Genomic DNA, 102,915 nt, shown 5'->3' on the forward strand with positions numbered 1-102,915 from the left:
GGTGCGGGGCCGGGTGCGGTTCGGCGGGGTGGGCAGTGGCGTCCGGGTCGGACGGAGCGGACGGCCCAGAAGGAGCGGACGGAGCGGGCTCGGTGGTCCGGGTGGCTTCGGCGCGCACGATGGCGCCGATGGCGGCGAAGACGTCGAAGGGCATGGTGGATCTCCTGCGGTACGGCATGGAAGGGGGACGCAGGAAGCCGGGCCGGGCCCTGCACGGCCGGGGTGGGTGGTGCGTGGGCCCGAGGTTGCCCGGCGGGACCCTTCAGCAGCGCAGGACGACGCCTCGTGCGCCTGCGGCCTCGGACCCGGTTCGTCCGGGGTACGGGGGCCGTGGCGGGGCGGGCCGGGCGAGGTCGTGCACGGCGTACGCCCCGGTGAGCAGCAGCGGTGGCTGACCGCAGCCCGTCACGCGGGTCGGGCCCGCGCGGTGGGCGCCGGCATGGAGCGGGACGGCTCCCGGGCTGCGGCGACGCTCGGCGGGTTCGGGGCACTCGTCGGTGCCCGGGGCGGCCAGCGGCAGCGGTTCCCCTCCCCCGGCGGGGGCCTCCTGGGCGGTGACGCAGTGCGCGCCGGCCACCCACGGCCGGGCCTCGGCGGCATCCGCCCCGCCCAGCAGCACCAGCGCGGCACCCAGCAGCGCCGTCACGGCACACCGGGCCACGGAGTGCCAGTGCCGGGGCGCACGCCGCATGCCGAACCTTCCCGAGGAGAGGGCCCCAGTCAACCGCTCCGGCCGTTCCCGGAGCACGTCCGGCTCACCCGCCGGTGGCGGGGTTTCACCCGTCCGGCCGGACCGCCCTTCCACCGGCCGGCCGCCGGGACCTCGCCCGCGCTGCCGACACGGAGGCAGGCATCGCCGAGGACCCGTCGGACGAGCGGGAGACCGACGCGGCGGTGGTCCGCGCCGTACGGTGGCCGGCGCTGTGCGGAGCACCCGGCGGACGGGCCCGGTGGACGGGTGCCGGGGACCGGGCGCCTGGGACCGCTCGACACGTCGGCCGGAGACCGAGGGAACCGGGCCGGTTCGCCGTCCTTCATTCGACCGGAGGTTCTGCTTCAGCCTCCTGGCCGATTCCGCACATTCGGTCACCACGGTCACTCTTGGTTCGCCCACGCAGCGTTATTCTGCCCACCACCTGCGCAATCTGTATAAAATTTCACACTGCCCCTTTCCCAGGACCACGCAGCGTGATCCAATGGGGATAGGAGCTGCACAATATCTGCCATACCGGCCAGCGCCGAATATGCACAACTGGCAACTCCCCACTATCCTTTGCCCCGGCATCTGCCGACCCGACGGGCAGAGAACGAGCTGGTCCGCGAAATTCGCGACTCCCGACATGCCGCGTATTCGCCAACGCACCGCCCGGTGCACCCTCCCCGCCCCGCTGCAGCCCGATCGGCCGACTCCTGTCCGATTAACGGAACGCCGGGGTCCGGAATTCTCGGGGAAAATGTCACGGGAGCAATGGCAATGGACGCGCAAGAAATGGTTTTCCTGGAAGGCGGCCCCGAGGGCGTGCCGTGCACGTGCCAGATCTCGGACCTCGCCCTCGCCGACAGCGGGCGAGCGGTCGTGTCGTACTGCGGATGCAACGAGCACTACGAGTCGACCGGCGAGATGGAGAAGGTGGCGGGACAGTTCCTCCCCGTCTTCCGCTGGAGCTACAGCACCCGGATCGCCGAATAACGAGGACCGGGTCGTCCTTCCGAAACTCCGTCACCCACACCTGGCGATCGCCTCCGTGCGATGAGCGGGCCACTGCCTGCCGGGCCCGCCACCGCACGCACCTCCCCCACCGCACGCACCCGCGTGCCGCATTCCGGAAGGGCTGCCATGGCACTCCAGCAGCACAACACCGCGCCCTGCCAGGAGGCGACAGCCGTCCTCGGCCTGGCATGCCGTGTCCCCGGAGCTCCCGACCCGCGGATGTTCTGGCGTCTGCTCTCCCAGGGCAGGGCCGCGATCACCGACCCGCCCCCTGACCGCTTCGGTGCGGGCCCCGGCCGGCCCGGCGGCTATCTCGACCGGATCGACCTCTTCGACCCCGAGTTCTTCGGCATCTCACCGCGAGAGGCGTCGGTCATGGACCCGCAGCAGCGGCTGTTCCTTGAGCTGTCGTGGGAAGCCCTGGAGGACGCGGCACTGGTACCGGGCTCGCTCGCGCGGAGCCGCACCGGTGTCTTCGTCGGCGCGATGTGCGACGACTATCCCGCACGGCTCTACCGAAGCGGCGCCGAGGCATTGACGCCGCATACGTTCACCGGCACTCATCGCAGCATCATCGCCAATCGTGTGTCCTACGCCCTCGGGCTGAGCGGACCGAGCCTGACCGTCGACGCCGCCCAGGCGTCGTCCCTGGTGGCGATCCGGCTGGCGTGCGAAAGCCTGGCCAGGGGCGAGTCGGATCTGGCGATCGCCGGCGGTGTCAACCTCCAGGCCGTGCCGGAGAGCACCTCGGCCGCGGAGCTGTTCGGTGCCCTCTCGCCCGACGGCCGCTGCTTCACCTTCGACTCCCGTGCCAACGGGTTCGTCCGCGGTGAGGGCGGCGGGGTCGTCGTCCTCAAGCCTCTGAGCCGTGCCCTGGCGGACGGCGACCCCGTCCTCGCGGTCATCCGCGGCAGCGCGGTGAACAACGACGGCGCCACGCCCGGCCTCACCGTGCCGGACGCCGGGGCGCAGGAAGAAGTGGTGCGGGCGGCGTGCCGTGCAGCGGGGGTCGCTCCCGCCTCGGTCCAGTACGTCGAGTTGCACGGGACCGGGACCGAGGTCGGCGATCCGATCGAGGCCGAGGCCCTCGGCGCCTCTCTCGGCGGGGGCCGGGTACCGGCGTCGGCGCTGGCGGTGGGCTCGGTGAAGACCAATGTGGGCCACCTCGAAGGTGCCGCCGGTGTCGTCGGACTGATCAAGACGGTGCTGAGCATCGAGCACCGGGAGCTGCCGGCCAGTCTCAACTTCGAGCGGCCCAATCCGGCCATCGATCTGGACGGCCTGGGGCTGCGCGTCCAGCAGGTCCTCGGGCCGTGGCCGCGCCCCGAGGAGCCGCTGATCGCCGGGGTCAGCTCTTTCGGCATGGGCGGTACCAACTGTCATCTCATCGTCACCGGTCCTCCTGCCGAAGGCCGTTCCGAGGACGACCGGGCACCGGACCCGAACGCGACACGGACACCGGACCCGAACGCGACACGGACACCCGATCCGAACGCGACGCGGCCCTCCGTCGCGTGGGTGCTCTCGGGCAGGAGCGAGCAGGCACTTCGCGCGCAGGCCGCCCGGCTGCGCACCCACGTCGAGGAGCACCCCGCGCTGCGGCCGGCCGATGTCGCCTGGTCCCTGGCGGTCGACCGCACCGCGTTCGAGCACCGCGCGGCGGTGGTCGGCTCGGACCTCGGCGATCTGCTGACCGGGCTGGACGCCCTGGCACAGGACAGCCAGTGCCACGGGCTCACCCGGGCATCGGTGGGCGCCGCCGGGCCCGGCAAGTGCGCGGTGCTCTTCTCCGGCCAGGGCAGTCAGTACCCGGGCATGGCGTCGGGTCTCCACGAGCGGTTCCCGGAGTTCGCCGAGGCGTTCGACCAGGTCTGCGGGCAACTGGACCCGCTTCTCGACCGGCCCCTGCGCGACGTGGTGTTCGCCCAGGAGGGCACGCCCGAAGCGGAGTTGTTGCACCGGACGGTCTTCACCCAGGCGGCGCTGTTCGCGGTCGGGACGGCGATGTTCCGGCTGTTCCGGCACTGGGGTCTGCGGGCGGATCTGCTGGCGGGCCACTCCATCGGCGAGCTGACCGCCGCCCACGCGGCCGGGGTGCTGTCCCTGGAGGACGCCGCGACCTTGGTCGCGGCCCGCGGGCGCCTGATGCAGGCACTTCCTCCGGACGGTGCGATGGTGGCCCTGGAAGCCACCGAGGAGGAGGTCCGTTCCGGTCTCGCCGGGCTGGCGGACCGGGTGTCGATCGCCGCGGTGAACGGCCCGGCCTCCCTGGTCGTCTCCGGTGACGAGGACGCCGTCCTCGCGGTCGCCGCGCACTGGAAGGCCGAGCGGCGCAGGACCAAGCGGCTGCGGGTGAGCCATGCCTTCCACTCCCACCGGATGGACGCCATGCTCGCCGACTTCGAGGCGGTCGCCGCCCGGGTCTGCTACCACTCCCCCGAGATCCCCGTCGTGTCGAATGTCACCGGGTTGGTGGCGACCGCCGACCAGTTGTGCACGCCCGGGTACTGGAGCGGGCACGTTCGCCGGACCGTGCGCTTCCACGACGGTGTGCGGACCCTGCGGACCGAGGGCGTCACTACTTACCTGGAGCTGGGCCCGGGCGGTGTTCTCGCCGGAATGGTGGACGAGTGCCTCGGCGGAGAGCCGGCGGCCGTGGTGACCACCCTCAAGTCCGGGGTGGCGGACGACCGCGCGGTACTCGCCTCGCTCGCCGAACTGCACACCCACGGCGTCCCGGTCGCGTGGCGGACCGTGCTCGCCCCCCATGCCCCGCGCCGTACCGCGCTGCCGACCTACGCGTTCCAGCGCGGTCGCTACCAGCTGGACGGGTCCGGTACCCGGCCGCCCGACGCCGGGCGGGAGCGGGAACAGGGACCGGAACAGGGGCACGAGCGGGGACCGGAACAAGGGCAGGAGCAGGGCGACAACGTCCTCGCTCTGGTCCGCAGCGCCGTCGCGGCGGTCCTCGGACACCAGGAACCCGCATCGGTCGACCCGGACCGGGCCTTCCGTGACCTCGGTCTCGACTCCGCGTCCGCCGTCGCCCTGCGCAACCGGCTCAACGCCGCCACCGGGCTCTCCCTCGCGACCGCGGCCGCCTACGACCACCCGAGCGTCACGGCCCTGGCCGCCCACCTGGACACCCTCCTCGGCGGCCGGGCCGCCGAACGGCCCCGCACCGCGGCCGGCCCGCGTTCCGACAGCGACCCGATCGCGATCGTGGCGATGGCGTGCCGCTACCCGGGCGGGATCCGCGACCCGCAGGATCTGTGGCGCTTGGCGGCCGAGGGCGCCGACGCGCTCGGCCCGTTCCCCACGAACCGGGGCTGGGACGTGGACCGCCTGTACGACCCCGTCCCCGGCACCCCGGGGCGGATGTACGTCCGCGAAGGCTTCTTCCTCGACGGGGCCGACGAGTTCGACGCGGGATTCTTCGGGATCGGTCCACGCGAAGCCCTGGCGATGGACCCGCAGCAGCGGCTCCTCCTGGAGACCTCCTGGGAAGCGCTGGAGCACGCGCAGATCGTCCCCGACGACCTCCGGGGCACACCGGTGGGAGTCTTCGTCGGCGTCACCTCCCAGGAGTACGGCCCGCCCCTGGCGCAGGCCGGCGACGGGCTCGACGGCTACCTGCTCACCGGGACCACCACCAGCGTCGCCTCGGGCCGGATCGCCTACGCGCTCGGACTCGAGGGACCGGCGATCACGATCGACACCGCATGCTCCTCCTCGCTGGTGGCCATCCACCAGGCCTGCCAGTCACTGCGCGCCGGGGAATGCACCCTGGCGCTGGCAGGCGGTGCCACCGTGATGGCCACTCCCGGCATGTTCGTGGAGTTCAGCCGCCAACGCGGGCTCGCCCCCGACGCCCGGTGCAAGGCCTTCGCCGACGGCGCCGACGGCACCGCCTGGGGCGAGGGCGTCGGCGTGATCGTCGTGGAGCGCCTCTCCGACGCCTTGAGCAACGGCCACCCCGTCATGGCCACCATCCGCGGCTCGGCCGTCAACCAGGACGGTGCCAGCAACGGCCTCACCGCCCCCAACGGGCCGTCCCAGGAACGCGTCATCCGGGCCGCGCTCGACCGGGCGGGCCTCACCCCCGATCAGGTCGACGCGGTCGAGGCGCACGGCACCGGCACCGCCCTGGGCGACCCCATCGAAGCCCAGGCCCTCCTCTCCGTCTACGGCCGGCCCCGTCAGCACCCCCTCTACCTGGGATCCATCAAGTCGAACATCGGTCACACCCAGGCGGCCGCGGGTGTCGCCGGCGTCATCAAGATGGTCCAGGCGATGCACCACGGCACTCTCCCCAGGACCCTCCATGTCGACGATCCCTCGCACCAGGTGGACTGGGACAGCGGCCAGGTGACCGTGCTGACCGAACCCACCGCCTGGCCCGCGGTGGACCGGCCGCGCCGGGCCGCCGTCTCCTCGTTCGGCATCAGCGGGACCAACGCCCACCTCATCGTCGAGGCTCCGCCCACGACACCGGAGGCCCGCACCGAGGAATCCGGCGACGCCCTGCCGTGGCTCCTGTCAGCGCGTACCGAACAAGCCCTCCGGGACCAGGCGCGGCGGCTCCACGACCACCTGACCGCCCGTCCCGACCTGCGCCCCGGCTACGCGCTGGCCACCACCCGCAGCCACCACTCCCACCGCGCCGCCGTCACCCGGGACCACCTCGGGGGTCTGGAAGCCCTGGCCCGGGGCGAGGCCGCCCCCGGTCTCCTCACCGGCACCGCCCGGGACACCGGCAGGACCGTCTTCGTCTTCCCCGGCCAGGGCACCCAGTGGGCCGGTATGGCGGTGGACCTCCTGGCCGAGTCCGCCGTGTTCCGCGATCACCTGCAGGCCTGCGCGACCGCCCTGCGGGCCTACGTGCCCTGGGAACTCACCGAGGTGCTCCACGGCGGGATGGACCGGGTCGACGTCATCCAGCCCGCGCTGTTCGCCGTCATGACCTCGCTCGCCGAGCTGTGGCGGAGCATGGGCGTCCGGCCGGACGCCGTCATCGGCCACTCCCAGGGGGAGATCGCCGCCGCCTACACCGCCGGGGCGCTGTCCCTGGAGGACGCAGCCAAGGTGGTCGCCCTTCGCAGCAGGGCCATCACCGCCCTGGCCGGCACCGGCGCCATGGCCTCGGTGCCGCTTCCCGCCGCGCAGGTGGCGGCACGGCTGGCGGCGGAGTACCCCGGGGTGCTCGACATCGCCACCGTGAACGGCCCGACCACCACTGTCGTGTCCGGCGACCCGATCGCGGTCGGGCACATCATCAGCGCCTACCGGGACGACGGGGTGCAGGCCCGCAGGATCCACGTGGACTACGCCTCGCACTGCGCCCACGTCGAAGCGATCCGCTCCCCGATCCTGGCAGCCCTGGACGGGATCACCCCCCTCCGCTCGAAGGCCGCGTTCTACTCCACCGTCACCGGCGAACGGACCGACACCAGCGGCCTGGACGCGCAGTACTGGTACCGGAACCTGCGCGACACCGTCCAGTTCGAGCGGACCGTCCGCGTCCTCGCCGCGCAGGGCCACCGCACCTTCGTCGAGTGCAGTCCCCATCCTGTCCTCACCCACGCCATCGAGGACACCCTGGAGGACGTGACCGTCGCCGGATCGCTGCGGCGCGGCGACGGCGGCCTCGCACGCTTCCTCGCCTCCGCCGCCGAGCTCCACGTGCACGGCACGAGGATCGGCTGGCGGCAGGGGCTGAAGGGCCGGAACCCCGGTCCGGTCGCCCTGCCCACCTACCCCTTCCAGCGGCGGAGCTACTGGTCCCGGCCGGCCGTCCGCGCGGGAATCGAGGAGGGCGGCCACCCGTTCCTCGGTGCGGCCGTCGACCTCGCCGGCGACGGCGGGCTCGTCCTGACCGGCCGGCTCTCCCTGCACGACCACCCGTGGCTGGCCGACCACACCATCGCCGGCACCGTGCTCGTCCCGGGCACCGCCTTCGCCGACCTCGCCCTGCACGCCGCCGACCGCACGGGATGCGACCGCGTCGACACCCTCGTCCTCGAAAGCCCCTTGGCCCTGTCCGAAGGCTCCGGCGCCACCGTCCAGCTCACGGTCGCCGCCGCGGACGCCTCCGGTGGCCGCGGGTTCGAGATCCACTCGCGCACGGAACCCGGCCCATGGGTCAGGCACGCGACCGGCAGACTCACCGACGCGGCAGGCGACGCGGCGAACGGCCCGGCGGACGACCCGGCGGACGACCCGGCCGGTGCCCCGCCCACCTGGCCCCCAGAGGGCGCCACGCCGGTGGCCGCCGCCGACGTCTACCGGACGCTCTCCGCCGACGGCTACCACTACGGCCCGGCCTTCCAGGGCCTGCGCGGCGTCTGGCACCAGGACGGCACGGTCTTCGCGGACGTCGAACTCGACGAGGAGCAGCACACCGGCGCCGACGGCTTCGGCATCCATCCGGCACTGCTCGACGCCGCGCTGCACGCCCTGTCCGTCACCGGCCTGCTCGGCAGGTCCGGCCCCGGCGACATCCGTCTGCCGTTCTCCTGGGAATCGGTGGCCCTGCACGCCACCGGAGCCACCTCGCTGCGGATCCGCGCCACCCTCGACGGCACCGACAGCGCCACCCTGGCCGCCTTCGACCCCGCGGGGGCCCCGGTCCTCACCGTCGGGTCGCTGGCCACCCGGCCACTGCCGGTCGAGCGCCTCGGCCCGCCCGTGGCCGGCCACGGCCAGGACGATCTGCTGCACCTGTGCTGGACCCCGCCCGCACCCGTGGCCGCGAAGGACCGGCCGACCCGGCGGTGGGCCTGGATCGGCCCCACGGAACCCGCCCCCGGCGTCATCCGCGGCTACCCCGACCTGGCAGCGCTGGCAGCCGACACCGCCGCGGACGGCCCCAGGCCCGATGCGGTGATCACCGCCCCCCTCCACGACGGCCCCGGTCCGGTGCCTGGCACCCACGAGGCCGCGCACCGGACTCTCGCCCTGGTGCAGCAGTGGCTGGGCGAGGACGCGTTCGCCGATTCCGGACTGGCCGTCATCACCCGGCGCTCGGTGGCCACGCACCAGAGCGAGGACATCCCCGACCCGGCCGGTGCGGCCCTGTGGGGCCTGGTCCGCTCCGCACAGACCGAGAACCCGGGCCGGTTCGTCCTGGTCGACATCGACGACCACCCCGACTCCTGGAACGCCCTGGCCACCGCGCTGGACTCCGGCGAGCCCCAGCTCGCCCTGCGCGCCGGCGAACTCCTGGTCCCACGCCTGACCCGGCTCACCGCCGCCGACGCGCTGACCCCTCCCGAGGACGCGCCCTGGCGGGTGGACATCACCGAACGCGGCACGCCGGACAACCTCACCACCGTCGAGAACACCGCCGCCGGCCGGCCGCTCGCCCCCGGAGAGGTCCGCGTCCACGTCCGTGCCGCGGGTGTGAACTTCCGCGACGTCCTCGTCGCGCTGGACATGTCCCCGGAACAGGACGCCATGGGCCTCGAAGGTTCCGGAGTCGTGGTCGAGGCCGCCCCGGACGTGCGCTCCTTCGCGCCGGGCGACCGGGTGATGGGCCTGATGCGGGGCTCCTTCGGCCCCGTGGCCGTCACCGACCGGCGGCTGATCACCCGCATGCCGCCCGGCTGGTCCTTCGCCACCGCCGCCTCCGTTCCCGTGGTGTTCCTGACCGCCTACCACGGACTGGCCGACCTGGCCCGGGTACGCCCCCACGAACGGGTGCTCGTCCACGCCGCGACCGGCGGCCTGGGCATGGCGGCACTGCAACTCGCCCGCCTGTGGGACGCCGAGGTCTTCGGCACCGCGAGCCCCGGCAAGCGCGGGGTACTGCGGTCCCTCGGGCTCGACGACGACCACATCGGCGACTCCCGCAGCCTCGGCTTCGCCGACCACTTCCGGCGCAGCACCGCCGGGGCCGGCGTCGATGTCGTCGTCAACTCCCTCGCCCAGGAGTTCGTCGACGCCTCACTCGGCCTCCTCTCCCCGGGCGGCCGCTTCGTGGAGATGGGCAAACTCGACCTGCGCGACCCGGCCGACATCGCCACCAGCCACCCCGGGGTCCGCTACCGCCCCTTCGACCTGCTCACCGCCGACCCCGACCGCATCGGTGAGATCCTCACCGTCCTCTCCGGACTGTTCGAGGAAGGGCGCCTCAGCCCGCTGCCCGTCACCACCTGGGACGTCCGGCAGGCCCCCGCCGCGCTGCGGCACTTCGGCCAGGCCCGGCACACCGGCAAGATCGTCCTCACGATGCCCGAACCGCTGCGCCGCGACGGCACCGTGCTGATCACCGGGGGCACCGGGACGCTGGGCGGCCGACTGGCCCGCCACCTCGCGACCGAGCACGGCGTCAGCCGCCTGCTCCTGACCAGTCGGCGCGGCCCCGAGGCGCCGGGCGCGCCCGAGCTCGTCGAGGAACTCGCCGGACTCGGTGCCGAGGCGACCGTCGCCGCGTGCGACGCGGCCGACCGCGACGCACTCGGACGCCTCCTGGCCGGCATCCCCCCCGAGCACCCGCTGACCGCCGTCGTCCACGCGGCCGGAACCCTCGACGACGGCGTGATCCCCGCCCTCACCCCTCAACGGCTCGACACCGTCCTGCGGCCCAAGGCGGATGCCGCGTGGAACCTCCACGAACTGACCCGCGACCTCGATCTGTCGGCCTTCGTGCTGTTCTCGTCCGTCACCGGCGTCCTCGGCAGCCCCGGCCAGGCCGGCTACGCCGCTGCCAACGGCTTCCTCGACGCCCTCGCCCACCACCGCCGGGCCCACGGGCTGCCGGCGCTCTCCCTCACCTGGGGGCTGTGGGAGCAGCAGAGCACCCTGACCGGGGGGATGGGGCGCACCGACCTCACCCGGATGGCGCGTTCGGGTGTGGCGGCACTGCCCACCGCCGCCGGCCTGGCACTCTTCGACGCGGCCTTCGGGTCCGCTCTCGCCGTCCTCGCTCCGGTACGGCTGGACCTGCGCGCCGTCGAGGACGCTCCCGTCGTCCTGCGCGGGCTGGCTCCCCGCCGGCCCGGCCGCCGGGCGGCGCACCGGAGCACCGATCAGCGGTCCGCGGCGTCCTTCGCCGAGCAGCTGGCCGCCACGCCGGGCAGCGCGCGGCGCCGGCTGCTGGTGGACACCGTCCGGGCCGAGGCCGCGGCCGTGCTCGGCCATCGCGCCCTGGAGACCATCGGTGACGACGACGTGTTCAGGGCCATCGGCTTCGACTCGCTGTCGTCGGTCGAACTGCGCAACCACCTGAGCGCCCGCACCGGGATCCGGCTGCCCGCCACCCTCGCCTTCGACCACCCCTCACCCGCCGCCCTGGCCGCTTTCCTGGAGTCCAGGCTGTCCCCCGGGCCCGCCGTCGAGCCGGCTCCCCGCTCTCCCCTCACCGAGCTGCGGACGCTTCGAGCGGCCCTGCTCAGCGACCCGCCGGCTCCCGGCGACCGGAACGAGCTCACGGAATTCCTCCAGGAGTTGATCTTCGACCTGTACGGCATCGACGAGGCGTCCGACCGCGCGACGGAATCCGACAACGAGTTGCTCGCTCGCCTGGACAGCGAGCTGAACACCGACTGAACCGAGGCACCAGGACATGGCAATCGACCAACGGACCCGGGACTACCTCCAGCAACTGACCGGCGAACTCCGGCAGACCCGCCGCCGCCTGCACGAGGCCGAGGCGCACCGCCACGATCCGGTCGCCATCGTCGGCATGGCCTGCCGCTTCCCCGGCGGGGTCAGCACTCCCGACGAGCTCTGGGACCTCGTGGCAGCCCGGCGGGAGGCGGTGCGGGGCTTCCCCGTCGAGCGCGGCTGGAGCCCGGAGAACCTGTACGACCCGGACCCGGACAGCCCCGGCCACAGCTACGTACGAACAGGGGGATTCCTCGACGGAGCCGACCTGTTCGATGCCGAGTTCTTCGGGATCAGTCCCCACGAGGCGCTCGCCATCGACCCCCAGCAGCGCCTGCTCCTGGAAATCGCCTGGGAGGCCCTGGAACGGGCCGGTGTCGACCCGCACTCCCTGCGCGGTACGGCCACGGGTGTCTTCACCGGCATCATCGGCCAGGAGTACGCCTCCCTGTCCCACCACGGCCCCGAAGGCGTCGACGGCTACCTGCTGACCGGGAACACCACCAGTGTCGCCTCCGGCCGGATCGCCTACACCCTGGGGCTGGAGGGCCCCGCGATCACGATCGACACGGCCTGCTCCTCCTCGCTCGTGGCCCTCCACCTCGCCTGCCGGGCGCTGCGGGACGGGGAGTGCGACCTGGCGCTGGCCGGCGGCGCGACCGTGGTGGCGGACCCGGGCATCTTCCTGGAATTCAGCCGCCAGCGCGGGCTCTCGCCCGACGGCCGGTGCCGGCCGTTCGCCGAGAGCGCCGACGGAACGGTGCTCGGCGAAGGCGCGGGCCTGCTGCTCGTCGAACGCCTGGCGGACGCCGAGCGCCATCACCGTCCCGTCCTGGCCGTCGTCCGGGGCTCCGCGGTCAACCAGGACGGTGCCAGCAACGGCCTGACCGCACCCAACGGGCCGTCCCAGGAGCGGGTCGTCCGAGCCGCCCTGGCCCACGCGGGACTCCGGCCGGACGAGGTGGACGCCGTCGAGGCCCACGGCACCGGCACCAGGCTCGGCGACCCCATCGAGGCCCAGGCCCTCCTCGCCGCCTACGGGCAGAGCCGCGAGCTGCCGCTCCACCTCGGCTCGGTCAAGTCCAACATCGGCCACCCCCAGGCGGCCTCCGGCGTCGCCGGGATCATCAAGATGGTCCAGGCCATCCAGCACGGCGAGCTCCCCGCCAGCCTGCACATCGACCGGCCCACGTCCGAGGTGGACTGGGACGGCGGGAACCTCGCCCTGCTGACCGAAGCCACCGACTGGCCGGCGACGGGACGTCCGCGCACCGCGGCCGTCTCCTCCTTCGGCATCAGCGGCACCAACGCCCATGTCATCCTCCAGCAGGCCGCTCCACCCACCGCCGACCCCCCGGCCGAGTCGCTCCCGGCGCCGGGCCCGGCCCCCTGGGTGCTGTCCGCCCGCACCCGCGACGCCCTCGGCGCACACGCCCGGCGGATCGCCGGCTGGCTGGACGACCACCCCGGCCACGACCCGGTCGACGTGGCCTCGACCCTGGCCGGCCGGGCACACCTGGAACACCGGGCGGTCCTGCTGGCGAACCACCGCCGGGCCCTGTCGGCGCTCGCCGCCGACGGCTCGGACCCCGCCCTGGTCACCGGCAGCACCAGGCCGGGCCGGACCGCGTTCCTCTTCAGCGGACAGGGAAGCCAGCGCTACGGCATGGGCCGTGAACTCCACGCGGCCTTCCCGGTCTTCGCCGAAGCCCTGGACGCCGTCTGCGAGGAACTCACCCCGCACCTCACCCCGCACCTCGGCACGCCCCTCGGCACGCCCCTCCGCGAGCTCGTCCTCGGCGAGCGGGACGAGCGCGACCTGCTGGACCGGACGGCCTTCACCCAGCCGGCCCTCTTCGCCGTGGAGACGGCGCTGTACCGCCTCCTCGAACACCACGGACTCCGGCCCGACTTCCTGCTGGGGCACTCCATCGGCGAGCTGACCGCGGCCCACGTCGCCGGGGTGCTGTCGCTGGAGGACGCCTGCACCCTGGTGGCGGCCCGCGGACAGCTGATGCAGGACCTGCCGGCCGGTGCGATGGTGGCGGTCGAAGCCTCGGAGGAGACGATCGCCCGGCTGCTGACCGCCGAACCCGAGGTGACCGTCGCCGCGGTGAACGGTCCGGCCGCGACGGTCCTCTCCGGGGCCGAGGCCCCCGTGCTGCGGATCGCCGAACACTGCCGGAGCCTCGGCCACCGCACCCGACGGCTCCGGGTCGGCCGGGCCTTCCACTCACCGCTCATGGACCCCGTGCTCGACCGGCTGGAGACCGTCGCCGCGGCCCTGAGCCTCAACGAGCCCGCCCTGCCCGTCGTCTCCGACGTGACGGGACGCCTCGCCGAGCCCGGCACCCTGACCTCCCCCCACTACTGGGCGCGACAGGCCCGGGAGACGGTGCGCTTCGCGGACGGCATGCGCTGTCTCCACGAACTGGGAACGGTGCGGTTCCTGGAGCTCGGCCCGGACGCCGTGCTGACCGGGATCGACCCCGGTCTCCCCGACGACGAGGCCCCCGCGGTCATCACCCCCACTCTGCGCCGCGACCGCCCCGAAGCCGAATGCCTCACCGAGGCGCTCGCCGAGATGTACGTGTCCGGCGCTCCCGTCGAATGGGGCGGTCCGCGCACCGCGAACGCCCTTCTCCCGCTGCCCACCTACCCCTTCGAGCGCCGGAGCTACTGGCTCTCCTCGCCGGCCTCCGGCCCCGCGGACGCCGCCGGACCGCAGCGGGAGCGCACCGCACCGCCCTCCCCGGCGCCCGCCGGCCCGGACCGGGCGGCTGCCGCCTCGCCCCTGGCCCGGAAGATCGACGGCCTCGACGAGGCCGACGGGCACCGCGCCCTGCTCGCCCTCGTCCGCGACTGCGCCGCGGCGGTCCTCGGCCATGCGCAGTCGGCCACCATCGCCCCCGATCAGGCGTTCAAGGCCATGGGCTTCGACTCGATGACCGCGCTCAGGCTCCGCAACCGCCTGAGCGGGGAGACCGGGCTCCGGTTGCCGGCCACCCTGGTCTTCGACCACCCGACACCGTCGGCCGTGGCGTCCCACCTCCGGGCCGAGCTCCTCGGCCGGGCCGCGACCGGGCCGACGCGCTCCGCCCCGGCCGCGCCGGAGGAACCGATCGCGATCTGCGGCATGGCGTGCCGCTACCCCGGCGGAGTCACCACGCCCGAAGGGCTGTGGGAGGTGGTGGCGAACGCGGCGGAGGTCATCGGCTCCTTCCCCACCGACCGCGGCTGGAAGCTGGACGGCCTGTTCCACCCCGACCCCGACCACTACGGCACCTCCTACGCGGACCGGGGCGGCTTCCTGACCGACGCCGACCGCTTCGACCCGGAGTTCTTCGGCATCAGCCCCCGCGAGGCCCTGGCCATGGACCCCCAGCAGCGGCTGCTCCTGGAGACGGCCTGGGAGGCCCTGGAGCGCGGCGGGTTCAACCCGCACCGACTGGCCGGCACGGCCACCGGCGTGTTCAGCGGCGTCGTGAACCTCGGCTACGGCTCCCGGCTGGCGTACGTGCCGGGCGACCTGGAGGGCTACCTCGGCACCGGCACCACCACCAGCGTGGCCTCCGGCAGGGTGGCGTACACCTTCGGATTCGAGGGCCCGGCCATCACCGTCGACACGGCCTGCTCCTCCTCCCTGGTCGCCGTCCACCTGGCGGTCCAGGCACTGCGCCGGGCCGAGTGCGACCTCGCGCTCGCCGGCGGCGCGACCGTCATGGCCACACCGCAGCCGTTCATCGAGTTCAGCCGCCAGCGGGGGCTGGCGCCCGACGGCCGGTGCAAGCCCTTCTCCGCGGCCGCCGACGGGACCGCGTGGGGCGAAGGAGCGGGAATCCTGGTGCTCCAGCGGCTCTCGGACGCCCGCCGGGAGGGCCGGCCGGTGCTCGCGGTCATCCGCGGCTCCGCCGTCAACCAGGACGGTGCCAGCAACGGCCTCACCGCCCCCAACGGACCCAGCCAGCAGCGGGTCATCGCCCGCGCGCTCGCCGACGCCCGGCTCACCGGCGCCGACATCGACGTCGTCGAGGCCCACGGCACCGGCACCGCGCTCGGCGACCCCATCGAGGCCCAGGCCCTCCTGGCCGCCTACGGCCGGGACCGTCCCGCCGGGCAGCCGCTCCATCTCGGCTCCGTCAAGTCGAACATCGGCCACACCGTCGCGGCCGCCGGCGTCGCGGGCGTCATCAAGATGGTCATGGCGCTCACCCACGGGCTGATGCCGCAGACCCTCCACGCCGACGAACCCACCCCGCACGTCGACTGGTCCGACGGAACCGTCTCGCTGCTCACCCGGAGCCTCCCGTGGCGGAGCGGAGGCCGCCCGCGCCGCGCCGCGGTGTCGGCCTTCGGCTACAGCGGCACCAACGCGCACGTCATCCTCGAAGAAGGACCGCAGGAAGCGGCGGCGCCCGAGAGCGCCCCGTGCGCGGCGTCCCCCTCGGCGCCGGTGACCTGGCTGCTGTCGGCCAGGACCGCGCCCGCGCTCCAGGCCCAGGCGGCGGCACTCCGGGAGCTGAGCCACGAAGGCCGTCTCGCCGACATCGCCGCCGCGCTCGCCCGGCGCCCGCACTTCCCGCACCGGGCCGCGATCACCGCCACCGGTCCCCAGGAGCTGGCCGACGCCCTCACCGCCCTGCGCGACGGGCGCCCCGACCCGGCCCTGGTCCAAGGGGTCGCGGCGCAGCAGGGCAAGACCGTGTTCGTCTTCCCGGGCCAGGGCAGCCAGTGGCAGGCGATGGCCCACGAGCTCCGGGACAGCAGCGGGACCTTCCGGGAGGAACTCGGCCGCTGTTCCCGGGCGCTGGCCCCCTACACCGACTGGGACCTCCTGGACGTCCTGGCGGGCGCGGCGGGGGCTCCGGACCTGCACCGTGTCGACGTGGTCCAGCCCGTCCTGTTCGCGATGATGGCCTCCCTCGCCGCACTGTGGCAGGCCCACGGTGTGCACCCGGACGCCGTGGTCGGCCACTCCCAGGGCGAGATCGCGGCCGCGTACGTCGCCGGGGCCCTCACCCTGGACGACGCCGCGCGCGTGGTGGCCCTGCGCAGCAAGGCATTGACCGCTCTCGCCGGCACCGGCGGCATGGCCTCGGTCGCGCTGTCCGCCGACGAGGTCGGCCGCCGGATCAACGGGCAGGCCGGCAGCCTCACCGTGGCCGCCGTCAACGGCCCGGACGCGACGGTGGTGTCCGGTCTCCCGGACGCCCTCGACGGCTTCCTCGACCGCTGCCGGACCGACGGCGTGCGGGTCCACCGGATACCGGTGGACTACCCCTCCCACTCCCCGCACGTCGACGCGCTCCGCGCGCACCTCACCGACGTACTGTCGGACATCGGCCCACGGCCGGCCGACGTCCCGTTCTACTCGACCGTGACCGGCCTGGCCACCGACACCACCACCCTGACCGCCGACTACTGGCACACCAACCTGCGCTCGCCCGTCCGGCTCGACCTCGCGACCGAGAGCCTGCACGCCGCCGGATTCCGCACCTTCGTCGAATGCAGCCCCCACCCCGTGCTCACCACGGCCCTCCAGCGCACGCTCGACGCCCTGAGCGAGCCCGGGTCCGGCGCCCACTGCGCGGTGGGCAGCCTGCGGCGCGACAACGGGACCTTACTGCGCTTCCGGCGGTCCCTCGCCGAGGCCCACGTCCACGGTGGGCAGGTCGACTGGGACGAGGTGCACCCCGAGACCCGGGCCTGCCCCGTCACCCTGCCGACGTACCCGTTCCAGCGGCAGCGCTACTGGCTGAACCACACCGCCGGCCCGGGCGACGCCGGCCTCGCCGGCCTCCAGCCGCTCCGCCACCCGCTCCTCGGCGCCGCGCTCGAACTCGCCGACGGCCGGGCGACCGTGCTGACCGGGCAGATCTCCCCCGAGTCGCACCCCTGGACCGCGGACCACACCGTGGCCGGCACCACGCTCTTCCCGGGCACCGGCCTGGTGGAGCTGGCGCTCCAGGCGGGTGCGCGGTTCGGGCTCGAACAACTCGGCGAACTCACCGTCCACCGGCCCCTCGCCCTGCCCCCGCGCGGTGCCACCCAACTCCAGCTCGTGGTCGACGAGGCCACCGCGACCGGGGAACGCCCCTTCACCGTCTCCGCCCGGCCGCAGCCCACCGACGACGACCGTGCCGAAGCGCCCTGGCAGCAGTACGCCTCGGGGGTCCTCGCCGCCGCGCCGCCGGACCCCGTGAATCCGCCGCTCGCCGGTGCCTGGCCGCCCGCCGGAGCCGAGCCAGTCGACCTCACCCACCACTACGACACCCTCGCCGACCTCGGCCTCGAGTACGGGCCCGCCTTCCAGGGGCTGACGGCCGCCTGGCGCTCGGGTCCGGACCTCTTCGTCGAGGCCTCGCTCGGCGAGGGAGCGGAGGCCGACCGCTACGGCCTCCATCCCGCCCTGCTCGACTCCGTCCTGCACGCGATCGCCCTGCTCCCCGACACCGACACCCCGCCGGGGTCGGTACGGCTCCCCTTCTCCTGGAGCGGAGTCGTCCCCGCCGCGACCGGACCGTCCGCGCTCCGCGCACGGCTGACCCCGATCGGTGCGGAGGCCGTCGCCCTCACCATCGCCGACCCGACCGGAGCGCCGGTCGCCGAGATCGCCTCCTTGACCACCCGGCCGATCAGCACGGACCAGATCCGCTCCATCGTCTCCACCCACCACGAGGACCTGTACCGGGTGGAGTGGTCGCCGCTGCCCGCGTCCGCGCCCCCGGGGGCCGCCACCGCCCCGTGGGCGGTGGTGGGACACCTCCCGCAGGACCCGCCCGCGCCGTGCTTCCCGGACGTCCCCGCCCTCGCGGGCTCCCTCTCCCGGGGGGCGCCGGTACCCGAACTCGTCGTCGCACCCGTCACCACCGTGTCCGACCCGACCGCGCCCGACGCCACCGTGCCCGCCGCGCACCGGGCCGCCCAGTACGCCCTGCGCCTGCTCCAGGACTTCCTGGCCGAGCCCGCTCTCGCGTCCGTCCCGCTCCTGGTCACGACGTGGGGGGCGACCCCCGGCTCGGCGGGCGAGGACGGCCCCGACCCGGCCGGAGCCACCGTATGGGGCCTCGCCCGCAGCGCGCAGTCCGAGCACCCTGGCCGGATCGTCCTGCTGGACCTGGAACCGGGCACCCACCCCGGCCGGGACGTCCTGGCCGCCGCCGTCGCCGACGGCGCCCCCCAGCTCGCCCTGCGCGGCGGGTCGATGCTCGCCCCCCTGCTCCGGCCGGTCCCCCGCGAGCCGGCCGAGGCCCCGGCCACGACCGGCACCGGGACGTTCCTGATCACGGGCGCGACCGGCACGCTCGGCGCCCGGCTCGCCGAACACCTGGTGACCTCCCGGGGAGTGCGCAGTCTGCTGCTCGTCAGCCGGAGCGGGCCCGCCGCCGAGGGAGCGGACCGGCTCCAGGCACGGCTGATCGAGCTCGGAGCGGAGGTGGACATCGCCGCCTGCGACATCACCGACCGGACGGCGCTGGCCGAGACCCTGAACCGCATCCCCCCGGACCGTCCGCTCACCGGGATCGTCCACGCGGCCGGTGTGCTGGACGACGGCACCCTGGCGAGCCTGACGCCCGAACGTCTGGCGCGCGTACTCGGGCCCAAGATCGACGGAGCCTGGAACCTGCACGAACTGACGGCCGGCAAGGACCTGTCCACGTTCGTCCTGTTCTCCTCGCTGGCGGCGGCCCTCGGCAATCCCGGCCAGGCCAACTACTGCGCGGCCAACGCCTTCCTCGAAGCCCTGAGTGTCCGGCGCCGGGCCGAAGGACTCCCGGCCACCGCCCTCGGCTGGGGCCTGTGGGGCGAGGCCAGCGGAATGACCCAGCACCTCACGGCGGTGGACCGGGCCCGGATCGACCGGGCCGGCATCAAGCCGCTCGGATCCGAGCACGCGCTCCAGCTCCTCGACACCTGTCTCGGCCTGCGGGCGCCGGTGCTCTGCCCGGTCCAGGTCGACCTTCCCGCGCTCCGGCCCCTCCTGGCTGCCGGAACCGCCTCGCCGCTGCTGCGCGGCCTGGTCCGCAACGTGCCCAGGCGGCCCAGCGCCGGTCCGCGGGCCCCGTCGGTCGCCGACGACCTGGCCGGTCTGCCCGAGCCGGAGCAGCGCCGACTCCTGCGGGAGCGGGTCGGTGACACGGTGGCGGCCGTCCTCGGCCACTCCTCCCGGCACGGACTCGACCCGGACCTCGCGTTCAAGGACCTCGGCTTCGACTCGCTCGCCGCCGTCGAGCTCCGCAACCGGATCGCCGCGACGACCGGGCTCGCCCTGACGGCCACGGTGGCCTTCGAGCATCCGACCCCCACGGCCCTGGCCGACTTCCTGTTCGGCGAACTCGCACCGCCCGCGGCCGACCCCGGGCAGGAGCTGCTGGCCGCCATCGAAGCCCTCGCGGCTCCCCTGGCCTCGCTCCCGCCCCAGGAGCCGGCGCGCGCCGCGGCCCGGGACCGGCTGCGCCAGCTCCTGGCCGGCCTCCCCGACGGAACGCCGGACCGAACGCCCGACGGAACGCCCGACGGAACGCCCGACGGAACGCCAGACCGAACGCCAGACCGAACGCCAGACCGAACGTCCGACGGTGCCGACCGGGTGCGGCACGCCGACGCCGGCGAGCTCTTCGACCTCATCGACCGTGAACTCGGCCGCAACCGCACCTGAAGGAGAACGTGTCGTGTCCGAGAACGAGAAGCTCCTCGAGTACCTCAGATGGGTGACCGCAGACCTTCAGGAAGCCCGTCGGCAGCTGGCCCGGACCCGTGACGAGCAGGCCGAGCCCATCGCCGTCGTCGGTGCGGCCTGCCGCTACCCCGGCGGCATCCGCAGCCCGCAGGACCTGTGGGAGACCGTCGCCTCCGGCGGCGACGCGATCGCCGGGTTCCCGACCCGACGGGGGTGGAACGTCCGCGAGCTGTACGACCCGGACCCCGAAGCGGCCGGCCGCAGCTCCACCCGCCACGGCGGCTTCCTGTACGACGCGGACGGGTTCGACCCGGAGTTCTTCGGCATCAGCCGGCGGGAAGCACCCGCCATCGATCCCCAGCAGCGCCTTCTCCTCGAAGTCTCCTGGGAGACCCTCGAACGGGCCAGGATCGTGCCCCGCAGCCTCCGCGGCAGCCCCACCGGCGTGTTCATCGGCTCGATGTACAACGAGTACGGCTTCCGCTTCGCCGAGCTTCCCGGCGAGCACGAGGGCCACCTCGGGAACGGCAGCGCCGGTGGCTTCGCCTCCGGCCGGGTCGCGTACACCTTCGGCTTCGAAGGGCCGGCGCTCACCGTCGACACGGCCTGCTCCTCTTCCCTGGTCGCCATCCACCTGGCGATCCAGGCCCTGCGCCAGCAGCAGTGCGACCTGGCGCTGGCCGGCGGTGTCACCGTCATGGCCACCCCTCAGCTGTTCGTCGAGTACAGCCGGCAGCGCGGCCTGGCCCCCGACGGCCGGTGCAAGCCGTTCGCCGCAGGCGCCGACGGCACTGGCTTCAGCGAGGGTGTCGGCCTGCTGCTGCTCCAGCGGCTGTCCCGGGCGGTCCGCGACAACCGGCGCATCCTCGCGGTCGTCCGCGGCTGCGCGGTCAACCAGGACGGCGCCGGCAACGGGCTCGGCACTCCCAGCAGCCAGGCGCAGGAGCGCGTCATCACCCAGGCCCTGGCCGACGCCCGGCTCACCGGGGCGGACGTCGACGCCGTCGAGGCGCACAGCACCGGCACCCACCTCGGCGACCCGCTGGAGGCCCGGGCGCTGATGGCCGCCTACGGCCGTGCCCGCCCCTCCGGCGCCCCCCTGTACATCGGCTCGGTCAAGTCCAACCTCGGCCACACCCAGGCCGCCTCGGGCGTGGCGGGTGTCATCAAGATGATCGGAGCGTTCGAGCACGGCGAACTCCCGCGGATCCTGAACCTCGACGCGCCGACACCGCAGGTCAACTGGCGGCAGAGCCCGGTCGCCCTGCTGGAGGCCGCTGTCCCGTGGCCTCCGGCCGGACGCCCGCGCCGCGCCGCCGTCTCCTCCCGCGGCGTCTGCGGGACCAACGCCCACCTCATCCTCGAGGAGGCACCTCGGGACCTCACCCCCTCCGACCCCGGACCGTCCCGGCCGGAGGACGGCACCGACAAGGGGTTCTGGCCGCTCTCGGCCCGCTCCGAGGCCGCCTTGCGGGACCAGGCCGGCAACCTGCTGGCGCACCTTGGCGCGGTGCCCGGCAGCCGCTCCGTCGATGTCGGCTGGTCCCTGGCCACCACCCGCACCACCTTCCGGCACCGCGCCGCCGTGGTCGCGAACGACCGCGCCGGACAACTGCGCGGCCTCCGGGCCCTGGCCGCCGGCGCCGACTCGGCCGAGGTCCTCCGCGGCGCCGCGCCGCTCCACCGGACAGTGTTCGTCCTCCCCGGACAGGCACTGACCCGGCTGGACACCGCGGCCGCGTACCTGGAGTCGAACGGTGTCTTCCGGGCGACCGTCGAGCAGTGCGAGAAGGCCCTCGCGCCCCACGTGGACTGGCGACTGACCGATGTGCTCCGCGGCCACCCGTCCGCCCCGCCCTTCGACCGGGAGGACGTCGCGCAGCCCGTCCTGTTCGCCGTCACGGTGGCCCTGGCCGCCCTGTGGCGTTCCCACGGCGTCGAACCCCAGGCGGTCGTCGGGCACGGACCGGGCGAGATCGCCGCAGCCCTGGTCGCCGGGGCCCTCGACCTGGACGAGGCCGCACGCGTCGTCGCCGCACGCGGCCGGTGCCTGGGACAGCCGCAGGCTGGCGCCTCGGTGCGGGTCCGGCTGCCCGCGGAGCGCGTCCGGTCCGACCTCCGGCGGTGGGAGGGCCGACTCCATGTCGCCGCGGTCAACGGCCCGAACAGCACGGTCGTCTCCGGTCCGCAGGAGTCGGCCGACGAGTTCGCCGCCCACTGCGCGGCTCGGAACGTTTCCGCGCGGCGCGTCCCGGGGACGGGCGTGGCACACACCCCCCGGGCGGAGTCCGCCGGGGAGGCGCTGTTCCGGGCCCTCGGCCCCGTCAGCGGCTCGCCGGGCCGGATTCCGCTCTGTTCCACCGTCACCGCGGACCTGCTGGACGGCACGGAGCTCGGCGCCGAGTACTGGTGCCGGAACCTGCGGGACCCGGTCCGGTTCGAGGAAGCCGTGGGGAAGCTGCTCGACGACGGGTTCGACCTCTTCGTCGAATGCGGTCCGTCCCCCGTCCTCCTCGACGCGCTCACCGACACCTTCGACTCCCGGCGCAGCACCGCGGCGGCGGTCGGCGCCCTGCCGCAGGACGAGGACGGGCCGGAACAGTTCCGCCGGGCGCTGGCGCAGGCCTTCGTCCACGGAGCCGACCCGGACTGGGCCGAGGTCTTCTCCGGGGCCGGGGCCCGTCCGATCGACCTCCCCACCTACGCCTTCCAGCACGAGAGCTACTGGATCGACGGCCCCCTCGCCGACGAGCCGCTCGCACGGTCCACCGACGGGCCCCGCGAGACCGCGGATCTGCGCGCGCTCGTCGCCGGGCGGCCGGAGCCCGAGCAGCTCGCGGCACTCTCCGACCTGGTGCGGACGACGGCGGCACGTGTGCTCACCTGCCCGTCGCCGGACAGCGTCGAGGAACACAGCAACTTCATGGAACTGGGCGCCGATTCGCTTCTCGCCCTGGAACTCCGCAAGGAGCTCAACGATCTGACCGGCTTGCAGCTGCCCACCACCATCGTGCTCGACGCGCCCACGCCGGCCGCCGTCGCACGCCGGATGCTCGACGAACTCACCAAGCGGCCCGAACACCCCCGGGAGCGGAAGTCCCTGGACGCGGGCGGGGCCGGCCCCGCCCCGGACGAGGAGGAACTCACGCACATGGACGCCGCCGCGCTCGTCGCACTGGCCCTGGAACACCGGCAGAACGCCTGACACCGGAAAGAAGAAGAAGGATGCCCACGGAATACGACCAGGTGGTCGAAGCCCTCAGGGCCACCCTGGTGGAGAACGAGAAGCTCCGGAGGACGAACGCGCGGATGCTCTCCGAGCGCTCCGGCCCCATCGCGATCGTCGGGATGGGATGCCGCTTCCCCGGCGCGTCCGGCCCCGACGAGCTCTGGAACGTCGTGGCCGGCGGCCAGGACGTCGTCGGAGACCTCCCGACCGAACGCGGGCCCGCCTGGAGGAGGCCGATCGACATCGGCCTGGCGCCCTCGGGCGAGCCCCGGCACATCACCAGCGGCGGATTCCTGCACGACGCCGGGTCGTTCGACGCCGCGTTCTTCGGGATCGGCGACCAGGAAGCGCTGAGCATGGACCCGCACCAGCGGCTGCTGCTGGAAGTGGCCTGGGAGACCGTCGAGTACGCCCGGATCGACCCCCGGCGGCTGCGCGGCAGCCGCACCGGTGTCTACATCGGGCAGATGTACCACGACTATCTCGACCTGGTCCACCAGAGCGACCTGCGGCTCCCCGCGCTGGGCACGTACAACTTCACCGGCAACGCCGGCGGCATGCTGGCCTCCCGCATCTCCTACACCCTCGGGACCACCGGTGCGTCCGTCTCCCTCGACTCGGCCTGCACCTCGGGGCTGGCGGCGCTCCACCTCGGCGTCCAGGCCCTTCACCTCGGCGAGATCGACATGGCGCTGATCGGCGCGGCCGCCATCATGTCCACGCCGTCCCTGCTCGGCTCGCTCCACGCCACGATCAACCTCGCCGGCGACGGCCGCTGCCGGTCCTTCGCCGACGCCGCCGACGGCACCGCGCCGGGCGAGGGGGTGGCCATGCTCCTGATCGAGCGGCTCGCCGACGCACAGCGCCTCGGGCATCCCGTGCTCGCCGTCGTCCGCGGCACCGCGATCGGCCAGGACGGACCGCGCAACGGCGTCCACACCCCCAACGAAGGCGCCCGCCGCCAGGTAATCCGCGAGGCGCTCGACCGTGCGGGGCTCTCCTGCGCGCAGGTCGACGCCGTCGAGGGCCACGGGGCCGGGACCCGGATGAGCGACCCCGCCGAGATCCAGGTGCTCCTGGACACCTACGGCCGGGAACGCCCCCGGGACGAGCCCCTGTGGCTCGGATCGATGAAGTCCAACTTCGGCCACGCCCAGTGCGCGGGCGCCCTCGGTGGCGTGATCAAGATGGTCCAGGCCATGCGGCACGGCGTCCTGCCCCGCACCCTCCATGTGGACGCGCCGACCCGGCTGGTCGACTGGGGCTCCGGGACGGTCCGGCTCCTGACCGAGGCGCGCCCGTGGCCGGGAGGGCGGCGCCCCCGCCGTGCCGGCGTCTTCTCCTTCGGCCTCGGCGGGACGATCGGCCACGCCGTGCTGGAGGAGTGGCCCGATCCGCCCCGGGAACCGTTCTCCGCACCGCAGGGGGCGCTGCCGTGGATCCTCTCCGGGGAGTCCCCGGAGGCCCTGGACGGCCAGCGGAGGAAACTCCACGACCTCCTCTCCTCCCGGCCCTCGTGGCGCGCGACCGACATCGCGTACTCGCTCGCGACGACCCGACCCCAGCTCCGGGAGCGGACGATCGTCCACGGCGCCACCGAGGAGGAACTGCTGCGCAATCTCAGGACCGGCGGTCGAGGAGCGGTCCGACCGGGCGCGAGTGCGATCGCCGAGGCGGCCGAGCATTGGGTGCGGGGCGGTGAGGTCGCGTGGACTCCGCTCTTCGACGGACTCGGCGCCAGGACGGTCGACCTGCCGACCTACGCGTTCCAGCACAGGACCTACTGGCCCGCCCCGACGCGTACTTGACCGCTCGACGGTTCCGGCATGTCCATCGCCACCCCGACCGCGGTCGGGGCCCCGCCGGCGGACCGGCCCGACCACCTCGACGCGCCGCCCGCCTTCTACGGGCTCCCCTGCCCCGACGGGATCCCCTGCCGCGACGGGCCACCGAGCCACCGAGGACGCCGCCCACCGTGCTGGCGGGTCCCGGCCACCGGCCCGGACGCGCCGCCGGGATTCGCGCGGGCCGCGCCGGTCCCCCGTCCGGCGCCTGCCCGCGTGCCCCTCAGCACTCCCACCTCCTCCGTCGCCGTGCTCCGGGGCGCTCCCGGCCCCGTCGAGCTCGCGGTCGCCCTGCTGGTCCTCGCCAGTGCCCGCCCCAGGACCCGCCGACCGTCCGCCGACCGCCACGAGCCGGCCCCCTGGACCTCGGTCCGCTACCGGACGCCGGGCTCCTGGCGCTCCCCCGCACGCCCGTCCGCGGCATCGGCCTGGGCACGGCAGCAGGACCGGTGAACGGCCCACCGGGTGCACCGCCGCGGACGCCGTAATGCGCCACGAAGACCGCCTTCACCCGGCCGGGCGAGCCGGTCCGCAGGGGGCCTCGGTGGTCGCCGCATCACTCAGAGCCACAGTTGGTTCGTGCGCATACTGCATACAAAGCGGGGACCTGCGAAATTTCACTCGCGGCCTATTTCAAAAACTACCAAGAGTGGTTAAATGGGGATTAGCGGATGTCAGAAGTTCGCCAGGGGAGCAGTGCACCCGACATGCACGATCCCCGCCCCTCCACTATCCTTCGCCTCCGCGCAAACGCGCCCGACAGGCAAGGAATCAGCTGGTCCGCGAGGGAGCACCGCCGACGGTGCACAACCCTCCCCGTGCGCCGGTCGGCGCACCCTCCCACGATTCCCACGCAGGACGATTCCCGCCTGCCCATTTCCAGGACTTCCGACGGAACGCCCACGATTCCTGGCGGGATTGTCCGACCAGAGCCGATCGCGAAGTGATTGCCATGAATATGCAAGAGATAGTCGCTCTCGAAGGCGGGCCCGAAGGTGCGCCGTGCGCGTGCCGGGTCGAGGACCTCTCCCTGGTCGACACCGAACGGGCCGTCATCTCCTACTGCGGCTGCAACGAGCACTACGCCTCGACCGGCGAGATGCAGGAGGTGGAAGGACAGGACGTCCCCCTCTACCGCTGGAGCTACCGCACCCGGATCGCCGAGTAGCGGCGAAGGGAAACGAGTCCGATGAACACCACGAACCACCGACCTGTCACCGTGACCAACGGTCAGGACGCGCGTTCCGCCGGCGCGTCGGCCGAATCCGCCGGGCTTCCGACGAGGCCCGGCACCGACCCCGCCCACGCACCGATCGCGGTCGTCGGCCTTGCCGGACGCTTCCCGGGAGCAGCGGACCCGCAGGCGTTCTGGGACCTGCTGGTCGAGGGACGCGACGGTGTGAGCACGGCACCGCCCGACCGCGCCTGGCTCGACGAGCCGGCCACCGCCGCCGACGCGGACCACCGTCTCCCCTCGGACCGGGGCGGTTTCCTTCCCGGGCTCGACCTGTTCGACGCCGGCTTCTTCGGGATGTCGCCGCGCGAGGCCCGCAAGGCGGACCCGCAGCTGCGCCTTCTGCTGGAGACCGCGTACGAGGCCGCCCAGGACGCGGGCGTGCCCCTCGTCGACACGACCGAGTGCGTCGGGGTGTACGTCGGCAGCTTCAACGGCGACTACTGGCTGCGGCAGATCGGCGACCCGGAGAGCCTCGACCTGTACACCGAACTCGGCTGCACCCGCAGCACGCTGTCGGGCCGGATCTCGTACGCCTTCGACCTCCAGGGCCCGTCGCTCACCCTGGACACCGCCTGTTCCTCCTCGCTCGCGGCGGTCCACCTGGCCTGCCAGAGCCTGCGGTCGGGCGAGTGCGACCTGGCGCTGGCCGGTGGTGTCAACGTCGTCCTCACTCCGTTCAACAGCCTGACGCTGGGCCGGGCCGGCGCGCTCAGCCCCGACGGCCGCTGCAAGTTCGCCGACGCCTCGGCCGACGGCTACGTGCGCGGCGAGGCGGCCGGCATGGTGCTGCTCAAGCCCCTCGGGCGGGCGCTGGCCGACGGGGACCGGGTGCGCGCGGTGATCCTCGGCAGCGCCATCGGCAACGACGGGCACGTGCCCGGCGGTATGGCGACCCCGGACACCGCAGCGCAGCAGGCACTGCTGCTCAAGGCCTATGCGAGCGCCGGGGTCGACCCGCGCGAGGTCGCCTTCGTCGAGGCACACGGCACCGGGACGGCCGTCGGCGACGGTATCGAACTCGAAGCGCTGCAAGGCGTACTGGGCCCCCGTTCCGGGGACCGGTGCCTGGTCGGTTCGGCGAAGGTGTGCGTGGGGCACACCGAGAGCGCCGCCGGTGTCGTGGGGCTCATCAAGGCGGTGCTCAGCCTGGAGCACCGCGTCGTCCCGGGCAATCCCTGGCTCAGCACTCCCCGTCCGGCTCTGGTCCGCGACGATTCGGCGCTCACCGTGCCGCGCGCCCCCGAGGCCCTCGCCGCCCACGGGCCCCTGTTCGCGGGGGTGAACAGCTTCGGGCTCACCGGGACCTGCGTCCATGCCGTGCTCACCGGGCCGCCGGAGCCGTCGCCCGCGCACCCGGTGGGCGCAACCGCCGACCCGGACCCGGCATCGGTACTGCTGCCGCTGTCCGCACGCTCCGACGACGCGCTCCGGGACCTCGCCGGGGCCTACGCCGACCGGCTCGACGCCGGGCTGCCCGCGCCCGCGACCGCTGCGGCGGCCGCGACCCGGCGCGACCACCACGACCGGCGGCTGGCCGTGCGGGGCGCCTCGGCGCAGGACCTCGCCGCCGCCCTGCGCGCACACCTGGACGGCGAGGGACACCCGGACCTCGCCACACAGCTGGACACCGGCGGCGAGCGGCCCCGCGTCGTGTTCGTCTACCCCGGCCAGGGCGCCCAGTGGGCGGGCATGGGCCGCGAGCTGTTCCGGCTCGGCGGCCCGTTCCGCCGAACCCTGGAGGAGTGCGACGCCGTCATCCGCGAGAACACCGGCTGGTCCGTCATCGCCGCCCTGAACGGTGACGACCACACCTGGATGGATCGCACCTCCAGGATCCAGCCCGGACTGTGGGCCATGGGCATGGCCCTGACCGCCCACTGGCGGTCCTGGGGCGTCGAGCCGGACGCCGTCATCGGGCACAGCCAGGGTGAGATCGCGGCCGCCTGCTGCGCCGGCGCCCTGACCACCGAACAGGCCGGTCGGATCGCCTGCGTGCGTGCGGCGCTGATCGAGGAACTCGCGCCCGAAGGACGGATGTGCCGGATCTCCCTGCCGCACCAGGACGTTCCCGGACTGCTCGCCAGAGCGGAGGCCCAGGCCTCGGTCGCGGTCCTGGAGAGCCCGACCACCACGGTCCTCGCCTGCGAACCCGACCAGCTCGACCGCATCACCGCCACCTGCGGCGAACTCGGGATCACCTGCCTGGCCGTCTCCGTGCGGTACGCCGCGCACAGCCCCGCCATCGACATGGTCCGCGATCCGTTCCTGGAACGGATGGCGGGCTTCAGCCCCTCCCCCTGCCGGGTACCGATGTACTCGACGGTGACCGGACTGCCCGTGCAGGGCCGGATCCTGACCGGCGACTACTGGTGGCGCAACGTCCGCGAACCCGTGCTGCTGTCCGACACCCTGGCCGCGCTGCTCGCCGACGACGACCAGCGACCCCCGGTGTTCCTCCAGGTCGCACCGCATCCCGTGCTCGGCTCGGCGCTCAGAGCGGCGACGGGCGCGCAGTCCCTGGTGGCCGCCTCGCTGCGGCGGGCGGAACCGGAGCTGGCGACCCTGCACACCTCGCTCGCCGAGCTGTACTGCGCCGGGTACGACCCCGACTGGCACCGGGTGCTCGGCGACGCCTTCGTGGACGGCCTGCCGCAGTACCCGTGGCAGCGCGACCACCACTGGCACCAGGCACCCGACTGCCCCTGGCCCGCCCTCGGCGAGGCCGGGCCCGCCACCCGGGACCCCGCGGCGGGCGAACAGAGCGACCGCCCGGCGGACGACGCACCGCCCGAGCATCCGGCGGAGCCCGCGCCCGAACCCTCGCACGACGGCGGGCAGCCGCATCCGCTGGTCGCGCAACGCACCGACGGGACGGGCCGGGCCGGCCGCCCCGACCCGGAGCGCACGGTGTTCCTGCTCGACCACCGGGTGTCCGGCCGCCCGGTGATGCCCGCCGCGGCCCTGCTCGAACTCCTCCACACGGCGGCCAACGACGGCGCCCACCCCATGGAGCTGCGGGCGATCACCCTGGACGCCCTGCTGCTGCTGGAGGCCGACGCGCTGGGGAGCCTGGAGATCAAGGTGGCTGCCGACGGGGAGAACCTCACGGTGGCAGCCCGGCCCGACCGGTCCGAACACTGGACCGTCCACGCCACCACCCACCGCGCCGCACCCCGGAGCCTGCCGCCGGCGGTGGACCCGGCCGGACTGCGCGCCCGGTGCGAGCGGGAGGAATGGGCCTGGGAGGCGGGCGAGCACTTCTACCGGAGCCACAGCCGCGCCGGCAACGCCTGGCTGGGCGAGTTCCGGGCGATCGCCGAACTCTGGCACACCGGTGACGAGGCCCTGGCACGGATCAGGCCCGCCCGCGCCCAGTGGCCCGGCCTGCATCCCGCGACCCTGGACGCCGCCCTCCAGACCGCGGCGTCGTTGCGGCCGCACGACCCCGGCACCCGCGGCTTCGTCCTGGCGGGAATCGACCGGCTGCGCATCCACGCCCCCTTCACCTCCGGTGAATGGTGGGCGCACGCCAGGACACACAGCACCGACGGATCGGACGGAACACGTACCGACGTGCTCCTCGTGGACGGACAGGGCCAGGTGGCCGCCGAACTCGAAGGCGTCCGCGCCCACCCCCTCGGGCAGTCCCCGGAGCCGTACCCCGAGCCCTCGGCCACCGAGGACCACCCGCCGGTCCCGCCCGCCGACGAGTGGGCCCACTCCGTCGAGTGGCGTCCGCTGCCGGTACCGGACACCGCCGCGGCCACCGGCTCCTGGCTGCTGCTGTCGGCGGGTGACCCGCTGGACGCCGCGATCGCGAGCGCGCTGGCCGACCAGGGCTGCGCCGTCACCGTCGCCCGCCAGGGAACCGGCTTCGCCCCCGAGGGGCCGGGCCGCTACAGCGTCGACCCGGGCTCCCCGGACGATCTGGCCAGGCTCCTGGAGGCCGCGGGCCGGACCGGGCCACTGCGCGCGGTGGTCGACCTCTGGGCCCTGGTCGACAGTACGGACGAGCACGCCTCGGCCCGCGAGGTCCAGTGGAACGTGACCGAGTCCTGCGCCTCGCTGCTCCCGTTGGCCCGGGCCTTCAGGAACGTTCCGCAGCCGGAGGGCACTCGGCTGTTCCTGCTCACCCGCGGCGCACAGCAGGCCCTCCCGCGCGACACCTGCCCGGCCCCGTGGCAGGCCGCCCGGTGGGGCTTCGCCCAGACCCTCGCGCTGGAGATCCCCCAGTTCCCGGTCACCCTCGTCGACCTCGAGGAGTCCGGACCCGACGCCGGCCGACTGGTCGGCCTGCTGAGCCGGGCGGGCGACGAGAGCCGGATCGCGGTACGCGACGGCCGACCGCTGGCCGCCCGCCTGGTCCGCTCGGCGGCACCCGCAACGGCCCTTTGACCACAGGAGGCCATCATGACCACCCAGCACACCGGCGCCTTCTCCCTCACCACTGCCGGGGGTATCGCCGGACTCGCACTCACCCCGACCCGACGCACCGAACCCGGCCCGGGCACCGTGGAGATCGCCGTCAGCCACGCCAGTGTCAACTTCCGCGACGTGCTGACCGTCCTCCGGCCCGAGGAGGGCTGGAACCGGAACCAGGGCGCCCTCGGCTACGAGTGCGCCGGCACGATCGTCAGGACCGGCTCCGACGTGACCGGTCTGCACCCCGGGGAGGAGGTCATGGCCTGCGCCTTCGGCGCCCTCAGCACCCACGTCGTCACCGACGCCCGCTGGGTGTTCCCCAGGCCCCCCACCCTCACTCCTGCCGAGGCCGCGGCCGCACTGGTCTCCTGGTCCACGGCCCACTACGCGCTCACCGAAGTCGCCCGGCTGCGGGCCGGGGAACGGGTGCTCCTCCACTCGGCCACCGGGGGCCTCGGACTGGCGGCCCTGGAGCTCGCGCTCAAGCGCGGCGCCACCGTCTACGCCACCGCCGGGACACCGGAGAAGCGCTCCCTGCTCCTGGAGTTGGGCGCCACCCGCGTCGCCCACTCCCGGGACACCGCCTTCGCCGAGGCCTTCGCCGACACCGGGGTCGAGGTCGTCCTCAACACCCTGGCCGGAGCCGAGGCGCTGAAAGCGAACTTCGCCGTCCTCAACCCGCTGGGCCGCTACGTCAACGTGGCCCTCGGCGACATCCGGCAGGGGCTGCCCCTGCCGATGGACTACCTTGCCGATGGCCGCAGCTACCTCTCGGGCGATCTCCGGCAGATCGTCGACCACGAACCGGAGGAGCTGGGCGAGCTGCTCGGGACCGTCGTGGACCGCCTCGCGTCCGCCGAGTTCTCCCCGCCCCGCACCCGCGTCCTGCCCGCCAGGGACGCGCAGACCGCCTTCCAGCTGATGGCCCGCGCCGAACACCTCGGCAAACTCGTCCTGCGGATGACCGCCACCCCCGTCCGGCGGGCCACCCCCGTCCGGCGGGCTGTGCCCGCCGCCGAACCGCCGGCCCCGAGCACCACCCCGGCCCGCCCGGCGGGAGGCATCCGCGCCGACTCCACCTACCTCGTCACCGGTGGCCGCCAGGGAGTCGGCGCCCTGTTCGCGCAGTGGCTCGTCGACCAGGGCGCCCGCCACATCCTGCTCACCGGCCGCTCGCCGTCCTGCGACCAGGACCTGATCGACCGCCTCACCGCAGCCGGCGCCGAAGCCGAGTACGCGACGGCCGACGTGTCCGACGAAGCGGCCATGCGCCGGCTCCTGGAGCAACGCGAACAGCGCGGCCTGCCCGCCGTGGCGGGCGTGGCCCACGCCGCGGCCGTCCTCGAACCCTCGCTGGCGCTCGACCTGACACCCCGGCAGATCGACGCGGCCGTGCTCCCGAAGGTCGCCGGCAGCTGGGTGCTGCACCGCCTCTTCACCGACCGGCCGCTCGACTTCCTGCTGCTGTTCTCCTCCGCCGCCTCGACCCTGGCCGGGCTGACCCCCTCCAGCCGACTGGCCGCCTACGCCGCGGGCAACGCCTTCCTCGACGCCCTCGCGGCGCACCGCAACTCCACCGGCCTGCCGACCACCGTGGTGAACTGGGGCTACTGGGCGGAAACCGGACTGGCCCACCGCCTCAGCACGGCCACCGGCCACGACGTACGACCGGCCGGCATGACGGCCCTGCGCCCCAAGGACGCGCCGGACCTGTTCGCCGCCGTCCTGTCCCAGCAGGGCCGGATCTCCTGCCTCCCCGCCGACTGGGACACCTACGCCGATGCCTACCCGCGCGACGCGCAAGATCCGCTGCTCAGCGAACTCCTCGGCAACGCCCCGACCCAGCCGGTCCCGGCGCCCCGGGTACTCACCGAGCGGCCGCCGGAGCCGGCAGCACCCACCCAGGCCGTCCCGGCACGACCGCCGGTACCGGCACCGGCGCCCGTGCCCGTGCCCGTGGCGACGCCCGCACCCGCACCGACGACCGTAGCGACGACCTCACAGGGGCCGGACACACCCGACGACTTCGAGAACCGGCTCGCCGAACACATCGGGGCCGTCCTCGGACTGCCCGCCGACCGGATCGACCGCACCAGGCCCCTCGACCGGCTCGGCGTCGACTCCCTGATGGCGGCCGAGATCGCCGCCAGGCTGCGGCGCCACCACCAGCAGGACATCGCTCCCACCGCAGTCCTGCGGGCCAGGAGCCTCAAGGCACTCGCCGCCTCCGTCACCGCGAACGGGGTGAGGTCATGACCGCCCGCGCCGTCCTGCTCACAGGGGCGACCGGCAGCCTCGGCGGCCATGTGTGCGCCGCGCTGCTCAACCACACCGCCGTGACCGTCCACTGCCTCGTGCGGGCCCACGACAACGAGTCCGCCCGGGCACGCCTCGAGCAACGCCTGCGCACCGTCGAGGACATGCCCGCGGGCCGGCAGCGGGTGCTCGTCCACGCCTGCGACCTGGAGGAACCCGGGCTCGGCATGGACCCCGACGACCTCGACGTGCTCGCCGAGAACATCGACACGGTGATCCACTGCGCGGCGAAGGTGAATCTCGCCGCCGACTACGACGACCTCGCCGCCGCCAACCTCACCGCCACCGGCGGCCTGATCGCACTCGCGGAACGGTCCGCCGCCCTGACCGGCAGAGCGCCCGCCTTCCACCACGTGTCCACCATCGGCGTGCTGGTCGCGGCACAGCGGATCGGGCTCGCCGAAGTGGACGAGAGCACCCAGCCGTCGGCCGACACCACCGGCGGCTTCGGGTACCCGGCCAGCAAGGCCGCCGCCGAACAGGCCCTGCGCGCCGCCGCCGGGCGGGGCCTACCCGTGGCGATCTACCGGCCCGGCCTGGTCATGGCGCACTCGCGGACCGGCAGGACCTCCACGTCCGACCTGCTCCTCCCCATCGTGCGAGCCGCGATCTCCCTCGGCCTCGCCCCCGAGGCCCCCGACGTGATCCCCGCCGACAGTGTGGACGTGGTCGCCCGCGCCGTGGCGCTGCTGGCCGTACGTCCCGACACCCCCGGAAGGGTCTTCCACCTCACCCGGCCCGACCCGCTCCCGCTGGCCGGCCTCTTCGATTCGCTGCGCCGCGCCGGACACCGTCTCACCCCGGTCCCGGCCGGCACCTGGTGGGACCAGGTCGAGGGCAATGCCGCCGACGCCGAGGTGCTGCCGATGGTCGCCCTGCGCGAAATCGGCCGCTACCTCGTCCCGCCCGACCCGCGGTACTGCCCGCCCCGGATCGGCAGCACGGCCACCTGGGACGCCCTCCGGGCAGCAGGCATGACCCCGCCTCCCCTCGACGGCGCCTACTTCGACCGCTTCGCCGAAGCGACCGTCCCACTGCGTCGGGACGAGGAACTCGCTTCCTCCTCCGGCGGTCGAGCCGTCCCGGTCACCGGCGGCGCGACTCGGTAGCGTCCCGCCACTCACGGACGAGGGCCCGCCGGACGCCGACGCGTCGGCGGGTTCCGGCGTGACCCGCTCGGCCCCGGTGTCCGGTGCCGAGGAACTTGTTGCGGTAGGTGATCCAGCCGTGGACGCCCTGGGTCCGTCCCCACTCGTACCACGCCCCGCCGAACGCGCACAGGTCGTCGACGGTCGCGTCCGTCCGGATGGGTGACGTCCCGGATTCCTTGTGAAGGGAATGGAGGGAAATCGGGCGGACCGGTTTCGTGGCTTCGGGCGGCTTTACGCGAAAGGGGGTGGCATGGTCGGCCGGAATCGCTCGAAGCCTTGCGGGGAAGTCTGCGGCCTTGCCACCATGAAGTGTTGTTCGTTCCGCCACTGATCCCGTCGTAGGAGGAACATCTTGAAGTACGTCAAGCTGGGCTCGACCGGCATGGATGTGTCGCGGATCTGCCTGGGTGCCCTGAGTTTCGGAACACCCGGCAAGGGCGTCCACGGCTGGACCCTGGACCTCGACCAGGCCCGGCCCATGATGCTGCACGCCCTGGAGTCCGGGGTGAACTTCGTGGACACCGCGAACGTCTACTCCGCCGGGAGCAGTGAGCGGATCGTCGGTCAGATTCTCCGGGAATACGGCCGTCGTGACGAGATCGTGCTGACGAGCAAGGTCAATGGACGGACGCGGCCCGGGCCGAACGGTGTGGGGCTGTCCCGCAAGGCGATCATGGCCGAGATCGACAACAGTCTGCGCAGGCTCGGCACCGACTACGTCGACCTCTACCAGATCCACCGGTGGGACCCGGTGACGCCGATCGAGGTCACCATGGAGGCGCTGCACGATGTGGTGAAGGCGGGAAAGGCGCTGCACATCGGCGCATCGTCGATGTGGGCCTGGCAGTTCGCCAAAGCCCAGTACACCGCGGAGCGAAACGGCTGGACGCGTTTCAGCACCATGCAGAACCACTACAACCTCATCTACCGCGAGGAAGAGCGGGAAATGATGCCACTGTGCGAGGACCAGGGCGTCGGCGTCATTCCCTGGAGTCCACTGGCCCGGGGGCGGCTCGCGCGGAAATGGGACAGCGTCAGTACCCGGAGCGAGACCGACGAGTTCGGCAAAATTCTCTACCGGGACAACGACCGAGAAATCGTCGACCGGCTCGGACAATTGGCCGCCAAACGTGAACTGCCGATGGCACAGCTCGCGCTGGCGTGGTTGCTCTCCAAGCCGGCGGTCACCTCGCCCATTGTCGGCGCCACGAAGATGAGCCATCTCCAGGACGCCATCGACTCGCTGGACGTGGAACTCGACGCCGACGAGATCAATTTCCTCGAGGAGCCGTACCAGCCGCACGAGGTCTCCGGACACCCGATCACCGAACTGCCCGGCCAGCACTGAGCGGTCGCCGTGACGGGGCGGGTGGCGGCGCTGCCGCCACCCGCACCCGTCGTCGTGTCGGCTCAACCCCGCGGCAGGACCGGTTCGTTCAGGGCCTCGGGGAACCGGGTCAGCAGGCCGGCGAGGTGCTCGGCCAGGCCCCGGGCACCTTCGGCCCCGAGCTGGTCCCCGCGGTGGGACACCAGGCCGATCAGTTGGCCGTCCAGTTGCACCATGGTCACCGTCAGGCCGAACTTGGCGTAGTCGCTGCGCAGTTCGTCGATCAGTAGCGGTGTCAGCCGCGTCCCGTCCAGGACCGCGGCGTGGTCGTCCAGCAGGTTCATGTTCAGCGTGACGTTCACGTAGGGGGTGTATCCGAACCGCCGGGCGGGCTTCAGCCGGTTGAGCACGTCGTCGAACTCGACGGCCTGGTGCTCCAGCGCACCCAGGGCCTCGCGGCGCATCCGCAGCAGTACGTCCAGCACGGTGCTGTCCGCGGTCACCCCGGAGCGGAGCACCGCCGTGTTGAGGCTCGGGCCGAACAGTTCGGCGAACCGGGGGTGGTTGCGGTTCGCCGTCGGGGACCCGAAGGTGACGTCGTCGACGCCGGTCCACCGGTGCAGGGACACCGCCAGCGCGGTGGCGGCCACCATGAACCAGCTGACGCCGTGCTCGGACTGCACCGCGCGCAGCGAGTCCAGCAGCCCTGCGGGCAGGGGCAGTCGGAACGCTCCGTTCGGCTCCGGCCGGTCCGGCGCGGGCAGCGGCGTGTCCGCGGACGCTCCCTCCAGGGCCGACTCCCAGTACGCCAGATCGGTGTGCCAGGAGGCGCTGTCCCGCTGCTCCCGCTGGTGGGCGGCGAATTCGCGGTACTGGACGACCGGTCGCGCCCGGTCCGGGGTCGCGCAGTAGCGGTCGAGTTCCGCGAGCAGGACCGGTATCGACTCCCCGTCGATCACCAGGTGGTGCACGCAGAGCAGCAGCACCTGCCGGCCGTCGGCGAACTCGCCCAGGGCGGCGCGCAGCAGCTGTCCGGACTCCAGGTCGAACGGCAGGCGCAGGGCGGCTTCCAGCCATTCCGTCACACCGTCGGGAATACCGTCGGGTATGCCGTCGGGAATGCCGTCGGGAATGTGGGTGGCGGTGTCGGGGGCGTCGCCGAGGTCGAGCAGTTCCAACGGCGGCAGCCAGGGTTCGCGCAGTTGCACGGACCACCCGCCGTCCTCGTCGACGAACCGGGTGCGCAGGATCTCGTGCTCGGCCACCAGCCGGCCGAGTGCGACCCACAGCCGGTCGGGGTCCAGCCGGCCCGCCACCGACCAGGCGAGCGGTACGTGGTTGCGTACGCTCGGATCGATCTGCTCGGCGAGCCAGATCCGCCGTTGGAACGCCGTCATCTCCAGGGGGACGGCCAGCGGGACGGCCAGGGCGGCGCGTTCCGGCAGCGGTGTCGTGGGCGGCGCTGCGGGAAGCGCTGCGGGCGGTGCCAACCCCACGACGTGGTCGGTGAACTCGCCCAGCCGGGAGTACTCGAACAGCGTCCGGATCGGGATCCGCACCCCGAACCGCTCCCCCGCCGCGCGCACCAGGGTGCCGGCCATCACGGACTGCCCGCCCAGGGTGAAGAACGAGTCGTCCGGCCCGATCCCGCCCTTCTTCAGGACCTGTTCCCACACGGCGGCCATCCGGCGCAGCTGGCCCGGCGGGGTGTTCGGCACGGAGTCCATGGGTGTGGCGTCCCCTCATCTCGCGGCGTGAGAGACCTGTGCGGGTGATCCGTTCACCGGCAGGCCCGGCGGCCGGGCCGGCGGCGCACGCGGCCCCGTCCAGGAATCCCCGCCGCGGTGCGCTCGCGCGCCGATGCGGTCGCGCGCCGATGCGGTCGTGCGGGGCATCTGCCCGTCCTTCGGTCAGGCTACCGCCCGGACAGGGGCGCGACACGGTCTGAGCGATACCTGGCCGGCAGTCGACCACCCCTGACGTTCGACAGGATGACGCGGCCCCGGAGCTGTGATCGGATCGAACCTCTGTGAGCGACCCGACCGCGGGGGGACGAGGATGTCGGACCACGACCTGTTGCACACCCGGGTTCTCGAGGGGGCGCCGGCGGCGGCCACGGCCTGGCTCGACAGTGCCGGACGGCCTTTGAGCCACCGGGAGTTGATCGAGCGGTCCGGGCGGCTCGCGAGGCGTCTGCTCGACGCGGGAGCCGGCCCCGGCACGCGGGTCGCGCTGTTCCTGGAACGCGGGGCCGACATGGCGGTCGCCGTGCTCGGTGTCCTGCGGGCGGGTGCGGCGTTCGTGCCGCTCGGCCTGCAGGAGCCGGCGCCGCGGCTGGCCCGGATCCTCGCCGACTGCGCACCGGCCGCGGTACTGGTGCACGACGCGACCGCCGCCCGGTTCGGGGACGGCGGCGGTGTCCGCACGCTCCAGGTGCACATCGAGGAGGAGGGGGTACGGGAGGCCGGACCGACGGCTGTCGGCGCCCCGGACGATCCCGCCTACGTCCTCTACACCTCCGGATCGTCCGGCACGCCCAAGGGTGTGGTGGTCGAGCACCGCAATCTCGCCCCGCACCTGGAGTGGCTCGCCGAGCGGCTGCCGCTCGGGCCCGGTGACCGGCTGTTGCAGGTGGCGCCCTACACCTTCGACGCCTCGCTCACCGACTTCTTCTGGCCGCTCGGTGCGGGCGCCACGGTGGTCTCGGTCGCCGAGGGCGACCACCAGGACCCGCTCGCCATCGCCACCGCCCTCGTCGAACACGGGATCACGGCGGTCCGGCTCCCCCCGGCGATGCTGTCGCTCCTGCTCGACGAGCCGGAGTTCCGGAAGGCCACCGGCCTGCGCTACCTGATCAGCGGCGGGGACCGGCTGCCGACCCCCGTGGCCCGCCGCATCGTCGAACTGCTGCCCGGGGTCAGGCTGTTCAACCGGTACGGACCGACCGAGGCGGCCGTGGCGGTCAGTTACCACGAGTTCGACGCCGCCACGGACACCGGGCCGGACGTACCGATCGGCCAGGGCGTCACCGGGGCGGAGCTGCACGTCTCGCCGGACGGGGAGTTGCTGATCGGCGGCGCCTGCGTGGCGCGCGGCTACCTCGGCGATGCCGCGCTCACGGAGGAGCGTTTCGTCCGGTTGCCGGGCCTCGGCCGGGTGTTCCGGTCCGGTGACCGGGTCCGGACGACGCCCTCGGGCCCGCTGGAGTTCCTCGGCCGGGACGACGACCAGGTCCAGGTCAACGGACACCGGGTCGAGATCGGGGAGGTGATGTCCGCCCTGCGCGCGCATCCCGACGTCCAGGACTGCGCGGTCCTGCCCCAGGGCCACGCGCTCGCCGGGTTCGTGGTGGCCGCGCCGGACCGGCGATCGGCGGACGGGATCCATGCCCACCTGCGGGGCAGGCTGCCGGGCCACATGGTCCCCAACGTGATCGTGTTCGTGGACCGGCTGCCGGTGACCGAGCGGGGGAAGGTCGATCTCGCGGCCCTGCGCGCCCTGCACTCCGCACGCATCACGGAGGTGGCGGACGGCGCGGACGGCAAGGACAGCGCGGACGGCCCGGCACCCGCCGAGGACGAGGACCCGGTGCGGGAGGTGGTCCGACGGGTGTGGTCCCAGCTCCTCGGCGGAATCGAACTCCGCGAGGACGACGACTTCTTCGAGCGCGGCGGGCACTCGCTGCTCGCGGTCCAGGCGGTCGGCCGGATCCGCGCGGAGCTCGGTCACCGCGTGCCCCCGCGGATCATGTTCGAGAAGACGACCCTGGGTGAGTTCGCCGAGGAGGTCACCAGGATCGTCGCCGCCGCCGGGAGCCGGTGAGCGGGGCAGGTGAGCAGGCAGGTGAGCGGGCAGCTGAGCGGGCCGGGCCGGGCCGTCAGACGTGGAGCGCCGGACGGGCGGCCCGGTCCGCACCTCCTGCGAAGCGTCCCGGAACCCGCCCCGGAACCCGCCCCGGAATCCGTCCGGGCACCCGTCCGGGGACGAGGCCGAGATGCTCGGGACGCACCAGGTCGAACTTCAACGCCAGCGTCACCACCGTGTCCCGCTTCCACGCCCGGGTCATCCCGCGCGGGGCCGCCGTCCCGAGCTTCTTGACCAGGTAGTCGATGTGGTAGTTGACCGCCGACCGGCCGAGCGGCACGCCCGCGGCGGACAGCCGGGCCGCGACCTGCGCCGGTGTCGGCACCGCCGCCGCGCCGCAGTCCAGCAGCCTCGGTTCGCACAGGCAGACCAGCACCTGGAAGTACCGGCTCTCCTCGTCGAGCAACGGGATCCCGCCGCCGTCCGGCTGGGCGGTGGGCCGGTGTTCCGGGGCATAGACGGTGAAGCTGTTGCTCCCCGCCCCCACGGTCAGCGTCACCCGGCTCAGCTCGAAGGGGATCGGCACCCCGGCCCGGCCGGCCCGCACCTTCACGTACTCCCCCGCCCCCTCCAGGTTCTCCACGCAGTAGGTGCCCGCCGTGCCGGAGTTCGACATCAGCCAGTAGTCGCCGAACGCGTCGATCCGGCCCGCGGTCAGCGCCCGGTCGGTGCCGACGGCGATCTCCCCGGCCCGCCACCCGAACCGCACGCTGTCCCCGTCCGGCAGTTCCACGGCCGGTGACCGCCCGTCGAGGCTGATCAGTACCGAACGGGCGGCGGGTTCAGCCCGCGACACGGCCGGCCTCCGTGAAGGACGCGCCGAGCGCGTCGGCGATCGCGGTCGCGTCGGCGGCGGGGACGATCAGGGGATCGTGGTCGACGCGCAACGACAGCTCCGTCCCCTCGTGGACGGCGGTGACGATCACCGGGTCCTCCATCCGGCTGCCCGGCGGGTACCTGAACCGGCCGGGCACGCCGTCCAGCACCGGTGCCGGGCGGCGGGTGAGATCGATGAGGGTCAGCACGAGGTCGAGGTGGCCGGTCCACGGCGCGCGGCTCGCCCGGGCGGCCCGGACGACCTCGTCGAACGGGGTGTCGACGAACTCGAGGTCCTCCCACCAGCTCTCGCGCACGCCTTCGCCCTGCGGGTTGGCCAGCACCGTGTTGATGAAGCAGCCGACCACACCCGCCCCGTCCGGGCTTCCCCAGGTGTAGGCGACCGGCGCGGTGCCCGGCGTCCGGGTCAGCGCCGTGTGGCAGGCGGCCAGCAGCGCCGCGAAGGGCCGGTCCGTGGCCGGTCCCGGCAGCGCGACGCGCTGCCAGGCCGTGGCCTGCCCGCCGCGTTCGCCCGGCTCCCGGCCCCACCGGCCGGGCCCGGCGTCGCGCACCCGGGAGGTCCAGTGCGCCAGCGCCTCCGGCCCGCTGGCCTCGTGCTCGCGGGCCAGCTGCCGCTCCACCGCCTCCCGGTAGCGGGACAGTTCGCCGGCGGCCGCGGACTCCGGTACCTCCTCGCCGCTCCGGTAGGCGGACATCAGCTCGTCCAGTACCAGGCCGGTGGACTCGCCGTCGCAGACCAGGTGGTCGAACCCGATGGCGAGCAGGTCCCGCCGGTCGTCCCTGGCCAGGACCAGCCGGAACGGTCCGTGCCCTGCGGACCAGTCCTCCAGTGCCGCCCACGCGGCGGCGTCGGCGTCCGGGGCCGCGGTCTCCCGCACCAGCGGCCCCTCGGGGACCGGACCGATCCGCAGCAGCGGCACCCCGTCGACCGTCTCCGCCGCCCCGCGCAGGGCCGGGTGCCGCCGCAGGACCGACCGGGCCGCCCGCTCCAGCCGGCCGGTCTGCAGCAGGCCGGGCGGGAACTCCAGGAAGACCGGCAGGATCCTCACCCGTTCGTGCGGATCGGCGGACCTGGTGTGGTGGAACCTCCGCTGCGCGCCGGTGAGCGGCACCAGCCCGGCGGCTCCCCGGTGGACGTTCGCGTAGTGCTTGAGGTAGGTCCTGGTGATGCTCCGGTGCACGGTTCGGCCTCCACGGTGTCGTCTTCCCACGTCTGGTCCCCCTGGGCAACCCGCGCGGGGCCGCGCCGGCGGGCGGCATCCCCCGCCGGCGCGGCCCCGCACCGCTCTCACCTGGTGGTACTGCGCTCGGCCCGGATCAGGTCGGCGCGCACCGTGTCGCCGAGCAGCCTGCCGAGGCCGTCGAGGTCGTCCCGGGTGTGGAAGTGGCCTCCCGCCCGCTCGTGCGAGGCGAACGCCCCGTCGGTGAGGTCCTGCCAGCCTGCCGTCCACTCCTCGCGCTTCGGCTCCCCCGCACCGGCGAGCGCGGTGACGGGACACCCCAGCCGGGAGCCGGGCACGTGCTCGTAGGTCTCCAGCACCTGGAGGTCCGCGCGGTAGCAGGCCAGCGCGGCGGTGAGCAGGTCCCGGTCGGCTCCGGTGGCCGCGGGCAGCGGGCCCCAGCGCCGTTCGATCTCGGCGTGCAGCCCGGGATCGTCCAGCAGGTGCAGCGGCGGGTCCGACACGGCCAGCGGCGGAGGCGGGCAGGAGGAGACGAAGAGCCGGGTCGGGCTCGTGCCCAGGGCCTTGGCCACCTCGAACGCGACGAGCGCGCCGAGGCTGTGGCCGAACAGGGCGAACGGCGGGGTGAACCGCACCTTCGCGAGGATCTCGCGCACCAGCTCCGGCATAGCGGTGAACGCCTGCGCACCGAGGTTGTGCGCCCGGCCCGGAGGCTGGACGGCCACCAGTCGCAGACCGGGTGTGTACGCCGCCCAGCGCGCGTACTCCCCGGCCGCGCCGCCCGCGTGCGGGAAGCAGTACAGGGTGGCCACGGCGGTGGCCGGCGCGGGGCGTTCGATCACCCGGATCTCAGTCATGGCGCACCGCCGCGCCGCGCAGCTGCTCCTCGACCAGGGCGGTGAACTCCCGCACCGACGGCGCGTCGTACATCGCCCGAACCTCCAGCCGCACCGGCAGCAGCTGTTCGAGCCTGCCCACCAGCTCGTTCGCCACCAGCGAGTCCCCGCCGAGGTCGAAGAAGCTGTCCTCCGGGTCGACCTCCGGCAGACCGAGCATCTCGGTGAACAGCATCGACACCGTCCGCTCCGTGTTCGGCCCGGCCTCGGGGGCGGACGAGGACGGCTGCACGGCGGGTCCCGCCTCCAGCAGGTAGGGCTGCCGCTGGAACGGATAGCCGGGCAGGGGCACCCTGCGCGCCGGCTCCGTGCGCGCGGCGGCCCAGTCGATCGGCAGCCCGGCGAGCCACAGCTCGCCGAGTGCCGCCAGGGGATCGGTGACCGTGACGACGATGTGCTCCGGCGTCCACCGCGGATGCTCCCGCAGCCGTGCGGCCGCAGCCGGGTCGCCGAGGTCCAGGAACACCCGGCCGGGGGTGTCCAGTGCGGAGCCGATCGCGGCATCGTCGCTGTCCGGGCCCAGCGTGAGGTCCGGGACCGGGCCGAGGGCCTGCCAGTGCCGCACCAGCTCGGCGTCCACCGTCCGCGGCACCAGCAGCGCCACGGCCCGCCCGTCCCTGGCGTGGTCACCACTGACCAGCCACTCCGGGGCGCCCCCGCGGAGCACCCGCAGGGCGTCCTGCCGGTCGCGCACCACCGCGTACCGGCGGTACCCGTGCAGCCGCCTGCCGACCTGCAAGGTCCAGGCCACGTCCCGCAGTTCGAGGTCCGGACGGTCGGCCAGCCGGTCGGCGATCCGGGCCGTCAGCTCGTCCAGGGCGGCCGGGGTGTGCGCGGACAGCACCAGCACCTGGTGGTCCTCGGTCCCGGCGCGCGGCAGCGGTGCGGGCGGCTGCTCCAGCACGATGTGCGCGTTGTTGCCGCCGAGACCTCGGGCGGTGAGACCGGCGCGGCGCGGTTGCCCGACGGGCGCCCACGGCGTGGGCCCGGTGACCACCACGAAGGGGCCCGCCGCGAAGTCGATGTCGGGGTTCGGCACGGAGTAGTGCAGGCTCGGCGGGAGGGTCCCGCGTTCCACGGCGAGCACCGTCTTGATGAACCCGGCGATGCCGGCGGCGGCATCGAGGTGCCCGATGTTGCCCTTCACCGAGCCGAGCAGGCACGGCTCCTCGCGGGGCTTCCCGTCGTCGAACGCCTGGTTCAGCCCGGCGACCTCGATCGGGTCCCCGACCCGGGTGCCGGTGCCGTGCGCCTCGACGTAGGTGATGGACGCGGGCGTGACGCCCGCGGCGCGCTGGGCGGCCCTGACCACCTCGACCTGCCCCCGGACTCCCGGCGCGGTGAACCCCGCACGGTCCCGGCCGTCGTTGTTCACCGCGGAACCGCGGAGCACGGCATGGATGTGGTCGCCGTCGGCGACGGCCTCGGACAGCCGCTTCAGCACGGTGATCCCGCACCCCTGGCCACCGACCACCCCGTCCGCGGCCGTGTCGAACGGGCTGCAGACACCGGACGGCGAGGTGATCCCGCCGACCCGGTAGTTGTCCAGCTCGGCCGGCAGCCGCACCGAACTGCCGCCCGCCAGCGCGAGATCGCACTCCCCGGCGAGCAGGGCCCGGGCGGCGAAGTGCACCGCGTACAGCGAAGTCGCGCACGCCGCCTGCACATTGGCGGTCGGCCCGCGCAGCCCCAGCTTGTAGGCGATGCGACTGGCCAGGTAGTCGCTGGTGGTGCCCATCAGGATGTCCCAGGTGGTGATCGACCGGTCCTCCTGCTGCCTGGCCCGCAGGGTCTCCGTGTAGGAGGACAGGCTGCACCCGGCGTAGATGCCGATCAGGCCCGGGAACCGGTCCGGGTCGTAGCCGGCGCCCTCGATCGCCTCGACCGCGCACTCCAGCAGGACCCGGTGCTGGGGGTCGGTGAGCAGGGCCTCGCGCGGGGTGTAGCCGAAGTAGCCCGCGTCGAACCATTCCGGCTCGTGGAGCAGTCCGCGCGCGGGAACGTACTCGCGCTTTCCGCCGCCGGGGCCGGGGATGCTCTTCGGGGGGAAGCGGCTGATGCTGTCCACGCCGGACACGAGGTTGTCCCAGAACTGGTCGGCGTCCACCGCGTCCGGAAAGCGGCAGGCCAGTCCGATGACGGCGATGTCCGTGTCACGGAACGTGTCGCGGCCCGAACTGCCTTCTGCCAAGGGACCTTTGTCCTGCCGGATGGTCGTACCGGCGGTGGCCGTACCGCCCTTCGCCGTACCGCCCTTCGCCGAACCGCCCGGGCCCGATCCACCCGTGGCCGATCCGTCGAGGAAAGCGGCGCACGACCGGATCGTGGAGTGGATGAACAGTTCGGGCAAGGTCGGACGGACACCCGTACGCTCCGCGATCTGCGCCCGTACCAGCTGCATGAGCATCGAGTACCCGCCGACTTCGAAGAAGTTGTCGAGTACCCCGACCTCGTCGAGTTCGAGCACATCGCACCAGATGTCGGCGAGTATCCGCTCGGTCCGGGTGACTGGGGGCTGGCGGATGCTCATCGCCTCACACTCCGACCGTGCCCGTTTTCATGATCAGTGAATATCGCCCAGCGCGAAGAAGTCATCACACCACCCGGTCCGATAAATCCTGTAAACCCTGGAAGCTTTCCCGATGCACTCCGTGGTGATCCACCATAACCGCGAGTATAAGCACGCCGGCTCCGGCGGGAACAAGCGCCATCACCGTTTGTCCGCCGTCCCATCACGTATTTGACAATGTCTCACGTGGCGCCTCCGGCAGGAAGTCGGCGGTGGATCCGAGCAGCGGCGGGGCCGATTCGATTGCCCCCTCCGCATTTCCCGCCGGGCGGCGGACGGCGGAGGGCCCGGCACCACGTGAGACAGCGTCCTCCGGCTGCGACCCTCCCGGACGGAAGGGCTGAGCTGGCCGAACACCGAGCGGGATGACGCGGGGGGCGGTTCGTCGACACTCCAACAAGTGGTGATCTCGGGTGAACACACGGGCGGGAGCCGAGGTTTGCGGGGGGCCGGGTGATGGGTAGCCCGAGTGCCGGCGGCACCGGACCGGCAGTCCGTTCGGCGAACCCCCGACCGGTGCCACGGACCGACAGCTGCCATCGAATACCGGCCACCAGCACCTACGGATCGTGGTCGGTGGAGCCGTCCGTGGGTTACGCTGCCGAGCGGCACCGGGACTTTGGTTATCAGGAAACTTCGTGAATGACGAAGAAGGATGAGGACCCATGAGTGCACCACAGCCGATTCTCGTCTGCCTGCCTTTCGCGGGCAGCGGCGCCGGTTTCTTCCGGGAATGGGAAAAGCTGGGAATACCGGATGTCACACTGCTTCCGGTCCAGCTGCCGGGGCGCGAGGAACGATTCCTGGACGACCCGTTCGCCGAGGTCGCCGACGCCGTCACCGAGCTGACACCGAGGATCCTGGCCGACGCCGGGGACCGGGCGGACCTCGCCCTGTTCGGGCACAGCCTCGGCGCGGTGCTCGCCTACGAGATCGCCAGGGAGCTCGAACGGATCGGCCACCCCGGACTGCGCCACCTGTTCGTCAGTGGATCACCGGGGCCGCAGGACGGACGGACCGAGCGGGCCACCGGCCTGGCCGACGAGGAGTTCATCGCCGGGGTGCAACGGTTCGCCGGCTACCGGCACGCGGCCTTCGACGACCCCGAACTCGTCGAGGTCCTGCTCCCGATCCTCCGCGCCGACGTCGAGATGCACGAGAACTACCGGCCGAGCGGCACCGAGCCACTCTCCGTGCCGATCACCGCCCTGCGCGGCGAGCAGGACGAACTCGTCTCCCGCGCGCAGGCCGAACAGTGGGCCGGGGCGACGAGCGGTCCGTTCTCCTACCGTGAACTCCCCGGCGGCCACATGTACTTGGTCGACGATCCGGAACGGCTGCTGCGCCTGACGGCCGCGAGCACCAGGTGAGGCTGACCGGCAAGACCGTGATCGTCACCGGCGCGGCCCGCGGCCTCGGCCGTGCCTGCGCGCTCAGGTTCGCCGAGGAGGGAGCCGACCTGCTCCTGCTGGACATCACCCGGGACCTCCCCGATGTGCCCTATCCGCTCGGATCGACCGGCCAGTTGGCACACACGGCCGCCCTGTGCGAACGCGCGGGCGCCGCGACCGTGACCACCGCCGTCGACGTACGGGACGCCCGGCAGTGCGCGGCGGCGGTCGACCGGGCACTCGACCGGTTCGGCACGGTGGACGTCCTGGTCAACAACGCCGGAATCGCCTCGCCCTCCGGGAAGATCGCCCACGACATCACCGAGCGCGAGTGGTCGCTCATGCTCGACGTCGACCTCTCCGGCGCCTGGCGGATGATGAAGGCGGTCGCACCGGTGATGGTCGAGCGCCGGGCCGGCAGCATCATCAACGTGTCCTCGACCGCGGGCACGGTCGGGTACCGGCACTTCGCGAGCTACGTCGCGGCCAAGCACGGGCTGATCGGACTGACCAGGGCCGCGGCGCTCGACTACGCCCCGATGCGGGTACGGGTGAACGCGCTCTGCCCCGGGTCGGTCCGGGACGATCCGGTGCTGGAGGGCCGGATGCTCGCCGAGATCGCCCGGTCCCTGGAGGTCCCGGTCGCCGAGCACGAGCAGATCTTCGTCCGGGACCAGCCGATGAACGCGCTGATCGAGCCCTCCGACATCGCGGGCGCGGCCCTGTGGCTGGCGGCGGACGATTCCCGTCAGGTCACCGGCAGCGTACTGACCGTGGACGGCGGCTTCACGTCCCGATGACGGCGGACGACTCCGGACCACTCCGGACCACTCCCGATGACTCCCGATGACCAGGAGGCCCCCGTGACGACATCGACGATCGACGAGCCCGCCGCCGGGTGTCACAGCCTCGTGCTGCGGCTCCCCGCCGGCGCGGATCCGCAGCACCTGCTGTCCGGAGCGACGCCCGATCCGGTCCGGCTCTGGCAGACCTCGGTACCGGCCGGCGCGGACGAGCCGATGGCCGAGGAGCGCAGACGCGCCGAGTCCCTGCGGCCGATCCACCGGGACGGCCCTCCGCTGCGGGCGGTGGTCCTGTGGTACACCGACGGAGCGGCGGACCTGGTCCTGGTGGCCGTCCGCGCGACGGTCCCGCCGGCCGCGCTGCGGCGGATCGGTCGGCGGGCATTGGGCGGGCCGGCCGAGGAGGGCGGCGTGCTGCCCGGCGTACTGCCCCGGCCCGCAAGCGCCGGCCGGCCGGGCCCCGCGCCGGGCCCCGCGCCGCGCCGCGGGCCCGAATGGGGCCTGGGCGACCCGGAGCTGCGCGGGATCGTCGGCAGCGCGCGGATCGATCTCAGCGGCCTCGGCGCACAGGCCGAAGGGCTCTTCCTGCCCGCGATCGCCCTGGCCCTGAGCCGCTACGGCGGCGGGAACCGCGCCGAGCTCGGCGTGCTGGACCTGGGCGACGGCACCGGCGCCGACACCGGCGACATCGTCCGGGTCCACGCGGTGGAGGAGCACCCGGACTGCTCCGGCGCGGAGTTCCTCCACCGGTTCGACCCGGAGCCGGTGACGCCAGCCATGCCGGTCACGCTGGCCACAGCACAGGAACCGCCCGCGGTCGGGGTAATCCTGGGCCCGGCCTTCGAGGACGGCCACTACACCGCCGCCCTCGCCCCGGTCTTCCCGCTCACCGTCCAGCTGGACCGGGGCGCCTCCCACGCGACCTGCCGGTTCGACCGGGGCAGCGTGGACGCCGCCGTCGCGCAGCGCTTCTGCGCGCACGTGGCGCATCTGGCCGGCCAGTTGGCGCACGGCTCCGGGGAACGGCCCCTGGCCGACCTGGAACTGGTGCCGCCCGCCGAACGCGAGGCGATCCTGCGGGCGGGCGGGGCGGCCGGCACGGCGCCCGTGCGGGGGCGGATCGACCGTGCCTTCGAGCAGGTGGCCGCCGCACGGCCGGACGCCGTGGCGTTGCTGGCCGACGGCGACCGGCTGACCTACCGGCAGCTGAACGACCGGGCGGACGCGGTGGCGGCGGGCCTGTCCGCGCTGGACGTCCCGCCGGGCAGCCTGATCGGTGTCTGCCTGGAGCGGGACGCCGAACTGGTGGTCACCCTGCTCGGCGTGCTCAAGGCGGGCTGCGCGTACGTGCCGATGGATCCGCGCTACCCGGCGCAGCGCCTGCGCTTCACCACGCAGAACGCGGAGGTGCCCGTCGTGGTCACCTCCGCGGCGGAGTTCCCGTCGGTCCCCGGGGTCCGGCTGCTGACCCCGGCCGCGCTGACGAAGCTCGGAGCCGACCGGGCAACCACCGGCGGAAGCCCTTCCGACGGGAGTGGCGACGAGGGCGACGGCCCCGCCTACGTGATCTACACCTCCGGCTCCACCGGCACGCCCAAGGGCGTCGTCGTGCCGCACCGCAATGTGCTGGCGCTGCTGCGGGCGACCGCCGAGGACTTCGCGCTCGGCCCGGACGACACCTGGACACTGTTCCACTCCAGCGCCTTCGACTTCTCCGTGTGGGAGATCTGGGGTTGCCTGCTCACCGGCGGCCGCCTCGTCGTCGTGCCCTACTGGACCACCCGTGACACCGAGGAGTTCTACGACCTGCTGGCCGAGCAGCGCGTCACGGTGCTGAACCAGACGCCGTCGGCGTTCGCGCAGCTCGTCCGCACCGATCAGCGTGTCCGGGGAGAGCTGGCCCTGCGGCTGGTCGTCTTCGGCGGCGAACCGCTCGACGTACGCATGCTGGCCCCCTGGTTCGCCCGGCACCCGGTCTCCGACTGCCGGGTGGTCAACATGTTCGGCATCACCGAGACCACCGTGCACGTGACCGCCCAGACGGTGACCCCGCGGGAGGTCGCGGCGGGGTCGCGGTCGGTCGGCCGACCGCTGCCGGGGTGGTCGGTGTCCGTCCGGGACGAGCGGGGCCGGGTCCTGCCGCCCGGTGTCCCGGGTGAGATCTACGTCGGCGGCGCGGGCGTGGCCGACCGCTACCTCGGCCTGCCCGAGCTGACCGGGCAGCGGTTCGTCCTCGACGGGGCGACCGGTGAACGGGTCTACCGCAGCGGTGACAAGGGGCGGCTGCACCCCGACGGCCGCCTCGACCACCTCGGCCGACTGGACAACCAGGTCAAGGTGCGCGGGCACCGCATCGAACTGGACGAGATCCGCACGGTGCTGCTGGGCGCGCCCCGGGTGACCGCCGCAGCCGTCGTGGTCAACCGGGACGAGCCGGACGATCCGGCGAGCAGCCGGATCGACGCCTACGTCGTCCTGGAAACCGTCGCGGGGCGCGCCGCGGACCCGGCGGAGGTGCTCGCGCACGCCAAGGCAAAACTCCCCGACTACATGATGCCCACGACGATCACCGCGGTCGCCGGGATCCCGCTCACGATCAACGGGAAGCCGGACGTCTCCGGCCTGCCCGATCCGCGCGGCGGCTCCGCCCTCGTGCCGCCCGACACCGGGCGGGTCCCCGAGGCCCCGGAGCCGTCCGCCTCCGGTGGAATCGCCGACGACATCCTGGGCATCTGGAGCAAGTTCCTCAACACCCCGGTGGGCCCGCAGGACAACTTCTTCACCCTGGGCGGGAACTCCTTGCTGGTCGTCCGGGTCCTCGCCGCGATGCGGGAACGGGACCTGCCGAGGGTGTCACCGAAGCAGCTCTACGAGCACTCGACGGCGGCGCAGTTCGTCGAGTACGTCCGACAGCTCGCCGGGGCCGACCGGTGACCCCGGCCGGCTGACCCGACGCGCACCGACCCCGCCGGCACCGACCCGGAGCCGGCGGGGTCAGTCGATCCGGGCCGCCCGGGCCGCGGCCACGGCCACCAGCAGGCCCAGGCCGACACAGGCCGCGCAGACGAGGAACATCGTCCGGTACCCCGCGGCCCCGGCGACCAGTCCGAGGGAGCCGCTGCCGGCGGCGAGGCCGACCGTGAAGCAGGCACCGAAGGTCGACAGCGCCGTGGCGCGCCGGCGTTCGCTGACCGAGCGGACCACGAACAGGCCCAGCATCGGGTAGATCTGCCACATCCCCACACCGATGAGCACACCGCCGACCACACCCAGGCCGAGGCCGTCCGCCATCCCGAGGAGCGCGACCCCCAGGGCCTCGACGAGGAACAGGCCCGCGAGCTCCACCGGTCGGGTGGGCTCCCAGCGGATCCAGCTGCCCGCCACCCTCAGCAGCACCACGGTCAGGGAGTAGGCGGTGACCACGACCGCTCCCCCGGCGATGCCGAGGGCGTCGAACTTCGCGACCGCGAAGCTGGAGACGGCCGCGAAGCCGAACGCGGTGAAGATCAGCGCGACGCTGGGCAGGACGACGCCGAGCAGCGCGGCCCGGCCCTGCTCGACACCGGCCCGCTCCGAGGTCGAGGAGAGTCTCACCTCGGGCACGTACAGGGCGATGGGGATGACGAGCAGGGCGATCAGTCCCGAGATCACGAAGGTGCTCGCCGTGCCCACCAGGTGCTCGATCAAGGAACCCAGCGGCGCGCCCAGGCCGATGGCCACGTAGTTCACCGTGCCGCCCAGGCCCAGCGCCCAACCCTGCCGGTCCTTGGCGACAAGTTGCACCGGCCAGACCCCGACCGCGGCCAGCATCACGCCCATGCCGACGCCCAGCAGCATGCGCAGGCCGATGAGTTCGGTGATCGACCCGGCGAGCGGATAGCAGACCGTGGCGAGCGCGGCCAGCACCGTTCCGCCGATGGTCAGGGCCCGGGTGCCGAGGCGGTTCATCAGCACGCCCGACACCGGGCGGGCCAGCAGCGCCGTCACCGCGTAGCCGCTGATCACCGCGCCGACCTCGGCCGGGCCGCCGTGCAGCCGGCCGGTGACGTGGCCGGGCAGGATCGGGATGGTCAGGGCGAAGGGCAGATAGCCGATCCCGTTCGCCAGCGCGATCAGCAGCGCGTGCCGGAGGGCTCGCTTGTCGGTGGTCTCGATCTCGGGTGCTAACTCGGTTCGCACAGATTCACTCCCTCATGTCCGGGAATGAGCCTAGGCGGGAAAACGTGCACGGAGCTTGTGATCGCCCCAAGTGGCTGTCGCTGTTCCCAACTTGGCCGGTCGTGCTCGAAGGACGCACCCGGGCACCTGCCCCGGCGACCGGCCGACCTCCCGCCCGGCGCGTCACCCGGCGTGCCCAACTCGGTTACCGTGCTTCGGTGGTGGCTTCCGACCGGGCGCCGGCCCGGTCGTAGGCTGGAGTACAGTCGATCCCGAGGAGGACATCGGTGTTTCCGGAACAGCGCCCGCGACGGCTTCGGCACACCCCCGCCCTGCGGCGCCTGGTCGCCGAGACCACGGTGGAGCCGCGCCACCTGGTGCTGCCCCTGTTCGTCAAGGAGGGCGCCACCGAGCCGGTCCCGATCGGCTCGATGCCCGGTGTCGTTCAGCACACCCGCGATTCCCTGCGCAAGGCGGTCGTCGAAGCCGTGGAGGCCGGAGTCGGCGGCGTGATCCTCTTCGGGATCCCGCTGGAGTACGACGCGGACGGGTCCCGCGGCCTGGACCCGGACGGCGTGCTCAACGCGGCGCTGCGCGACGTGCGGGCCGAGGTGGGCGACGGGACGGTGATCATCGGCGACGTCTGCATCGACGAGTTCACCGAGCACGGCCATTGCGGGGTGCTCGACGAGCACGGTCGGGTGGACAACGACCGCACGCTGCGGATCTACGCCGAGATGGCCGTGGCGCAGGTCGAGGCCGGGGCGCACGTCGTCGCGCCGAGCGGCATGATGGACGGCCAGGTGGCTGCGATCCGGGCCGCGCTGGACCGGGCGGGCCACACCGAGGCGGCCGTGCTCGCCTACGCGGTCAAGTACGCGTCCGCCTTCTACGGGCCGTTCCGCGAGGCGGTCGACTCGCAGCTCGTCGGCGACCGCATGACCTACCAGCAGGACCCGGCCAATGCGCGGGAGGGCCTGCGGGAGGCCCGGCTGGACCTGGCCGAGGGCGCCGACATGATCATGGTGAAGCCGGCCACGGCGTACCTGGACGTCCTCCGGGCGGTCAAGGACATCGCGGAGGTGCCGGTGGCCGCCTACCAGGTCTCCGGCGAGTACGCGATGCTCGAGGCCGCGGCGGCGAACGGCTGGATCGACCGGGACCGCGCGGTGCTGGAGTCGCTCACCGGGATCCGTCGCGCGGGCGCCGACATCGTGCTCACCTACTGGGCGACGGAGGCGGCCGGGTGGCTGAACCGACGCTGAACCGGCACCGAACGGGGCTCCGAACCGGGCGCCGGGCGGGGACGTCGACGAGGCAAATATTCGTAACGTTCATGACAATAAATACGTGGGATCGGGGCGCGCCGCGGGCATGATGGCTCCGTGGGCGCTGATCTGTCGCAGCGGCTGGTCCCCGACGGCCTGTGGGACCAGGTCGCGCCGTTGTTGCCGTCGTTCGCGACGCGTCGCCAGGGCGGTGGCACCGCGCCGCTGGACGAGCGGGCCGTGTTCGCCGCGGTGGTGTACGTCCTGACCAGCGGATGCGCGTGGCGGCACCTGCCACCGACCTTCGGGGTCTCGCCGGCCACCGCGCACCGGCGCTTCTCCGCCTGGACGAGGGCGGGGCTGTGGTGCCGACTGCACCGGGCCGCACCGAACAGGCCGGGTGCTTGCGGTGAGCCGGACTGGACGTCGGCGATCGTCGACGCCGCCTCGGTACGGGTGCGACGGGCCGGCACCGACCGGCCCGGACCGGGCCCCGGACGCGGTCGACCGTAAGGGCCCCGCCGTCCACAGGGATCCGCCGTCCGCACGCGGACCCGCGCCGAGACCCGCGCCGGGCCCCGCGGAGCGATCCGCGGGACCCGGCGCGGTCGATGCCGGTTCAGGGCGCCAGCGTCCTGCTCGCCAGCACCTTCCCCTCGGCGTCGTACGCGGCGAACCGGATGCCGCCGGACGGGTATTCGCTCGGGGTGCCGGACTCCTTGAGGGCGGGCCCCCAGTAGAAGCCGCTGGCGAAGCCCGGGCTCCCGGGGAGCGAGGCGACGGTGGCCCAGTGCGCCTGGCCGTCCACCTCGACGGCCATCGCGGCCACCCGCCCGGGCCCCTTGTACACGAGGTTGTACAGGCCCTCCCGGTTCTGCGGGGGCGATCCGTAGTACTGCATGGTGATCTCGGTCGAGCCCGCCGCCCAGGAGTACCCACCGCACCCCGGACCGGTCTTGTACGCGGGCTCGTCGTGGATGCAGATCTCCTGGTCCTTCAGCTGCATCCACCAGTTCTCGCGGCCCAGCGGCAGTTGCTGGCCCGGCTCCACGACCACGGCCTCGGGCGCCGGCCCGGCCGGCGCCGGCAAGGGCTGCGAGGCCGGCGCCACGGCCCGGACCCCGTCCCGCGCCGACAGGACCGCGCCCGTACCGCCCACCACCACGAGCGCGGCCGCCACCGCGGACACCCCCAACGCCACCCGGCGGCCCCGCCGCTGCCGGCGCACGTGGACCTGCACGGCCCCGGCGGACCAGTCCCCCACCGCGAGCCCGTCGGCCTCCTCCCGCAGCGCCCCCCGCACCATGTCCTCGGTGTCCATCACCTGTTGCCTCCGTTCGTGCCCTCGATCGTCGAACCGGACCCCACCGCGTACGAGGCCAGCGCCGGGTGGCCGCGCAGTTTCGCCAGACCCCGGCTGGCCTGGCTCTTCACATTGCCCGCCGAGCAGCCGAGCACCTCGGCGACCTGCTGCTCGCTCATGTCCTCCCAGTAGCGCAGGACGACCACGGCCCGCTGGCGCGGCGGCAGTTCCGCCAGCGCCTGGAGCAGCACCGAGCGCTCCTCGACGTCGCGGTGGCCGGTGCCCGCGCTGTGCGCCCGCTCGGGGAGGACGGGCACCAGCAGCTGCCTGACCCGGCGCCGCCGGTGACGGCTCAGGTTGTTGTTCACCAGGGCCCGGTGGACATAGGCGTCCGGCTCGTCCAGCCGGCTGATCCGGGACCAGCTCCGGAACACCTTCGCCAGCGTCGCCTGCACCACGTCCTCGGCCTCGTGGTAGTCGCCCGTCAGCAGGTAGGCGGTACGCACCAGCCGCCGCCAGCGCGTGGCGGCGAACCCCTCGAAGCCCAGCTCCCGCACGCCGGAACCCTCCCCGGCCGCCGCCCGGGAAGGTGGTCCGGCAGCCGATTCCGCGACCGGCCGGGACCGGTCCTCCACCGGTACGGGTATTGCACTCGCGGTCATCCCATTCCTCTCCGCGATCCGCGCGACGGCCCCACCGGACCGCCACTCCGCCCTACTCACCCCCGCACGGCCGCAAAGGTTGCACGTCGGCGCCGAATCACCCCGGGACACCGCCGGACAACCGGACAGCCGGGCAGCCGGTCGACGGCGGGCGCGACGGACGGTGGGCCGGCGGTGGACAGCGCGTCGGGGCCGGACCCGGCTCCGGTCCAGTATCGGTGGCACGACCGGTCGACGGCTCAAGGGAAGCACGGCAGGCCGGAATAGGTGCGGCGGCTCCGTCGTTCCCAACAGTCGGTCAGAGGCACGGCGAACCGTCCGCTGTCGGACCCGTACCGCACACTGAGGCCGAACACTCGGCAGACCGAAGGACGATTCCCATGACCGACCGGCCCTTGACGCTGATGGCCGTGCACGCCCACCCCGACGACGAAGCCACCGGTACGGGGGGTGTGCTCGCCCGCTACGCGGCCGAGGGCATCCGCACGGTGCTCGTCACCTGTACCGACGGCGCTTGCGGAGACGGCCCGGGAGGTGTCAAGCCCGGGGAGGCAGGACACGACCCGGCGGCCGTCGCCGCGATGCGCCGTCAGGAGCTCCGGGCCAGCTGCGAGGTGCTCAAGGTCGACCACCTCGAAATGCTCGACTACGGGGACTCCGGGATGATGGGCTGGGCCGCCAACGACGCGCCCGGCTCGTTCTGGACGACGCCGGTGGACGAGGCGGCCGCCCGCCTCGCCGATCTGATCCGGACGTACCGGCCCGACGTGGTGGTGACCTACGACGAGAACGGCTTCTACGGCCACCCCGACCACATCCAGGCCAACCGCATCACGTCGAGGGCGCTGGAGCTGTCCGGCGCGACGCCGAAGGTGTACTGGACGACGGCCCCGCGCTCGATGATGGCGCGCTTCGGTGAGGTCATGCGCGAGCTCGGCGGCGACTGGGAGGAGCCGGGCTCCGAGGAGTCGGAGCTGCCCGAGATCGGCCTCCCCGACGAGGAGATCACCACCTGGGTCGACACCACCGGGTTCGGCGGCCAGAAGTTCGACGCGCTGGCCGCGCACGCCAGCCAGGGCGAGAACATCTTCTTCCTGAAGATGGGCAAGGAGAAGTTCACCGAGCTGATGGGTGTGGAGACCTTCGTCCGGGTCCAGGACACCACCGGCGCCGCCCTTCCCGAGAACGACCTCTTCGCCGGCCTGCGCTGAGCAGTCCCGGGGCCGGGCGAACCCGCGGGAACCCCGGCGGCGGAGAAACCCGGTGGCGCAGGGCGGCTACGGCCTGCGCCACCGGTCGGGGCGGTGGTGGGTCGGCGGACGGAGATGGTTGTGCGTATTCCTACAATCTCCGTGCCCGTCGATGCGGCAGGCTGACTCGGGCGGGGTGGCATCGGTAGCGCCGCCCCCGACCGTTATTCCACCGCTTTGGGGAGCAACCATGAAGAGGTTCCCGCGCGTCCTCGTCGGCGCCATGGCCGCCGCCGCCTGCACCGCCACCCTCTCCGGGACCGCCGGCGCGACGTCCCCCGCCGCCGGGGCGGCCGTGCCCGCCTGGGCCGCGGACGCCCCGGCTCCGCTGCCGGGCTTCCAGCTGATCCTGCCCGGCAGCCCCGCCGCCGCAGCCGCGCGGACGGCCCTGGAGACCTTCCGCTTCAAGAACCGCCATTCCAACCTCTGTCTGGAGATCCGCGGCGACTCGACCGCCGACGGGGCCACCGCCAACCAGTGGACGTGCAACGGCTCGGCCACCCAGGCGTGGATCAGTGGGAGCAATGCGAACGGCGGCTTCAAGTTCACCAACGTCAACTCGGGCAAGTGCCTGGAGATCCGCGGCGACTCGACCGCCAACGGGGCCACCGCCAACCAGTGGACGTGCAACGGCTCCAAGACGCAGGGCTGGTACTGGTACGGCAACAGTGACGGCTCCATGTACTTCCGCAACGTCAACTCCGTCTCCAGCTCCCCGTCGGGCAAGTGCCTGGAGATCCTCAGCTGGCGCACCGGCGACGGCGACCCGGCCGGGCAGTGGGACTGCCACTACGGCTACAACCAGCTGTGGTTCGAAGCCTGACATTCCCGGGACACCCGGCGGGCCGACCGGGGACAGATCCGGTGCACCGGCCGGACCGCCGGGATCCACGTGCGACCGTCCGCTCGTGACGCGAGGGGCCGCCGGGCATTGCGCCCGGCGGCCTTCCCCGCCCGGTCCGGCCACCTCTCCCGCTGCCGCAGGTCGGCAGGCCAGGAAGGGCCTGTGCCTGCAGTGTGTCGCTCGCAGACGGGGGGGTGGTGACGGGCGCCGTCGGAGCGCTCATCATAATTACTCCGCCTGCAATCCATGTGGGCCGTTCCGCCCCGCGGGTCCGTGCCCGCCGGATCGGACTCCCGTCCCCACCCCCGAAGGACCGCATCGTGCGCCCCACTCGCGCCAAGGGCCTGCTCGCCGCAGGCCTCGTCACCGTGCTCGGTGGCCTTCCCGCCGCCACGGCTTCCGCCGCCACCGCCGGACCGGCCGGCTCGAACGACGAGGCGCCCGGGGTACTGCGGGTCGACGCCGGGGACCCGGCGTGCTCGGACGCCGCGACGGGAACGGCGGCGAAGCCGTTCTGCTCCGTCACCGCGGCCGCCGCGGCGGCGCTGCCGGGGCAGACGGTCCAGGTGACCCGGTCCTCGAACGGCTCCGGGGCCGTGGTCACGAAGTCCGGCGAGCCCGGTCGGCCCATCACCATCAAGGGCGCGGTGGGCGGCGATGTACGGCTGTCCGGTGTGCACGACGTCGTCCTGCAGTCGACGACCGCGCGGGAGATCCAGGTCACCGGGTCCAACCGGGTCACCGTGACCCGCGCCGATGCCTTCGGGATCAAGGTCACCGACTCCCCCGGAACGACCCTGACCAACAACACGCTCGCCGACAGCTGCACGGCCGGCATCGAGCTGGCCGGCGACTCCGCCGGCTCCAACCTCTTCAACAACCTGGTGCTCAACCACTTCTCGCCCGCCGCGCCGTTCAGCTGCCCGAACCCCGCAGGCGCGGAGATCGTGGTCTCCGCGCTGTCGGCGAAGGACACCCGGGCCGGCTCCAACACCGTCGCGCCGTACTGGACGAACTTCAGCAACGGCACGCCGTACCTCTGGGCCGGCACCGCGCACTCCACGCCCGAGTCCCTCTCTGCTGCGACGGACGGCCGGGCCGGCACCCACGACCACGTGCTGCCGCGCTGGCAGGACGGCAACGCCGCGAACAGCGAGGTCGTCGACTCCGCCGACGAGAACGCGCCGGGCTTCGTACCGGCCGCGCACCCGGCCGACGACCCGTCCCGCCCGAACCTCGGCACCGGCCTCGGCTACCACGACCGCGGCGCGAGCGAGCGCCAGGAGCCCATCACCACCGCCCAGTTGGCGGCCGACCAGCAGCGGGCCCCCTACGGCACCGAGATCACGCTGACGGCGACCACCGGCCCGGAGACGGCCCACTGGCCGACCTCCGTGATGAGCTACCGCTACGACTTCGGCGACGGCACCCCCTCGGTCACCTCGAACTCCCCGTCCGTCAAGCACGTCTACACCAAGGCGGGCACCTTCTACGCGAACGTCACCGTGGACACCGGCGGCGGCCAGCCGTTCACCGGCCGCTACGCGGTGCAGGTGCAGAGCACCGTCCCGGGCCCGCTGACCACCCGCGCCACCGTCCAGCAGGTCGTTCCGGACCAGTTCGACACCTCCGACGCCCCGCCGCTGGGCGTGCGGCTCGACCCGTCGGCGACCTCCTCGCCGTGGCCGGTCGCCAAGGTCGTGGTGGACTACGGCGACGGCTCCCCCGCCGTCACCCGGAACACCCTGGACCCGGTCGTCCACGGGTACGCCTCGCCGGGCGACTACACGGTCACGGTGACGGTCACCGACAGCACCGGCCGCACCAGCACCGCCGCCTACCCCTTCCGGGCCGCGTACGCCCCGACCGGATTCCTGCGCACGCAGCCGTACCGGCTCGCCGACACCCGCGAGGACGCGAACCTCGACCTCACGGGCGGCCGCGAGGTGCCGTTCACCTTGCCGACCGGCACCGCGCCCGGGGCGAACGGCGTGCCGGGCAACGTCTCCACGGTCGTCCTGAACGTGACCGTCACCGAGGCCACCGAGGACACCCACCTCACCGTCTGGCCGACCGGCCAGCCCCGCCCGACCACCTCGAACGTGAACGTGGCCGCGGGCCGCACCTCGTCCAACCTCGTCACCGTGCCGATCGGCGACGCCAAGCGGATCAGCACCATGCTGAACGCCGGTCGCGCCGAGGTCATCGTCGACGTCGTCGGCTTCTACCGCCCCAACGGCGGCGACCTGTTCACCCCGCTGTCGCCGAACCGGCTGGTGGACACCCGCGACAGCTCCGCGCTGGGCTCGGGCGAGACCCGCGCGGTGAAGGTCGCGGGCGTCGGCGGCGTCCCGGCCGACGCCACCTCCGTGGTGCTCAACCTGACCAGCACCGAGACCTCGGTCGACACCCACCTCAAGGTGTACCCGGGCGGCGGGACCAAGCCGGTCAGCTCCAACCTGAACCCGGAGCCCGGCAAGGACAAGTCCAACCAGGTCGTCGTCCCGGTCGGTCCGGACGGCACCGTCAACGTGTACAACAACGCCGGTTCGACCCACGTCATCCTCGACGTCTTCGGGTACTACGCCCCGAACGGCAAGGCCAAGTTCACGCCGACCGTGCCCGTGCGCCTGACCGACACCCGCACCACGCCGTTCGCCAAGCCCGGCCCGGACAGCACCACCGTCGTCGGCGGCATCCCGGCCGGCGCCCGGGCGGCCGTCCTGAACGTCACGTCCACCGACACCACCGACGACAGCTACCTCACCGTGCACGCCCACGGCGCCCCCCGCCCCGGCACCAGCAACCTCAACCTGCTGGCCGGCCGGACCGTGCCCAACCACGTCACCACCCCGGTCGGCGCCGACGGCAAGGTCGACGTCTACAACCACGTCGGCAGCACCGACATCATCGCCGACCTGTTCGGCTACTTCACCGACGCCTGGCCCCAGGGCTGACGGCACGCGGCGTGATCAGCGGCGGGGCGGGGCGGGGCGGCAACCGGAAGGCGACCGTCCCGCGCCGCCGTCATCGCCCCGGAGCGCCACAGCTGGTCCACCGGGAACGTCCGGGGCCCCGGCAGGTCGGCGCGGCACGGCTCAGGCTCCGCCCTCGCGTCCGCTCGGCAGCGGCTGCTCCTGGTCCTGGTCCTCCGCGGCGACCTCGGCCTGCACGCCCCGGCGGAGGCCGACGATCGCCACCAGCGCCGCCACGGCCATGATGGCAGCCATCCAGTGGAAGACCGTCTGGGTGGCGTGGGCGAAGTCCTCCCGGAAGAACTGCGGGACGGCCGCGGCGCCCCCGCTCCCGCCGCTCTGCGTCTGGACCTGGGAGAGGTGGGCGGCCGTGGCTGCCGCCTGGTCGTGCGGCAGGCCCTGGGCGACCAGGGAGTCGGTCAGCCGGGTCCGCAGGTCGGTGACCAGGACGGTCCCCAGCACCGCCAGCCCCAGGCCGGCGGCGTAGTTGCGAACCGTCTGGGTGATGCCGGTCGCCTCGCCGTAGGACAGCCGGGAGGCCCGGTTGACCGCGTCCGTGCTGGCGGGCGAGAGCATGAAGCCCATGCCCGCGCCCGCCAGCACGACGTCCCACTGCTGCTCGCCGAAGCTCAACGAGGTCACGTCGCCCGCCCACAGGTGGAACCCGACCGCGGCCAGGACGCACCCGATCACCACCGGGCGTTTGGCGCCGCCACGGTCGAGCATCCGGCCGCCGATCTGCGAGGCGATCACGAAGCCGATGAAGAAGTACAGCAGGAAGACACCGGCCTCCGAGGAGGAGTCGCCCAGCGCGATCTGCGCGTACTCGCTGGAGAAGAAGAACACCGGGACGAAGACCAGCATCGAGATGCCGAGCACCAGGTTCTGCACCGAGAACGCACGGATGCGGAAGATGTCCACCTGGATCAGCGGCGAGGCGGTGCGCTTCTCGACGAGCACGAAGACGACCAGCAGCACGACTCCGGCCGCGATGCAGAGCCCGATCGCCGGGTTGGACCAGCCCCAGACCTGCGACTGCTGGAACCCGAAGACGCTCAGCGCGACACCGCCGGCGATCAGGGCCAGGCCCCGGTAGTCCATGGGCGCCGGGCGGATCTCCGTCACCGGCTTGGAGATCGCGACCAGCACCAGCGCGACGGCGGCCACCGGCAGGTTCACCCAGAAGATGGCACGCCAGGTCCACTCGGTCAGGTAGCCGCCGAGGACCGGTCCGATCGCGGTCAGACCGCCCGCGATACCGAAGAACAGGGCCAGCGCCCGCCCCCGCTCGCGCAGTGCGAAGCTCTGCACCACGATCGCCAGCGCCGCCGGGAACATGATGGCGCCGCCGAAGCCCTGGACGGCGCGGAAGGTGATCAGCCACGCCTCGGCCAGGCTCCCGGTGGGGGTGAGGCCGCAGCAGGCCGAGGCGCCCGCGAAGACCAGCACCCCGAGCACCACCATCCTGCGGTGGCCGACGGTGTCGGCGAGCCGGCCGCCGAAGGCGAAGAACGCCGCCAGCGTGAGCAGGTAGGCGTTGACCGCCCACTGCACGCCCGTACTGGTCAGCTTCAGCTCGTACTGGATGTTCGGCACGGCGATCGACACGATGGTCTGGTCGATGAAAGTCATCGCGACGGCGAAGATCATCGCTGCCAGCACCAGATAGCGCGAGGATCCGCCGGCGGGAGCAGTGGCCATCGCTGTGCCTCCGGGGTGCGTCCGCACGTCGGCTGCCGGCAGGCCACCTGTGGGGCGGGCCGTTCGCGGCCGAACGGGCCCGGATTCCTGCCGTTGGTTCGGCGACTCCCATGCTAGCGACCGGCCCGGGGCAACGCCTGCCGGACCAGGACCGGGGCGGTCAGTGATCCGTGAGCGCGCCCGGCATGCTGCGCCGGCGGTGGTCTCGCGGTGTCAGCCCGTACGCCTCGCGGAAGGCCCGGCCGAACGCGGACGCGTTCGCGAAACCCCAGCGCGCGGCGAGGTCCCGCACCGAGTGGTGGGCCAGCTCCGGCCGGGCGAGGTCGGCACGGCAGCGTTCGAGGCGGCGACGGCGGATCAGCCTGCTGACGCTCTCCTCCTCGTGCTGGAACAGCAGGTGCAACGAGCGCACGGAGATGTGGTGGCGCTCGGCGATCGTGCCGGGCGCGAGGTCGGGGTCGTCGAGGTTGTGCTCGATGAACACCTTCACCCGCTCCAGCAGGGCCCGCGACTGCGCCCCGGCGTCGACCTCGCGGGCGGCGTCGGCGTGCTCGGCCAGGCAGACGGCGGCGAGGTCCCGGGCGATCGCGCCCAGCCGCCCCAGCTCCTCCGGCCCGCACTCGGCGGCGTGCTCGCCCAGGGAGGTGAGGAACCGGACCAGGATCGCCCCCGTCCCGCGCTGGGCGGGGATCCGCCGGGCGAGCAGCCGGTCGGCCTTGTCGGGGTTGATCGGGAGCTCCGTCCGGGGGATGTGCAGGACGAGGCGGCGGCTGCCCCCGTGCTCGTCCCGCGCCCCGGCCTCGAACGGCCGCGAGGTGTCCCGGAGCACCAGCTCGCCACTGGCCGGCCCGGAGTCGGTGCCGCGCCGGGAGATCCACATCGGGTTCGCCCCGTCGACCAGCGCCAGCTGGTACTGCTCGGGATCGCTGCGCCGGGTCAGCGCCGCCGACCGGCGCGAACGCAGCGCGGGGTGGGTGTGGATCGACACCCCGACCGGACCGAGGCTCAGGAAGGCCGCCTCCGCCTCGAAGTCACCGGCCTGCGGACTGCCGACCGCCACCGGGGCCGCGTCACGGGCGACCATGTCGGTGAACCACTTGAACCAGTGCGCCGCCGGCACCCCGGCACCGGACCTCGTCGACCACACGTACTGACCCCCCGTCATCTCGACCACGCACGGCGGCCGAACCCTCGTCCAGTGTAGTTTCCGCACGTCACCGGCCCGTCCCTGACCCGTCGTCCGCTCGCGGCGCTACGGACGTGCCGGTACGGCAGGTTCTGCTGCCTGCACGCTTCACGTCCTCCCCCCTGTCGAACGAACGCTTGTCACGCTACCCGCCGCACAATGGTCCGATGAAAGACGTTTTCGCCGCGCCCGGTCCCGTCGTCCTCGGTGTGGACGACCTGCGGCCGCTCCCCCGGGCGACGCGGATCGCCCGCACCAGCCAGGAGGGTGTCCTGCTCCTGGAGGAGCACCGCGACAGCTACGTGGACGAGCTGTGGCTCGACCACGATCTCGGCGGCGACGACACCGTCATGCCGGTGGTGACCCTGCTGGAACAGGCCGCCTTCGACGGACGGCCGTTCCGGATCGGTGAGGTGCTCGTCCACAGCGCCAACCCCGTCGGCGCCGCAACCGTGGTCCGGTCGCTCGAGCGCTGGGGCTACCGCGTCCGGCGGGCGTCGGCCGAGGGACATTCCGGCGGGTCCTGACGAGCTGCACCGCTCGGTACGGCGTCGGCTGCCGGGCGCCCGGATCCTCCCGGACGGGTGCCCGTGAAGGTGCAAACGCGCTGATGAGAGGATCGCGGGGGCGACCGCCGGTCGCCGCCGTCCGGCCCCGCGGGGGCCTTACGGACGCGACAGCAGGACACCAGGAGCAGGGGCACATCGTGCGGGGGCGCAGTACGGAGCAGGAGCAGATCGGCCGACTGCTGGCGGACGGCCGCCGGGGGAACAGCGGCGCGCTGCTGCTCCACGGTGAGGCGGGGATCGGCAAGAGCGCCCTGCTCGACTGGGCCGCCGGGCAGGCCGGGGGTGCCCGGGTACTGCGGGTGGAGGGCATCGAGTCGGAGATGGAGCTCGCCTACGGCGGCCTCCACCAGTTGTTCCTGCCCGTGCTGGACCTCGTCGACGGCCTGCCGCCGGCGCAGGCCGCCGCCCTGCGGGCGGTGTTCGGACTCACCGCCGACGAGGTGCGGGACAGTTTCACCGTCGGCCTCGCGGTCCTCACCATGCTGTCGGAGGCCGCCGCCGACGGGCCGCTGCTCTGCCTGGTCGACGACGCGCAGTGGGTGGACCAGCCGTCGGTGGACATGCTGACCTTCGCCGCGCGCCGGCTGCGCGCGGAGGGCGTCGTGATGCTCTTCGCGGTCCGCGACGGGGCGCCGGGCGCCACCGTGAAGGGCCTGCCGGGGCTGCTCGTCGAGGGTCTGGACCGGACGGCCGCCGCCGAACTGCTCACCGGACTGCCCCCGTACGTCGCCGATCGCGTGCTGGAGGAGGCCGGGGGCAATCCGCTGGCGCTGATCGAACTGTCCGCCGCCCTGACGCCCGCCCAGCGCGCCGGTCGGCTGGGCCCGCTGGCGCTGCCCGAGACGGCCGCCGCACTGCGCGGCCGGATCCAGGACGGCTTCCTGGAGCAGGTCGGGCGGCTGCCGGAGGCCGCGCGGCTGGTGCTGCTGGTCGCGGCCGCCGACGACACCGGGAGCCTCGGCACGGTGCTGGCGGCCGCCCGGGAGCTCGGTGCGGGCGTGGAGGACCTCGAACCCGCCGAGCGGGCCGGGCTGGTGGTCCTCTCCGGCGAACTGGTGCGCTTCCGGCACCCGCTGGTCCGGTACGCCGCCTACCGGAGTGCCCCGCTCGCCCGCCGGATCGCCGCCCACCGCGCGCTCGCCGGGGCGCTGGACGAGGCCGGACAGCCGCACCGGCGGGCCTGGCACCTGGCCGCCGCGGCGACCGGCCCGGACGAGGGGGTCGCCGAGGAGCTGGAGCGGGTCGCCGAGTGGGCCGGGAACCGGCAGGCGATGGCGTCCGCCTCCGCGGCGTACGAGCGCGCCGCCCAGCTGACCGCGGACCGGGACCTGCGGGCCCGGCGCCTGGTCCAGGCCGCCCGGAAGGCCGCCGACGCGGGTCAGGACGAGCGCTGCGGCGCCCTCGCCGACCAGGTGCCGATGCCGCTGGCGGACCAGGAGGTGGCGGCGAACTTCGCCCGGGCCAGGGCGGTGGTCGAGCTCGGCTACCGCAGCCCGGCGGCGGCCGCCCGGATCCTGCTCGACAGCGCCGACGCGACCGGTGCCGCGCACCCGGAGGCGACGGCCTCGCTGCTCGTCGACGCCGTCCACGCGGCCTACTCGGGCGGGGACGCGGCACTGATGGCGGAGGTCGCGTCCCGCGCCCCCGAGCTGCCCGTGCTCGCCGTGCCCGCCGGATTGTTCGGGGACGACGTGCCCGGCGCGCTCACCGCGCTGCGGCCGCTGGTGGCGGCCACGGACGAAGCGGACACGGGTGTGATGGAGCGCCTGCTGACCGGCATCCACTGCCTGCTGACGGGCGACCACCCGACCGCCCGCCGGGTGGCGCTCGGTGCCGTCGCCCGCTGCCGGGACCAGGGCATCAGCGGCTGGCTCCCCACCACCCTCGACCTGCTGGTCCGCGCGGAGCTGGCACTGGGCCACCACGAGGAGGCGACGGCCCGGGGCACCGAGGCGCTCCGGCTGGCCGAGTACTACGACCTCGCCCACCGGGCCTCCCACCTGCGCGCCGCCCTGGCGCTGCCGGCCGCCGCCCGGGGCGAGGAGGACCAGGTCCGGGCCCTGACCGAGGAGGCCCTCGGGTACGCGCGGCCGCGCGGCGTGGGCCGGGCCGCGGCGGACGCGCTCTGGGCCCGGGGTCTGCTCGAACTGGGCCTGGGCCGGGCGCAGGCGGCCCTCGACGAACTGGCGGCGGCCCGGCAGGAGCTCGGCCATCCGCTGCTCTGCCTGCCGCTGCTGCCGGACCTGGTGGAGGCGGCGGTCCGGGCGGGCCGCCCGGAGCGGGCGGCGCAGGCGGCGGGTGTGCTCGACGAATGGGCCGGCGCGCTGGACCGGCCCGCGCTCGGCGCCCTGGCCGCCCGGTGCCGGGCACTGACCGGCCCCGACGGCTCGGCCGAGCAGCACTTCACCGCGGCGCTCGCCCTGCACGGGGACGGGAACGGGAACGGGAACGGGCACGAGGACGGGACCGGGGACGGGAACGCGTTCGACCGGGCCCGCACCGCGTTGCTGTACGGGGAGTGGCTGCGCCGTCTGCGCCGGCAGCTCGACGCCCGGGAGCAGTTGCGCGCCGCGCTGGACGGCTTCGAGGCGCTCGGCGCGCGGCCCTGGGCCGAGCGGGCCAGGTCGGAGCTGGGCGCGGCCGGCGGGGAGACCGTGCTGACCGCCCGGCAGGACGGGCCGATCAGCCTGCTCAGCCCGCAGGAGCGGGAGGTGGTCCGGCTGGCCGCCACCGGGGCGAGCAACCGGGAGATCGCGGCACAGCTGTTCCTCAGCCCGAGGACGGTCGGGCACCACCTGTACCGGGCCTTCCCCAAGCTGGGTGTCGGCTCCCGGACCGAACTCGCCGCCCTGCTGGCCGCCTGAGGCGGGGCGGCGCCGAGGGACGGCGGGACGGCCCCGAGGGGGTGGCGCCCCCGGGGAGCGGTCGGCCGTTCAGGCGGTCGGGGCCGTTTCCGGCGCCGACCAGATCAGGCGGGTCTGGGAGACCCGGTAGCCGGCCCGGGCGAAGGCGGCGGCCATCGGGGCGTTGTCGGTGTCCGTGGTGGCCGTGATCAGCTCGGCCCCCGCCTCCGCCTGGACCCGGGTGATCTCGGCCAGCACCTCGTCGACGTACCCCCGGCCGCGCAGTTCGGGGACCACGCCGAGGTAGCCGACGTTGCGGTTGTACGGCGTCGCCGACGGCAGGGCCAGACCGGCCACCTCGCCGTCGGGGGTGCGGGCGATCCGCCACCAGGAGCGCTCCCCCGGGCAGCCGAGGTAGAAGTCCACCTCCTCCTGGGCGGTGGCCTCGGCCCCCATCAGGGCGATGTTGCGGCGGGTCTCGCCGTCCAGGCTGCCCACCGCGATCCGTCGGAAGACGTCGAGGAACTCCTCGTCCGTGCCCTCGGTGAAGGTCAGCCGCCCGCTGGAGGCCGGCAGTCCGGCCTCGGGCGTCCACTCCAGGCGCAGCCGTTCCACCACGTCGGTGAGCCCGGCGGCCAGCGCGGCGTCGCGCCGCCAGTCGGTGGCCGCGACCGCGGCCGGGTCCTCGCGCCAGCCCTGCGGGAGCGTCAGGTTGTAGAGCGGGAGCTTGGTCGCGCCCTGCTCGGTGAAGGCCCGCAGGCCGGCCCGGACCAGGTCGGCGCCGAGCGCGGCGCGGTCCTCGACCGAGGGGTCGACGTACAGGCAGTCCAGGGCGAGCGGGTGTTCGCCGGTGGCGTGGCCCCACCACAGGGCGCGGGCCAGTACCCGGCCGTCCTGCTCGGCGATCCAGGTCCACTCCGGGCGGTACATGCCCTCCTTCAGTTCCTCCAGGTAGCGGTCGGCCTCGATCCAGCCGACCGGCTCGTCGACGGTGACGGCGGTGACCCGGTCGAGGTCGGCCTCGGTGATGGGGCGCAGCTGCATACGGTTCTCCTTCGTGTAGGTGGTGAGGGTGACGCCGGAGCTGAAGACCCGGGAGTCGGTCAGCGTGAAGGCGGTGGGCCGGAACGGGGCGCGGAACAGCGGGACGCCGGAGCCGGTGGCCAAGGGGTGGCGCTCGACGACCAGTTCGTCGATCTCCTCGATCAGCTGTCCGGCGAGGTCCGCGCCGCCGCGCAGCCAGATGCCCGCGCCGTCCTGGGCCTTGAGCGCGCGGACGAAGGCCACCGGGTCACCGGGGACGAGCTCCACGGCGGGGTCGAGACCGTCGGGAGTGTTGGAGAAGAGGTACTGGGTGAGGTGCGGGTAGGGGCTGGTGCCGTCGGCGGCGAGGCCGGATTCGTAGCCGGCGCGGTCCATCAGGACGGTGTCGAAACGCCGGCCGGCGGTGGGGTTCGCGGCCCCACCGCCGTGGGCCGGGACGGTCTCGGGGTACTCGGCCAGCCGTGCGGCGGCGAGGTCGCCCTCGAAGGGGAGGAAGTCGGACTTGCCGTCGGGTCCCGCGACGAAGCCGTCGAGGGTGGTGCCGACGTAGTAGGTGAGCTGGCGCACGCGGCCTGCTTTCGTTCTCGGTGCTGGGGGGTGACGTCACTGACACTAGGTCGGCCACCGGACGACCGGCTTCAGTCATGCCGACGTAATGTGACCGGCCGCCGCCGGGCCGACCGGGGTCGTCCTGCCGCACGCCGGGCCGCCGGGGCGCGGGCACGGGCATCGGACCTGAGCGTCCGCCGGGCTTCACCTGGGCGGCCGATCGGCCGATGCAGTACTCGGGGCGCGCCGCCGAGCGGGTGCGGCGCGGGCCCGGGGACGAGGAGGAACGCGTTGGCAGAGCGGACGTTCGTGGTCGGGACGGCCCCCGGAGCGGTGCCGGGGGTCGGGCACGCCTGGCAGATGATGCGCAGCCCGGTCCGGTTCATGACCGCGCTGGCCGCCCACGGCGACCTGGTGCGGATCAGGCTCGGCCCGTCCACGGCCTACGTGCCCTGCCATCCCGAACTGCTGCGCCGGGTACTGACCGGCGACCAGGTCTACGACAAGGGCGGGGTCTTCTACGACCGGGCCCGCGACGTCGCCGGCAACGGCCTGGTCACCTGCCCGTACCAGGACCACCGCCGGCAGCGGCGGCTGATGCAGAGCGCCTTCACCCGCCCGCAGCTGCGGCACTACGCCGAGGCGATGCACACCGAGATCGAGGCCACCACGGCGCGCTGGCGGGACGGCCAGGTGATCGAGGCGTTCCCCGAGCTGTACGGGCTGGCGCTGCGGGTGGTGGCCCGCACGCTCTGGTCGACCGCGCTCGACGAGGGGCTCACCCGGGGCGTGGAGCGGGCCTTCGACACGGTGCTGAACGGGCTGTTCCGGCAGATGTTCCTGCCCCGGTCGCTGCGCCGCCTGCCGACCCCGGCCAACCAGCGCTACCGGACGGCGCTGCGGCAGCTGCACGAGGTGACCGAGCGGCTGATCGCCGGGTACGAGGGGAACCCCGGGTCGACAGCCGGGGCGACCCCGGACCTGCTCGGCGCGTTGCTCGCGGCCCGGGACGAGGACGGCGGGCGGCTGACCGACGCCGAGGTGCACGACCAGGTGATCACCGTGATGGCGGCGGGCACCGAGACGGTGGCCGCCACGCTGGTGTGGGTCTTCCACCGGCTGTCGCGGCACCCGGAGGTCGCCGAGGAGCTGTACCGGGAGATCGACACCGTCCTCGGCGGGCGCCCGGTGGGCTGGGAGGACCTCCCCGCCCTCCCCCTGACCGGTCGGGTGATCACCGAGACCCTCCGCCTCCACCCGCCCGGCTGGCTCTTCACCCGCCTGACCACCACCGGCACCGAGCTGGCGGGCGTCCCGCTGCCGAGCGGCTCCACCCTCGTCTTCAGCCCCGCCGCCGTGGCCCGCAATCCGGAGGCTTTCCCGCGGCCGGACGAGTTCCGCCCCGACCGCTGGCGGCCCGAGGAGGAGTCGCCGCTCGCCCGCCAGGCGTTCACCGCGTTCGGTGGCGGCGCCCGCAAGTGCCTGGGCGACCTGTACGCGCGGACCGAGGCCACCCTCGTCCTCGCCACCGTCCTCTCCCGCTGGCGGCTGGCCCCCGAGCCGGACGCCGATGTCCGCGCCGTCCCGCTCGCCACCGTCTACCGGCCGCGACGGCTGCGCCTGCGGCTGTCGGAGCGTGAACCGCTGCCGAGCCCGGCGGGCGCACCGTACGGGTGCGACGGCATGACGGGCCCGGGTGCGACGGCATGACGGGTGGCCCCGCCCGGCCGGACCGGCTTCGCGCTCGGGCTCGTGATGGCCGTCGACCAGGTGGCCGTGATCCTCGCCCCGCCCGCCCTCGGCCTGCTGCGGGACACCACCGGCGGCTGCACCGCCGCCTGGAGCACCCTCGCCGCGGCCACGGCCGGGACGGTGGCGGTCACGGCCCGAGGGGGGAAGCGGCGCGGCCCGGACGCCTCCCGCTCCGGCCGCCCGCTGCTCGGGCCGGGCGGGACGGCACCTCGTTCGGCGGCCTGAGGCCCTGAACCGCGTGGGCCGACGTGACCGGCCCCGGGCCTCTCCTCTCCTCTCCTCGGCACGGCACGGCACGGCACGGCGGCGAACGAGCCGAGGAGAGGCCGGGGATACCGGGGGCGGGTCAGTACCGCAGGTCGGCGGCGATCCGGCCGGCGTCCGAGAGAGTGCCGTCGGGGACGAAGGAGACCTGCGCACCGGTGTCGAGGGCGCGCTCGATCACCTCGTCGACGATGTCCTCGCGCGCCCCCGCCTGCTCGGCCTCGGCGGGCACCAGGTGGTCGCCCTCGTCGCGGACGGTGACCCGGAAGTTCTCCTCCACCACCAGCTGGGCGACCCGCCCCTCGGCAGCGGTCTGCCAGACCTCGTCCAGTCCGGCCGCGAACGCCTGACGGCCGCGGGCCTTGTCGAGCCGGGCGAGGGCGTCGGAGATCCCGGCGTCCGCATGCGCGCGGACGGCGGGCTCGACCACCTTGCGGACCGTCTCGGCGTCCGCCTGGGCGAGGCCGCCGTGCGGGATCTGCGCGGTGGCGCCGCGAGCGATCGGCCCGGCGCCGTCCAGCAGGGCGAGGGCCGCCGCCTCGCCGACCACGTACAGCGGGCGCGGGTCGGCGGCCAGCACCTTGCCGAGCTCGCTCTCCGCCTGCCGCAGGAAGGTCTTGGTCTCCTCGTCCTGGAAGGTGCTGGGCTTGTCGCCGATCCGCTCCTGCCGCTCCGGGTCGGGGTTCTCGTACTGGCGCACCAGCGGGAAGCCGTGCCGGGTGTCCTCCGCGACCCGCTCGCTGTTGCCGCCCCACAGCAGCACCCGGTCGGCGGCGAGCGCGAGCACCCAGTGCGGCCGCTCGGCCGCCTGGGCGGCGACCAGATTGCGGGTCAGGAAGGTGTCGGACAGCACCACCCGGGCGGGCGCGGTCCGGCCCAGCGACCAGACGTGGTGCTCGCCCGGTGCGACCAGGATCGCCAGACCGTCCTCGGCGTGCACCAGGTCGACCTCGGCGAGCGCCCGGTCGAGCTGCTCCAGCACATCGATCCGGACGGCGCGGGAGACCTCCGGGTCCTCCTCGATCCGCTTCTTCGCCGCGGCCGCCAGGGTGCGCAGCCGGACCGGGTCCTGCGCGTTGTCGGGCTCCCGGCGGTGCGTGGGCATCAGGATCGACACGGCCGGGTACGGCCTCGGGCGGCGCAGCTCGGCGAGGACGGCGGGGGTGAGAGCGGGGTACATGGGGGCCCTTTCCGAAGGCGGTTCGGCCTTCTGCGGGTGGACGCACACATCATGGATTTTGTCCCAATCATCACCAATTTACCCATTGGCGGAACGTGTTGTGGGACCTCGCACGCCCGTGCCGTCGTCGGCCGTCGCGCCGGCTCGGCCCGCGGGGCGGCGAGCAGCACCTTCCCGTAAATCCGTGGACGGACCGGAGGAGGGTCACGTACGGTGGCGCCACGCCTTGAGACGAACGGAAGGAGGCGAGTGCCGTGCAGTCCATACCTTTCCAGCGCTCCCCCTTCCGCTGTCCCGGCGTGCTTCACCAGTCCTGACCGGGAGCGCTCCAAGCAGCCTGCATCCCGGAGGAATCCATGACCGGTACGGTCATCCGCACGCTTTCCGCGAGCGAAGCCCACCTGTTCGACGCACACCCCGACCCCCTGGGCGCCCGCGAGGGCCACCGACGCACCACGTTCCGCCCCGGCTGGAAGCGCGTCGCCCTGCGCGACGGCGAGGTCGTCGCCCGCGGCGCCTGGTGGGGCGGCCCCGAGGACGCGGAGCCCGTCAACATCAACTGGTTCGACGTCACCGAGGGCGAGGAGGAGGCCGGGGCCGAACTCCTGCGCTCCGCCCCCTGGCAGGTCGAACTCGAAATCAACCTGCCCGGCGACTGGCGGGAACGGGCCGACCTGCGCACCGCCGCCGAGGCCCGCTTCGCCGCCGCCCGGGCCGCCGGGTACGAACTCCTCGTCGAACGCTTCCTGTACCGCTGGACCCCGGAGCGCGGCCTGCCCGAGCGCCCCGGCCGCCTGCGCTTCCGCCCCGAACCCGACGACACCGTATTCCTCGACGCCCTGCGCCGCATCCACTCCGCCACCCTGGACGCCCACGCGCTCCGGGCCGTCGAGGAGGGCGGCGTGGACCGGGCCGCGCAGGAGGAACTCGACTTCTTCCACTGGTGCCCGTCCCCCCGGGAGTGGTGGCAGACCGCACACACCCCCGACGGCGACCTCGCCGGCATCCACATCCCCGCCCACAACCCCTCCGGCCCGACCATCGGCTTCATCGGCGTCCTCCCCCAGCACCGCGGCCACGGCTACGCCTACGACCTCCTCGCCGAGTGCACCCACACCCTCGTCGAACAGGGCGCCGAATTCATCACCGGAGCAACCGACCGGACCAACCACCCCATGGCCGCGAACTTCACCAAGGCCGGCTTCCCCGTCGTCCGCGAACGCATCAACTTCCACCCGGCAGACCGAACGGCCTGACGAGCAGTAGCACCCGGCGTGTGCGGTCCGGGCCCCGCCCCGGGCCCGGACCGCACACCGGGGTGCCGGTGGACCGGATCAAGCGGGTCGAGGTCGGGGGGTGTGCTCCGTAGGTGCGGTCACGGTTCGGTGACTGCCGGTCGGATCCGTTCCGGAGCTTCGGGCGGGGCGGCATCCTGGGGTGCATGCGGGAGACCCGGTGGGTGGCAGGGATCGTGGACAACGACCTTGTCCAGGCGGCATTCTACGGCGGTCTGACGCTGGTGCTGGGCGCCCTCGTCCTGCAGCCGGACCAGGCCGTCGGGTACCTCGGCGGGGTCTACTAGCGAAATCCGGGCGTTCCCCTTCCATCCGGGCCCCACCGGCCCGACCGTGGAGCACGGGAACACCACCGACAGCACTCCGGCCCGTAGAGAACAGGACCACGATGCCGCTGATCGACCCCGCTCCTCCCGGCAAGGGAGCCCCCGTCGGGCTCGCGGTGGCCGCCTTGCTGCTCACGCTGATCGGTCTCTACCTGTGGCCGTGGTGGCCGTCCGGCTTCTCCGACCCGACCTTCCTGGAGTTCCGCCGGGAGTACACGGACGGGCCCCCGCCCGTGACCTGGTCGGACACCGTCTACGTCAGCTGGTTCCAGTACGGGTACCTGGTGCAGACCGTGTCCGTGCTCGTCCTGCCGTTCACCGTGGCGCGGGACGACCGCTGGCACTGGCTGTCGCTGGCGGCCGTGCTCACCTGCGGCTGGCAGCTGGCCGGTGTACTCGGCAGCACCGTCTTCCACACCACTCCCGCCCCCTTCCTGGGCCCGCTCGCCGGGGTCCTCGCCCTGGTCGGCTGGCTGCTCGGCCGCCGGAAGGCACCCCGCGCCGCCTAGCACCCGGGGAAGGGGAAGGGGCCGGGGGGTTCAGTGGTCGGTCGTGCCGGCGGTGGCCCGGGCGGCCTCGGCCAGCGAGAGGATCTCGGCCGCGACGGCCTACGTGCGTTCATGGGTCCAAGGCCTCCTTCGGTCATGACCGGGTGCCGCGCCGGCCCGTTGGAATCGGCCGCCGTCCTTGACTCCCCCGGCTTCGCCGACCCTGTGGGAGAATCGTGCATCCGCGAAGGTCGATAAGTAAAACACCTGGCAGATGCTTGTTGTTTCGCCCAAATAGCTGGCAGATGCGATGGGCTCGGATCGTGCTCCCCTCCGAACGACCCGGGGCGGACCCCCGTCGCCGGGGGTGGCTAGGATCGGGGCCCCGCCCGCACAATCGGAGGTCGCGAACCCATGGCCGGAACGGCAACCCAGCGTCTCTTCTCCTACGGCACGCTGCAGTTGGAGCAGGTACAGCTCAGCAACTTCGGCCGGCCGCTGGAGGGGCGGGCCGACGCCCTGCCCGGTTTCCGGCTGACCATGATCGAGATCACCGACCCCGAGGTGATCGCCGCCAGCGGCACCGACCGGCACCCCCTGGTACTGCCCTCGACCGAGGCGGGGGACGCCGTCGACGGCACGGTCTTCGCGATCACGGACGAGGAGCTCGCCGCCGCGGACGCGTACGAGGTCGACGACTACGCCCGCCGCGAGGTGGTGCTCGCCTCCGGTACCAGGGCCTGGGTCTACCTCTCCGCCGCGCACAGCCCCGCCGGGAGCTGACCCGGGCGCCACCGGCCGGGCCCGGCCGTCCCCGGTACGGGGCGGCCGGGCCGTCGAAGTGGTTCTGCTACTGCGGGGTGACGTAGGCGCCGGAGATGCCGCCGTCCACCAGGAAGGTGTTGGCGGTCATGAAGGAGGAGTCGTCGGAGGCCAGGAAGGCCACCGCGGCCGCGATCTCCTCGGGCTCGGCGAAGCGGCCGAGCGGGATGTGGACCAGGCGGCGGGCGGCGCGCTCCGGGTCCTTGGCGAAGAGCTCCTGCAGCAGCGGGGTGTTCACCGGGCCGGGGCACAGCGCGTTGATCCGGATGCCCTCGCGGGCGAACTGCACGCCCAGCTCGCGGGACATCGCCAGCACCCCGCCCTTGGAGGCGCTGTAGGAGATCTGCGAGGTCGCCGCGCCCATCACCGCGACGAAGGAGGCGGTGTTGATGATCGAGCCCTTGCCCTGGCGCTGCATGTGCGGGATCGCGTACTTGCAGCACAGGTAGACGCTGGTGAGGTTGACCTCCTGGACCCGCCTCCAGGCGTCCAGGCCGGTGGTGAGGATGGAGTCGTCGTCCGGCGGGGAGATGCCCGCGTTGTTGAAGGCGATGTCGAGCCGCCCGTACTCGTCGACGGCCCGCTGGAAGAGGTCGCGGACCGCCGCCTCGTCCGTCACATCGGCCTGGACGAACAGGCCGCCGACCTCGTTGGCCGCCTTGGCGCCGGTCTCCGCGTCGAGGTCGGCGCAGACCACCTTGGCTCCCTCGGCGGCGAACCGGCGGGCGGTCGCGAGGCCGATGCCGCTGCCGGCGCCGGTGATGACGGCCACTCGGCCGTCGAGTCGCTGGGTCATGCTGATCACTCCTCCGTGGAGATGAAGACGTTCTTGGTCTGGGTGAAGGCGTCGAGGGCGTCCGGGCCGAGCTCGCGGCCGAGTCCGGACTGCTTGAAGCCGCCGAACGGCGTGGTGTAGCGCACCGAGGAGTGCGAGTTGACGGAGAGGTTGCCGGCCTCGACGCCGCGCGCGACCCGCAGGGCGCGTCCGACGTCCCTGGTCCAGACGGAGCCGGACAGGCCGTACTCGGTGGCGTTGGCGATGCGCAGGGCGTCCTGTTCGTCGCGGAACGGCACGACGGTGACCACCGGGCCGAAGATCTCCTCGGTGAAGGCGCGGTCCTCGTGCCGGACGGGGGCCAGAACGGTCGGCGGGTACCAGAAGCCGGGCCCGTCGGGGGCGCCGCCGCGGAAGGCCACGGCCGCGTCGTCCGGCACGTAGGAGGCGACCCGGGCCCGGTGGGCGGCGGAGATCAGCGGGCCCATCTCGGTCTTCTCGTCGGCCGGGTCGCCGACCCGCACACCGCGGACGGCCGGTTCCAGCAGCGCCAGGAAGTCCTCGAACACCGAGGCCTCGACCAGGATCCGGGACCGGGCGCAGCAGTCCTGGCCGGCGTTGTCGAAGACGGCGTAGGGCGCGGTCGCGGCGGCCTTGGCGAGGTCGGCGTCGGCGAAGACGATATTGGCGCTCTTGCCGCCGAGTTCGAGGGTGACGGGCTTCACCTGCGCCGCGCAGCCCGCCATGATCTCCTTGCCCACCCGGGTGGAGCCGGTGAACACGACCTTGCGCACGTCCGGGTGGGTGACGAAGCGCTGTCCGACCACCGGGCCCCGCCCGGGCAGGACCTGCAGCACGCCGTCCGGGATCCCGGCTTCCAGAGCGAGTTCGCCCAGGCGCAGGGCGGTGAGCGGGGTGAGTTCGGCCGGTTTGACGATGACGGTGTTGCCGGCGGCGAGTGCCGGGGCCAGCGCCCAGGCGGCGATCGGCATCGGGAAGTTCCACGGCACGATGACGCCGACCACGCCGATCGGTTCCTGGAAGGTGAGGTCGACGCCGCCGGCGACGGGGATCTGTCGGCCGAAGAGCCGTTCCGGGGCGGCGGCGTAGTAGTCGATGACGTCGCGCGCGTTGCCGGCCTCCCAGCGCGCGTTGCCGATGGTGTGGCCGGCGTTGGCGACCTCCAGGGCGGCGAGGTGTTCGCGGTCGGCGTCCACGGCGGCGGCGAAGGCGCGCAGCAGCCGGGCCCGGTCGGCGGGGGCCACCCGGCGCCAGGTGTCGAAGGCGGCGCGGGCGTGGGCCACGGCGGCGTCGGTCTCGGCGAGACCGGCCAGTTCGACGGTGGTGATCACCTCCTCGGTGGCGGGGTTGACGACCTCGAAGAGGTCCGGTTCGGTCATGGGCTCGTCTCCCGGTGGCTGGCGGTGGTGTGGGCCCGGGCGGTCACGGCTCGGGTGTCCGTGGCTCGGGCGATCAGGGCCTGGGCGATCAGGGCTCGGAACAGGCGCAGGTCGTCGGCGTCGGTCTCGGGGTGCCACTGCACGCCGAGGGCGAAGCGGTGGCCGTCGAGTTCGAGCGCCTCGACGGTGCCGTCGGCGCCGCGGGCGGTGGGCCGGAGCCCGCTGCCGAGGCGGTCGACGGCCTGGTGGTGGTAGCAGGAGACCTCGGCGTCCGGCCCCAGGACGGTGGCGAGCCGGCTGCCGTCCGCCACCTCGACCCGGTGCCGGACGAACCTGGCGGGGACCTTCTGGTGGCTCCCGTCGGGCAGGTGCTGGAGGAGAGTCCCGCCGAGTTCCACGTTGAGCAGCTGCATGCCGCGGCAGACGCCGATCAGCGGGAGGTCCCGGGCCAGCGCGGAGCGCAGCAGGGTGCTCTCCCAGTCGTCCCGGGCGTGATGGGGCGGGCCTGTGCGCGGGTCGGCGGCCGCCCCGTACCTGGCCGGGTCGAGGTCAGGTCCGCCGGCGAGGACGAGGCCGTCCAGGGCGTCGAGGAGGTGTTCGGCCCCGCCGGGTTGCGGCGGCAGCAGTACCGGGGTGCCGCCCGCGCGGACGACGGCGTCCACATAGGTCTGGGGCACCAGGGAGGCGCGTTGGTGCCAGACGGACCAGGCCGCGTCGTCCTGGTAGGTGGTGATGCCGATCAGCGGTCGGCGCGGGTCCGCGCCGGTCACAGCCGCTCGAATCCGCGGCGCCGCTCCCAGTCGGTCACCGCCCGCTCGTAGGCCGCGAGTTCGGTGCGTCCGGCGTGGGTGTAGTGCCGGACGACGTCCTTGCCGAAGGCCTCGGTGGCGACGGCGCTGCGCTCGAAGGCGTCGACCGCGTCGCGCAGGTTGGCGGGCACCCTGGGGGCGTCGGAGGCGTAGGCGTTGCCGGTGAACTCCGGTTCGAGTTCCAGCTGTTGGTCGATGCCGTGCAGTCCGGCCGCGATCAGCGCGGCGACCGCGAGGTAGGGGTTGACGTCGCCGCCGGGGACGCGGTTCTCGAACCGCAGCGACGGCCCGTGGCCGACCACCCGCAGGGCGCAGGTGCGGTTGTCGCGGCCCCAGGCGACGGCGGTGGGTGCGAAGCTGCCGGGCACGTAGCGCTTGTAGGAGTTGACGGTGGGGGCGAGCAGCAGGGCGAAGTCGGCGAGGCAGGCGAGCTGCCCGGCGAGGAAGTGCTCCATGGTGCGGGAGAAGCCGTGCGGCCGGTCACCGGCGAACACGGGTGCGCCCCGGTCGTCGCGCAGGCTGAGGTGGATGTGGCAGGAGTTGCCCTCGCGTTCGTCGTACTTCGCCATGAAGGTCAGGCTGCAGCCCTCCTGGGCGGCGATCTCCTTGGCGCCGGTCTTGTAGACGACGTGGTTGTCGCAGGTGGTGAGGGCGTCGGCGTACTTGAACGCGATCTCGTGCTGGCCGAGGTTGCACTCGCCCTTGGCGGACTCGACGGCCAGGCCCGCGCCGGCCATCCCGTTGCGGATCCGGCGCAGCAGGGGCTCGATCCGGCCGGTGCCGAGGACGGAGTAGTCCACGTTGTACTGGTTGGCCGGGGTGAGCCTGGCGTAGTCCTTGTCCCAGGCCTGTTCGTAGCTGTCCCGGAAGACGATGAACTCCAGCTCGGTGGCGGCCTGCGCGTGCCAGCCGTGGCCGGCCAGGCGGTCCAGCTGGCGTTGCAGGACCTGCCGCGGGGAGACGGCGACCGGGGTGCCGTCGTGGTGGAGGACGTCGCACTGGACCATGGCGGTGGCGGGGTGCCAGGGCACGGTCCGCAGGGTGGCGAGGTCGGGGCGCAGCGTCAGGTCGCCGTAGCCGTTCTCCCAGGAGGAGATCTCGTACCCGTCGACGGTGTTCATGTCGATGTCGACGGCGAGCAGGTAGCCGCAGCCCTCGGCGGCGCCGGGCACCACGTCGGCGAGGAAGTGCTCGGCGGCCAGGCGCTTGCCCTGGAGGCGGCCCTGCATGTCGGTCATGGCGAGCACGACGGTGTCGACGGTCCCGTCGGCGACGCGGGCGCGCAGTTCGTCGAGGGTGAGCCGGGGGCTGGTCATCGGACCTCCAGTTCGGTGTCCCGGGCGTCGGACTCGGGCGGCGTGGCCAGGACGTGGGGTCCGGTGAACCAGTGCCGGGCCGAGACCAGCCACCACACCCCGGCGAAGCCGACCACGACGGCCACGGCGACGGGGGTGTAGTTGAAGCTCTCGGCGGTGATCGGGGAAGTGGTGGGGAGCATGAACAGAACGGTGATCACTGCCGTCCAGCCGACGGCGAGGATGCCGATCGGCCGGCTCCACCGTCCCAGGTGCCAGGGGCCGGGGGCGAAGTCCTCGCCCTGGCGCAGCCTCAGGTACACCGGAATGACGTAGGAGATGTACAGGCCGATGACGGAGATGGAGGTCACGGCGGTGTAGGCGGTGGTGTTCCAGAGCGCGGGCAGGCCGAGCAGCAGTGCGCCGCCGGTCGCCAGCCAGACCGCGTTGGTCGGGGTCTGGGTGCGCGGGTCGATGCGGTGCCACAGCCGGGAGCCGGGCAGGGCGCCGTCCCGGGAGAAGGCGTAGATCATGCGGGAGTTGGCGGTGACGGAGGCCATCCCGCAGAAGAACTGGGCGCCGATCACGACCAGCAGCAGGAACTGGGCGCCGCCGGAGCCGATCGCGTCGATGAAGATCTGGGCGGGCGGGACGCCGGTGTCGCTGTTGAGCGCGCCGTCGTAGTCGCGGATCGCGAAGGTGATGCCGAGCAGCAGCACCCAGCCCGCCGCCAGGGACACGGTGATGGCGTTGACGATGCCGCGGGGGCCGGAGCGGGCGGCGTCGCGCGTCTCCTCGGTCATGTGCGCGGAGGCGTCGTACCCGGTGAGGGTGTACTGGGCCATCAGCAGGCCGATCATCGCGACGTAGAACTGGTTCCGGAAGCCGGTCCCGTTGACGAACTCGGTGAGGACGAAGGAGGCCGGGGCGTGCTGGTCCGGGAGCACGGCGAGGGCGCCGACGATGACCGCGACGCCCACCAGGTGCCACCAGACGGACACGCTGTTGAGGAGGGCGACGAGGCGCACGCCGCGGGTGTTGAGCAGGCCGTGCAGTAGCAGGATGACGGCGAAGATCTCGATGGTGTGCAGGGGGCTGGCCTCGATGCCGAAGCGCAGCGTGAGGAAGGCGTTGGTGAAGAACGCGGCGCCGAAGTCGACGCCGGCGGTGACCGCGACCTGGCCGAGGAAGTTGAACCAGCCGGTGAACCAGCTCCACGCGGGCCCCCGGCTGCGGCTCAGCTTGGCGGCCCAGTAGTAGAGCCCGCCGGCCGTCGGGTAGCTGGAGCAGATCTCGGCCATGGCCAGCCCGACGCAGAGGGTGAACAGGCCGACCACCGGCCAGCCCCAGACGATCAGGGCCGGGCCTCCGGTCTTCATGCCCGTGCCGTAGAGGGTCAGGCAGCCGGAGAGGATCGAGACGATGGAGAAGGAGACGGCGAAGTTGGAGAAGCCGGACATCGAGCGGGCCAGTTCCTGGGTGTAGCCCAGCTCGCGGAGGCGTTGTTCGTCGTCGGAAACGGGGGTGGTGCTTTCCGGAAACACGGTGGGGGAAGGCTGGTCGCTCGCGTGTGGCTCGTCTGCGCGGGTTTCGGGTGAGCGTGCGTCGGTCATGGGCACCCCAGGGGGTTGAGGGTGTGCCGGGACGGGCAGGGCCACGACGGCGTGGCGCGCTCGGCCGGGCGGGTTCGACGGTCGGACGGCTCTTCAATGGTCTGGAACCAGACCATTGGGTGGGTGAGCAGCATCGTTCCGGCTGAGCCGGGGCCACGTCAAGGGCCGACACCGAGAACGGAACGCAACGAGGTCCGACACCCGCCCGTAGGTACGATTCCGGGCGTGGACCTGGACCAAGCACGTGAGCAGGCACGACTCGACTGGCAGGCCGGCGCGATCTTCCGCCCGGTCCGCACCGGCAACGCCTTCGAGGAGACCGTCGAACGGCTCCTCCAGGCGATCAAGCTCGGTGTCTTCGGCCACGGCGACCGCCTGCCGGCCGAACGGGACCTCGCCGCACGACTCGGCGTCAGCAGGGAGACCCTGCGCGAGGCGCTCCGCACCCTGCAGCAGGCCGACTGCGTCGAACCCCGCCGCGGCCGCTACGGCGGCACCTTCGTCACCTACCGGATGCCCGCACCCGATGTCGCCGACCTCCGCCGGGCCGCCCGGGACCTCGGCGGCGCACTGGAGGACGCGCTGACCTACCGCCAGGTCCTGGAGGCCGGCGCAGCCGAGGCCGCCGCCCGCCGCACCCTCACTGCCGACCAGCGGGCCCACCTGGAGCGCCGCCTCGACGACCTGGAGGACTCCCCGCCGGACCAGTACCGCCAGCTCGACTCGCGGTTCCACCTCGCCATCGGCGAACTCACCGGCTCCCCCACCCTGGCCGCGGCCATCGCCGAGGCCAGAATGCGCCTCAACGACCTCCTCAACGCCATCCCCATGCTGGACCGGAACATCGAGCACGCCGCCGAACAGCACCGGGCCATGGTCCGGGCGATCCTCACCGGAGACGGCGACGCGGCCAGGCGCGCCACCGAGGAACACCTCGCCGCGACGGCCGCGCTGCTGCGGGGCTTCCTGGCCTGAGGCTCCCGCCCCGGGCCGGGCCCGGGCCGGCCGCGCGACCCAGGGGTCCCGGCCGGCCCGGACATTGCGCTCAGGTCAGGACGCGCACTCTCGGCAGATCGGCCGGCCGTTCTTGTCCTCACCCGCGAGCTGCGCCCGGTGGTGGACCAGGAAGCAGGTCATACAGGTGAACTCGTCCGCCTGGAGCGGCACGACCCGCACGGTGAGTTCCTCACCGGACAGGTCCGCGCCCGGCAGCTCAAGCCCTTCAACGGCCTCTGGCTCCACGTCCACCGAGGAGCTCTGCTTGTCGTCCCGCTTGTTCTTCAGAGCCTCGATACTGTCGTCGCGTCCCTCGTCGCCGGTGTCGCGCGGGGCGTCGTAGTCGGTTGCCATGGTGCTGTCTTCTCCTTGAGCGTCGCTTCCGGCATCGCATCGTGCCACCTGCCGGCCCACGGAGCATCCGCCGCACACAAAAGCGCGGCCGATCCCACCCGTGGCGCCCCACCATCTCATCCGCCGCACCGCGGGGCGCGCGAAGCCCCACCCATGATCCACCCATCGGCCGACCCGAGGCCGTTCCGACGCCGTTCCGGCCGACGAAATCCCGGGTCAGGACCGGACGAGCTGACGCTCCGCCGCCTCGACCGTCCGTACGGGCAGAATGGCGCTGGTCATGGGACCGACACCGCCGGGGACGGGAGTGAATCAGGCCCGCCCTGTGCCGGACGCTCTCGAAGTCGACATCCCCGACACTGCCCGGATTGTAGCCCGCGTCGATCACCACGGCACCGGGTTCGACGTCCGCCCCACCGACAACCACCCGAACGAGGCCGTGCGGTCGCTGTCCCCGGAGCGGTCTTCGGCAGGGGGCGGGGCTGCTCGGTCTGCAACCGTCGGGCTCACCGGGGCGGTGGTCGGGGTGTCGGGGTCGGGTGGGGTGGAGCCGAGGGATGCCAGGAGGGTGACGGGGGCTCGGCAGCGGGCGGGGAGTTGCCGGTAGTGGTCGAGGGCGGCGGTCCAGGAGCGGCGGGCGCCCGCGGGGGCGCCGAGTCATTGCCGCGCACCGCCCGGCCAGGTCGTGCCAGGATGCTCGGCATGACTGCTCGCGCACTGGGCTTCGGCGTGATCGCGGAGGCCTACGAAAGGTACCGGCCGGGATATCCCGAGGAGTTGGCCGACCTGGTGACGGCGTACGCGGGCCGGCCGGTCCGGACGGCGCTGGAGATCGGGGCGGGGACGGGCAAGGCGACCCGGCTGTTCGCCGGGCACGGAATCGCGGTCACGGCCACGGAGCCCGACGCCGCCATGCTCGCCGTGCTGAACCGTACGGCGCCCGCGAATGTGACGACCGTGCAGGCCGCGTTCGAGGACCTGCGGCCCAGTGGGACGTACGGCTTGGTCTACGCGGCGGCGGCCCTGCACTGGACCCGCCCGGACGGCCGGTGGCCGCGCGTGGCCGCGTTGCTGGAGCCGGGCGGGGTGTTCGCCTCGTTCGGCGGCCCGGTCCAGCCGGCCGACCCGGCCGTGGAGGAGGCCGTGCGGGCGGCCCGCGCGCCGTTCCTGGAGAGCGACGATGTCCCGTCCCCCGACGGGACCGCGCCGGACGCGGCGATGCAGTGGCCCGGCACTGAGCTGGAACGGTCCCCGCCGTTCCACGACGTCCGGCAGGCCGTCGTCGAGCGGCGGTGGAGCATGAGCGCCGCCGACTACATCGGCCACCTGTCGACGGTCTCGGCGTACCTCCAACTGCCGCAGGAGGACCGCCGGCGCGCGTTCGAGGCGATCGAGCGGGCCCTGCCCGACACGGTCGGGATCGCCGCCGACATCGTCGTCCACCTCGCACGCCGACGATCCGACTGAGCGAGTGATTCATCCGACACCCGATCCGGTAACAAAGGTTGTCGAGATGGATTTTGGTAACTACAGTTGTCGCATGACTTCGATCGAGATCACCCCCGAAGAGCGGGCCGAGCTGACCAAGGCCCTCACCGACGCCCTCGATCCACTCGCGGCGGCCATCCGCTCCCGCCAGTCCGGGCTGTCCACGGCCCGTATGTGGGAGGCGGACCCGGTCGAGGTGACGCTGTCCGTCCTCGCCGCCTGGAAGGTGGTCGACACGGAGGTCAAGCAGCTGACGGCGCTCGCGGCGGCGACAGCCGGCTCCTACGGCGCGAACTACGAGCAGCTGGGCACGGTCTGGGGCATCACCCGCCAGGGCGCGCGCAAGAAGTGGCCGGACGCGGTTCCCCGCCCCGCCGCCGCGACGGCGCGGACCGGCGCGGTGCTCGAACTCTTCGGCGGCACGGCCGAACTGACGCAGGATCCGCTGTCCGGCGGCTGGGCCTGGGCGGCCGAAGGCGCGGACGGAACACGCGGCGCCGCCGGGGACGGCACCTGGTACGCGACGAAGGAAGAGGCCGCCGCCCATGCCGGCGCCTTCCTGCGGGAGCATGTCGCCACGCTCCCGTAGGCCCGTCCGCCGACCCCGGCAGGCCGGGGTCGGCGGTCCTGGGTCAGCGGTCCTGGGTCAGCGGGCGGCGCTCCTGAGGACGGCGAACGGGGCCCCGAACGGGTCGAGGAACATCGCCAGCCGGCCCACGCCCGCGGCGTCCATGGCGGGGATGATGACGGTGGCGCCGAGTTCCCGGGCCCGGACCAGGGCGGCGTCGCAGTCCTCGACCTCGAAGTAGGGGTGCCACTCGGAGGTCGAACCCGCGTCCAGGTGGACCTGCTGCAGCTGCAGGATCCCGCCGTGCGCGGTCGCCCCGCCACCCGCGGTCCCCCCGCCACCGGCCGGCCCGACGACGCTGTAGACGATGCCGCCGCCCATCGGCCGGTCCGTGCCCTCCCAGCCCAGGACGCCGGCGTAGAACTTCCCCGCGGCCGCGGCGTCGGTGGTGTAGAGCTCGATCCAGCTCACGCTGCCGGGCTCGTTGACGAGGTCCAGTCCGTCCGTGTCGCGCGGCTCCCACACGGCGAACTCGGCGCCGGTCGGGTCCGTGAAACCGGCCATCCGTCCGGCCGTGAAGACCTCCGTCGGCGGGAAGCGGACGAGGCCGCCGGCGGCCTCGACGGCCCTGGTGGTGGCGTCGGCGTCGGTGGTGCGGAAGTACACCGTCCACGCGGAACTCGCGCCCTGCTCGGTCAGCGGGCCGACGGCCGCCACCGTCCGGCCGTCCTTCCGCAGGAAGCCGTACCCCCCGGCCCCCGGCCCGGCGGAGGCGAACTCCCAGCCGAACAGGCCCCGGTAGAAGGCGCCTGCCGCGGCGACATCGGGCGTCCCCAGGTCGAGCCAGTTCAGCCCGCCCGGGAGCTGCGTGGAGGTCAGCATCTGGTGCTCCTGTCGTCCGTGGTCTCCTCCGGGGCCGATCGGGCCCCGGAGCCTGCCACGAGCCTGGCAGCGGGCACCGCCCCGTACGGCGCACCGACCCCGCGGGGTCAGCCGTTCGGCTCTGCCTGCCGGGGGCGGTGGGCGACGGCGGGGAGCTCGGACCCACCCCCGAGCCCCCGCCGGGGCGGCGCCGTCAGGGCCCGCCCCGGCGGTGTCGTCGGCGCAGGGCGTCCGACCGTTGGGCCGTGCACGAATCGCCCTGGTCCGGCGAAGCCTCCCGACGACGGCCGGGCGGCGTCCCGGTGGCGCGCGGGGTCGCTCCCCCGCGGGGTGAACGGGTGTACACGGAGGGGCTTTTGGGGGGCGGCCGGGCGGACGGGGGGAAAGGGTGTCGATCATCCGGTCCGGAGCTGGATATCGTGTCGGGCGATACCGCGTCGCCGACTTCCCGGCGCGCGGTCTTACGCCATTGTCAGGAGAGATCTGGGTGAAGTCCCGTATCACAGCGCTCCGCAGCGCCGCAGCCGTCGCGGTGGCCGTCCTCATGACGGCGCCCGGCGTCGGCGCGGCCGGAGCCGCGCCTGCCGGGGGGCCGGACACCAAGGCGGTGACGTACCAGGGCCACGTCTTCCAAGTGCCCTCGACCTGGACGGTGGTGGACCTCGCGGTCGACCCGCAGGCCTGCGTCCGTTTCGACCAGCACGCCGTGTACCTCGGCCACCCGGGCGACCAGCAGGTCTGCCCGCCGCGCCTGATCGGCCGCACCGAGGCGCTGCTGGTCGAGCCCGCCGCCGCGGCGGCTCCGGACCGGGAGGGCTCCAACCCCGTCGCGCACACCATCCGGGCCAACGACGGCGTCGTCGCGGTGACCGGCACGTACGACACGGACCAGTCGCTGGTGCGGCGGATCATCACCGGCGCCGGGCTCGTCCCCGCGCCGCAGCGGCAGCCCGCGCCGACCCCGGCGCCCGCCGGGTCGGGGTCGCGGACACCGGTCGCGCCGCGCTCCTCGGCGGCCCAGGCCGCGCCGGCCGACTCCGCGCGGGCCGCGGCTCCGGCTGCCGCACCCGCTGCCGCCGCCGCGATACCCGCGTCGGCGACCAACTACACCGGCAAGGGCTTCGACGCCTGTACGGCGCCCTCCGGTGCCGCGATGAACGCGTGGATGGCCTCCTCCCCGTACCGGGCGGTCGGCATCTACATCGGCGGGTCCAAGCGGGCCTGCGCCCAGCCGAACCTCACGGCCTCCTGGGTCCAGCAGCAGCAGTCCGCCGGCTGGGCCTTCATGCCGCTGTACGTCGGCGTGCAGGCTTCGAAGATCACCGCCCCCGCCACCGAGGGCGCCAACGCCGCCGCCGACGCGGCGGCCCAGGCCCAGAGCCTCGGCTTCTCCCCCGGCGCGGTCCTCTACTACGACATGGAGGCCTACACCACGCCGCAGTACACCGGCGCGGTGCTCGCCTTCCTCACCGCCTGGACCAACGAGCTGCACGCCTGGGGCTACAACTCCGGCGTCTACAGCAGCAGTTCCTCCGGCGTCAAGGACCTCGTCGCCAACGCGGGCAACAGCGCCTACACCATGCCCGACGCCGTCTTCAGCGCCAACTGGAACGGCCGGGAGGACACCGAGGACCCGTGGATCCCGGCGGGCTACTGGTCCAACCACCAGCGCGCCCACCAGTACGCGTCGCCGCCGGCCCCGGAGACCTGGGGCGGCTATTCGATCGGGATCGACCAGGACTACCTCGACGTCCAGCTGAACGGCGCCCCGCCGTCCCAGTCCTCGGGGATGTTCCTCGGCGTGCGCCAGAGCTCGGGCAACTGGCCCGGCTTCAGCCCGCTGACGGGCGGGGCGGGCATCTTCCGCGGCTCCGAGGTGGCGATCGCCGGACTGCCGGGCGGCTCCTCGCAGGAGCTCGGCATCGGCCTCGACGGCCTGCTCTACCACGGGACCCGCGCCGCGAACGGCGGCTGGGGCGGCTTCGCCGCGCTCCCCGGCAACGGGACGCCCACCATGGCCGCGCGGCGGGCCGCCATCGCGGGCCTGCCGGACGGCTCCTCCCAGGTACTGGCCGTCGGCGGCGACGGCAACGTCTACCACCGGACCCGGTTCGCGGACGGCAACTGGTCCGGCTTCGCCGCGCTCCCCGGGATCGGCACCCCGACCATGTCGGCCGGGGACGTCGCCGTCGCCGGGCTGCCGGACGGCTCCTCCCAGGTACTGGCCATCGGCAACGACGGCAACGTCTACCACCAGACCCGGTTCGCCGACGGCAACTGGTCCGGCTTCGCCGCGCTCCCCGGTGTGACCACGCCGCAGATGGCGGCCGGCCGGGTCGCCATCGCGGGCCTGCCGGACGGCTCCTCCCAGGTGCTGGCCATCGGCGGCGACGGCAACCTCTACCACGAGACCCGGTTCGCGGACGGCAACTGGTCCGGCTGGGCCGCGCTGCCCGGCAACGGCACCCCCACCATGGCCGCGCGGACGGTCGGCATCGCCGGTCTGCCCGACGGCTCCTCGCAGGTGGCGGTCGTCGGCGGTGACGGCAACGCGTACCACAAGACCCGTTTCGCCAACGGCAACTGGTCCGGCTTCGGCGCCGTCCAGGGCCCGTACGGCGCTAGCGTCTTCCCCGCCCAGCGCGCCGCGATCGCCGGCCTGCCGGACGGTTCCAGCCAGCTCGTGATCACCCGCGGCTGACCCCCGCACGCCTCGACACCCGCGCCCCGTCCCCGGCCTTCCGGGGGCGGGGCGCCGGGCTTGCGGCAACCGGTCCGCCCCGCCTCTGGGCAAACCGGGGCGGGGTGCCGACAATGGGCAGGTCAGTCGTTCCGCCCGTTCCGTCCCTGTCCCCGCACACCCAACGGGGGTACCGCACCGTGTCCTTGACCATGCGTACGACGATGAGCCGCCGGGCCTTCGCCCGCGGGGCCGTGCTCGGAGCGCTCGCCGCGGGCGGCCTGGCCGTCGGCTCGCCGGGCGCCCGGGCGGCCGACGTGCCGGGCGGCGCCGACTGGCTGGCCGCCGTCGACCCGCGGCTGCCGCTCGCCCGGCTCACCCTCCCCGGCACCCACGACACCTGCTCGCTGTACGGCGGCCCGCTGACCCAGACGCAGACCCTGGCGCTGCCCGATCAACTGGCAGCCGGGGTAAGGTTCCTCGACATCCGCTGCCGGGCGATCGACGGGGTGCTCGCGATCCACCACGGGCCCGTCTTCCAGCAGGTCTTCTTCGGCGACGTGCTCAACCAGTGCCAGGCCTTTCTCGCCGCCCACCCCGGCGAGGCCCTGGTGATGCGGGTCAAACAGGAGTACTCCACCGTCCCCGACACCGAGTTCGGCGCCCTCTTCGCCGACTACCAGCGGCGCTGGCCGGGCCTGTTCCGGACCGAGGACCGGATCCCCGCGATCGGCGAGGTCCGCGGCCGGGTCGTCCTCCTCGCGGACAACTCCGGTCTGCCGGGCATCCGTTGGGGCGGCGGGCGCACCGACATCGAGGACGACTACGACATCGGCACCGTCTTCGACCTCAACTCGCGCAAGTGGCCCGAGGTCTCCGCCCATCTGACCGCCGCCCGGGCGGCCACCGACCCGCAGCGGCTCTTCGTCACCTTCACCTCCAGCTCCGGCTGGGGCCTCTGGCCCCGCCAGGCGGCCGACGCGATCACCCCCAGGCTGCGCGGCTACCTCGGCGGCCTGGACCGCTCCACCCGTCCGGTGCTCGGCACCGTCCCGATGGACTTCGTCACCGCCGACCTGGTGCGCTCGCTGTACGCGCTGAACTTCGGCGCCTGAGCGGGCCCTGCGGACGGAGATCCGCAGGGCCCGTCGGTCGGACCGGTCAGGTCCGCCCTCGCGGTCGGACCGTCAGCCGACGGTCCAGTGCTGCAGGGCGGAGCCGGTGTCGGGCTGCTGGGTGACCAGGGCGCCGTCGGAGAGCGAGGCCGTGGTCAGCAGGAGTCCGCTGTTCTTCGAGGCGATCGTGTAGCCGCCGGCGACGGCGGTGACCACCCACTGCTGGTTGGCGCCTCCGGTGCAGGTCCACTGGATGACCTTCGCACCGGCCGCGGTGGAGCCGCCGCTGACGTCCATGCACAGGTTGGAGAGGCCGTTGACGATCCGGTAGCTGCCGTTCGCCTGCCGGGTGAGGACCCAGTTCTGGTTGGTGCCTCCGTTGGGCGTCCAGGTGACGAACTGCGTGCCCTGGCTCTTGGAGTGGTTCGGGTCGTCCAGTGCCCGGCCCGAAGCGGTCAGCGTGTGGGTGCCGCTGAGCGCCGGGCCGACCGTCCAGGTGAAGGACGTCGTGCCGCTCCCGGTGCCGGAGGAGGCAGTGGCGGTGACCGTCGAGGATCCGGCGGCGGTCGGCGTGCCGGTGACCAGGCCGGCGGGACTGATCGACAGGCCGGCGGGCAGACCGGTCGCCGAGTACGTGAGGGGCTTGCCGACGGAGTCGGTGGCGGTGAGCTGGAGCGAGACGGCGATGTCGACGTTGCCGGTCTGGTTGCCGGGGCCGGTGAAGGTGACGGCCTCGGGCGCGGCCCCGGTCGCGGTCAGCGTCAGGGTCTGCTCGCTCGCGGTGCGGGAGCCACCGACCGGGTTGCCGCCGGTGTCGTTCCAGCTGCGGGTGGGCGTGGTCTCGGCGAGCCGGCCGGTGGTCGAGGACAGGCCGATCACCAGACCGCTGTAGCGGTTGACGAGACGGACCGTCCCGGTGGCGGTGTTGTCGGCGGACTTCCCGGGGATGACGAACCACTGCTGCCCGACGGTCGGACCGCCAGGTCCGGCGGGGGTGACCGTCGGCCGGGCGCCCCACGCACGACCCGAGGTGGTACCGGCGTCCACTCCCAGCAGCTGGCCGGTCGAGGAGTTGACGACCTTGTAGGCGCCGTCGCTGTTGGAGGTGAAGACCCACGACTCCAGGGCGGACCCGGTCGCGGCGGCCACCGAGGTGGTGGCGGTGCTGCCGGAGACCTGGGCGAGGACGCGGCCGCCTCCGCTGCCGATCCGGTAGGTCCTGGTCTCGTCGACCGGTGCGGCGGCGAGGGCGGAGGCGCCGAGGGTGATGTCGACGTACTCACCGGAGGAGCCGTTGGAGCAGTCGATCGAGCAGTAGGAGCGGAACGTCCTGCCGACGATCGTGGAGCTGGTCCGGTTCGCGCCGTCGAGGAACCAGCGGTACCAGGAGTTGGAGGTGTAGCCGCCGGTGTCGCCGATCAGGGACCACTTCTGGGTGGAGAGGTCGTCGGTGACGTAGAACCGCTGCGGCGCGGTGCCCGACACGGCCTCCGGCTCACCGATGTAGAGCTTCAGATAGGCGTTGTAGGCCACGTTCATGACGAACAGCGGGGACTTCGGGGGGAGCTTGCCGGCCGCGATCTGCTGCGCCGCGGTGCCGGTGTTGGAGGGGCTGTAGTCGCCCTGGACGGGGGTGTAGCCGGTGCTGCTGGAGGCGTCCACCGGGACCTGGTTGCTCTCCAGCCCGCCGACGCCGGGCTGCGACCAGGAGCCGTCGTACCACTTCTGCCAGGAGCCGGCCGCCATCTTCCCGGAGATGGGGGCGCGGGCGACGTGCGCGAGGCTGTCGCTCCAGTTGCCGTTCTTCTCCACGATGCGCGAACCGTAGAAGACGTAGAAGTAGCCCGAGGCGGTGTCGACGAACAACCGCTGGTCGCCGTCGCCGTAGTAGTACGTCTGGTTCGGGAACTGCGCCGTGTCGTTGCGGGTCGTGGAGTACGGCGAGGTCAGCGCGTGGTCCTTGATGGTCCAGGTCTTCCCCTGGTCCTTGGAGACCGCGTAGTCGATCGCGTCGTAGTGGATGCCGTCGCCGAACGGCGACGGGGTGAACTCGTTGTGCACCAGGCCGTACCAGTCACCGGTGTCCGGGTCGACCCAGACACCCGACAGGTCGCAGAAGTTCTTCTGGGAGTAGCTGGTGCTGCCCACCGCGACGGTCGCGGTCAGGCCGGTCGGGCTGTTGTTGCAGCGCCAGGTGGTGTCGTTGTTCCTGTCGTTCGCGTTGTTCGGGTTCACCGCGTCGCTGATCGCGCTCGACCGGGACGCGGTGTCGAAGTCGGTCCCGGTGAAGAAGTCCCAGTACCGGGGCTGGGTGCTGCCGTACAGGGCGGCCGACTGCTGGAAGTAGAACGTGCCGTCCTTGTCGATGTACGGGGAGGCCGGCGTGTCGGTCGGGTGCGCGTACGGCACCGGCTTCCCGACGCCGATCGTGTAGGTGGCGGTGGGCGGGGTCGCCGCCGCGGGGGAGGCGGCGGTGGGCGGGGCCGCCGCCGCGGGTGAGGCGGCGACAGCGCCGGTCAGCGTCAGGGCGGCCGCGGTGAGCACCGCTGCCAGTGCTCTGCGAGGGGGAGCGGACACAGGGACTCCTTCTGGGGCAACACGCGGTGTGGGGGGAGACCGTGAACGACGGCTCCGGCCGTCCGGGAGCGGTGCGAACGGAACGACCGGCGCGGGTCCGCCGGGGGACGGGAGGCCCCGAGCCGGTGTGTGTCGGCTCGGGCGCTCGCCGACCGGGCCCGTCGGCCACGGCCACCGGACAGGGGCTGCGCAGGTGGGCACTCCGCTGGAGCGGACAGGTGTACTGACCCGGTCCGACGATCGCCTGTTCCGATCCTGCCGGGACCTGCAGCAAGGTTCTGCATCAAGTTGCTCATTTGTTGGTCTAATGAAGCAACTTGAAGCAAACGGTGGCAGCGCCCGGTGCCGAAGTCAAGAGGACCCGACCACCATGGACACCGGACGGGCCATCAGACCGGCCAGGCGTCGCCCTCCGCCTCGACCGGCCGAACCGGCACGACGGACGGGTCCTGGAAGATCCCCTCGAGTGCCAGGTGCGCACCGCCGCGGGCCGCGTTCGAGAGCCCGAGCTCCGAGGCGGTCACGACGACCCGCCCGGAGGTGGGCGCGATCCTGCGCCCGTCGAGGACCCGCTGCGCCGCGTCCACCAGGTAGCGGCCGAACACGGCGAAGTACCCGCCGAGCACGATCCTGGGCGGGTTCAGCACGTCCACCAGGATGCCGAGTCCGAGCGCCAGGTCGTCCGCGATGCCGGCGAGTGCGGCGAGGGTGCGCGGCTCCCCGGCGTCGGCCCGGCCGAGCAGGTCGCCGAGCCGTTCGGCCAGGTCGATCGACAGGTCGTGCACCCGGTCCGCGGGGTCCGCGGCCGCGTCGAGGAAGGCCTGGAGGCCGACGGCCACCTCCCAGCAGCCGGTCCGGCCGCACGCGCAGGGCCGATCGAGCCGGTCGAGCTTCATGTGCCCGACCTCCGACCCGCGCAGCAGCTTGCCGCCGGAGATGCTCGCCCCACCCACACCGATTCCGCCGGTGACGTAGACGAGTTCCCGGACGTCGGCGCTGGGGGCGGCCAGGTACTCGGCGAGGGCGCCGGACTCGGCGTCGTTCTCGACCAGGACGGGCGGTGCGCCCCGGCCGAGCCGCGTGCGCAGCTCACGGGCCGCCTGGACGCCGCGCCAGCCGAAGTTGGTGGCCACGGCGACCGTTCCGGAAGCGGCGTCGACCGATCCCTGGGTGAGGAGGGTGACCCCGATGGCGTGCACTCCGCGCTCGGCCGTCGCGCTGAGGCAGTCCGCGACGAGGTCGGCGACCTCCCGCAGGGCCGCCTGCGGGGTGAGCGCGGGCACGTCGATGGCGCGACGGTCCTCGTGGACGATCGCGCCCCGCAGGTCGAGGGCGAGCACGGTGATGTGGTCGGGGCCGATCTCGGCGCCGATGCCGCAGATCCAGCGGCCGTCGAGCTCGACCATGCGGTGCGGGCGGCCGACCGTGCCCGCGCGGTCGAGCTCTCCTTCGCGGACCAGGCCGCGCTGGATCAGGTCGGCGACCAGGACCGAGACCGTGGCCTTCGGCAGACCGGTCGCGGCGGCGAGATGGGTGCGCGACTGCGCGCCGCTCTCGCGCAGGTGGCGCAGCATCACGCTCAGGTTGGTGCGGCGCAGCGAGGCCTTGTCGGCCGGCTCCGGGTAGCCCGCCATGATGCCGCTCACCGCCGGGGAGGCCGTACCCGGGTGGGTGTGGCCGGCCGTTCCGGCGCCCGTGCCGGTGCTGCCGCGCTGCTCTTGCCGCACGTGGTCTCCTCGTTCCAGGGCCTGCCAGGCCGTACTGATCCAAACCATGTTAGTTGATGCACCATCTGAATTAACCCATGAAACGGCCGGTGATCGCGGGGCGCCCGCCGGGTCGCGCAAGCGCGTCGCGGGACCGTCGGCGACGTGCCGGATCGGGCCAAATCCCGGCTCCACGGCGAGCTTTGGTGTCTTCTGTCGGATTTGCCGGGCCGCACCGGCCGCACCCACAACGGTCCGGCGAACCTCTTGACAGCGTCATTCTTAATTAACACACTAGCCGAACTAACCACCCGCAGTGTTCGGCGGGTCCCCCACCACCGCACCCGGGCAGAGCCCCGTCCGCGGTAGGCAGTAGAGAGGACCTCCCCATGAAGTCGCGCCCGTTCAGAGCGGCCACCCTCGCCATGGCGCTCACGTCACTGGCCGGCGTCGCCGCCTGCAGCTCCGGAGCGTCGTCCGACCAGTCCTCCGGGCAGGTCACGATCGAGTTCTGGGGCTGGGCCCCCGGTTACGAGAAGTCCGTGGAGCTCTTCAACGCCGCCCACCCCGGCATCCACGTCACCTACAGCAAGATCTCGCCCGGCTCCAAGGGCGGCTACACCAAGATGCTCAACGCCGTGAAGGCGGGCAACGCCCCCTGTGTCGGCTCGGTCGGCTTCGAGACCCTGCCGACCTTCGCCGCCGCCGGCGCGCTCCAGGACGCGACCGCCGCCGCCGCGCCCTACGCGAAGGACTACGCCTCCTGGGCCTTCGCCCGGTCCGGGGTCGCCGGCCGCACCTTCGCCCTGCCGGTGGACATCGCGCCGATGGCGCTGATCTACCGCAAGGACCTGTTCGCCAAGTACGGCATCACCACGCCCCCCAGGACCTGGGACGAGTACGCCGCCGACGCCGCGATCATCCACGCGGCCGACCCGAACGCGTACATCACCTACTTCGGCAACGACGCGTACAACTTCGCGGGCCTGGCCTGGCAGGCGGGCGCCAAGTGGTTCGGCACCAGCGGCGACAAGTGGACCGTCGACCTCGACGACCCGGCGACGAAGAAGGTCACCGCGTTCTGGCAGGGCCTGATCGACAAGAAGCTGGTCAAGACCGTGCCGAGCTTCGACACCGCGCTCTACAAGGGCATGGGCGACGGCACGATCCTCTCGGACGTCAACGCCGTCTGGTACACCCCGATCCTGGCCGACAGCGTCAAGCAGACCTCCGGCAACTGGGCGGTCGCCCCGATGCCGGTCTGGGACACCGCGACCCCGGCCGCGGGCAACGCCGGCGGCACGCCCAACGCCGTGCTGAAGGGCTGCAAGCACGTCAAGGAGGCCGTCGAGTTCGCCCACTGGTTCGGCACCGACCAGGCCAGCGTGACCAATCTGATCAAGGCCACCGGCATCTACCCCGCGGCCCTGTCGGGCCTGGAGAACCCGGCGCTGGCCGAGCCGGACCCGTTCTACGGCGACCAGAAGATCTTCGACGTCTTCAAGGAGAGCGCCGGCCGCGTCGACCCGAGCTTCCAGTGGGGCCCCGTGATGACCAAGACCTCCGGCGCACTCGGCGACGGCCTCGGCAAGGCCGGCTCGGGCGGCACCAGCCTGGACGCCGCGCTGGCCGACGCCCAGGCGCAGACCGTGGCGGAGATGAAGACCCAGGGCATGGAAATCGGCTGATCATGCACCCCTCCCCCACCTCGTCCCCGGTGCGCTCCGTGGAGCGCGCCGGGGCGGTCCCGACACCGACCCGGCCGGCCGCGGGCACCGGCCGGCGCCGCCGGACCGACGGCCGCCGCTGGGCCCCGTCAGGATTCCTGCTGCCCTTCGGCGCGCTGTTCGTCCTCACGTTCATCGCCCCGATCTGCTACGCCCTGTACGAGAGCCTCTTCAAGTCGCGCCGCTCCGGGCTCGGGCTCGCCCCGCCCTCCACGGTGTTCACCGGGCTGTCCAACTACACCGACGCGCTGGCCGACCACGCCTTCACCTCCTCCATCGTCCGGGTGCTGCTGATCGGCATCGTCCAGGTGCCGCTGATGCTGGGCCTGGCCCTGCTGCTGGCGCTGCTGCTCGACGCCCGCCGCACCCCCGCCAAGCGGTTCTTCCGGCTCAGCTTCTTCCTTCCGTACGCCGTCCCGGGCGTCATCGGCGGCCTGATGTGGTCCTTCCTCTACCAGCCCGACGTCAGCCCGATCGCCGCCGCACTCGGCCATGTCGGCCTGCACGTCGACTTCACCTCCGACGGCCTGCTGCCCTGGTCGGTCGGCAACATGCTGACCTGGGGCTGGACCGGCTACAACATGATCGTCATCCACTCGGCGCTGAAGGCGATCCCGGGCGAGTTCACCGAGGCGGCGGAGCTGGACGGCTGCACCGGCTGGCGGCTCGCCTGGCACATCAAGATCCCGATGGTCCGCCCCGCCCTGGTGATGACCACGGTGTTCTCCATCATCGGGATGGCCCAGCTGTACAACGAGCCCGTCATCATGAAGGCCGTCGCGCCCAACCTCTCCAGCAGCTGGACGCCGATCATGGCCGCCCAGAACGAGGTCGCGGCGAACAACTACCACGCGGCGGCGACCCGGTCGGTGATCCTGGCCCTGGTGATCTTCGTGCTGTCCTTCGGGTTCATGCGGTTCGTCAACAAGCGTGGAGGCTCCCAGTGAAGGCCCCGGTGAGGATCCCGGCGAAGGCCCCGGCGAAGGTCCCGATGAAGTCCCCGGCGAAGGCCTCGAACCCGGCCGGGCGCGCCGGGGTGGTCGCCGTCCTCGTACTCGCCGCGGTGTACTCCCTGCTGCCGGTCTGGTGGCTGGTCGTCTCCGCCACCAAGAGCAGCAGCGACCTCTTCTCCAGCAACGGCTTCTGGTTCGCCGGACGGATCGAACTGGTCCACAACGTCTCCACGCTGCTCGGCGTCCAGGACGGCATCTTCGGACGCTGGGTGCTCAACAGCCTGCTCTACGCGGTGGGCGGTGCCGTCGTGGCGACGCTGCTCTCCGCCATGGCCGGCTACGCCCTGGCGAAGTACACCTTCCGGGGCCGCGAGGCCGTGTTCAACACCGTCCTCGGCGCGATCCTCGTCCCGGCCCCGCTGTTCGCGCTGCCGCTGTACCTGATGTTCTCGGCGACCCACGTGGTCAACACCTTCTGGGCCGTCTTCATCCCCAGCATCGTGAGCCCGTTCGGGGTCTACCTCGCACGCATCTACGCCGCCGCCGCCGTACCGGACGAACTGCTGGAGGCGGGCCGGATCGACGGGGCGGGCGAGTTCCGGATCTTCCGGTCCCTCGCGCTGCGGGTGCTCCAGCCGTCACTGGTCACCATCTTCCTGTTCCAGTTCGTGACCATCTGGACCAACTACCTGCTGCCGTCGCTGATGCTCGCCAACGACCGGCTGCAGCCGGTCACCGTCGGGCTGGTCGCCTGGAAGGAACAGCGCGGCCAGACCGTCCCCTACAACCTGATCATCACCGGCGCGCTGCTGTCGGTCGTCCCGATCGTCGTGATGTTCCTCCTGCTCCAGCGCCACTGGAAGGCCGGACTGACCTCCGGCAGCGTCAAGTAGCCCACCGGCCGAGGCCCGTGGCCCCCTGCCCGGGGGCCCGGCCCGGTAGCCACCACCAGACTCCGAAGAGGCAGAACACAGATGAGTGAGCTGCGGCTGACCACGCTGACCCTGCCGACCGCCCCGGTCGGCCCCGTCAACCCCCTTCCGCCGCTCTTCGCCGGCGCCGACCTCCACGAGGTCGCCGACGCGAGCCAGGCCGACGACGAGATGCGGCACAACATCGGCTACGGCCGGGTGCCGTCCGTCATGCCGTACCTGATGCAGGACGGCTACACCCGCGAACGGGCACCCGCCGAACACCCGGCCGCGGTCCTCGAGAACGCCACCCTGCGGGCCACCTTCCTGCTCGGCGCCGGCGGCCGGCTCCGGTCACTGGTCCACAAGCCGACCGGACGCGAACTGCTCTTCCGCAACCCGGTGTTCCAGCCCGCCAACCTCGCACTGCGGGGCGCCTGGCTGGCCGGCGGCGTGGAGTGGAACATCGGCACCATCGGCCACGCCCCCACCACCTGCGAACCCCTGCACGCCGCCCGCGTGCTGCGCCCGGACGGCACCCCCGTGCTCCGGATGTGGGAGTACGAGCGGATCCGCGGCGTGGTCTTCCAGATCGACGCCTACCTGCCGGACGACTCGCAGGTGCTGCTCGTCCACGTCCGGATCACCAACCCGCGCGACACCACGGTGCCGATGTACTGGTGGTCGAACATCGCCGTGCCGGAGGCACCCGACGTGCGGGTGCTCGCCCCCGCGGACGCCGCGTGGCAGTTCTCCTACGACCGCCGGGTCCGCCATGTCGCCCTGCCCGCCCCCGACGGGCGGGACCTGACCCGCACCACGCGGTCCCCGGACGCGGCCGACTACTTCTTCGACGTCCCCGACGGCAGCAGGCGCTGGATCGCCGCACTCGACGGGGGCGGCCAAGGCCTGGTCCAGGTGTCGACCGACCGGCTGCGCGGCCGGAAGCTGTTCCTGTGGGGGCAGGGCGAGGGAGGCAGACACTGGCAGGACTGGCTGTCCGGGCCCGGGAACGCCTACCTGGAGATCCAGGCCGGCCTGGCCCGCACCCAGCTCGAACACGTGCCGATGCCCGCCGGCGCCCGCTGGTCCTGGGTGGAGGCCTACGGGCTCCTGGCGGCCGACCCCGCCGACGTCCACGGCGAGGACTGGGCCACGGCCCGCGAAGCGGCCCGCGCGGGCGTCGACGCACTCGTCCCGCAGAGCGTCCTGGACGCCGAACTCGCCTCCGCCGCGGCGTGGGTGGACCAGGAACCGGGCAAGATCCTGTCGACCGGCTCCGGCTGGGGAGCCCTGGAACGCCACCGGCGTGCCCACGCCGGCGAGCCCTCCTTCGCACCGTCCGGCACGCCGTTCCCCGACACGACGCTCGGCCCCGAACAGGAGCCGTGGCTGGAGCTCCTCGCCCACGGGCGCCTCACCCCGGCCGAGCCGGCGCAGGCACCCGCCTCCTACCAGATCGACCCCGCCTGGGAGAAGCCGCTCCGGGACGCGGACGGCTGGCTCGCCCTGCTGCACCTCGGCGTCCTGCGCGCCTACGCCGCAGACCCGGAGGAGGCCCGCGAGAGCTGGCTGCGCTCGATCGACAGCCGCCCCACCGCCTGGGCCTGGCGCAACCTCGCCGCCCTCGCCGACCGCGCCGGTGACCTCACCGAGGCCGCCCGGGCCTACCGCGAGGCCCTTCGGCTGGAGCCCGCCCTGGTGCCGCTGGTCCTGGAGAGCGCCGCGGTCCTGCTGCGTGCCGGAGCGCCGCAGGAAGTCCTGCGCCTCCTCGCCGCCCTGCCCGAAGCCCAGCGCCCACTGGGCCGGGTCCGCTGGGCCGAGGCGCGCGCCGCACTCGACTCCGGCGATGTGGAGCGCTGCGGCAGGCTGCTCCGGGAGGGCATCGAACTGGCCGACGTCCGCGAAGGCGAGGGCTCCCTGCACGAACTCTGGTTCGCCCACCGGAGTGCGGCCGGCGCCGCCGGGGCCGATCTGCCGCTGCCGCGGTCGTACGACTTCCGCATGCTGGCAGCGGACGGCACCGGCTGACCGGCTGACCGGTTGCACGGAGGCGGAGCATCGGTCCCGTCAGGACCGGACCGGCCGGTGCGTGCCCCCAGCGAGCGACGGTCGGCGGGGCGGTCGGTGCGCCCGATCACGCGGGGGGTCAGTCGAGACAGAACTCGTTGCCCTCGACGTCCTGCATCACGAGGCAGGACTCGTTGTAGCCGTCGGCGCGCAGCAGGTAGAGGCGGGTCCCGCCGAGGGCCTCCAGGCGGGCGCACTCGGCTTCGAGGGCGGCGACGCGCTCCTCGCCGACGAGGCCGGTGCCGACGCGGACGTCGAGGTGGAGCCGGTTCTTGACGACCTTGCCCTCGGGGACCCGCTGGAAGTAGAGGCGCGGGCCCACGCGTTCGGGGTCCTGCGCGACGAAGCCGGCGCCCTGGCGCTCGCTCGGCAGGCTGCGGTCGTAGTCGGCCCAGGAGGCGAAGCCCTCCGGCGCCGGCGGGACCACGTAGCCCAGCACCTCGCACCAGAACCGCGCGACCCGTTCGGGTTCCGCGCAGTCGAAGGTGATCTGGACCTGCTTGACCGATGCCATCCGTCCTCCGTCGCACACACTGCCACTGCCGGCCGGGGCCGTCCCCCGGAGATCGTTCACGGCGGACGAGCCTGCCACAGGGTCGGTCCGGGCTCAAACGGTTTTCCCGACGACGCGGCGAACGGGGTGTCGGCGGACCAGGGAGAGGAACACCGTGCCGACGGGCTCTTCGAGGCTGTCGTCGGGGACGGGAGAGGGAGGGAGGGGGACGGAGGGGCGTCGCTTTGGGTGTCGGAGCGGTTACTCATGGGCAGTCTCCGGGGCGGACGGCCGGGCAGCGGCATCCGCCCCGGCGACAGCTACCGCAATAGGAGGACGGCATGAGTAACGACGACGGTCGAGCGATCGGCGAGCGGGCCGAGGCAGCCGGAGCCGGCCAGGCCGGGGCGGGCGAACACGAGGAGGCGTTGCGGGCCTCCGCCGCCTTCCTCATCGACGAGGCGCTCGGATTCCTGTTCCCCGCCGCGCTCCGGGCCGCCGCCGAGGTCGGGGTCGCCGACCACCTCGCGGCCGGGCCCACCCTCCCCGCCGAGCTCGCCGCCGCGACCGGCACGGACGCCCGCAATCTGCACCGGGTGCTGCGGCTGCTCGCCACCCGGGGCATCGTGACCGAGGACGAACAGGGCCGCTTCGCCCTGACCGGGGCCGGGCAGGCGCTGCGCAGCGATGTCCCGCACTCGGCGCGGACAGCGATCGGGATGCTCACCGACCGCACCATGTGGGGGCCCGCCGGAGAGCTGACGCACTGTCTGACCGAGGGCGCCACCGCATTCGAGAAGCTCTTCGGCATGCCGTTCTTCGACCACTTCGCCAAGGACGAGCGCACCGCCGCCGTCTTCCACGTGGGCATGGCGGCGATGTCCGATCCGGAGAACGCCCCGATCGCGGCCGCCTACGACTTCCCCGCGAGCGGAACCGTCGTGGACATCGGCGGCGGCCACGGCGGACTGCTGCTGGAGGTGCTGCGCCGCAACCCCGGTCTGGAGGGCGTGCTCTACGACCGCTCGCACGTCCTCGCCGGGAACCGGCTGGACGCGCACGGGGAGATCGCGGGCCGCTGGACGCCGCAGGACGGCGACTTCTTCTCCTCCGTGCCGTCGGGCGACGTCCACCTGCTCAAGCGGATCACCCACGACTGGGACGACGACAGTTGCGTGACCCTGCTCGGCCACTGCCGACGCGCCCTGCGGCCGGGCGGCCGGGTCCTGGTCCTGGACGCCGTGGTGCCGCCGGGCAACGTCCCCCACCAGTCGAAGGCGCTGGACCTGATGATGATGGCCTCCCTCACCGGGCGTGAGCGGACCGAGGCCGACTTCACGGAGCTCTTCGGGCGGGCCGGCCTGCGGCTGTCCCGGGTGATCCCGACCTCGACGGTGCTGTCGGTGGTCGAGGGCGTCGTGGCCTGAGCCGACCTGACGAGCTGACGACCTGACAGGCTGACGAGCTGACGGACGGGAGCGGGCCGAGGCCGACCCGCTCCCGTCCGGCGCGACTCCGGCACGACGCCGGCGTGACGCCGGCGTGACGCCGGAACAGCTCAGCCGGCGGGCTGCCAGAGCTCGATGCGGTTGCCCTCCGGGTCGGTGACCCAGGCGAACCGTCCGACGCCCTCCATCTCCTGCACGTCCTCCGCAACGTCGGCGCCCCCGGCCCGGAGCTGGGCGAGCATCGCGCCGAGGTCGCGGACGCGGAAGTTCAGCATGCTCTGCTGGCTGCGGGCGCCGAAGTAGTCGGTGGCGGCCTCGAAGGTCGCGAAGACGGTCGGCCCCTGCTCCTGCTGCCACAGGCCGTGCTCGTCCGTGTCCAGGCCCAGGCTCTCGCGGTACCAGGCGGCCAGGGCCGCCGGGTCGGTGGCACGCAGGAAGTAGCCGCCGATGCCGAGGACGCGTTCCATGTTCCGGTTCCTGTTCTGTCGGGATGGGGGCGGTGGCCCATCCTCGCACCGGCGGGGCCGCCCCCGGCCGATGGCCGGTGACGACGGCGAGTTCCCCCAACGCTCGGAATATTGAATTCCGCTTCCGGAATCGAAAAGATTTCCCCCGCCCGGACCGCCTGATATTCCGTCAGAAGTTCTCCCACGACGGAACACCCGTGGCGAATAAGGAGATCGGGGAGCAACCGAACGAATCGCCCTCGATCCGGAATGACGGCGTCTCACGATTGGTCCAGACCATTTCTCAAACCCCAGCTCAGCGGCTCGCGAGCGGGTGAGACGTCTCAAAGCCCGCTTCCCCCCTCGAACCGGCCCGGCCGTTCCGGCACAGTCGTTCCTCGTCGGGCGGTGCACAGCCCGGAACCGATCCGGGAAATCGACCGGCGCCTCAACGGCGAAGGCGCACGGAATTCCCGATCCACCGATGGAGAGGCATGAACATGAAGAAGAAGATCGCGGCCGGCGTACTCGCCGCGGCCACCCTGGGCTCGGTGCTCCTCGGCGCCTCCGCGCCGGCCTTCGCCAGCAGCGGCGGCTGCGTCAGCGGCGACGCGTGCCTCTACTACAGCCCGAACCTCCAGGGCGCCAAGTTCGGCAAGGGCGAGTTCGGCAACTACGACGGCACCTTCGGTGGCGGCGGCGCCGGCAACGGCCAGCCCGTCCTGAACAACGCCGCCTCGGTGTGGAACATGGACCACTACCACAACCTCCGCATCCACTACCGCGAGTTCAGCATCCGCGACAGCGGCCCGAACCAGTTCGTCCCGCACGACCAGTCGGCGAACCTGGGCTACGTGTCGTGGAACGGCGGCTCGGTCAACATGCGCAACAACAACCACTCGCAGAGCTGGGAAACCCTCTAACCAGCACCGACCCGGGTGCCGGGCCCCGATCCGCTCGGGGCCCGGCACCCGGGTCGCTCCCGCCCCGCCGACCCACCCGCCGTACTGCCCGCCCAGCCGCCCGCGGCACCGCGCGGGCGGGTGCCCGAGGAGCCTCGCATGACACCCCCGCGCCGCGGCCGCCCGCTGCCGGTCCTGCTGCTGACCGCCACTCTGACCGCCGCCCTGGCCCTGACCGCCGGCTGCGCCTCCGGTCCCGCCGGAACCACCGCCGCGCCGCCGCCGCCGCCGTCCACCACGCTCGCTCCGATGGAGCCGCCGCCGATCGGCGACGTCCCCCGGTTGAGCCGGGTCGACGACCGCACCCTGCCGATCGAGGCGTACCTGCTGAGCGGGGAGCAGTTCCGGCAGCTCGACGCCGCCCAGGGCGTGCTGGTCACCCGGTGCGTACGGGGGTTCGGCCTGGACTACTCCGCGCCGACCCCGACCGCGCCCACCACGACCCAGACCACCCACCGGTACGACCCGGTGGAGATCTCCGACGTCTCCGCGAACGGCTACCACTCGCCGGACCGGGACCGCGGGAAGAAGCCGGGCGCGGCGCCGTCCCTCAGCCCCGACGTCACCACCGTGCTCGGCGCCGGCCTCGGTCCGGACGGCAGGCCCGCCCCCGGCACCGCCGCCGAGTACCGGGACAAGCAGCTGCCGTCCGGCGGGTGCATCGCGGACGCGCAGCGGCAACTGGCCGCGCGCGGCGGCACCGGGCGGGACGCCGAGGTCGCGATGGGGATCAACTACGAGGGCTTCGAGCGCTCGCGGCAGGACCCGCGGGTGCTGGCCGTCTTCCGGGACTGGTCGCGCTGCATGACCGAGCGCGGGTACTCCTACGGCACGCCCGGGGACGCGCTGAAGGACCCGCGCTGGGGCGCCACCGCGACCCCGTCGGCCGAGGAGATCGCCACCGCCACCGCGGACGTCGAGTGCAAGGCGCGGGTCAACGTGGTGGGCGTCTGGTTCACGGTCGAGTCCGCGTACGAGCAGGAGCTGATCCGGCTGAAGCAGCCGGAGCTCGCGGCGGCGAGGGCGGGCAACGACGCGATGCTGGAGGTCGCGAAGTCCGTGACGGCTACGGGCGTCTGAGCTGCGGACGTCTGAGCTGCGGGCTTACGAGCGTGCAACGGGGGCCGTCGGCCCGGACGCGTCGGGGGACGACGCGTCCGGGCCGGCGGCGTGTCCGGACCTGTGGCGCGTGCCGTCAGTTGACGTGGACCACCGGGGAGCCCGCTTGGCTGGAGTCGGCCAGCGGGCCGTAGGTCGCCGAGAAGTAGCCCTCGCCCGGACAGAGGCCCGAGCCGCCGCTCTTGACGAAGTGCTCGTTGCGGAAGCTCAGGGTGTGGGTGGCGTTGTCGGAGGTGCCCGTGAAGGCGCCGCTGAGCTGGTAGGTGCAGGTGAGGGTGCCGAACCAGCTGTTCAGCACCGCCGAGGCCTGGATCGGGCCGGCCGAGCCGGCGGCGAGGACGACCGGCTGGCCGCCGCCGAGCGAGAGGTTGTAGGCGAGGTTGCCGACCGTGAGGCTCTTCACCGAGGTGACGCCGGTGACATTGGCCGTGCAGGAGCCGAAGCTCATGCCGGTCAGCGAGGCGGTCGCCGTCCCCGGCGCGTCGGGGTTGGTCAGGGCCCGGGCGGTGAACGGCGAGACGCCGCAGGTCACGCCGGTGGCGCCGGTGGTGGCCGAGTAGAAGGTGGCCTTGGTCCCGGCGGCGAGCGACGCCACCAGGGTGTCGCCCGCGGCCACGGCCGCGCCGGCGGCGTCGCCGGTGGTGAGTACCGGGACGGCGGCGGGGGCGGCGGACGCCGGGACGGCGCCGACGGCCAGGGTCGCGGCGGACGCGGCCAGGGCAAGGCAAGTGCGGATACGCATGGGGGCCTCGTTCTCGGTGGGGGGACGGCGAGCGGGCACGCTTCCGGAGCCCGGACGGGGGGCGGAGGTGGGGGTTACCGGGAGCTGACTACGTTGTAGAGCGGTGTCCATGCACCGTCAAGGAGCCTGGCGCGACTTGTTGACGAATCGTCAGCAAGACACCGCACGCCTCTTGCCAGCGGCACCGGGCGCTCCCTACCGTCGAGTACCCCCGGAGCACCGCTCTCCAAGGAGCCCCCGATG

The 102,915-nt window shown here is 73.3% G+C and carries 64 protein-coding genes and 2 pseudogenes; 40 read left to right on the top strand and 26 right to left on the bottom strand.

The genetic code is table 11. The annotated features are described in order from the left end of the window. Positions 1–262: 262 nt before the first annotated feature. Positions 263–691 carry a hypothetical protein gene (locus ADK60_RS36930; protein ID WP_053651182.1) on the bottom strand — a complete coding sequence of 143 codons (429 nt, stop codon included), beginning with the start codon at positions 689–691 and terminating at the stop codon, positions 263–265. Between the two features lie 783 nt (positions 692–1,474). On the opposite strand from ADK60_RS36930, the gene ADK60_RS36935 reads away from it, so the two are divergent. From ADK60_RS36935 to ADK60_RS36985, 11 genes and pseudogenes are all read left to right on the top strand, one after another. Continuing rightward, entirely contained in the window at positions 1,475–1,690 is a 216-nt protein-coding gene (locus tag ADK60_RS36935; RefSeq protein WP_053651183.1) for a DUF5988 family protein, read from the top strand. 147 nt (positions 1,691–1,837) lie between these two features. Further along, a complete protein-coding gene (locus ADK60_RS36940) occupies positions 1,838–11,260 on the top strand; it encodes a type I polyketide synthase (RefSeq protein ID WP_079009009.1) in 9,423 nt (3,140 codons plus the stop codon). 16 nt (positions 11,261–11,276) lie between these two features. Then, positions 11,277–19,976, top strand: a complete 8,700-nt coding sequence (locus tag ADK60_RS36945) for a type I polyketide synthase (protein WP_053651184.1) — start codon at positions 11,277–11,279, stop codon at positions 19,974–19,976. Between the two features lie 22 nt (positions 19,977–19,998). Continuing rightward, positions 19,999–23,202, top strand: a pseudogene (locus ADK60_RS36950) (type I polyketide synthase); the annotation flags it as partial. A gap of 20 nt (positions 23,203–23,222) precedes the next feature. Next, the gene (locus ADK60_RS36955) at positions 23,223–25,034 is read left to right on the top strand and encodes a beta-ketoacyl synthase N-terminal-like domain-containing protein (protein WP_053651186.1); all 1,812 of its coding nucleotides are present in this window, start codon (positions 23,223–23,225) and stop codon (positions 25,032–25,034) included. 252 nt (positions 25,035–25,286) lie between these two features. Then, the gene (locus ADK60_RS45360; RefSeq protein WP_159400729.1) at positions 25,287–25,523 is read left to right on the top strand and encodes an acyl-CoA carboxylase epsilon subunit; all 237 of its coding nucleotides are present in this window, start codon (positions 25,287–25,289) and stop codon (positions 25,521–25,523) included. A 499-nt stretch (positions 25,524–26,022) separates the two neighbouring features. Further along, positions 26,023–26,238 (top strand): DUF5988 family protein, encoded by a 216-nt coding sequence (locus tag ADK60_RS36965; RefSeq protein WP_159400730.1) that lies wholly within the window; start codon positions 26,023–26,025, stop codon positions 26,236–26,238. 21 nt (positions 26,239–26,259) lie between these two features. Next, positions 26,260–30,702: a type I polyketide synthase gene (locus ADK60_RS36970; RefSeq protein ID WP_053651189.1), complete on the top strand. Its 4,443-nt coding sequence runs from the start codon at positions 26,260–26,262 to the stop codon at positions 30,700–30,702. A 15-nt stretch (positions 30,703–30,717) separates the two neighbouring features. Beyond that, positions 30,718–32,985: an SDR family NAD(P)-dependent oxidoreductase gene (locus ADK60_RS36975; RefSeq protein ID WP_053651190.1), complete on the top strand. Its 2,268-nt coding sequence runs from the start codon at positions 30,718–30,720 to the stop codon at positions 32,983–32,985. Next, complete coding sequence (locus ADK60_RS36980) at positions 32,982–34,154, top strand: SDR family oxidoreductase (RefSeq protein ID WP_053651191.1); 1,173 nt, start codon at positions 32,982–32,984, stop codon at positions 34,152–34,154. Before ADK60_RS36975 ends, ADK60_RS36980 begins: the two co-directional genes overlap by 4 nt. A 394-nt stretch (positions 34,155–34,548) precedes the next feature. Then, entirely contained in the window at positions 34,549–35,544 is a 996-nt protein-coding gene (locus tag ADK60_RS36985; protein ID WP_053651192.1) for an aldo/keto reductase, read from the top strand. 62 nt (positions 35,545–35,606) lie between these two features. Here ADK60_RS36985 and ADK60_RS36990 read toward each other — a convergent pair whose 3' ends face one another. Further along, positions 35,607–37,250, bottom strand: coding sequence for a condensation domain-containing protein (locus ADK60_RS36990; RefSeq protein WP_053651193.1), 1,644 nt, complete (start codon positions 37,248–37,250; stop codon positions 35,607–35,609). 331 nt (positions 37,251–37,581) lie between these two features. Here ADK60_RS36990 and ADK60_RS36995 point away from each other — a divergent pair, with 331 nt between their 5' ends. After that, positions 37,582–39,345, top strand: a complete 1,764-nt coding sequence (locus ADK60_RS36995) for a non-ribosomal peptide synthetase (protein ID WP_053651194.1) — start codon at positions 37,582–37,584, stop codon at positions 39,343–39,345. Positions 39,346–39,400: 55 nt separating this feature from the next. On the opposite strand, the gene ADK60_RS37000 is transcribed toward ADK60_RS36995, so the two are convergent. The 4 genes from ADK60_RS37000 to ADK60_RS37015 all read right to left on the bottom strand — a co-directional run bounded on the left by ADK60_RS37000 (position 39,401) and on the right by ADK60_RS37015 (position 44,831). Continuing rightward, entirely contained in the window at positions 39,401–40,183 is a 783-nt protein-coding gene (locus ADK60_RS37000) for a hypothetical protein (protein WP_053651195.1), read from the bottom strand. Next, a complete protein-coding gene (locus ADK60_RS37005; protein WP_053651196.1) occupies positions 40,170–41,405 on the bottom strand; it encodes a condensation domain-containing protein in 1,236 nt (411 codons plus the stop codon). Before ADK60_RS37005 ends, ADK60_RS37000 begins: the two co-directional genes overlap by 14 nt. 107 nt (positions 41,406–41,512) lie before the next feature. Beyond that, the gene (locus tag ADK60_RS37010) at positions 41,513–42,262 is read right to left on the bottom strand and encodes a thioesterase II family protein (RefSeq protein WP_053651197.1); all 750 of its coding nucleotides are present in this window, start codon (positions 42,260–42,262) and stop codon (positions 41,513–41,515) included. Beyond that, positions 42,255–44,831, bottom strand: a complete 2,577-nt coding sequence (locus tag ADK60_RS37015) for a type I polyketide synthase (RefSeq protein WP_053651198.1) — start codon at positions 44,829–44,831, stop codon at positions 42,255–42,257. The genes ADK60_RS37010 and ADK60_RS37015 overlap by 8 nt, the downstream gene beginning before the upstream one ends. A 704-nt stretch (positions 44,832–45,535) precedes the next feature. Between ADK60_RS37015 and ADK60_RS37020 the strand changes: the two genes are divergently transcribed. The 3 genes from ADK60_RS37020 to ADK60_RS37030 all read left to right on the top strand — a co-directional run bounded on the left by ADK60_RS37020 (position 45,536) and on the right by ADK60_RS37030 (position 49,998). Then, on the top strand, positions 45,536–46,240 hold the full coding sequence (locus ADK60_RS37020) for a thioesterase II family protein (protein ID WP_053651199.1): 705 nt from the start codon (positions 45,536–45,538) through the stop codon (positions 46,238–46,240). Further along, positions 46,237–47,061 carry an SDR family oxidoreductase gene (locus ADK60_RS37025; protein WP_053651200.1) on the top strand — a complete coding sequence of 275 codons (825 nt, stop codon included), beginning with the start codon at positions 46,237–46,239 and terminating at the stop codon, positions 47,059–47,061. Before ADK60_RS37020 ends, ADK60_RS37025 begins: the two co-directional genes overlap by 4 nt. A gap of 63 nt (positions 47,062–47,124) precedes the next feature. Beyond that, complete coding sequence (locus tag ADK60_RS37030) at positions 47,125–49,998, top strand: amino acid adenylation domain-containing protein (protein WP_107094816.1); 2,874 nt, start codon at positions 47,125–47,127, stop codon at positions 49,996–49,998. A gap of 60 nt (positions 49,999–50,058) precedes the next feature. On the opposite strand, the gene ADK60_RS37035 is transcribed toward ADK60_RS37030, so the two are convergent. Next, positions 50,059–51,243, bottom strand: a complete 1,185-nt coding sequence (locus ADK60_RS37035) for an MFS transporter (protein ID WP_053651202.1) — start codon at positions 51,241–51,243, stop codon at positions 50,059–50,061. 266 nt (positions 51,244–51,509) lie between these two features. Here ADK60_RS37035 and hemB point away from each other — a divergent pair, with 266 nt between their 5' ends. After that, positions 51,510–52,487, top strand: a complete 978-nt coding sequence (hemB, locus tag ADK60_RS37040) for a porphobilinogen synthase (RefSeq protein WP_053651203.1) — start codon at positions 51,510–51,512, stop codon at positions 52,485–52,487. A 120-nt stretch (positions 52,488–52,607) separates the two neighbouring features. After that, on the top strand, positions 52,608–53,003 hold the full coding sequence (locus tag ADK60_RS37045) for a transposase (RefSeq protein ID WP_045943292.1): 396 nt from the start codon (positions 52,608–52,610) through the stop codon (positions 53,001–53,003). Positions 53,004–53,109: 106 nt separating this feature from the next. Here the strand turns inward: ADK60_RS37045 and ADK60_RS37050 are convergent, their stop codons facing one another. Then, complete coding sequence (locus tag ADK60_RS37050) at positions 53,110–53,811, bottom strand: hypothetical protein (RefSeq protein ID WP_053651204.1); 702 nt, start codon at positions 53,809–53,811, stop codon at positions 53,110–53,112. Beyond that, positions 53,811–54,455 carry a SigE family RNA polymerase sigma factor gene (locus ADK60_RS37055; RefSeq protein WP_078897001.1) on the bottom strand — a complete coding sequence of 215 codons (645 nt, stop codon included), beginning with the start codon at positions 54,453–54,455 and terminating at the stop codon, positions 53,811–53,813. Before ADK60_RS37055 ends, ADK60_RS37050 begins: the two co-directional genes overlap by 1 nt. 380 nt (positions 54,456–54,835) lie before the next feature. On the opposite strand from ADK60_RS37055, the gene ADK60_RS37060 reads away from it, so the two are divergent. The 3 genes from ADK60_RS37060 (at position 54,836) to ADK60_RS37070 (ending at position 59,506) form a co-directional block, all read left to right on the top strand. Beyond that, positions 54,836–55,666, top strand: coding sequence for a PIG-L family deacetylase (locus ADK60_RS37060; RefSeq protein ID WP_045943295.1), 831 nt, complete (start codon positions 54,836–54,838; stop codon positions 55,664–55,666). A 229-nt stretch (positions 55,667–55,895) separates the two neighbouring features. Continuing rightward, on the top strand, positions 55,896–56,528 hold the full coding sequence (locus tag ADK60_RS37065; protein WP_053651205.1) for an RICIN domain-containing protein: 633 nt from the start codon (positions 55,896–55,898) through the stop codon (positions 56,526–56,528). A 341-nt stretch (positions 56,529–56,869) separates the two neighbouring features. Further along, positions 56,870–59,506 carry a PKD domain-containing protein gene (locus ADK60_RS37070; RefSeq protein ID WP_159400732.1) on the top strand — a complete coding sequence of 879 codons (2,637 nt, stop codon included), beginning with the start codon at positions 56,870–56,872 and terminating at the stop codon, positions 59,504–59,506. A gap of 141 nt (positions 59,507–59,647) precedes the next feature. On the opposite strand, the gene ADK60_RS37075 is transcribed toward ADK60_RS37070, so the two are convergent. Beyond that, positions 59,648–61,225: an MFS transporter gene (locus ADK60_RS37075; RefSeq protein WP_053651207.1), complete on the bottom strand. Its 1,578-nt coding sequence runs from the start codon at positions 61,223–61,225 to the stop codon at positions 59,648–59,650. Positions 61,226–61,385: 160 nt separating this feature from the next. Beyond that, positions 61,386–62,390, bottom strand: a complete 1,005-nt coding sequence (locus tag ADK60_RS37080; protein ID WP_063783383.1) for an AraC-like ligand-binding domain-containing protein — start codon at positions 62,388–62,390, stop codon at positions 61,386–61,388. A 188-nt stretch (positions 62,391–62,578) separates the two neighbouring features. On the opposite strand from ADK60_RS37080, the gene ADK60_RS37085 reads away from it, so the two are divergent. After that, entirely contained in the window at positions 62,579–62,938 is a 360-nt protein-coding gene (locus ADK60_RS37085) for a cyclic-phosphate processing receiver domain-containing protein (protein WP_053651209.1), read from the top strand. Positions 62,939–63,117: 179 nt separating this feature from the next. Continuing rightward, positions 63,118–65,844: an ATP-binding protein gene (locus tag ADK60_RS37090; protein WP_053651210.1), complete on the top strand. Its 2,727-nt coding sequence runs from the start codon at positions 63,118–63,120 to the stop codon at positions 65,842–65,844. Positions 65,845–65,913: 69 nt separating this feature from the next. On the opposite strand, the gene ADK60_RS47260 is transcribed toward ADK60_RS37090, so the two are convergent. Next, positions 65,914–67,434 carry a GNAT family N-acetyltransferase gene (locus tag ADK60_RS47260; protein WP_234371451.1) on the bottom strand — a complete coding sequence of 507 codons (1,521 nt, stop codon included), beginning with the start codon at positions 67,432–67,434 and terminating at the stop codon, positions 65,914–65,916. A 273-nt stretch (positions 67,435–67,707) separates the two neighbouring features. Between ADK60_RS47260 and ptlI the strand changes: the two genes are divergently transcribed. Then, the gene (gene ptlI, locus ADK60_RS37100) at positions 67,708–69,126 is read left to right on the top strand and encodes a pentalenene oxygenase (protein ID WP_053651211.1); all 1,419 of its coding nucleotides are present in this window, start codon (positions 67,708–67,710) and stop codon (positions 69,124–69,126) included. Positions 69,127–69,129: 3 nt separating this feature from the next. Beyond that, the gene (locus ADK60_RS37105; RefSeq protein ID WP_053651212.1) at positions 69,130–69,393 is read left to right on the top strand and encodes a hypothetical protein; all 264 of its coding nucleotides are present in this window, start codon (positions 69,130–69,132) and stop codon (positions 69,391–69,393) included. 121 nt (positions 69,394–69,514) lie between these two features. Here the strand turns inward: ADK60_RS37105 and ADK60_RS37110 are convergent, their stop codons facing one another. Next, entirely contained in the window at positions 69,515–70,612 is a 1,098-nt protein-coding gene (locus ADK60_RS37110; RefSeq protein ID WP_053651213.1) for a baeRF3 domain-containing protein, read from the bottom strand. A gap of 356 nt (positions 70,613–70,968) precedes the next feature. Here ADK60_RS37110 and ADK60_RS37115 point away from each other — a divergent pair, with 356 nt between their 5' ends. The 4 genes from ADK60_RS37115 to ADK60_RS37125 all read left to right on the top strand — a co-directional run bounded on the left by ADK60_RS37115 (position 70,969) and on the right by ADK60_RS37125 (position 73,504). Then, a complete protein-coding gene (locus ADK60_RS37115) occupies positions 70,969–71,868 on the top strand; it encodes a GNAT family N-acetyltransferase (RefSeq protein ID WP_053651214.1) in 900 nt (299 codons plus the stop codon). A 185-nt stretch (positions 71,869–72,053) separates the two neighbouring features. Continuing rightward, positions 72,054–72,194, top strand: a complete 141-nt coding sequence (locus ADK60_RS45365) for a hypothetical protein (protein WP_159400733.1) — start codon at positions 72,054–72,056, stop codon at positions 72,192–72,194. Between the two features lie 101 nt (positions 72,195–72,295). Continuing rightward, a complete protein-coding gene (locus tag ADK60_RS37120) occupies positions 72,296–72,742 on the top strand; it encodes a hypothetical protein (RefSeq protein WP_053651215.1) in 447 nt (148 codons plus the stop codon). A gap of 393 nt (positions 72,743–73,135) precedes the next feature. Then, the gene (locus ADK60_RS37125) at positions 73,136–73,504 is read left to right on the top strand and encodes a gamma-glutamylcyclotransferase family protein (RefSeq protein ID WP_045940877.1); all 369 of its coding nucleotides are present in this window, start codon (positions 73,136–73,138) and stop codon (positions 73,502–73,504) included. Positions 73,505–73,571: 67 nt separating this feature from the next. Here ADK60_RS37125 and ADK60_RS37130 read toward each other — a convergent pair whose 3' ends face one another. From ADK60_RS37130 to ADK60_RS37150, 5 genes are read right to left on the bottom strand one after another with little or no spacing between them, the layout of a single operon-like run. Continuing rightward, entirely contained in the window at positions 73,572–74,339 is a 768-nt protein-coding gene (locus ADK60_RS37130; RefSeq protein ID WP_045940878.1) for a 3-oxoacyl-ACP reductase, read from the bottom strand. Between the two features lie 5 nt (positions 74,340–74,344). After that, positions 74,345–75,718 carry an aldehyde dehydrogenase family protein gene (locus ADK60_RS37135; protein WP_053651216.1) on the bottom strand — a complete coding sequence of 458 codons (1,374 nt, stop codon included), beginning with the start codon at positions 75,716–75,718 and terminating at the stop codon, positions 74,345–74,347. Beyond that, positions 75,715–76,488, bottom strand: a complete 774-nt coding sequence (locus ADK60_RS37140) for a gamma-glutamyl-gamma-aminobutyrate hydrolase family protein (protein ID WP_053651217.1) — start codon at positions 76,486–76,488, stop codon at positions 75,715–75,717. Before ADK60_RS37140 ends, ADK60_RS37135 begins: the two co-directional genes overlap by 4 nt. Beyond that, a complete protein-coding gene (locus ADK60_RS37145) occupies positions 76,485–77,843 on the bottom strand; it encodes a glutamine synthetase family protein (RefSeq protein WP_053651218.1) in 1,359 nt (452 codons plus the stop codon). The genes ADK60_RS37140 and ADK60_RS37145 overlap by 4 nt, the downstream gene beginning before the upstream one ends. After that, positions 77,840–79,366 (bottom strand): amino acid permease, encoded by a 1,527-nt coding sequence (locus ADK60_RS37150; protein WP_053651219.1) that lies wholly within the window; start codon positions 79,364–79,366, stop codon positions 77,840–77,842. Before ADK60_RS37150 ends, ADK60_RS37145 begins: the two co-directional genes overlap by 4 nt. A 294-nt stretch (positions 79,367–79,660) precedes the next feature. On the opposite strand from ADK60_RS37150, the gene ADK60_RS37155 reads away from it, so the two are divergent. Then, positions 79,661–80,410 carry a FadR/GntR family transcriptional regulator gene (locus tag ADK60_RS37155; RefSeq protein ID WP_234371452.1) on the top strand — a complete coding sequence of 250 codons (750 nt, stop codon included), beginning with the start codon at positions 79,661–79,663 and terminating at the stop codon, positions 80,408–80,410. 75 nt (positions 80,411–80,485) lie between these two features. Here the strand turns inward: ADK60_RS37155 and ADK60_RS37160 are convergent, their stop codons facing one another. Both ADK60_RS37160 and ADK60_RS47265 read right to left on the bottom strand, forming a co-directional pair. Beyond that, entirely contained in the window at positions 80,486–80,785 is a 300-nt protein-coding gene (locus ADK60_RS37160; RefSeq protein ID WP_030395238.1) for a DUF4193 domain-containing protein, read from the bottom strand. 216 nt (positions 80,786–81,001) lie between these two features. Further along, a pseudogene (locus ADK60_RS47265) lies at positions 81,002–81,200 on the bottom strand (bifunctional 5,10-methylene-tetrahydrofolate dehydrogenase/5,10-methylene-tetrahydrofolate cyclohydrolase); the annotation flags it as partial. Positions 81,201–81,487: 287 nt separating this feature from the next. On the opposite strand from ADK60_RS47265, the gene ADK60_RS37165 reads away from it, so the two are divergent. Further along, a complete protein-coding gene (locus tag ADK60_RS37165; protein ID WP_053651220.1) occupies positions 81,488–82,252 on the top strand; it encodes a class I SAM-dependent methyltransferase in 765 nt (254 codons plus the stop codon). Positions 82,253–82,325: 73 nt separating this feature from the next. Next, on the top strand, positions 82,326–82,862 hold the full coding sequence (locus ADK60_RS37170) for a hypothetical protein (RefSeq protein WP_053651221.1): 537 nt from the start codon (positions 82,326–82,328) through the stop codon (positions 82,860–82,862). 57 nt (positions 82,863–82,919) lie between these two features. Here the strand turns inward: ADK60_RS37170 and ADK60_RS37175 are convergent, their stop codons facing one another. Then, the gene (locus ADK60_RS37175; protein WP_053651222.1) at positions 82,920–83,723 is read right to left on the bottom strand and encodes a VOC family protein; all 804 of its coding nucleotides are present in this window, start codon (positions 83,721–83,723) and stop codon (positions 82,920–82,922) included. Between the two features lie 487 nt (positions 83,724–84,210). On the opposite strand from ADK60_RS37175, the gene ADK60_RS44205 reads away from it, so the two are divergent. Beyond that, positions 84,211–86,424 carry a glycoside hydrolase domain-containing protein gene (locus ADK60_RS44205; protein ID WP_053651223.1) on the top strand — a complete coding sequence of 738 codons (2,214 nt, stop codon included), beginning with the start codon at positions 84,211–84,213 and terminating at the stop codon, positions 86,422–86,424. Positions 86,425–86,615: 191 nt separating this feature from the next. Beyond that, a complete protein-coding gene (locus ADK60_RS37185; protein WP_159400734.1) occupies positions 86,616–87,518 on the top strand; it encodes a phosphatidylinositol-specific phospholipase C in 903 nt (300 codons plus the stop codon). Positions 87,519–87,590: 72 nt separating this feature from the next. Here ADK60_RS37185 and ADK60_RS37190 read toward each other — a convergent pair whose 3' ends face one another. Together ADK60_RS37190 and ADK60_RS37195 are read right to left on the bottom strand one after the other, a co-directional pair. Continuing rightward, entirely contained in the window at positions 87,591–90,095 is a 2,505-nt protein-coding gene (locus ADK60_RS37190) for an RICIN domain-containing protein (protein WP_234371453.1), read from the bottom strand. Positions 90,096–90,484: 389 nt separating this feature from the next. Further along, a complete protein-coding gene (locus ADK60_RS37195) occupies positions 90,485–91,870 on the bottom strand; it encodes an ROK family transcriptional regulator (RefSeq protein WP_079009015.1) in 1,386 nt (461 codons plus the stop codon). A 320-nt stretch (positions 91,871–92,190) separates the two neighbouring features. Between ADK60_RS37195 and ADK60_RS37200 the strand changes: the two genes are divergently transcribed. The 4 genes from ADK60_RS37200 to ADK60_RS37215 all read left to right on the top strand — a co-directional run bounded on the left by ADK60_RS37200 (position 92,191) and on the right by ADK60_RS37215 (position 97,423). Then, the gene (locus ADK60_RS37200; protein ID WP_045940886.1) at positions 92,191–93,489 is read left to right on the top strand and encodes an extracellular solute-binding protein; all 1,299 of its coding nucleotides are present in this window, start codon (positions 92,191–92,193) and stop codon (positions 93,487–93,489) included. A gap of 2 nt (positions 93,490–93,491) precedes the next feature. Further along, on the top strand, positions 93,492–94,475 hold the full coding sequence (locus ADK60_RS37205; RefSeq protein WP_079009016.1) for a carbohydrate ABC transporter permease: 984 nt from the start codon (positions 93,492–93,494) through the stop codon (positions 94,473–94,475). A gap of 44 nt (positions 94,476–94,519) precedes the next feature. After that, entirely contained in the window at positions 94,520–95,374 is an 855-nt protein-coding gene (locus ADK60_RS37210; protein WP_053651236.1) for a carbohydrate ABC transporter permease, read from the top strand. Between the two features lie 81 nt (positions 95,375–95,455). Further along, positions 95,456–97,423: a DUF5107 domain-containing protein gene (locus ADK60_RS37215; RefSeq protein WP_053651226.1), complete on the top strand. Its 1,968-nt coding sequence runs from the start codon at positions 95,456–95,458 to the stop codon at positions 97,421–97,423. A 118-nt stretch (positions 97,424–97,541) separates the two neighbouring features. Here the strand turns inward: ADK60_RS37215 and ADK60_RS37220 are convergent, their stop codons facing one another. Then, complete coding sequence (locus ADK60_RS37220; RefSeq protein ID WP_053651227.1) at positions 97,542–97,976, bottom strand: VOC family protein; 435 nt, start codon at positions 97,974–97,976, stop codon at positions 97,542–97,544. A gap of 320 nt (positions 97,977–98,296) precedes the next feature. On the opposite strand from ADK60_RS37220, the gene ADK60_RS37225 reads away from it, so the two are divergent. After that, the gene (locus ADK60_RS37225; protein ID WP_079009017.1) at positions 98,297–99,382 is read left to right on the top strand and encodes a methyltransferase; all 1,086 of its coding nucleotides are present in this window, start codon (positions 98,297–98,299) and stop codon (positions 99,380–99,382) included. A gap of 131 nt (positions 99,383–99,513) precedes the next feature. Here ADK60_RS37225 and ADK60_RS37230 read toward each other — a convergent pair whose 3' ends face one another. Then, the gene (locus ADK60_RS37230) at positions 99,514–99,870 is read right to left on the bottom strand and encodes a VOC family protein (protein WP_053651228.1); all 357 of its coding nucleotides are present in this window, start codon (positions 99,868–99,870) and stop codon (positions 99,514–99,516) included. A 479-nt stretch (positions 99,871–100,349) separates the two neighbouring features. Between ADK60_RS37230 and ADK60_RS37235 the strand changes: the two genes are divergently transcribed. Together ADK60_RS37235 and ADK60_RS37240 are read left to right on the top strand one after the other, a co-directional pair. Further along, positions 100,350–100,772 (top strand): hypothetical protein, encoded by a 423-nt coding sequence (locus tag ADK60_RS37235; RefSeq protein WP_159400735.1) that lies wholly within the window; start codon positions 100,350–100,352, stop codon positions 100,770–100,772. A 138-nt stretch (positions 100,773–100,910) separates the two neighbouring features. Then, complete coding sequence (locus tag ADK60_RS37240) at positions 100,911–101,891, top strand: hypothetical protein (RefSeq protein WP_053651230.1); 981 nt, start codon at positions 100,911–100,913, stop codon at positions 101,889–101,891. Between the two features lie 115 nt (positions 101,892–102,006). Here the strand turns inward: ADK60_RS37240 and ADK60_RS37245 are convergent, their stop codons facing one another. After that, positions 102,007–102,672 carry a hypothetical protein gene (locus tag ADK60_RS37245; protein ID WP_053651231.1) on the bottom strand — a complete coding sequence of 222 codons (666 nt, stop codon included), beginning with the start codon at positions 102,670–102,672 and terminating at the stop codon, positions 102,007–102,009. Positions 102,673–102,915: the final 243 nt, after the last annotated feature.

Origin of the sequence: Streptomyces sp. XY431, from assembly GCF_001279805.1 — a bacterium.
Classification (GTDB): domain Bacteria; phylum Actinomycetota; class Actinomycetes; order Streptomycetales; family Streptomycetaceae; genus Kitasatospora; species Kitasatospora purpeofusca.

Coding starts and splice junctions, on each gene's coding strand:
- ADK60_RS36930 (WP_053651182.1), bottom strand. CDS start 691: ATGCGGCGTGCGCCCCGGCACTGGCACTCCGTGGCCCGGTGTGCCGTG.
- ADK60_RS36935 (WP_053651183.1), top strand. CDS start 1,475: ATGGACGCGCAAGAAATGGTTTTCCTGGAAGGCGGCCCCGAGGGCGTG.
- ADK60_RS36940 (WP_079009009.1), top strand. CDS start 1,838: ATGGCACTCCAGCAGCACAACACCGCGCCCTGCCAGGAGGCGACAGCC.
- ADK60_RS36945 (WP_053651184.1), top strand. CDS start 11,277: ATGGCAATCGACCAACGGACCCGGGACTACCTCCAGCAACTGACCGGC.
- ADK60_RS36955 (WP_053651186.1), top strand. CDS start 23,223: ATGCCCACGGAATACGACCAGGTGGTCGAAGCCCTCAGGGCCACCCTG.
- ADK60_RS36965 (WP_159400730.1), top strand. CDS start 26,023: ATGAATATGCAAGAGATAGTCGCTCTCGAAGGCGGGCCCGAAGGTGCG.
- ADK60_RS36970 (WP_053651189.1), top strand. CDS start 26,260: ATGAACACCACGAACCACCGACCTGTCACCGTGACCAACGGTCAGGAC.
- ADK60_RS36975 (WP_053651190.1), top strand. CDS start 30,718: ATGACCACCCAGCACACCGGCGCCTTCTCCCTCACCACTGCCGGGGGT.
- ADK60_RS36980 (WP_053651191.1), top strand. CDS start 32,982: ATGACCGCCCGCGCCGTCCTGCTCACAGGGGCGACCGGCAGCCTCGGC.
- ADK60_RS36990 (WP_053651193.1), bottom strand. CDS start 37,250: ATGGACTCCGTGCCGAACACCCCGCCGGGCCAGCTGCGCCGGATGGCC.
- ADK60_RS36995 (WP_053651194.1), top strand. CDS start 37,582: ATGTCGGACCACGACCTGTTGCACACCCGGGTTCTCGAGGGGGCGCCG.
- ADK60_RS37010 (WP_053651197.1), bottom strand. CDS start 42,262: ATGACTGAGATCCGGGTGATCGAACGCCCCGCGCCGGCCACCGCCGTG.
- ADK60_RS37015 (WP_053651198.1), bottom strand. CDS start 44,831: ATGAGCATCCGCCAGCCCCCAGTCACCCGGACCGAGCGGATACTCGCC.
- ADK60_RS37020 (WP_053651199.1), top strand. CDS start 45,536: ATGAGTGCACCACAGCCGATTCTCGTCTGCCTGCCTTTCGCGGGCAGC.
- ADK60_RS37050 (WP_053651204.1), bottom strand. CDS start 53,811: ATGGACACCGAGGACATGGTGCGGGGGGCGCTGCGGGAGGAGGCCGAC.
- ADK60_RS37055 (WP_078897001.1), bottom strand. CDS start 54,455: ATGACCGCGAGTGCAATACCCGTACCGGTGGAGGACCGGTCCCGGCCG.
- ADK60_RS37060 (WP_045943295.1), top strand. CDS start 54,836: ATGACCGACCGGCCCTTGACGCTGATGGCCGTGCACGCCCACCCCGAC.
- ADK60_RS37065 (WP_053651205.1), top strand. CDS start 55,896: ATGAAGAGGTTCCCGCGCGTCCTCGTCGGCGCCATGGCCGCCGCCGCC.
- ADK60_RS37075 (WP_053651207.1), bottom strand. CDS start 61,225: ATGGCCACTGCTCCCGCCGGCGGATCCTCGCGCTATCTGGTGCTGGCA.
- ADK60_RS37080 (WP_063783383.1), bottom strand. CDS start 62,390: ATGACGGGGGGTCAGTACGTGTGGTCGACGAGGTCCGGTGCCGGGGTG.
- ADK60_RS37085 (WP_053651209.1), top strand. CDS start 62,579: ATGAAAGACGTTTTCGCCGCGCCCGGTCCCGTCGTCCTCGGTGTGGAC.
- ADK60_RS37110 (WP_053651213.1), bottom strand. CDS start 70,612: ATGTACCCCGCTCTCACCCCCGCCGTCCTCGCCGAGCTGCGCCGCCCG.
- ADK60_RS37115 (WP_053651214.1), top strand. CDS start 70,969: ATGACCGGTACGGTCATCCGCACGCTTTCCGCGAGCGAAGCCCACCTG.
- ADK60_RS45365 (WP_159400733.1), top strand. CDS start 72,054: ATGCGGGAGACCCGGTGGGTGGCAGGGATCGTGGACAACGACCTTGTC.
- ADK60_RS37120 (WP_053651215.1), top strand. CDS start 72,296: ATGCCGCTGATCGACCCCGCTCCTCCCGGCAAGGGAGCCCCCGTCGGG.
- ADK60_RS37125 (WP_045940877.1), top strand. CDS start 73,136: ATGGCCGGAACGGCAACCCAGCGTCTCTTCTCCTACGGCACGCTGCAG.
- ADK60_RS37130 (WP_045940878.1), bottom strand. CDS start 74,339: ATGACCCAGCGACTCGACGGCCGAGTGGCCGTCATCACCGGCGCCGGC.
- ADK60_RS37135 (WP_053651216.1), bottom strand. CDS start 75,718: ATGACCGAACCGGACCTCTTCGAGGTCGTCAACCCCGCCACCGAGGAG.
- ADK60_RS37145 (WP_053651218.1), bottom strand. CDS start 77,843: ATGACCAGCCCCCGGCTCACCCTCGACGAACTGCGCGCCCGCGTCGCC.
- ADK60_RS37160 (WP_030395238.1), bottom strand. CDS start 80,785: ATGGCAACCGACTACGACGCCCCGCGCGACACCGGCGACGAGGGACGC.
- ADK60_RS37165 (WP_053651220.1), top strand. CDS start 81,488: ATGACTGCTCGCGCACTGGGCTTCGGCGTGATCGCGGAGGCCTACGAA.
- ADK60_RS37170 (WP_053651221.1), top strand. CDS start 82,326: ATGACTTCGATCGAGATCACCCCCGAAGAGCGGGCCGAGCTGACCAAG.
- ADK60_RS37175 (WP_053651222.1), bottom strand. CDS start 83,723: ATGCTGACCTCCACGCAGCTCCCGGGCGGGCTGAACTGGCTCGACCTG.
- ADK60_RS37185 (WP_159400734.1), top strand. CDS start 86,616: ATGCGTACGACGATGAGCCGCCGGGCCTTCGCCCGCGGGGCCGTGCTC.
- ADK60_RS37195 (WP_079009015.1), bottom strand. CDS start 91,870: ATGGTTTGGATCAGTACGGCCTGGCAGGCCCTGGAACGAGGAGACCAC.
- ADK60_RS37200 (WP_045940886.1), top strand. CDS start 92,191: ATGAAGTCGCGCCCGTTCAGAGCGGCCACCCTCGCCATGGCGCTCACG.
- ADK60_RS37205 (WP_079009016.1), top strand. CDS start 93,492: ATGCACCCCTCCCCCACCTCGTCCCCGGTGCGCTCCGTGGAGCGCGCC.
- ADK60_RS37210 (WP_053651236.1), top strand. CDS start 94,520: ATGAAGTCCCCGGCGAAGGCCTCGAACCCGGCCGGGCGCGCCGGGGTG.
- ADK60_RS37215 (WP_053651226.1), top strand. CDS start 95,456: ATGAGTGAGCTGCGGCTGACCACGCTGACCCTGCCGACCGCCCCGGTC.
- ADK60_RS37220 (WP_053651227.1), bottom strand. CDS start 97,976: ATGGCATCGGTCAAGCAGGTCCAGATCACCTTCGACTGCGCGGAACCC.
- ADK60_RS37225 (WP_079009017.1), top strand. CDS start 98,297: ATGAGTAACGACGACGGTCGAGCGATCGGCGAGCGGGCCGAGGCAGCC.
- ADK60_RS37230 (WP_053651228.1), bottom strand. CDS start 99,870: ATGGAACGCGTCCTCGGCATCGGCGGCTACTTCCTGCGTGCCACCGAC.
- ADK60_RS37235 (WP_159400735.1), top strand. CDS start 100,350: ATGAAGAAGAAGATCGCGGCCGGCGTACTCGCCGCGGCCACCCTGGGC.
- ADK60_RS37240 (WP_053651230.1), top strand. CDS start 100,911: ATGACACCCCCGCGCCGCGGCCGCCCGCTGCCGGTCCTGCTGCTGACC.
- ADK60_RS37245 (WP_053651231.1), bottom strand. CDS start 102,672: ATGCGTATCCGCACTTGCCTTGCCCTGGCCGCGTCCGCCGCGACCCTG.